This is a genomic window from Cellulophaga baltica 18, from assembly GCF_000468615.2.
GTDB lineage: Bacteria > Bacteroidota > Bacteroidia > Flavobacteriales > Flavobacteriaceae > Cellulophaga > Cellulophaga baltica.
In genome coordinates this window covers 634,386-749,728 of the sequence record NZ_CP009976.1, presented here as the reverse complement: position 1 = coordinate 749,728, position 115,343 = coordinate 634,386, and the positions used below count along the sequence as shown (strand labels likewise).

At 34.5% G+C, this 115,343-nt stretch carries 92 protein-coding genes (1 of these 92 only partly in view); 44 read left to right on the top strand and 48 right to left on the bottom strand.

What is annotated here, in order from left to right:
- Positions 1-121: 121 nt before the first annotated feature.
- Together ald and M666_RS03030 are read left to right on the top strand one after the other, a co-directional pair.
- Positions 122-1,213 carry an alanine dehydrogenase gene (ald, locus tag M666_RS03035; RefSeq protein WP_029445032.1) on the top strand — a complete coding sequence of 364 codons (1,092 nt, stop codon included), beginning with the start codon at positions 122-124 and terminating at the stop codon, positions 1,211-1,213.
- Between the two features lie 141 nt (positions 1,214-1,354).
- Positions 1,355-2,053: a zinc metallopeptidase gene (locus tag M666_RS03030; protein ID WP_029445031.1), complete on the top strand. Its 699-nt coding sequence runs from the start codon at positions 1,355-1,357 to the stop codon at positions 2,051-2,053.
- A gap of 40 nt (positions 2,054-2,093) precedes the next feature.
- Here the strand turns inward: M666_RS03030 and M666_RS03025 are convergent, their stop codons facing one another.
- The 3 genes from M666_RS03025 to M666_RS03015 are packed head-to-tail and all read right to left on the bottom strand — an operon-like array spanning position 2,094 to position 4,540.
- A complete protein-coding gene (locus M666_RS03025) occupies positions 2,094-2,618 on the bottom strand; it encodes a hypothetical protein (protein ID WP_151198020.1) in 525 nt (174 codons plus the stop codon).
- Between the two features lie 28 nt (positions 2,619-2,646).
- Positions 2,647-3,117: an Lrp/AsnC ligand binding domain-containing protein gene (locus tag M666_RS03020; RefSeq protein WP_025613849.1), complete on the bottom strand. Its 471-nt coding sequence runs from the start codon at positions 3,115-3,117 to the stop codon at positions 2,647-2,649.
- A 49-nt stretch (positions 3,118-3,166) separates the two neighbouring features.
- Positions 3,167-4,540 (bottom strand): saccharopine dehydrogenase family protein, encoded by a 1,374-nt coding sequence (locus tag M666_RS03015; protein WP_029445029.1) that lies wholly within the window; start codon positions 4,538-4,540, stop codon positions 3,167-3,169.
- A gap of 73 nt (positions 4,541-4,613) precedes the next feature.
- Between M666_RS03015 and M666_RS03010 the strand changes: the two genes are divergently transcribed.
- The gene (locus tag M666_RS03010; RefSeq protein WP_029445028.1) at positions 4,614-5,000 is read left to right on the top strand and encodes a DUF423 domain-containing protein; all 387 of its coding nucleotides are present in this window, start codon (positions 4,614-4,616) and stop codon (positions 4,998-5,000) included.
- 77 nt (positions 5,001-5,077) lie between these two features.
- Positions 5,078-6,685, top strand: a complete 1,608-nt coding sequence (pckA, locus tag M666_RS03005) for a phosphoenolpyruvate carboxykinase (ATP) (protein ID WP_029445027.1) — start codon at positions 5,078-5,080, stop codon at positions 6,683-6,685.
- Between the two features lie 66 nt (positions 6,686-6,751).
- Here the strand turns inward: pckA and M666_RS03000 are convergent, their stop codons facing one another.
- The 3 genes from M666_RS03000 to M666_RS02990 are packed head-to-tail and all read right to left on the bottom strand — an operon-like array spanning position 6,752 to position 9,831.
- On the bottom strand, positions 6,752-7,498 hold the full coding sequence (locus tag M666_RS03000) for a uroporphyrinogen-III synthase (RefSeq protein WP_024479106.1): 747 nt from the start codon (positions 7,496-7,498) through the stop codon (positions 6,752-6,754).
- A gap of 5 nt (positions 7,499-7,503) precedes the next feature.
- A complete protein-coding gene (locus tag M666_RS02995) occupies positions 7,504-8,163 on the bottom strand; it encodes a DUF4271 domain-containing protein (RefSeq protein ID WP_029445026.1) in 660 nt (219 codons plus the stop codon).
- On the bottom strand, positions 8,164-9,831 hold the full coding sequence (locus M666_RS02990) for an ArnT family glycosyltransferase (protein WP_029445025.1): 1,668 nt from the start codon (positions 9,829-9,831) through the stop codon (positions 8,164-8,166). It abuts the gene before it with no gap.
- Between the two features lie 157 nt (positions 9,832-9,988).
- Here M666_RS02990 and M666_RS02985 point away from each other — a divergent pair, with 157 nt between their 5' ends.
- From M666_RS02985 to M666_RS02975, 3 genes are read left to right on the top strand one after another with little or no spacing between them, the layout of a single operon-like run.
- Positions 9,989-10,723 (top strand): polyprenol monophosphomannose synthase, encoded by a 735-nt coding sequence (locus M666_RS02985; protein ID WP_025613843.1) that lies wholly within the window; start codon positions 9,989-9,991, stop codon positions 10,721-10,723.
- Positions 10,720-12,054: a dihydroorotase gene (locus M666_RS02980; RefSeq protein ID WP_029445024.1), complete on the top strand. Its 1,335-nt coding sequence runs from the start codon at positions 10,720-10,722 to the stop codon at positions 12,052-12,054. Before M666_RS02985 ends, M666_RS02980 begins: the two co-directional genes overlap by 4 nt.
- 3 nt (positions 12,055-12,057) lie before the next feature.
- Positions 12,058-12,492, top strand: coding sequence for a DUF4296 domain-containing protein (locus M666_RS02975; RefSeq protein WP_029445023.1), 435 nt, complete (start codon positions 12,058-12,060; stop codon positions 12,490-12,492).
- Here M666_RS02975 and M666_RS02970 read toward each other — a convergent pair.
- Positions 12,489-13,496 carry an SDR family oxidoreductase gene (locus M666_RS02970; protein ID WP_029445022.1) on the bottom strand — a complete coding sequence of 336 codons (1,008 nt, stop codon included), beginning with the start codon at positions 13,494-13,496 and terminating at the stop codon, positions 12,489-12,491. The genes M666_RS02975 and M666_RS02970 overlap by 4 nt on opposite strands.
- Before the next feature lie 101 nt (positions 13,497-13,597).
- Between M666_RS02970 and tyrS the strand changes: the two genes are divergently transcribed.
- Complete coding sequence (gene tyrS / locus M666_RS02965) at positions 13,598-14,893, top strand: tyrosine--tRNA ligase (RefSeq protein WP_024479099.1); 1,296 nt, start codon at positions 13,598-13,600, stop codon at positions 14,891-14,893.
- Positions 14,894-14,938: 45 nt separating this feature from the next.
- Complete coding sequence (locus tag M666_RS02960) at positions 14,939-15,334, top strand: hypothetical protein (protein ID WP_029445021.1); 396 nt, start codon at positions 14,939-14,941, stop codon at positions 15,332-15,334.
- Between the two features lie 2 nt (positions 15,335-15,336).
- Here M666_RS02960 and M666_RS02955 read toward each other — a convergent pair whose 3' ends face one another.
- From M666_RS02955 to M666_RS02935, 5 genes are all read right to left on the bottom strand, one after another.
- Positions 15,337-16,314: a LuxE/PaaK family acyltransferase gene (locus M666_RS02955; protein ID WP_029445020.1), complete on the bottom strand. Its 978-nt coding sequence runs from the start codon at positions 16,312-16,314 to the stop codon at positions 15,337-15,339.
- Between the two features lie 106 nt (positions 16,315-16,420).
- A complete protein-coding gene (locus M666_RS02950) occupies positions 16,421-16,741 on the bottom strand; it encodes a T9SS type A sorting domain-containing protein (RefSeq protein WP_024479095.1) in 321 nt (106 codons plus the stop codon).
- A 222-nt stretch (positions 16,742-16,963) separates the two neighbouring features.
- Positions 16,964-17,272, bottom strand: coding sequence for a T9SS type A sorting domain-containing protein (locus M666_RS02945; protein ID WP_024479094.1), 309 nt, complete (start codon positions 17,270-17,272; stop codon positions 16,964-16,966).
- Between the two features lie 213 nt (positions 17,273-17,485).
- Positions 17,486-18,682: a beta-helix domain-containing protein gene (locus M666_RS02940; protein WP_029445019.1), complete on the bottom strand. Its 1,197-nt coding sequence runs from the start codon at positions 18,680-18,682 to the stop codon at positions 17,486-17,488.
- A gap of 178 nt (positions 18,683-18,860) precedes the next feature.
- Positions 18,861-21,623: a TonB-dependent receptor gene (locus M666_RS02935; protein ID WP_029445018.1), complete on the bottom strand. Its 2,763-nt coding sequence runs from the start codon at positions 21,621-21,623 to the stop codon at positions 18,861-18,863.
- A gap of 267 nt (positions 21,624-21,890) precedes the next feature.
- On the opposite strand from M666_RS02935, the gene M666_RS02930 reads away from it, so the two are divergent.
- The 8 genes from M666_RS02930 (at position 21,891) to M666_RS02895 (ending at position 27,419) form a co-directional block, all read left to right on the top strand.
- Positions 21,891-22,577 (top strand): response regulator transcription factor, encoded by a 687-nt coding sequence (locus tag M666_RS02930; RefSeq protein WP_024479091.1) that lies wholly within the window; start codon positions 21,891-21,893, stop codon positions 22,575-22,577.
- Positions 22,577-23,644 (top strand): sensor histidine kinase, encoded by a 1,068-nt coding sequence (locus M666_RS02925; RefSeq protein ID WP_029445017.1) that lies wholly within the window; start codon positions 22,577-22,579, stop codon positions 23,642-23,644. The genes M666_RS02930 and M666_RS02925 overlap by 1 nt, the downstream gene beginning before the upstream one ends.
- A gap of 88 nt (positions 23,645-23,732) precedes the next feature.
- Entirely contained in the window at positions 23,733-24,404 is a 672-nt protein-coding gene (trmB, locus tag M666_RS02920) for a tRNA (guanosine(46)-N7)-methyltransferase TrmB (protein WP_024479089.1), read from the top strand.
- 3 nt (positions 24,405-24,407) lie between these two features.
- Positions 24,408-25,037, top strand: coding sequence for a LysE family transporter (locus M666_RS02915; RefSeq protein ID WP_025613833.1), 630 nt, complete (start codon positions 24,408-24,410; stop codon positions 25,035-25,037).
- Positions 25,038-25,039: 2 nt separating this feature from the next.
- Complete coding sequence (locus M666_RS02910; RefSeq protein WP_029445016.1) at positions 25,040-25,384, top strand: MGMT family protein; 345 nt, start codon at positions 25,040-25,042, stop codon at positions 25,382-25,384.
- 238 nt (positions 25,385-25,622) lie between these two features.
- Positions 25,623-26,771, top strand: a complete 1,149-nt coding sequence (locus M666_RS02905; RefSeq protein WP_024479086.1) for an Mrp/NBP35 family ATP-binding protein — start codon at positions 25,623-25,625, stop codon at positions 26,769-26,771.
- Positions 26,772-26,773: 2 nt separating this feature from the next.
- Entirely contained in the window at positions 26,774-27,013 is a 240-nt protein-coding gene (locus M666_RS02900; RefSeq protein WP_024479085.1) for a NifU family protein, read from the top strand.
- A 76-nt stretch (positions 27,014-27,089) separates the two neighbouring features.
- A complete protein-coding gene (locus M666_RS02895; RefSeq protein WP_024479084.1) occupies positions 27,090-27,419 on the top strand; it encodes a 2Fe-2S iron-sulfur cluster-binding protein in 330 nt (109 codons plus the stop codon).
- Between the two features lie 72 nt (positions 27,420-27,491).
- Here M666_RS02895 and M666_RS02890 read toward each other — a convergent pair whose 3' ends face one another.
- Positions 27,492-29,228, bottom strand: a complete 1,737-nt coding sequence (locus tag M666_RS02890; protein WP_029445015.1) for an ABC transporter ATP-binding protein — start codon at positions 29,226-29,228, stop codon at positions 27,492-27,494.
- A 153-nt stretch (positions 29,229-29,381) separates the two neighbouring features.
- Here M666_RS02890 and M666_RS02885 point away from each other — a divergent pair, with 153 nt between their 5' ends.
- Together M666_RS02885 and M666_RS02880 are read left to right on the top strand one after the other, a co-directional pair.
- On the top strand, positions 29,382-31,562 hold the full coding sequence (locus M666_RS02885; protein ID WP_029445014.1) for an acylase: 2,181 nt from the start codon (positions 29,382-29,384) through the stop codon (positions 31,560-31,562).
- Positions 31,563-31,919: 357 nt separating this feature from the next.
- Positions 31,920-32,699 (top strand): hypothetical protein, encoded by a 780-nt coding sequence (locus M666_RS02880; RefSeq protein WP_151198019.1) that lies wholly within the window; start codon positions 31,920-31,922, stop codon positions 32,697-32,699.
- 76 nt (positions 32,700-32,775) lie between these two features.
- Here M666_RS02880 and M666_RS02875 read toward each other — a convergent pair whose 3' ends face one another.
- The 4 genes from M666_RS02875 to M666_RS02860 form a co-directional block, all read right to left on the bottom strand.
- Positions 32,776-33,594 (bottom strand): hypothetical protein, encoded by an 819-nt coding sequence (locus tag M666_RS02875; protein WP_029445013.1) that lies wholly within the window; start codon positions 33,592-33,594, stop codon positions 32,776-32,778.
- A gap of 244 nt (positions 33,595-33,838) precedes the next feature.
- On the bottom strand, positions 33,839-34,489 hold the full coding sequence (locus tag M666_RS02870) for a carbohydrate-binding protein (protein WP_029445012.1): 651 nt from the start codon (positions 34,487-34,489) through the stop codon (positions 33,839-33,841).
- Positions 34,490-34,580: 91 nt separating this feature from the next.
- A complete protein-coding gene (locus M666_RS02865) occupies positions 34,581-35,234 on the bottom strand; it encodes an ATP-binding protein (protein WP_029445011.1) in 654 nt (217 codons plus the stop codon).
- A gap of 69 nt (positions 35,235-35,303) precedes the next feature.
- Positions 35,304-39,065 carry a ShlB/FhaC/HecB family hemolysin secretion/activation protein gene (locus M666_RS02860; protein WP_226989945.1) on the bottom strand — a complete coding sequence of 1,254 codons (3,762 nt, stop codon included), beginning with the start codon at positions 39,063-39,065 and terminating at the stop codon, positions 35,304-35,306.
- Positions 39,066-39,249: 184 nt separating this feature from the next.
- Between M666_RS02860 and M666_RS02855 the strand changes: the two genes are divergently transcribed.
- Positions 39,250-39,678, top strand: a complete 429-nt coding sequence (locus M666_RS02855) for a PepSY-like domain-containing protein (RefSeq protein ID WP_029445009.1) — start codon at positions 39,250-39,252, stop codon at positions 39,676-39,678.
- Between the two features lie 3 nt (positions 39,679-39,681).
- Here the strand turns inward: M666_RS02855 and M666_RS02850 are convergent, their stop codons facing one another.
- Complete coding sequence (locus M666_RS02850) at positions 39,682-40,575, bottom strand: metallophosphoesterase (protein WP_029445008.1); 894 nt, start codon at positions 40,573-40,575, stop codon at positions 39,682-39,684.
- A 113-nt stretch (positions 40,576-40,688) separates the two neighbouring features.
- Between M666_RS02850 and M666_RS02845 the strand changes: the two genes are divergently transcribed.
- On the top strand, positions 40,689-43,070 hold the full coding sequence (locus M666_RS02845; protein ID WP_029445007.1) for a cell surface protein: 2,382 nt from the start codon (positions 40,689-40,691) through the stop codon (positions 43,068-43,070).
- A 5-nt stretch (positions 43,071-43,075) separates the two neighbouring features.
- On the opposite strand, the gene M666_RS02840 is transcribed toward M666_RS02845, so the two are convergent.
- The 6 genes from M666_RS02840 to M666_RS02815 all read right to left on the bottom strand — a co-directional run bounded on the left by M666_RS02840 (position 43,076) and on the right by M666_RS02815 (position 49,448).
- Positions 43,076-43,459, bottom strand: a complete 384-nt coding sequence (locus tag M666_RS02840) for a hypothetical protein (RefSeq protein ID WP_148307481.1) — start codon at positions 43,457-43,459, stop codon at positions 43,076-43,078.
- A gap of 7 nt (positions 43,460-43,466) precedes the next feature.
- Entirely contained in the window at positions 43,467-43,886 is a 420-nt protein-coding gene (locus M666_RS02835) for a GreA/GreB family elongation factor (protein ID WP_025613820.1), read from the bottom strand.
- A gap of 32 nt (positions 43,887-43,918) precedes the next feature.
- Entirely contained in the window at positions 43,919-45,208 is a 1,290-nt protein-coding gene (locus M666_RS02830; RefSeq protein WP_029445006.1) for a Glu/Leu/Phe/Val family dehydrogenase, read from the bottom strand.
- Between the two features lie 515 nt (positions 45,209-45,723).
- Positions 45,724-47,043, bottom strand: coding sequence for a sigma-54-dependent transcriptional regulator (locus tag M666_RS02825; RefSeq protein WP_029445005.1), 1,320 nt, complete (start codon positions 47,041-47,043; stop codon positions 45,724-45,726).
- Positions 47,044-47,045: 2 nt separating this feature from the next.
- Entirely contained in the window at positions 47,046-48,134 is a 1,089-nt protein-coding gene (locus tag M666_RS02820; protein WP_029445004.1) for a sensor histidine kinase, read from the bottom strand.
- A 111-nt stretch (positions 48,135-48,245) separates the two neighbouring features.
- On the bottom strand, positions 48,246-49,448 hold the full coding sequence (locus tag M666_RS02815; protein ID WP_029445003.1) for a Pycsar system effector family protein: 1,203 nt from the start codon (positions 49,446-49,448) through the stop codon (positions 48,246-48,248).
- Between the two features lie 55 nt (positions 49,449-49,503).
- Here M666_RS02815 and M666_RS02810 point away from each other — a divergent pair, with 55 nt between their 5' ends.
- On the top strand, positions 49,504-53,217 hold the full coding sequence (locus M666_RS02810) for a metallophosphoesterase (RefSeq protein ID WP_029445002.1): 3,714 nt from the start codon (positions 49,504-49,506) through the stop codon (positions 53,215-53,217).
- A gap of 16 nt (positions 53,218-53,233) precedes the next feature.
- Here the strand turns inward: M666_RS02810 and M666_RS02805 are convergent, their stop codons facing one another.
- The gene (locus M666_RS02805; protein ID WP_029445001.1) at positions 53,234-54,085 is read right to left on the bottom strand and encodes a YjiK family protein; all 852 of its coding nucleotides are present in this window, start codon (positions 54,083-54,085) and stop codon (positions 53,234-53,236) included.
- 223 nt (positions 54,086-54,308) lie between these two features.
- Here M666_RS02805 and M666_RS02800 point away from each other — a divergent pair, with 223 nt between their 5' ends.
- The 5 genes from M666_RS02800 to M666_RS02780 all read left to right on the top strand — a co-directional run bounded on the left by M666_RS02800 (position 54,309) and on the right by M666_RS02780 (position 65,015).
- Positions 54,309-55,898, top strand: coding sequence for a solute:sodium symporter family transporter (locus M666_RS02800; RefSeq protein WP_024479062.1), 1,590 nt, complete (start codon positions 54,309-54,311; stop codon positions 55,896-55,898).
- Positions 55,899-56,167: 269 nt separating this feature from the next.
- The gene (locus tag M666_RS02795; RefSeq protein ID WP_029445000.1) at positions 56,168-59,527 is read left to right on the top strand and encodes a VCBS repeat-containing protein; all 3,360 of its coding nucleotides are present in this window, start codon (positions 56,168-56,170) and stop codon (positions 59,525-59,527) included.
- Positions 59,520-62,771: a VCBS repeat-containing protein gene (locus M666_RS02790; RefSeq protein WP_029444999.1), complete on the top strand. Its 3,252-nt coding sequence runs from the start codon at positions 59,520-59,522 to the stop codon at positions 62,769-62,771. Before M666_RS02795 ends, M666_RS02790 begins: the two co-directional genes overlap by 8 nt.
- Before the next feature lie 10 nt (positions 62,772-62,781).
- Positions 62,782-64,131: a vanadium-dependent haloperoxidase gene (locus M666_RS02785; RefSeq protein ID WP_029444998.1), complete on the top strand. Its 1,350-nt coding sequence runs from the start codon at positions 62,782-62,784 to the stop codon at positions 64,129-64,131.
- On the top strand, positions 64,128-65,015 hold the full coding sequence (locus M666_RS02780) for a GyrI-like domain-containing protein (RefSeq protein WP_029444997.1): 888 nt from the start codon (positions 64,128-64,130) through the stop codon (positions 65,013-65,015). Before M666_RS02785 ends, M666_RS02780 begins: the two co-directional genes overlap by 4 nt.
- 180 nt (positions 65,016-65,195) lie before the next feature.
- On the opposite strand, the gene M666_RS02775 is transcribed toward M666_RS02780, so the two are convergent.
- On the bottom strand, positions 65,196-66,785 hold the full coding sequence (locus M666_RS02775; RefSeq protein ID WP_029444996.1) for a RagB/SusD family nutrient uptake outer membrane protein: 1,590 nt from the start codon (positions 66,783-66,785) through the stop codon (positions 65,196-65,198).
- A 9-nt stretch (positions 66,786-66,794) separates the two neighbouring features.
- Positions 66,795-69,914 carry a SusC/RagA family TonB-linked outer membrane protein gene (locus M666_RS02770; RefSeq protein WP_029444995.1) on the bottom strand — a complete coding sequence of 1,040 codons (3,120 nt, stop codon included), beginning with the start codon at positions 69,912-69,914 and terminating at the stop codon, positions 66,795-66,797.
- A 347-nt stretch (positions 69,915-70,261) separates the two neighbouring features.
- On the opposite strand from M666_RS02770, the gene M666_RS02765 reads away from it, so the two are divergent.
- From M666_RS02765 to M666_RS02735, 7 genes are all read left to right on the top strand, one after another.
- The gene (locus M666_RS02765; protein WP_024479054.1) at positions 70,262-71,290 is read left to right on the top strand and encodes a LacI family DNA-binding transcriptional regulator; all 1,029 of its coding nucleotides are present in this window, start codon (positions 70,262-70,264) and stop codon (positions 71,288-71,290) included.
- Positions 71,291-71,309: 19 nt separating this feature from the next.
- Positions 71,310-71,972, top strand: a complete 663-nt coding sequence (gene pgmB, locus M666_RS02760; RefSeq protein WP_029444994.1) for a beta-phosphoglucomutase — start codon at positions 71,310-71,312, stop codon at positions 71,970-71,972.
- Positions 71,973-72,037: 65 nt separating this feature from the next.
- Positions 72,038-74,350, top strand: coding sequence for a maltose phosphorylase MdxK (locus M666_RS02755; protein ID WP_029444993.1), 2,313 nt, complete (start codon positions 72,038-72,040; stop codon positions 74,348-74,350).
- Between the two features lie 9 nt (positions 74,351-74,359).
- Positions 74,360-76,231, top strand: coding sequence for an alpha-amylase family glycosyl hydrolase (locus tag M666_RS02750; protein ID WP_029444992.1), 1,872 nt, complete (start codon positions 74,360-74,362; stop codon positions 76,229-76,231).
- Between the two features lie 5 nt (positions 76,232-76,236).
- Positions 76,237-76,980: a glycerophosphodiester phosphodiesterase gene (locus M666_RS02745; RefSeq protein ID WP_029444991.1), complete on the top strand. Its 744-nt coding sequence runs from the start codon at positions 76,237-76,239 to the stop codon at positions 76,978-76,980.
- Positions 76,981-76,983: 3 nt separating this feature from the next.
- Positions 76,984-78,279: a BaiN/RdsA family NAD(P)/FAD-dependent oxidoreductase gene (locus M666_RS02740; protein WP_029444990.1), complete on the top strand. Its 1,296-nt coding sequence runs from the start codon at positions 76,984-76,986 to the stop codon at positions 78,277-78,279.
- Positions 78,276-78,824 (top strand): DUF1697 domain-containing protein, encoded by a 549-nt coding sequence (locus M666_RS02735; RefSeq protein ID WP_025613802.1) that lies wholly within the window; start codon positions 78,276-78,278, stop codon positions 78,822-78,824. The genes M666_RS02740 and M666_RS02735 overlap by 4 nt, the downstream gene beginning before the upstream one ends.
- On the opposite strand, the gene M666_RS02730 is transcribed toward M666_RS02735, so the two are convergent.
- The gene (locus M666_RS02730; RefSeq protein WP_029444989.1) at positions 78,817-79,290 is read right to left on the bottom strand and encodes a TspO/MBR family protein; all 474 of its coding nucleotides are present in this window, start codon (positions 79,288-79,290) and stop codon (positions 78,817-78,819) included. The genes M666_RS02735 and M666_RS02730 overlap by 8 nt on opposite strands.
- Positions 79,291-79,389: 99 nt before the next feature.
- Here M666_RS02730 and M666_RS02725 point away from each other — a divergent pair, with 99 nt between their 5' ends.
- The 6 genes from M666_RS02725 to M666_RS02700 all read left to right on the top strand — a co-directional run bounded on the left by M666_RS02725 (position 79,390) and on the right by M666_RS02700 (position 84,795).
- Positions 79,390-80,484: a diphosphomevalonate decarboxylase gene (locus M666_RS02725; RefSeq protein WP_029444988.1), complete on the top strand. Its 1,095-nt coding sequence runs from the start codon at positions 79,390-79,392 to the stop codon at positions 80,482-80,484.
- Positions 80,485-80,617: 133 nt separating this feature from the next.
- A complete protein-coding gene (locus M666_RS02720; RefSeq protein WP_029444987.1) occupies positions 80,618-81,556 on the top strand; it encodes a mevalonate kinase family protein in 939 nt (312 codons plus the stop codon).
- Between the two features lie 11 nt (positions 81,557-81,567).
- Positions 81,568-82,473 carry a geranylgeranylglycerol-phosphate geranylgeranyltransferase gene (locus tag M666_RS02715; RefSeq protein WP_024479044.1) on the top strand — a complete coding sequence of 302 codons (906 nt, stop codon included), beginning with the start codon at positions 81,568-81,570 and terminating at the stop codon, positions 82,471-82,473.
- Positions 82,474-83,424, top strand: coding sequence for a carbon-nitrogen hydrolase family protein (locus M666_RS02710; RefSeq protein ID WP_029444986.1), 951 nt, complete (start codon positions 82,474-82,476; stop codon positions 83,422-83,424). It begins immediately after the preceding gene.
- Between the two features lie 99 nt (positions 83,425-83,523).
- Positions 83,524-84,366: a pseudouridine synthase gene (locus tag M666_RS02705; RefSeq protein ID WP_029444985.1), complete on the top strand. Its 843-nt coding sequence runs from the start codon at positions 83,524-83,526 to the stop codon at positions 84,364-84,366.
- 12 nt (positions 84,367-84,378) lie between these two features.
- Complete coding sequence (locus tag M666_RS02700) at positions 84,379-84,795, top strand: hypothetical protein (RefSeq protein WP_029444984.1); 417 nt, start codon at positions 84,379-84,381, stop codon at positions 84,793-84,795.
- A gap of 490 nt (positions 84,796-85,285) precedes the next feature.
- Here the strand turns inward: M666_RS02700 and M666_RS02695 are convergent, their stop codons facing one another.
- Together M666_RS02695 and M666_RS19880 are read right to left on the bottom strand one after the other, a co-directional pair.
- Complete coding sequence (locus M666_RS02695) at positions 85,286-86,218, bottom strand: PorP/SprF family type IX secretion system membrane protein (protein WP_029444983.1); 933 nt, start codon at positions 86,216-86,218, stop codon at positions 85,286-85,288.
- A gap of 4 nt (positions 86,219-86,222) precedes the next feature.
- A complete protein-coding gene (locus M666_RS19880) occupies positions 86,223-93,047 on the bottom strand; it encodes a BspA family leucine-rich repeat surface protein (RefSeq protein WP_029444982.1) in 6,825 nt (2,274 codons plus the stop codon).
- A 448-nt stretch (positions 93,048-93,495) separates the two neighbouring features.
- Between M666_RS19880 and M666_RS02675 the strand changes: the two genes are divergently transcribed.
- Positions 93,496-94,563, top strand: a complete 1,068-nt coding sequence (locus tag M666_RS02675) for an endonuclease/exonuclease/phosphatase family protein (RefSeq protein WP_029444981.1) — start codon at positions 93,496-93,498, stop codon at positions 94,561-94,563.
- A 76-nt stretch (positions 94,564-94,639) separates the two neighbouring features.
- Here M666_RS02675 and argH read toward each other — a convergent pair whose 3' ends face one another.
- The 18 genes from argH to M666_RS02585 all read right to left on the bottom strand — a co-directional run bounded on the left by argH (position 94,640) and on the right by M666_RS02585 (position 113,320).
- Positions 94,640-95,920, bottom strand: a complete 1,281-nt coding sequence (gene argH, locus M666_RS02670) for an argininosuccinate lyase (RefSeq protein ID WP_029444980.1) — start codon at positions 95,918-95,920, stop codon at positions 94,640-94,642.
- Positions 95,921-95,996: 76 nt separating this feature from the next.
- Complete coding sequence (locus M666_RS02665; protein ID WP_029444979.1) at positions 95,997-97,067, bottom strand: M20 family metallo-hydrolase; 1,071 nt, start codon at positions 97,065-97,067, stop codon at positions 95,997-95,999.
- 2 nt (positions 97,068-97,069) lie between these two features.
- Complete coding sequence (gene argB / locus M666_RS02660; RefSeq protein ID WP_029444978.1) at positions 97,070-97,894, bottom strand: acetylglutamate kinase; 825 nt, start codon at positions 97,892-97,894, stop codon at positions 97,070-97,072.
- A 40-nt stretch (positions 97,895-97,934) separates the two neighbouring features.
- Entirely contained in the window at positions 97,935-98,876 is a 942-nt protein-coding gene (locus M666_RS02655; RefSeq protein WP_024479035.1) for a Rossmann-fold NAD(P)-binding domain-containing protein, read from the bottom strand.
- Between the two features lie 29 nt (positions 98,877-98,905).
- Positions 98,906-99,667, bottom strand: a complete 762-nt coding sequence (proB, locus tag M666_RS02650) for a glutamate 5-kinase (protein WP_029444977.1) — start codon at positions 99,665-99,667, stop codon at positions 98,906-98,908.
- Between the two features lie 6 nt (positions 99,668-99,673).
- Positions 99,674-100,873, bottom strand: a complete 1,200-nt coding sequence (locus tag M666_RS02645) for a glutamate-5-semialdehyde dehydrogenase (RefSeq protein ID WP_024479033.1) — start codon at positions 100,871-100,873, stop codon at positions 99,674-99,676.
- On the bottom strand, positions 100,870-101,997 hold the full coding sequence (locus tag M666_RS02640; protein WP_029444976.1) for an aspartate aminotransferase family protein: 1,128 nt from the start codon (positions 101,995-101,997) through the stop codon (positions 100,870-100,872). Before M666_RS02640 ends, M666_RS02645 begins: the two co-directional genes overlap by 4 nt.
- Before the next feature lie 30 nt (positions 101,998-102,027).
- The gene (gene proC, locus M666_RS02635; RefSeq protein ID WP_024479031.1) at positions 102,028-102,828 is read right to left on the bottom strand and encodes a pyrroline-5-carboxylate reductase; all 801 of its coding nucleotides are present in this window, start codon (positions 102,826-102,828) and stop codon (positions 102,028-102,030) included.
- Between the two features lie 103 nt (positions 102,829-102,931).
- The gene (gene argC, locus M666_RS02630; RefSeq protein ID WP_029444975.1) at positions 102,932-103,906 is read right to left on the bottom strand and encodes an N-acetyl-gamma-glutamyl-phosphate reductase; all 975 of its coding nucleotides are present in this window, start codon (positions 103,904-103,906) and stop codon (positions 102,932-102,934) included.
- Positions 103,903-104,325 carry a hypothetical protein gene (locus M666_RS02625; protein WP_151198018.1) on the bottom strand — a complete coding sequence of 141 codons (423 nt, stop codon included), beginning with the start codon at positions 104,323-104,325 and terminating at the stop codon, positions 103,903-103,905. Before M666_RS02625 ends, argC begins: the two co-directional genes overlap by 4 nt.
- Positions 104,309-105,499, bottom strand: coding sequence for an argininosuccinate synthase (gene argG, locus M666_RS02620; protein WP_024479028.1), 1,191 nt, complete (start codon positions 105,497-105,499; stop codon positions 104,309-104,311). Before argG ends, M666_RS02625 begins: the two co-directional genes overlap by 17 nt.
- A 1-nt stretch (position 105,500) precedes the next feature.
- Positions 105,501-106,124, bottom strand: a complete 624-nt coding sequence (locus M666_RS02615) for a GNAT family N-acetyltransferase (protein ID WP_024479027.1) — start codon at positions 106,122-106,124, stop codon at positions 105,501-105,503.
- A 243-nt stretch (positions 106,125-106,367) separates the two neighbouring features.
- Positions 106,368-107,702 (bottom strand): MptA/MptB family glycosyltransferase, encoded by a 1,335-nt coding sequence (locus M666_RS02610; protein WP_039325047.1) that lies wholly within the window; start codon positions 107,700-107,702, stop codon positions 106,368-106,370.
- A 2-nt stretch (positions 107,703-107,704) separates the two neighbouring features.
- Entirely contained in the window at positions 107,705-109,189 is a 1,485-nt protein-coding gene (locus M666_RS02605; RefSeq protein ID WP_024479025.1) for a cellulose synthase family protein, read from the bottom strand.
- Between the two features lies 1 nt (position 109,190).
- Positions 109,191-109,880 carry a glycosyltransferase family 2 protein gene (locus tag M666_RS02600; RefSeq protein WP_024479024.1) on the bottom strand — a complete coding sequence of 230 codons (690 nt, stop codon included), beginning with the start codon at positions 109,878-109,880 and terminating at the stop codon, positions 109,191-109,193.
- Complete coding sequence (locus tag M666_RS02595; RefSeq protein WP_024479023.1) at positions 109,880-110,362, bottom strand: toxin-antitoxin system YwqK family antitoxin; 483 nt, start codon at positions 110,360-110,362, stop codon at positions 109,880-109,882. Before M666_RS02595 ends, M666_RS02600 begins: the two co-directional genes overlap by 1 nt.
- A gap of 6 nt (positions 110,363-110,368) precedes the next feature.
- Positions 110,369-111,949, bottom strand: coding sequence for a 4Fe-4S binding protein (locus M666_RS02590; RefSeq protein WP_029444972.1), 1,581 nt, complete (start codon positions 111,947-111,949; stop codon positions 110,369-110,371).
- A 24-nt stretch (positions 111,950-111,973) separates the two neighbouring features.
- The gene (locus M666_RS02585; RefSeq protein WP_029444971.1) at positions 111,974-113,320 is read right to left on the bottom strand and encodes an NAD(P)/FAD-dependent oxidoreductase; all 1,347 of its coding nucleotides are present in this window, start codon (positions 113,318-113,320) and stop codon (positions 111,974-111,976) included.
- A gap of 215 nt (positions 113,321-113,535) precedes the next feature.
- Between M666_RS02585 and M666_RS02580 the strand changes: the two genes are divergently transcribed.
- The 3 genes in view from M666_RS02580 to M666_RS02570 are tightly spaced (at most 45 nt apart) and all read left to right on the top strand, a layout consistent with a single transcriptional unit that may run on beyond the window.
- Positions 113,536-114,252 (top strand): DUF547 domain-containing protein, encoded by a 717-nt coding sequence (locus tag M666_RS02580; protein WP_029444970.1) that lies wholly within the window; start codon positions 113,536-113,538, stop codon positions 114,250-114,252.
- A gap of 39 nt (positions 114,253-114,291) precedes the next feature.
- Positions 114,292-115,161 (top strand): transporter family protein, encoded by an 870-nt coding sequence (locus tag M666_RS02575; protein ID WP_029444969.1) that lies wholly within the window; start codon positions 114,292-114,294, stop codon positions 115,159-115,161.
- Positions 115,162-115,206: 45 nt separating this feature from the next.
- Positions 115,207-115,343: the 5' end (the start) of a glycoside hydrolase family 113 gene (locus M666_RS02570; RefSeq protein ID WP_029444968.1), read on the top strand. It continues 868 nt past the right edge of the window; the window shows 137 of its 1,005 coding nt (coding positions 1-137); the start codon lies at positions 115,207-115,209; the stop codon falls past the right edge of the window.

The following is a 115,343-nucleotide window of genomic DNA, read 5'->3' as shown; positions in this document are numbered from 1 at the left end:
ATTTGCCTTTGTCTTTTTTAGTTTGTTTTTTTATAAATGTAATCTGCAGGAATCTGATAATCAAATTCATTTTTATGCAGATATTTTTCTTTTTAATCGAAAGTTCTAATAAATAAAGCAAATGAAAATAGGTATCCCTAAGGAAATTAAAAACAATGAGAGTCGTGTTGGTATGACTCCAGGTGGTGTTTTTGAATTAGTAAAAAACAACCATGAAGTATTTGTACAATCAACGGCAGGAGATAATAGTGGTTTCTTAGATGAAGCGTATGTTGAAGCGGGAGCTACAATTTTAGAAACTATTGAAGAGATTTATGCTATCGCAGAAATGATAGTAAAAGTTAAGGAGCCTATTGAACAAGAATATAGCCTTATTAAAAAAGGACAAATTGTTTTCACATATTTCCATTTTGCATCTAGCGAGCCTTTAACGAAGGCTATGTTAGAAAGTGGTGCTATTTGTATTGCTTATGAAACGGTAGAAGATAGAGATGGTGGTTTACCATTGTTAACGCCTATGTCTGAAGTGGCAGGTAGAATGTCTATTCAGCAAGGAGCAAAGTATTTAGAGAAACCAGTTAAAGGTCGTGGTCTTTTATTAGGTGGTGTACCGGGTGTACCTCCAGGAAAAGTTTTAATACTTGGTGCAGGTGTAGTAGGTATGCAAGCTGCTAAAATGGCATCTGGTTTAGGTGCTCAGGTAACTATATTAGATATAGACATGAAGCGCTTACGTTATGCTAATGATGTGTTGCCAGCAAACTGTACTACTTTATTTTCTAATGAATATAATATTAGAGAGCACGTGCAAACACATGATTTAATTATTGGTGGAGTTTTACTTAAAGGTAAAAAAGCACCAAACTTAATCACTAGAGACATGCTTAAAACCATGAAATCTGGTGCTGTTATTGTAGATGTTGCTGTAGATCAGGGTGGTTGTGTAGAGACTACAAAGCCAACAACACACCAAGATCCTATTTATATTATAGATGAAATTGTACACTACTCTGTAGCAAACATGCCAGGAGCTGTACCTTATACTTCTACTTTAGCACTTACTAACGTAACTACAAGTTATGCTATTAAGATTGCTAATATGGGTTGGAAAAAAGCATTGGCTTCTGATCCAGGATTACAAAAAGGTTTAAATATTTCTGAAGGAGAAGTAATCTATAAAGAAATTATTGAAGCATTTGATTGGGCATCATAAGTTCGTCTAGGTCAAAGCGATATAATTATAAATCCTGCCAAATTTTCCGCATTTATGTGTTGGAAAATTTTGGCGGGATTTTTGCTTTTATAGTATAAGGCAAAGAAACTTTGCTATATTTAAGTTTTAAAATAAAAAATTATGTACGGATATTATATATTAATTGGAGGAATAGCTTTAGTAAGCTGGTTGGTAAGTAGGAAGCTGAAAAGCAAGTTTGAGCAATACTCAAAAGTTCATTTACGAAATGGAATGAGCGGTGCAGAAATTGCAGAAAAAATGCTAGCGGATAATGGTATACGTGATGTAAAGGTTATCTCTACGCCAGGAATGCTTACGGATCATTATAATCCTGCTAACAAGACCGTAAATTTAAGTGAAGGTGTGTACAGTCAGCGTAACGCATCTGCAGCAGCAGTTGCAGCACACGAATGTGGACACGCCGTGCAACATGCACAAGCGTACCAGTGGTTGGGCTTAAGATCTAATTTAGTGCCTATAGTAAACGTTACCTCTAACTTTGCGATGTGGGTTGTTTTTGGAGGGCTCATGTTAGGTGCTGCTGCAGGATTTGGATTTGGATATTGGGTTGCAGTTGCAGGTTTGGTCATGATGAGTTTTGCTACCATATTTAGTTTGGTTACGTTGCCTGTAGAGTATGATGCTAGTAACCGTGCCCTAGCATGGTTAAAACATAAAAATATGTTAGCTCCAGATGAATATGCTGGCGCAGAAGACGCATTGAAATGGGCAGCTAGAACCTATTTGGTGGCAGCTATAGGCTCTATTGCAACATTGGCCTATTGGGCATTACAAGTTTTTGGCGGAAGAAGAGATTAATATTCCCGTGTAAAAAATATAAAAAAGAGGCTTCTTAGTACTAAGGAGCCTCTTTTGTTTTTAGTGCTTGTTCGTATGGGTATAGTCGTATATAATAAACGATACTTCTTAGAAGTTCTTCTTTATTATCTTCTATGATTTTTATCGTATAGTTATTTTTAGAAGGATTCGAAAATTCATATTCAATGCGACTCTCTGACTTAATTTCATCAAAATAGCTGCTAATTATAGTCGTTGCATTTGGGTTTACTACTTTTAGAATTCTGGATTTAAGGTCTTCATCAAAACTAATGGATAGTTGAGCTTGGCAATGGCAACTTCCGTTAGTTGTCTTTGGAAGCGTTTTTATACTATGTATGTTAGTTTTTGTATTAAATAACTCCCTTAGCAAATATTTAGGATGGTCTACATTGAACAGCTTAAAAAAAGCACTTTCTTTAGCATGAACAGCAGTGAGTTCTTTTCGTAAGCTTAAATTGGCCATTAAGCTATCACATTCTAATTCCTTTTTGCAGGAGGAACATAGTAGGAGTATAGAGAGTACAATAAAGAATCGTTTTTTCATTTTCAGGTTTAAGAAAATACAAGCTCTTTTATATGGTAATCTGACGTTCTATTTGCTGATCTAAAGAGATAAAGGTTTCAGTTCGTGATACGCCATCAATTTGTTGAATGTTGTTGTTTAAAACTTGCATTAAATGCTCGTTATCTCTGCACAATACTTTTATTAGGATAGACCAGTTTCCTGTGGTGTAATGACATTCTAGAATCTCAGGTATTTTTTCGAGCGCCTTTACGGCCACAGGGTTACTCATTGCTTTATCTAAATAGATGCCGACATAAGCCATCGTAGAAAACCCTAATACTTTAGGGTTGATTACAAATTTAGAACCTGCGATTAGCCCAGAGTTTTCTAACTTTCGAAGCCTTTGGTGAATAGCGGCACCAGAAATACCAATGTTTCTGGCAATTTCCAAAACAGGTTTGCGGGCATCAGACATTAAATAGCGTAATATTTTTTTGTCAATTCCGTCTATTTTTACATTTTCTTTAGCTGATTTCATCTGTTGCTCTTTCAATTTAATATGAAATATAGCAAATTAGTTTCAATTATTAACTAGCCACAGTATTTGGATTGTACCCTAGGTAGGTAACTTCTTCCTCGTTAAAAATAATTCCGTAAGCTTCTAGTTCTTTTAAAATAGGGGTATAAACCTCTTCATGTAAAGGAATTTGAATACCTGGTCTTGTAATTTTTTTGTTTAAAATAAGAAGGGTAGCAATAGCAACAGGCAAACCAACTGTTTTAGCCATAGCGGTATGGGTTCTGTTTTCTCCTATAACCACCATGCTAGCATCTATTTGCTTTTTAGCGCCATTTACTTCATAGCCAAATTTGTGATACATGACAATCATATCCTTGTCTTCATCGGCAAGCGTCCAGCTGTCTTCTAATATTTTCTGTAATATTTGAGCAGGGGTTGCATTTTCAAGCGCAATTTTTTTATCGCTGCTAAATAAATTAAGCTCTTGAAGTTTATCCCACATAATATCATCTTGATCTATTTTTAGATAGTACCTAAGTTTCAATTCAACAGAATCTGTAGGGGAGTAGGGTAAAAACAAATTGACAAATTCTCTATTGGTCATTCCTTCAGAGTTTTCAATAGTATAGCTATCATCTGTCATTCCTAATTGCACAAACATATTCCAGGCTTTAGAAAATCCTACGCGCCTCATAGTACCTCTATAAAGCGTTAAGATATCTGTAAGGCCATATGCTTCTCTATATTTTAAAGAATCTCTATTGGCATAGACTTCAAATTTGCCATAGCCTTTAATGTCTACGAATTCTGTTCTTCTAAATAGTTTGTGGTAAGGAATGTATTTATAGGTGCCCTCTTGTATGAATTGAGCGGTACCACCTTGACCGGCGACAACTACATTTCTAGGATTCCATGTAAATTTATAATTCCATAAGTTGTTATCACTTTCTGGAGCTACTAAACCTCCTGTGAAAGATTCAAACAATAACATTTTACCACCTTTCTTTTTAATTTGGTTGATAATCTGCATGGCACTCATGTGGTCAATACCTGGATCAAGGCCAACTTCATTCATAAAAACGAGCCCTTTTTCCTTAGCCTCTTTATCTAAGGTTTTAATTTCATCGCTTACATAAGAAGCAGTGACAAGGTGTTTGTTAAAGTGAATGCAATCTTTGGCTATATTAATGTGCATATGTGCAGGGAGCATAGACACTACTATGTCTACTTCTTGCACAGCTTTTTGGCGTTCAGGAGTATTAAAAATATCCAATTTTACGACATCAAAATTAGAGTGATTCTTGAACTTTGCTGGAATAGCCTCTGGATTTAGATCTGCTATGACAATCTGTAATTGTTCTTCAATTGCTTTTTCTAAAAAGTAATCTAATAGGTAGGATGTGGACTTGCCAGCACCAATAATTAGAATTTTTCGCAGCATAGTTTTGTATCTTTATAGTGACAATCAAAAAATCACTTTTGTTATATATGTAAAAATAACAATCATTTTAGTTATGAACAAAACAATTTTTAGTACAGGAATTTTATTTGGAGCCCTTGCAGTAATTCTGGGAGCTTTTGGCGCGCACGGATTAAAAGAGGTATTAAGCGAAGAGGCTTTAGCATCTTATACTACTGGGGTTACCTATCAAATGTATCATGCATTAGTGCTTTTAATTCTTTCAGGAGTTACCAAGATTCAAGAAAAAAATAAAAAACTTATTTATGGGGTATTTACGGCAGGTGTGTTGCTGTTTTCTTTTTCTATTTATTTGTTGGCAACAAACAGCTTAACTTCTTTCGATTTTAAGGCTATTGGATTCATTACACCGGTGGGTGGACTCCTATTAATTGCAGGTTGGATTTTACTCGGATTTCGTTATTATAAAGAAAAATATTAGATATTAACGAAAAAACTACCCTATGAATTATAATTTCAATAATTTTACCCCGTTAAAACTAATAAATCTTCTTTAATATGGATAAGATTGCGAAAACGATTTCGTTGATTAAGTATGGTATTACAAGTGAAAATGTGCATTATCAATTATCACCAGATGATTTGCATAAATTAACCCTAGAAAAAGGTATGGGTAAAGAGGCATCTTCTGGTGCTCTTGCGGTAAATACGGGTGAGTTTACTGGTAGGTCTCCAATGGATAGATTTATAGTAAAAGATGAGATTACAGATGAAAAAGTTTGGTGGGGGAATGTCAATATTCCATTTGAGCCTGCTGCTTTTGATGCTTTGTATGATAAAGTCATCAATTATTTAAATGAAAAAGAAATTTATGTACGTGACAGCTATGCGTGTGCAGATGAAGATTACAAATTAAATATTAGGGTTATTAATGAGTACCCTTGGTCTAACATGTTTGCTAGTAACATGTTTTTAAGACCTACAGAAAAAGAATTGGTGAATTTTGATCCAGAATGGACGGTGGTTAACGCTCCTGGTTTTATGGCAGATGCTGAGGTAGATGGTACGCGTCAACATAATTTTGCGATTTTAAATTTCACAAGAAAAATTGCCTTAATAGGTGGTACCGGGTATACCGGAGAAATTAAAAAAGGAATTTTTTCTGCTCTTAACTTTATCCTACCGGTGTATAAGAATACTTTGCCAATGCATTGCTCTTCAAATGTAGGTAAAGATGGTGATACGGCTATTTTCTTTGGCCTTTCGGGAACAGGAAAAACAACACTATCTGCAGATCCAAATAGAAAACTAATTGGAGATGATGAGCATGGTTGGACAAAAGAGAATACCATTTTTAATTTTGAAGGGGGTTGTTATGCAAAAGTGATCAACCTATCTGCAGAAAACGAGCCTGAAATTTTTGGAGCTATTAAAAAAGGGGCGCTACTTGAGAATGTAGTTATGAATTCTGAAGGTGTGGTAGATTTTGAGGATATCTCTATCACGCAAAATACAAGAGTAAGTTATCCTATTGATCATATTGAAAACATTCAAGTGCCTTCTATAGGGAAGAATCCTAAAAATATATTCTTTTTAACGGCAGATGCTTTTGGGGTGTTGCCTCCAATTTCTAAATTAACGCCTAGCCAAGCAGCGTACCATTTTATCTCAGGATATACAGCAAAAGTGGCAGGAACGGAAGCCGGAGTGGTAGAACCTACACCAAATTTCTCAGCCTGTTTTGGAGCGCCATTCATGCCTTTACATCCTACGGAGTATGCAGAAATGCTTAGTAAGAAGATGAAAGATGCCGGTGTTAATGTTTGGTTGGTAAATACGGGATGGACAGGTGGTCCTTACGGTATTGGTACCCGCATGAAGCTTAAATATACACGTGCCATGATAACGGCGGCGTTAAATGGTGACTTAGGATTGTATTCTTATGACAAGTACCATATTCATTCTGTATTTGGCGTTGCACAACCTAGAGAGTGTCCAGGGGTGCCTACAGAGGTGTTAAGTCCTAGAACAACCTGGGATGATGATCAGAAGTATTATACCACAGCATTTAAGTTGGCTAATGCTTTCCGTGAGAACTTTAAAAAGTTTGAATCTTATGCAAATGAAGAAATAAGACGTGGCGGACCGCAGCGTTACGGATTCTAAATATCAAATAAATAAAAAAGCCTCTGAAAAGAGGCTTTTTTTATGCTTGTAAATAAAAGTAAAGAATTACTTTTTATTTAAACTTGTAATGTATTTCTGCAATGCCATGGTCATAGAAGGCGTTTCAGGTGTTGGTGCTTTAATGTCTATTCTAAGACCAGCATCTGTTGCTGCATTTACGGTAGAATTCCCGAAAACAGCAATTCTAGTATCATTCTGTTCAAAATCTGGGAAATTCTTTAATAAAGACTCAATTCCAGAAGGACTAAAGAATACCAAGATATCATAATACACATCTTTTAAATCAGAAAGGTCACTAACTACCGTTTTGTAGAAAATACCTCTAGTCCAAGTTAAGCCTAAAGCATCCAATGTTTCAGGAACAATTGGTTTTAGAGAATCTGAAGAAGGTAGTAAGAATTTTTCGTCTTTATACTTTTTGAAAAGAGTAGAAAGATCTTGAAAATTCATTTTACCAACATAGATTTTACGCTTTCTGTAGACTACGTATTTTTGTAAGTAATAGGCAACAGCTTCTGACTGACAGAAATATTTCATAGAATCAGGCACTTTAAAACGCATTTCTTCTGCAATTCTAAAAAAGTGATCTACCGCATTTCTACTAGTTAAAATAATAGCAGTAAAATTGTTAAGATCAATTTTTTGTTGTCTTACAGTTTTAGCATCTACACCTTCAACATGTATAAAGGGTCTAAAATCTACCTTTACTTTTTCCTTGTCAATAAGTCGGGAATATGGAGAGTTTTCCATCTTCGGTTCTGGTTGCGATACCAAAATCGTTTTTACTTTCATAAGCATCAGTCTTTAAAGTAATCTCCTAAAAGCACTAAGGGTGCTATTTCGAGTGCGCAAAGGTACAAAATAAAATAGAAAAAATTATTGGTAATTAATTTTTGATGATTTCGTATGGCAGTAACCCATCCCAGAATATTTATTGCGGCAATTAATAGTGCGGTTATATAGATTACAATTTTTGAATCTTTTAAAATATATGCAAGAAGAATATTCGCCACAAACATGATTAAACTACTGTAGTTAAAGTAGGATATTTTTTTAAATAAAAATTCACTAATAGCTCCTTGCATGTTAAAAACAAAGGCGTTGCACAGGTGTAAGATCAATTTAGAGAAAAAGAAAGATATTAAAATTCCTAGGGCAATAATGTAAGTAAAAGGGGTATTTATATGGTGCGATAATTTAAAAATTGAATCTATAAAATATAGAAATAAAGTGAAATTTAAAAGCTGAAATATGGAGAGAAAAATAGTGAACCAATGCGATAATTTATCCTTCTTGTTGTATAAAAATATGTATTTATTGTTGAAAGGCAGGATGATAAAGTTCGTAAACCTACCGTAATAAATCTTTTTTGCTAAAACTAATGTCGTAATACTGCAACATAAAATCAGCGTAATCCAGTCAATATTTTCTATACTTCTTAGTAAGACTTCTTTCATTTAGTTTACTAATTTTATATTATCACCATTCATTCCTGGTTGAAGTCCGTTTTCGCTGATAGCAACTTTAAAATACCCCGGGTTTTCCATTTTAAAGGCAGGTAGGGTAAAGCTGTAATACAAAGTGTCTTTTGCTTTGAGTACCGTAAGGTTAGGATTTTTTGGAATTGGTGTAATTCCAATAATTTCTTCTGGGCGTTTATATTGGGTATGATAGACAACGCTATATTTCAGTTTGTTTATGGCAATGTCAAAATCATAGGGATTATAAATCTTAAGATCAATGGGACTATCATTTTTTAAAGATATCTCACTTTTATCAAGAATGGCACGCAATTTTCTAAAAGATTCAAAATTATCCATATAAACTCCAAATCCTTTCTTCTGTTTTGGTAAGTCAACAGCAATATCACCTTTACTTAAATATTGAGAAACGTATAGAACTCTTTTGTGTTGCACTTTTGATTCGGAATCATCAATAGAGTATTGGTTTCTACGATACATGACATTGTTAAGAGAGAACGAGGTGTTTCCTGAGTAGAACGCATACATAGGAGCGTTCCTGTAGGAATTTTCAAAAACTACTGGAGTATCACCAACGCGATCACTAATAGAAGCTGCCCATTCTTTATTGCCATGAGATTCATAGTGTAAAGGAGAAATTTCTTCGAAAACCAATATAAAGCGTACAAAAACAAGCAGTACAATATTTACCAATCCCATTCTGTAAATCCATTTCTTAGCATTTTCATTTTCTAACATATAGTTAAAAGCAATGATGGCTAGGGATATGGAAATCACAATGATCCATTGTGTTTGTATTCTACGATTAAAACTAGAAATAAAGAAAAAGAGGATGGTACCATAGGTTAGGAATAAAAGTGCTCTATTAAAAGCATCTGTTCTTTTAGTTTTCCATAAGGCTTTATATACCCAGAAAAAAGTGAAACCAAACAAGGCTAATAGGTTTAAGAAGAAACCAACCGTATAATCATTAAACTCATAAGCTCTATTAGGGCGCTCAAATAGGTGATACTTTATCGAGACAAAATTATTCTCATAAAGCCATAAAAAGTGAGGTAAATAACCTAGTAATGCAACAAATACCGCTAACCAGGCATATTTGTTTAAAACTAATTTAATATTAGAGAGTAGTATAAATATAATGACAAGAACAGCGTGGTACTTGCTATACATTAAAGCGCTCATCACCAGCCCTAGGATAATAGCCAGTACTACAGAAGGGGCGGTAATAAACTTTTTATAGACGTATAAAAAAACAGCAGTAAAAAATAAAAGAGGTGTATCTGGGAGCGTAAAAAAACCATACGCGTTTAAGAGTGTCATGGAAAATGTGAGCACAAAAAAGTGTAACACATAATCTTTCTTTTTAGGATTGTCTATTACGAGCCAAATAAAGATAAGAGTACCTATAGAGAGTAGGCAACTCATAAACCGAACTCCCAATTCGCCCTCAAAGAAAAAGCTACTTAGTTTCACTAAAAATGCGACCATTGGGGGGTGATCAAAATAACCCCAAGCCATATTTTGAGCATAGTGCCAATAATAGGCCTCGTCAAAGATTAAATCGGTAAAATAACTTTGTATTAGATTAATGACAAAAATAATCCCAAGAAGGTAAATAAATAATTTCGGCAGTTTCTGCATTTTTTAACAAGCTTATTTCGGCAAAATTACAAATTATAAGACATAGGCTTTTAATTAATTGTTTAAATGGACTTTTTTGACAAAAAAATCATAAATAATATGAGCACATTTCGTTACCACTATAAAAAAACTATTTTTGCAAGAATAGATTTATTTTATGATAGATAGGCTTGTTATTATTCCAACTTTTAATGAAATTGAAAACATAGAGGCTATTATTAAAGCTGTTTTTAATTTAAAGAAAGAGTTTCATGTGTTAATCGTGGATGATAACTCACCAGATGGAACGGCTGATAAAGTTAGAGAACTACAAAAAACGTTTCCTGAAAAATTATTTTTAGAAGTACGAAAAGAAAAAGCCGGTTTAGGTACGGCTTATATTCATGGCTTCAAATGGGCAATAGAAAGAAAATATGATTTCATTTTTGAAATGGATGCAGATTTTTCGCATACCCCATCAGATCTTATTCGCCTGCATCAGGCCTGTGTAGATGGGGCAGATTTAGCTATAGGGTCTAGATATATAAAAGGGGTCAATGTTGTGAATTGGCCTTTACACCGTGTCTTGTTGTCTTATGGAGCATCGTTTTATGTAAAAATTATTACGCGAATGATGGTTCATGATCCTACCGCAGGATTTATTTGTTACAAACGAAGAGTTTTAGAAACTATAGATTTGTCTGCAGTACATTTTGTGGGCTATGCGTTTCAAATTGAAATGAAATTTAGAGCGCATTTAAATAAGTTTAAAATAGTAGAAGTACCCATTGTCTTTACAGATCGTGTATTAGGGAAATCAAAAATGAATTCGTCTATTTTTCGAGAAGCTATTTTTGGAGTAGTTAAAATGAAATGGATGAGTTTTTTTAGAAAAAATAAATTTAAAGCATGAGCAAGTTTTTAATAAAGAATGCTACTATCGTCAATGAAAATAAACTGCAAGTAGCAGATGTTCTTATTCAAGACGATATTATTCAAAAAATAGATGCTACTATTTCTGACACTACAGCGACTGTTATCGATGCTTCGGGGAAGTATCTTTTACCTGGGGTAATTGATGATCAAGTGCATTTTAGAGAACCTGGGTTAACGCACAAGGGCAATATAGCTAGTGAGAGTAGGGCGGCAGTTACTGGCGGGATTACTACTTTTATGGAACAGCCTAATACAAACCCGCAAACCACGACCATAGAGAAATTGGAAGATAAGTTTGCTTTAGGAGCAGCAAGCGCTTATGCTAATTATTCTTTCTTATTTGGGGGGACTAATGACAATTTAGAAGAGCTTAAAAAGCTTGATAAAAATGCTTGTTCTGGCGTAAAACTATTCTTAGGATCTTCTACAGGAAATATGCTAGTAGATAATGAGGAGGTTATCGAAAAGATATTTAGAAATACCGAAATGGTGATTTCGGCTCACTGTGAAGATGAGACCACGATAAAAAATAATTTAGCCAAGTACAAGGAACAATACGGGGATGATATTCCAATGGAGTATCATTCAATTATACGTAGTGCAGAGGCTTGTTATTTATCTTCGTCAAAAGCCATTGCATTGGCGAAACAAACAGGTGCAAGGTTTCATGTGTTCCATTTGTCTACAGGAATAGAAACAGCTCTGTTCAGAAATGATATTCCTTTAAAAGACAAGAAAATTACGGCAGAGGTTTGTTTGCATCATTTATGGTTTTCGGAGGAAGATTATAAAACTAAAGGGTCTTTAATTAAATGGAATCCGGCAGTAAAAACTGCGGAAGATAGATCGCAATTATGGGATGCTTTTTTAGATGATAGAATTGATGTTTTAGCAACAGATCACGCACCACATACTTTAGAAGAAAAAGATAATGTATATACCAAGGCACCCTCTGGAGGGCCATTAGTGCAACATGCTTTGCCTGCTATGTTAGAGAAATACCATGAAGGTAAAATAAGTTTAGAAAAGATTGTGGAGAAGATGTGCCACAATCCTGCTATCTTATTTGAAATAGATAGGAGAGGGTATGTGCGTGAGGGGTATTATGCAGATTTAGTTTTGGTAGATTTAAATAATTCTTGGACCGTATCCAAAGAAAATATCGTGTACAAATGTGGTTGGTCTCCTTTTGAAGGAACTGCTTTTCAATCGAAAATATCACATACTTTTGTAAACGGACATCTGGCGTATGAAAACGGAGTTATTTCCGAGAAGCGAAATGCCAAACGCCTTACCTTCAATAGATAATTTATGTATAGAATCCTTTTTTTATGTGTTTTGGCTTTGATGGTTTCTTGTAAGGAGGAATTAATCAATCCGCCAGAAAATCTTATTGCGAAAGATAAGATGTCTGCAATTTTGTATGATTTAGCATTGGTCACGGCGGCAAAAAATACAAGTGTAGATGTGCTAAAAGAGAACAAAATAGAGGCAATGAAATACATTTATACTAAGCATGATATAGATAGTTTGCAATTTGTGCAGAGCGATGTGTATTATGCCTCTTATCCTGCGGTATATGGTGAAATCTATAAAAGTGTGGAAGACAAGTTAAAAGCGGATATAAAGGTAATAGATGATGCTAAAAAAGAGCAGCGAACCTTAGATAGTATTGAGCGTGTACGTAAGCCTAAAAAACTTGATAGTATAAAAGCGGGCAAACCTATTAAGCCAAAAGCGAATTAGGAAGTTTCTTTTTTAAATTGTTCTGTACAAAAATCTAATACCTTAGCTATAGGTTCAAAGGTATAGCTAAAAGCAGTTTTGATTTTTTGGTTGTCATATTGTTTTTGCTCTTGGAGTGATTTTGCACTGTTCTTGGTCAATTTTCGTTCTTTGTTAGAGAAGAAGCTTGCAAGCCAATCTAGTCGCCATAAAAGGCTTAAGTGCCATTTTTTTAATTCCTTATGGGGAGGTTTAACTCCTAGGCTATTGGAGATTTGGTGTAACACTTCCCGGTAGGTTTTATTTTCGGCTATGGCGATAAATCGTTCTTTGTGTAGTTCAGAATTCATACCTAATACTAATAACTTCACAACATCTATTACACTGATAAACCCTGTTCCGCTGGGAGGATAATAGGCATAATTTTTAGCAGCTGTTTGAAATACTGCGCCACTACCAGAATGCCAATAACCAGGGCCTAAAATAATTCCAGGATTTAATATAAGAGCAGTTAAGCCTTCTTGAGAGCCGCGCCAAACTTCCATTTCTGCATCATACTTGGTAAGAGCATAAACATTGGCGTCTTTGGCATTCCAATCAGATGATTCATTGGCAATATTAGAATTAATTTCTTGCCCAATGGTGGCAATAGAACTTACATAAACGAGTTTTTTAATATTACTAGCAATGCTTATGTTTACAATATTTGCTGTGCCTTCACAGTTGATTTTGTAGAGCCGATCATAATCTTTAGGGTCAAAAGAAATTAAAGCAGCACAATGGTATACATGTGTAACTGTATCAAAAGCTATTTCTAAGGCAGGCACATCATTAATATCCGCAAGTACCCATGCAATTTTTTGAAACTGTTCTTTAAAATTTTTAGTGTAGTAAGAGAATATCTTTTCTACCTGTTTTAAGTCGCTTCCTTCTCTATGGATGGCGCGTATACTCGCATTTGTTTTTGTTAATTCAAACAAAAGGTGTGACCCAACTAAACCTGTACCGCCTGTGACTAAAATCATGGTTTAAAAATACGGAATTGTAAGTTATTTATTCAAGTTTAAACACCGCTAAAACACTACATTCTTTTATATTTGCAGCTACATTAAAAAATAGTACACTAATGAAAACTAATTTTGTAGCAGAATTAAAATGGAGAGGCATGTTACATGATGCCATGCCAGGAACAGAAGAGCATTTAATGAATGAAATGCAATCGGCTTATGTTGGTATAGATCCTACAGCAGATTCGTTACATATAGGACATTTAGTGGGAGTAATGATGTTGCGCCATTTTCAATTAGCAGGCCATAAACCGTATGCGCTTATTGGTGGTGCTACGGGGATGATTGGAGATCCTTCGGGAAAATCTGCAGAACGTAACCTTTTAGATGAAAAAACCTTACGTCACAATCAAGATGCTTTGAAAGCACAGCTTTCTCGTTTTTTAGATTTTAGTAGCGATGCGGAGAATGCAGCTATTTTAGTCAATAATTACGATTGGATGAAAGATTTTTCATTCCTAGAATTTATCCGTGATGTGGGAAAACATATTACCGTAAATTATATGATGGCAAAAGATTCTGTTAAAAAACGTCTTTCTTCAGAAGCAAAAGAAGGAATGTCGTTTACAGAGTTTACCTACCAACTTGTTCAAGGGTATGACTTTTTACATCTTTTTAAAGAACACAATTGTACTTTGCAAATGGGAGGTAGTGACCAGTGGGGTAATATAACCACGGGAACAGAGCTTATAAGGCGTATTGGTGGCGGTAAAGGCTATGCGCTTACCTGTCCGTTAATTACAAAAGCAGATGGTACTAAGTTTGGAAAAACAGAAGGCGGTAATGTTTGGTTAGATGCTGAACGTACGTCACCTTACAAATTTTACCAATACTGGTTGAATACCTCTGATGAGGATGCTGAGAAATATATAAAAATATTCACCTTTATCGCTAAAGAGGAAATAGAAGCTTTGGTAGCGGAGCATAAAGAAGCACCACATTTACGTGTGCTTCAAAAACGTTTAGCAGATGAGATTACTGTGATGGTACACTCGCAAGAAGATCTTGATAACGCTGTGGAGGCAAGTGGAATTCTTTTTGGGAAATCTACAGCCGCAAGTTTAAAGAAATTAAATGAAAAAACATTCTTAGACATTTTTGAAGGCGTTCCTCAAGCAGAGGTAACTATGGCCGATGTTGAAGAAGGTTTAGATATGATTGGGGCTTTAGCGGCGAAGACTAACTTTTTAGGATCTAATGGGGAGGCGAGAAGAGAACTGAAGCAAAACTCTATCTCTGTAAATAAAGAAAAGGTCAAGGAAGATTACGTAATTACAAAAGAAGATTTAATCAATGATAAATTTGTTCTTTTGCAAAGAGGGAAGAAAAATTACTTCGTGATACTCGTGAAATAAAAACGCAACCCTTAAAGAGAATTCACATCTAAAATAAAAGATCTTATGAGAATAGTAACTTTTGTTTTAGGTGTGTTTTTATTTTGTACCGCTTGTACGGATAATGATGATGATTTTACGCAGGATGAAAGCTTGTCTGGAGAATGGGTATTAACAGACGTAAGTTGCTTTTGTGGCTTTCCTGAAGATGTAGATTTTAGCGTGCATACCTTAAATTTTTCAGAAGAGGATCATAGTGTTATAATAGAAAATGATGAGACTACTTATTATTTTCATATCGCAGGAACCTACAGCTATACAAATATAGAGGGTATTATAAGTTTACAGGATACGGATCAGGAGTATACGTACGTCGTCGAGGATGAAGTATTAACATTGACCTATATTGATGAACCTATGATAGCAGATGATGAGGTTACGTATAGGTATGCAAGGAAATAAGTTTATAACACTAATAAATTACAACCTCTAATATCTGAATGGTCAAAACGGCCTAATATCTCAAAGGTATTATTGTCATATTTTTTACCTAAATCTTGTGTTGCAATAAACGAACAAGAGTTTAAATTGGCTAAATCTATAACATTTACGCCACCGGTTTTTCCTGTACTTTGGTAGCTAAGTGCATCTTCCGGATCTCTTATGAGAACATCCATCCAAGCTGGGGCTTCAAAAATACCATCTCCTTTAGAATATGCCTGAGATAGTAGCTCTGTCATTCCGTATTCCGAATGAATTTTTTGCACGCCAAAGCCTTCTTTTAATGTTTCATGTAGTTCCTCTCTGATCATTTCTTTTCGGCGACCTTTCATACCGCCAGTTTCCATGATAATTACATTTTTAAGGTTGAGTTTGTACTTCTCAACGATATCTAAAAGAGCAAAAGAAACTCCAATTAAAAGTATTTTAGTGTTTGACTCATCTAATTCCCTAAGCTTTTGTACAAGGAGCTCAATAGTATCTAAATAAAAACCACTTTCGGGATGGTTACTTTTTTTAATTAAATCATCGGCCATATAGATTAATGACGAGCCTTGGCGCTCTAAGTAAGAAGGAAGTAGTGCTAAAATGCAATAGGTGTCTATAGCGCCATAAAAATGAGTAAAGGCCTTTAGGTAACTTTTTTCATACAGCGCAACATCTGTAACGTAATGCGTGCTTGTTAAGGTGCCTGTGGTGCCGCTGCTTGTAAAAAGTATTTCGGGTTTTTCAGTACTTGAAACCACTTTTTTCGATTTAAAAAATTCAATAGGTAAAAAAGGAATTTCTTGAACGCTAGTGATCTTTTCTGGTGTTTTTTTTAAATAGTCTGAAAACTCTTTGTAAACAAGGTTATGTCTGTATTGGTGGCGATAGACTTGTAAGGCTACAGCATCAAAATCTGCCTGTGATTGAATAGTAAAAATTGAAGAAACGTCCATAACCAAAATATACGAGTACAAAAGTAAACATACTCATTGGTCTATAAAACAAAAACTCTTTTTCAATACTAGAAAAAGAGTTTTTGATGGTATTGGTTGGTTTGGTTTATTTTACAACTAGCTTCCTAGATGACGTCTTGTTATTTTCTGTAACCTGAACAATGTATACGCCAGCGTCTAGTTTGGAAATGTTTAATTCTTTATAATGGCTATGTGCTTGTAATACAAGTTCGCCCAGTAAATCATATACCTGCACTGTCTTACTTAAATTTTCTTTTGTTGTAATATATACAACATCATTAAATGTAGGGTTAGGGTATAATTTAAATCCTGCAATCTCATTGTTGTTCGTGCTCTTTTTTATAGGCTCTTGTCCAGAAAGCGAGAACGTAAAAACCATAAGTAGGATTAGGTAAATTTTCGTCATGTGTGATTTGGTTGGGATAACTGATGTAAAAATAGGAAAAGAGTATAGGGAGCAATACTAAATGTTGTGAAACCCATATTATTGTAGGTAAACTGACTTTTTTAACCTTTAAAAGGCTTTGTTTATTGTAAATCAGGATTTTAAATAGAATAGTCGTGTAGGTTTTAGGACTGCGGTATGTAGGGTAATTATGTAGTTGTACTAATGTACGAAGTGTGGAGCTTACTTAACAATAAGTTTTCTCGTAACCATTTTATCTTTTTCGTAGACCCGTATTACGTAGATGCCAGCGTCAATATCCGAAAGATTTAACTCGGTACCAATAATAGTAGCTTCCATTACTTTATTCCCTAAGACGTCAAAAATTAAAACTTTTTTTGGAGCATTTAGAGCAGTATTGATGAAGATTTTTCCGCTAGTAACAGGGTTAGGATATAATTTAAAACCTTCAATATCTCCATTAGTAGGCGTGTCCTGGCTATAACCAAGAGATGCAATACAGAAAAGAATGATAAAGTAAAGTTTTTTCATATGTTACTAATAACAAATAGTATACCACGAAGATACTAAATTTAGTAGTACAGAAATGTAATGTTAAAATTAAAACAAAAATTTTCGATAAAAAGCATTAAATGCGTACTATTTATCTCTTGTAAGGTTATTTCATCGGATTTTGTAGAATATAAGATATAAAAAAGCCTCACGATGGTGAGGCTTTTAAATGTTGTATTTTGTTTGGTAGTATTATTTAGTAACTACGAATGATGGGCTAGCCCAATCAAAAGCGGTTAGATCAGCTCCAACACCTGCCTTAGCAGTTACTGTATTGTCAGCAGTTACTGTAATTCCGTCTTCTATAACTGTAATAGCGCCAGTAATGTCTCCGCCAATTTTGTCCTCTCCAACATTACCTTGTGCATATGCTTCCGTAATGGTAAGTGTACCATTACCATTATCATCAGCTGTATCGATTCTGTTTCCGAAAGATGCAGTCCCATAAGTAGCAAAAAGTAAATTGTTTATAGTAGCTACGGTTCCTCTTCTTATTTCAGCACCTGCTTTAAGAGCTACACCAGGGTTTAAGTTTAAGATAGTCACATTGTTTAATGTAGGCATAGAAATAGGAGCTGCTGTTGCATCATTCCCATTACTATCTCCTTCAATACCTCTTGGATCTTCTGAGGCAACATCAAAATCATCATTACGAACCCCAAAAGCGTTGTTGATTGTACCTGTATAACCTTCTGTCCAATCAAACATATCATCAGCAATATTAGAACAGAATACATTTGTTACATTAACAGTACCTCCAAAAAACTCAATACCATCATCATTACCGTTATTTACCACGATATTGTTTACAGTAGTTCCGCTACCAACACCAAAGAAAGAGATGCCATTAAATTCTGATTCTCCATTAATTTTTGCACCAGTATACTCTGCAATTACATAGCTTAATTCTCCAGAATTGTCATCATTGGTAGTGCCTCCGTAAAATAATCCTGCAACTTCAGACTGTACATCAGTCCCTTTATTTGAAGGTGCTTTTCCTGCTAAAACAATTCCACCCCAATCACCAGCTTTTGGAGAAGCGGCATCAGAAGTAAATGTAATAGGGTTTGTTGCGGTCCCTTGTGCCATAAGTTTAGCGCCTCTTTCCACAGCTAAAAACACGTCAGTTCTACCACTTTTTGCTTTAATAACGGTTCCAGGCTCTATAGTTAATGTAGCGCCTTCTTTTACAGTTAATGAACCTGTGATAGTGTATTCAATTGAAGCCAATAATTTACTATCTTCAGTTATGTCTCCAACTAGTTCACTACCTGTGATTTCTCCGTTACTTTCTTCAGGTCCTGTTATTTCTCTATTATCATCATCAGAGGAACAAGACATTACAGTTGCAGCACATGCAGCGAAAATTAAAGTTTTTAAAGTTTTCATTTTAGTTTTTGTTTACGTTTTTTGTTTCACACAAATTAAAGACAACATCTTAACTATAGGATTACCTAAATATTAGTATTGTGTTAAGTAATATTTTCCAATGTTAAGCTTATGTTTATTGCTATTTAAATACAAATAGGCATAAAAAAACCTCCTTGTTATAGGAGGTTTTTTTTTATTAGAAGTTTAACGATAATCCGGCAGATATACCAACGCCATTCTTGTAAGAATTCATTGTAATTTTTTCAGGAATATCTCTGTAGCGTTCAAAGCTAGGGTTTAAGATGTTTTTAGCATTTAATTTTAATCCAATAGTTTTATTAAACTTGTGGCTAAATACTAAATCTAGCATAGGAACTGCCTTTTCAATAATATTTTCTTGAAAGTTTGTACCTATACTATATACTTTGTCACTTTGATAGTTAAAAACTAGAGAAGCAATAGTTTCTTTTTCTTCAAAATCAAATTTATAAGAAACATCTGCATTTATGGTAAAAGGTGATGCACCTTCTAATTCAGAAGTACTACCAGTATAATTAAACGAAGTATTGTTCGTGTTGTATTCTAATTTAGTCTTCATAAAGGTAGCATTGGCGCCAACACTTATATTGTTTCTTTTGAAATCGTCAGATTCGCTATTAAAAAGATCTAATTTTGTTTCTACTTCTACTCCAAATACAGAAGCATCACCAGCGTTGTCAAAAGTAAAGTCTCTTTCTATGGAAGAGTTTCTTTCAAGTCTGTTAATTGAGTTTTGAATTAATTTTCCAAATACGCCAACAGCAAATAGTTCATTTGATTTAGGAAATATTTCAAATTTAACCTCTGCATTATAATTGTCTGATGGTAAAAGTCCAGGATTACCAGATTCTTGGTAATTGATACCTTCATAAGCAAAAGGAGCAATCTCTTTAAATTGAGGATAGGTATATGACAAACTACCAGAAGCTCTTAAGTTTATTTTTTCATTCAAAGCATACTTCAAATTCAAAGAAGGTAAAATATACTGCTTGTCTAAATCAATGCTGCTATTATTTGAAAAACCAGGAAAACTTATGTTCGTGTTCCAAGTTACATTCATTTTAATATCTTCCGCTCTAACACCTACGTTAGCTGTGAATTTGTCTGTTACATTATAAATAGCATCAATATAGGCTGCATGTACTTTTTTATCAGCATCATATAATTGTGGTAGGTACGTTTCTGCATCGTTATTATTTCTACCTCTAGAGGTTTCAATACCAAAAACACCATTGGAAAGGTTTTCTTGGTTAAAAGTATTGTCAAGATTATCAAGATCAACAAATGCAGTTCTTGGAGCAGCAAAGTTATGGTCAAAGTAGATGCCATCAAATTTTCGATCTGTAATTCTTCCGTTATATCCTAGAGTTACTTTTCCTTTATTTTCAAAACGCTCTCCTAAATATTTTACAGCATTTACGTTTGCAGAGTAATCATTTTCAAACAAATTTCCGTAGAAACGGCTATTATCTCTTACCGCATTTTGTGAAATTCTAGTGGTGTTATCATCATTATCTATAATGAAGGTGTTTTTTCTTCGGTCTGGTTCGTCGTTATATATAGAGCTGTACCCAAGAGATGCGTTAACGTCAATAGTTTCTCCAAACTTATGGTTAGATAAAAGTTGATTAACAAAAAGTCTATTTTGTACTTCAGTTTGTAATAGTAAGTTTACAAGTCTATTGTCATCTTCACCTCTACCTATATCTGTAGTTGTTCCCGTGAAATCTTCTATTTTTTGGTTGTTAGAATGAACAAATAAGTGATTAAAACTTAATTTGTGGTTGGCATTGATTTTATACACCAAATTTCCCATCAACATTTTAGAGGCATTGTAGTTGTATGTTTTAGTGTTGAATTGTGATCCGGTATTTCCAACATCAATGACGTTTTCTGAAACACCATCTTGAAAGCTGTACTTATTATCAAAAGATCCTACTAAGAAGAAACTGATAGTACTTTCGTCAGATACTTGAAATTTCTTTCCGTAATTTATTGATAATCCTAAATTTGGACTTGCCGTATTTGTTTCAGGAGTAAAACCGTTAGAAAAGCTATATACTGTTAAGTCTCTAACGTTATGTTTTGTGTCTGTGTTTACGCCTACCCAATTAGCGCCATCAATATTTTTGAAGTCTTTAAAGGTGGTTTGTGAATTATAGCCTGAAGAGATTCCTACTTTAAATAGGGAAGAAGTAGTCATTTCTCTACTTACAATATCAATATTAGCACCCGCTACATCAGAAGATAAGTTGGCGGAAAATGATTTAGAGATCCCTACGTTTTCAATAATATCAGTACCAAAAAGTGATAAATCTATGTTCTTGTCTCCTGGATCATTAGAAGGTAATGGCAGTCCGTTGAAAGTAGTGCTGTTATAACGATCACCTAAACCTCTAACGTAAATTTTACTAGAACCTTCTTTTTTATTTACGCCCGTTACTTTGGTGGTCGCATCTGCAGCATCAGAGACAGCTTTCTTAGCTAGTTCTTGTGCTCCAATAGCTGTTTTTATTTCTACAGCTCTTTTTTGATCTAATAATAAAGCTGCTTCAGAATCTTTTCTTGTAGTGGTAGTTACCACAACTTCGTCTAGAGACATTCCTTCACTAGCTGCCATCGGCACATTAATGGTTGTCACTTTTCCGGCCTCTATAGCTACGTTAGGAATTTCTATAGTTTCATATCCTAAATAACTAAACACAATACTATAGGTTCCAGGATCAACATTTGCTATTTCATACAAACCGTCAAAATCTGTAGTGGTACCTTTTGTTGTTCCTTTTATTAATACGTTGGCGAATGCCAGTGGTTCGTCGCTTGCTTCTTTGTCAATTACAGTACCCACGACACTTCCTTTGTCTTGAGCGTATGATAATGTAGATACTATTAAGAATAGCGATACTAATAAATACTTCATTTTATTTTTGTCTTTTTACGCGGCAAAGAACGCTCGGTAGGGTAAAAGTGATGTTACCTGTATGTTAAAGATTTATTTTTTAAGTGTTATCTTAATGTTACGATATTAAATCAATGTTAAGGGCTTTAGTCGTAATTGTATTATCTTTACTTTTGAGCGATTAACCAACTAAGAGACTTTAGTGGTAGAAGTTGCAAGTTATTGATATACAGTGATAAAAGTGTGATTTGTGCCGTGTAAAGTACCAGAATCTAATTCAAGTATCAAATGAAAAAAAAGGACATTAGAATATTATTGGTAGACGATGAGCCAGATATTCTTGAGATTTTAAGCTACAACCTAAGTGCAGAAGGCTACGATGTGTTTACTGCAAAAAACGGTGTGGAAGGAGTAGCTAAGGCAAAAAAGAAACAGCCACATTTGATTATATTAGATGTCATGATGCCAGAAATGGATGGTATTGAAGCTTGTGAAATCATAAGAAATACGCCAGGTTTAGAAGAAACCATTATTACCTTTTTAACGGCACGTAGTGAAGATTACTCGCAAGTAGCAGGTTTTGATGCTGGTGCAGATGATTATATTACCAAGCCTATAAAGCCAAAAGTCTTTGTGAGTAAAGTAAAGGCTTTATTAAGACGTTTAAAAGATGAAGAAGCTGCTGCAGAAGATATTGTAAAAGTAGGGAACATTGTCATAAACCGTGAAGAGTATAAGATTGTAAATGACGGTGAAGAACTAATTCTACCAAGAAAAGAGTTTGAGTTGTTATCATTACTAACATCTAAACCCAACAAAGTATTTAAAAGAGAGGTAATCTTAGATAAAGTGTGGGGTAATGAAGTTGTTGTAGGCGGTAGAACTATTGACGTACATATTAGAAAGCTTCGTGAAAAAATAGGAGATGATCATTTTAAAACAGTAAAAGGCGTAGGGTATAAGTTTGTGTTATAATGGCGATATCCTTTAAAAAATCATACAAATTTGCATTTCGTTCAGCAACCTATATTACCGTAGCGCTGACATTATTTTTGGGCAGTTTCTTATGGCTTAAGAATGAATTAGATTGGTTGCTTCTAATTGTGTTTGTGCTCATTACGTTTAACATTTGTTTTTTTGTAATTCAACTTCGGGTAGAAAAGTTTATCTATAAACGAATTAAAAGAATTTACGACGATGTATCGTTGTTAGAGTCTTCTAGTTTGGCTTCTAGAACGGTAACCACAGATATGGGTACCCTTACTTCTGAAATTGAAAAATTTGCAAAAGACAAGAAGATAGAAATAGATACACTTAAAATCAGGGAAGAATACCGTCGTGATTTTATAGGAAATGTTTCTCATGAATTAAAAACACCATTGTTTACGGTACAAGGCTATATTCTTACTTTATTAGATGGTGCTGCGGATGACAAAGCACTTCGAAAAAAATACCTGCAACGCGCAAGTAAAGGAGTAGACCGTTTAATTTACATTGTTAAAGATTTAGATTTAATTACTAAGTTAGAAGTAGGCGACCTTAATGTGGAGCTATGTGAGTTTAATATCGTAGAATTAATCCAAAATGTGTTTGACCTTTTAGAAATGAAAGCGGCTAAAAAGAATATTTCACTCACCTTTGATATGAAATATAAGACGCCTATTTTGGTGAATGCGGATAAAGAGAAAATTCAACAAGTAGTTACAAACCTACTAGTGAACTCTATTAAATATGGTCACGAAAATGGTACTACAGAAGTAAGTGTAGAGAATCTTATTAAAAATAAGGTGATTGTTAGGGTGACGGATAATGGAGAAGGAATTTCAAAACAGAATATACCAAGACTTTTTGAACGCTTTTATCGTGTTGATAAGAGTGGTAGTAGAGAAGAGGGCGGTTCTGGTTTAGGCTTGTCTATCGTGAAACATATTATAGAGGCGCATAATGAACGTATTTACGTAGAGAGCGTACTAGGTGTAGGGTCTGAATTCTCATTTACTCTAGAGAAAGTAGCTCCCAAAGAAGCAGCTGTAAAAGGCTAAAGATTCTTTTGTTTAGATATTCTCCACATTGCATCATTCTTAATGCTAAGATTTTAGTAGTTTTGCCGATTCAATTAATATTGCAAAAGTGGGGAGTAAAAACAAGTTAAGAAGGTTTAGAGAGAACGATACATTTGAAAATGTTCTTCAGCCTGATAGAGACGATGTTCAGAAGGGGTTGTGTGATTTAAAAGGAAAATGGAGTGCGTTTTTCAAGAATGATAATCCAATTGTTTTAGAGTTAGGTTGTGGTAAAGGTGAGTATACCATTGGTTTAGCAAAACAAAATAAAGATAAAAATTTTATAGGTGTTGATATTAAGGGAGCACGTTTTTGGCGTGGTGCTAAAACAGCAAAAGAAGAAGGCTTAGATAATGTAGCTTTCTTAAGAACCCAAATAGAGTTAATTGATTTACTTTTTGAAGAGAATGAAGTTTCTGAAATTTGGATTACATTCCCAGATCCGCAAATTAAATACAAGCGCACAAAACATAGACTTACCAATAAGCTGTTTTTAGATAAATACAATCATATTTTAAACAAAGATGGTGTTGTAAATTTGAAGACAGATAGCGAATTTATGCACGGCTATACCCTAGGGCTCTTACACGGTTTAGGCCTTGAAGTAATTTACGCCAATCATGATGTGTATAAGAATGAAGGAAGTCCTAAGGAAGTTTTAACCATACAAACCTTCTACGAAAATCAGTATCTTGAGAAAGGAAAACCTATTACTTTTACTCAATTTAAAGTCAATTAACCAATGACGCATTTGCTTATTTTATTTTTTGCGACCTTTTCGGCTGCCTTTATAGCTACCGTGCCACCTGGGTTGTTAAATATGAATGCGGCAAAAACAAGCGTTGAAAAAGGAAAATTAAACGGTATTATTTTTAGTCTTGGTGTTTCTACCATGATTATGATTCAGGCTTATATTGCCGTGCTTATTTCTAAGTATTTACACAATCATCCGGAGGTAGTTGCTGTTTTATTAAAAATAGCACTTGTCGTATTTGCTTTTTTATGTGTGTATTTCTTTATCTTAGGAAAGAGAAATAAACCCAAAAAGCAGAAAACTATTAATGTTAGTAAAAAGAATAGCTTTTTCAAAGGCGTTCTTCTTGCGGCCATAAACTTACTTACAATTCCGTATTACAGCGGACTTAATGCCATGTGGAAAGCCTCTGGGTGGATTAAGTTTGAGCTTACCGATATTGTGATATTTATATTGGCAGCGGGTACAGGAACCTTTGCTGTACTCTATTTCTATACCCTATATTTCTTTAAATTAGAAACAAAGAACAATACCTTTTCAAGAAACTCTAATTATATTTTAAGCGGTTTAATGGGGCTTTTGTTTATAATAACATTGTTTAGAATATTTAACCAATAAAAATGGAAGAAGAATCTAAAAATTTCTTTCACAAAGTACATCAAGTGGCTAAGTTAATACCTTATGGCCGTGTAACTTCCTATGGGGCTATTGCAAAATATTTAGGAGCAGCAAGAAGTGCAAGAATGGTAGGTTGGGCCATGAATGCGTCTCATAATTTAGAAGATGTTCCGGCGCACAGGGTGGTCAATAAACAAGGGTTATTAACTGGGAAACACCATTTTGATGGCACCAATCTCATGCAGCAACTTTTAGAGAGTGAAGGTGTTGAGGTGGTAGAAAATCAGATTCAGAATCTGGACACTCTTTTTTGGGACCCTTTTCTAGAGTTAGATACAGCGCTGTAATCGTGCGTTTCGAACATAACCAATAGGATCGCGTACCAAATAGAAGAATCTTATCTAACAATGTTATATTTCAATTTCTAGTTTTCTTAATATACTTTCTAAACCGTATCTTTGTAGGATAAATTTCAATTTGTTACATCGGAATTTAATAGTGTAATTATCGGACTCTTTTTTGAGTTTTTTTGAAATGAATTCATGAAAATTACGTCATACAATTAAACAGCAGTAAAACACTCAGATGAAATTAGAAAAAAAAGATGTTCTTAAAGCTTTAGAACAAATTACAGTACCAGGTGAAGGTAAAAACATGGTAGAAAGCGGTGCTGTAAAAAATATTCAGATTTTTGGTGATGAGGTTGAAGTAGATATTACTATTGCAAACCCAAGTCTTCAAGCAAGAAAGAAAACCGAAGTAGAGATTTTAAAAATCATCCATAAAGAGGTTTACGAAAAAGCAAAAATAAAGATTAATGTTAAAGTTGAAGCTCCTGCTGCTGCAGATAAGCCTAAGACTAACGAAATAAAAGGGAAGCCACTTCCTGGAATAAAAAATATTATTGCCGTAGCATCAGGTAAAGGTGGTGTAGGGAAATCTACCGTAACTGCAAATTTAGCAGTAACCTTAGCAAAGATGGGCTTTAAAGTAGGCTTATTGGATGCGGATATTTACGGGCCATCAATGCCTATTATGTTTGATGTTGCTATGGAGAAACCTTTGGCGGTAACCATAGAAGGAAAATCTAAAATGAAACCGGTAGAGAGTTACGGCGTTAAGCTTCTTTCTATTGGCTTTTTTACCCAACCTAACCAAGCGGTAATTTGGAGAGGGCCAATGGCTTCTAAGGCATTAAATCAAATGATTTTTGATGCACACTGGGGAGAAATAGATTTTATGTTGATAGATTTACCTCCAGGAACGGGAGATATTCATTTAAGTATCATGCAAGCCATGCCGGTAACCGGTGCCGTTGTAGTGAGTACTCCGCAAGAGGTAGCTTTAGCAGATGCTCGTAAAGGTGTAGCTATGTTTCAACAAGATTCTATTAACGTACCCGTATTAGGTATCGTTGAAAATATGGCGTATTTTACTCCAGAAGAGTTGCCAGATAATAAATATTACATCTTTGGAAAAGAAGGTGCTAAGCATTTATCTGAAGACTTAAAAGTGCCTTTCTTAGGAGAGATTCCTTTGGTGCAAAGTATTCGAGAAGCAGGAGATGTAGGTAGGCCAGCAGCAATGCAAGTAGATAGTCCTATAGCAAATGCTTTTGAAGAAATTACTAAAAACGTGGTACAAGAAGTGGTAAGTAGAAATGAAGAGTTACCACCTACAGAGGCAATTAAAATAACGACTATGGCGGGGTGCTCGCCAGTAAAAAAGAAATAATTATGACATCAGAAGAAGTAAAATTAAATGTAGAAAAAGCGCTAGAAGAAATTAGGCCTTTTTTACAAAGTGATGGAGGTGATATTTCATTAATTTCTATAGATAACGATACTTCTGTAAAAGTTAGATTAGAAGGTGCTTGTATTGGGTGCTCTGTAAATCAAATGACTTTAAAAAGTGGTGTTGAAATGACCATAAAAAAGTATGCTCCTCAAATTGAAGAGGTAATCAATGTTGCTTAATTAGTTTTATAAAAATATAAAGTACAATTCCCTTAGTCTTGAAAATTACTACGGGAATTTTTAATAGGATATAACCATGGCCGATATAAAAATAAAAATCACAGACCGAGAAGGAGTAACGCATGAGGTAGATGCGCCAACAGATATGAATATGAATGTTATGGAATTGGTTCGTGCATATGAATTAGCTCCAGAAGGTACTATTGGTGTGTGTGGTGGTATGGCAATGTGCGCTTCTTGTCAATGTTACGTTTTAAATGATGTAGCATTGCCTGAAAAGTCTGATGATGAGGATGCTATGTTAGCGGAAGCATTTTATGTAAAAGATAACAGCCGTTTAGGATGTCAAATACACCTTTCTGAAGATTTAGAAGGGCTAGAATTAGAATTGGCTCCTGAGAGTTAATCACTAACAAAAAATTTTTAAAAGGCTAGTTTATGATGATCTTATCGTTTTAAACTAGCCTTTTTTATGCCCTTATATCCTAGCTTGGTAGGTAAATAAATTGTAGTAACGCCCTTCTTTAGCAATTAAGTCATCATGCGTCCCTTGCTCGGCAATTCGGCCATTTTCAATGACTAATATTTGATTTGCTTTTCGGATGGTACTTAACCTGTGGGCAATCACAAAAGTGGTTCTTCCTTCGGTCAAACTAGCCAAGCTTTTTTGAATTAAAGCCTCACTTTCTGTATCTAGATTAGAAGTAGCTTCATCTAAAATTAAAATTTTAGGATTAGCTAAAACAGCTCTTGCAATGGCGATTCTTTGGCGCTGACCCCCAGATAATTTTACACCACGTTCGCCTATTAAGGTGTCTAATCCTTTTTCGAATCGCTCTGTGAATTCATTTACATAGGCAGCTTCAACAGCAGCTTGCAATTCTTCCTCAGAAGCATTTGGTCTAGGGAATAAGATATTCTCACGAATGGTGCCTTCAAACAAGAATTCGTCTTGTAAAACAACACCAAGATTCTGTCGGTAGCTATTTAAATTTACTTTAGAAACATCATGGCCATCAATGGTAATTTTACCTGATGCCGGATTTAGAAAGGTAGCAGCTAAGCCTGCAATCGTAGATTTTCCAGAGCCAGAACTACCCACTAAGGCAACAACATTTCCAGACTTGACTTCAAAATTTATATTATGCAATACATCTTTGTCTTCTTCATAAGCAAAAGATACATCATCAAATATAATATCTCCGTCTATATTTTCTAAAACGATAGTTCTATTCTCTTCATCAGATTCTGGTGTCATATTCATTAACTCTTCCGTACGGTCTAGCCCAGCTAAAGCTTCGGTTAGTTGACTCCCAACATTACTCATCTGTACAATCGGAGCTACCATCAATCCTAATAAAAAAGTAAAAGTTAAAAATTCACCAATGGTGAGTTGGTCCATCATAATTTTATAGCCACCAATACCCATAATTCCAGTAGTGGCAATACCTAATAAGAAGGTGCTGGAACTAGTCATGAATGCGGTAGCTGTTAAACTCTTTTTTACATTTTGAAATAATTTATCTACCCCTTCTTCAAAAACCTTGCTCTCTTGTTCTTCAGCATTGAACCCTTTAATGACGCGTACACCGCCTAAGGTTTCTGTTAATCTGCCTTTTACTTCGGCATTGATCTTTCCTCTATTTCTAAATATAGGTCTGATCACTTTAAAAGCTTTTAAGGCTATTATTGCAAATATGGCTAAGGGTACTAATGTAAATAAGGTCATGGAAACACTAGTTTTTAACAATAAAATTAATGCAACTATAGCGGTTATAGATCCGCCTACCAATTGTACTAAACCTGTGCCTATTAGATTTCGTACCCCCTCAACATCAGACATAATTCTAGAAACTAATGCACCAGATTTTGCATTATCAAAAAAGCGAATGGGTAAGGAAAGCACCTTTTTTTGTACTTGAGCTCTTAATTCTGAGATTAAATATTGCGCTTGTACACTTAATATTTTTGTTAATAGAAAAGAAGTTATGGCTTGTACTAGTATAGCTAGCGCTACAACGCCAACTAATATTTTTAATAGGTGAATATCCTTATTAGGAATAATATCATCCATTAAATACTTAAGAGACATAGGGGCAACAAAACTTGCAGCTTTGCTAATTACAATTAATAAAAGTCCTATAAATACAAGATTTCTTCTAGGCCAAATAATTGTTTTGAATGCGGTAAGAATGCTAACTTTTTTTTCTGCCATGCTTGAGAATTATGATAAATAAATGAAATGCAAAGTTACTTTAAATTGATTGGAAATAGGCTTAGAAGAAGCTGCTAGGTTTTTTTTAGTTGAAAATTAGTATTTAACCACCAAGACCTTTATTTTCATTTCATCAACCTTAAACCTTTTCCAATGAAAAATTGTCTTTTGCTAATTTTTGTAATGACTTTGCTAAGTTGTTCTTCCGAATCAAAAAATAATGCTGTAGCAGATCAATATAAAAACTATGTTACCCATGTAGAAATTATTAGAGATGATTTTGGAGTGCCTCATATTTATGGGAAAACGGATGCCGATGCGGTATTCGGACTTTTGTACGCACAATGTGAAGATGATTTTAATAGGGTGGAACAAAATTATATCTGGGCCACAGGTAGGTTGGCAGAAGTAGAAGGAGAAGATGCTTTGTATAGTGATTTGCGGGCTAAACTATTCATGACAGAGGACGAGGCGAAAGCAAATTATGAGAATAGCCCAGAATGGTTAAAGAAATTATGTGATGCATTTGCTGATGGTATTAATTATTATTTAGAAACACACCCAGAAGTGAAGCCAAAATTGCTTACCCATTTTGAACCTTGGATGCCAATGTATTTTAGTGAAGGCTCTATTGGTGGCGATATTGAACGGATATCTAGTAGTAAGATAAAGGCTTTTTATGAAAGCGGAATGGAATTACCAAAACTTAAACAACTAGAACTAAAAAAGGTTGAAGAAATGGCAGAACCACAAGGCTCTAACGGAATCGCCATTTCAGGTAAACTAACCCAATCAGGAAATCCGTTGTTGTTAATCAACCCACATACCTCATTTTTCTTTAGAGGCGAAGTGCATGTGGTAAGTGAAGAAGGCTTAAATGCCTATGGAGCGGTAACTTGGGGTCAGTTTTTTGTGTATCAAGGCTTTAACGAAAAAACTGGATGGATGCATACTTCCACGTATACTGATGTGATGGATGAGTTTAAAGAAACTATTCTGGAGGTTGACGATCAATTGGTGTATCAATACGGTGAAGAATTACGACCAGTAACGGTTGGAGAAGTCATTCTCAAATATAAAGTAGGAGATAGTATTAAAGAAAAGAACGTGTCAACCTATAGAACACACCACGGGCCAATTACGCATATGGTAGATGGCCAGTGGACGGCTTCTGCAATGATGTGGGAACCTGTAAAGGCTTTAGAACAATCTTATATCCGTACAAAACAGACGGGTTATAAAGGGTTTAGAGAAATGATGGATATAAGAACCAACTCCTCTAATAATACCGTCTATGCAGATGCGGAAGGGAATATTGCGTATTTCCACGGTAATTTTGTCCCGAAGCGCGATACCATTTATGATTATACGCAACCTGTTGATGGGAGTAACCCTAAAACAGATTGGCAAGGTTTGCATACTGTTGATGAAAATATTCTGATTTTAAATCCTGAGAACGGATGGTTTCAGAATTGTAATTCCACTCCTTTTACAGCAGCCTTAGAATTTAGCCCTAAAAAGGAAGAGTATCCAAAATATATGTCTAGAGATCAAGAGAATTTCAGAGGGGTTCATGCCATTAATTTATTGACTGATAGAAGTGGGTATACCATAGATAGTTTAATACAATTAGCACACGATCCCTATTTACCAGCGTTTGAAAAATTAATTTCAGGCTTGATAGAGGCATATGATAAGGCAGATAAAACCAAAGAATTAGGAGCTCCAATAGAAGTACTTAGATCTTGGAATTTAAAAACGGCTAAAGAATCTGTAGCCATGACTTTAGCACATTATTATGGCACTATGTATGGCAAAATAGCAATAGCACCCAAGGGTTTTAGTGATATGGAGCGCTTAAATTATTTTGGTACAGATACACCATTTGAAGAGCGATTAAGGGTTTTCAAAGCAGTACTAGAAAAATTAGAGGAAGATTTTGGCACCTGGAATATGCCTTGGGGAGAAGTAAACAGGTATCAACGCTTAAACGGAGATATTCGTCAGGCTTTTAACGATAGTTTGCCAAGTATTCCTATAGGGTTTGCTTCGGGTAGGTGGGGCGCATTGGCAGCATATGGAGTAAGTTATACCAATGATACTAAAAAAATCTACGGGACTAGAGGCAATAGTTTTGTGGCTGTTGTAGAGTTTGGAGATAAAGTAAAAGCAAAAAGTATGTTGGCAGGTGGTCAAAGCGGAGATCCAAAATCGCCGCATTTTGATGATCAAATAGCACGCTATGCTGCCATGCAATTTAAAGACGTCGCTTTTTATAAAGATGATGTGTTGAAAAGAGCAAAGGAGACCTATAAGCCGGGAGAGCGAAAGTAGCGGTGCTATACAAAGCAGAGAAAGTGTAATGTGCCAGTAGGGGAAGAAGAAAAGTCAAACGATATAGGAACATTAGTTTTGGTTGCTTGTATGGTAAATGGTTTTGTAATATAGGATGAATTTGGAACCATAGATAACATTTAATCCGTATCTGCGAAAAATATAGTACTCTCAATGATCTTCTATTATATAAATAAAACAACACTAGGATATCTAGTAGGTCGTGGTGCTTTTTTTAGCCTTAGCTCTTTATGGATTGAGAAGTTTGTTCTTGAAATTTTAAAAACAGTAGTAGTAAGTAAATATATGTATTGCCTGTAATAGTTGGTGTTCATCGAAAATAAATACTAAATAAGTTTGGTTTACGTTCGCTTAAGAGCAACCAACCAACAAGCTTTTAGTATGATTGTATTCGGACATAATAATTTTAAAATAAAAAGTTTTTCACCAAGAGAACTAGGTATTCCAGAAAACCCAGGAGATCAAAAAATTACCTTAGAAGTACGTCAGCGTTATTTTCATTTATTTTGGATTCCGTTTTTTCCTATAGGTAAAGCCTATGTTGTTAGAAAAGAAGGTGATAGTAATATGTACGAAATGCCGCTTGAATTGCAGCATGTACTATCACAAAGAGATGATATAAAAACGCCTTGGTATTCATTTGCTCTTATCTTTTTGGCGCTATTTATTGGAGTGTCATTTTTCGGAAATGAAAAGATGAAAGATATCAAATGGGAAAATAGGTTCTATGTAGAACAGGCCAATCAGAAAATGCGCGTTAAATACCCAACGACTGGAGATTATTACAAATTTAAAGCCTTTGAATGCTCAGACACCAATAGCCGTCCGGCAGAAATCATAGTGAAAGTTATAGCTTATGATGAGGATAGCATTGAGTTCTCAAGTGCGTATATGAATATTTTAGATAGTAATCAATATTCCTATTCAATTCAATCGGAAATAAATAAAAATCTTGATTACCGCTATAATTCTTTTGAACTGAAGAAAGAAGACATTATGAATTCATTTCATAAAGAATACCGTGATTATGGTGATGATGTCGTTTTAAAAGATATGAATTGGTGCTATGTATTTAAAGGAATGGATAGAGAAAAACTTGATGTAGCGCAGAATTAAAATTTCAGGTATTTACTGGATAATAAAAAAGGACTAAATCTTATAAGATTTAGTCCTTTTTTTATGACTGTATTTTTTAATAATTGAGAACCTTGAAGTGTTTTTTGCATGCCGCTATTATAGCCTTTTTAATGTTGGTTCTGTAATCTTCATTAATTTTCTGAGATGGACTTTCATTCATGAAACCACCTTCGCGGTATTTAATTTGATCGCTGTTTGTTGCGGTAACATCAAACTTTAAAATAGGGTAATTCTTTTCAATGTCTATGGCAGTAATGGATGCAAAAAATAATCCAGAAGAGAAATTATCAGAATCATCTAATTTTGGATCCATGACACTATACCCTTCTATTACAAAGGCCAGGCTAATGTTTTTAAATTGCTCTAGTTCTTCTTCATTTAAGCTGGTACAGGTTATATCTAATGGGGTGTTGGTGCAAGAATATAAATCATCTAAGACGTCATTGATGTTTTGCTTTGCAAATTCATTATTCTCTTTAGCAATGAAAGCTGCAGATTTAGAAGGTTCGGTGCTTTTTTGCTTTGCTTTAAATTCAAAACTAGAATAGTTTACGCTTTTGCTTTTATCGGTGACAATATAGTTTGGAAAATTTATAAAATTAATTGCAGAACTTCTGTAAAAAAGGGTAGAATCAGTAGAGGCTTCTTTAAACGTATTCGTAGAATCTGCTAATTTATGAAGGCTGTTTATTTTGGAGATAATAGCAGCGCTATTTTCCTTGAAATACAAACCTTTGCTCTTGGAAAGTGTTTCTTTTTTTTCTTCGTATTCTTTTTGTGCCGTTAAATATTTCTTTTCATCCACTTCTGGATTTTTATCGACACAAGAAAATAATAAACTACTTAACAATAGGGAGGCAAATAGACTCTTCATTTGGCGGTTTTTATTGGTGGTTATAAAAGAAACGGCTCAAACTAGATATTATTTCAGAGGTAAAAGGCTATTGTAGCTTTTTTTTAGGGAATTATTTGATGTTTAATTGGGGTGATACCTAAGAATCTACACCTTCATAACAAATGAATTTATTTCAAGGTAAAGTGCTTATGAAAAGTAAAAAAGAAAGTATTGTTGGAGTTTGTAGCGATAGTGCTTTTTAAAGGGGATAATTATTATAGTATTATTCCTTGGTAACAATGAAAGTAGCAACGCTGCCTGCCGATAAATTCCATTGGTTGGCATAGAGTAATTTACCCTCATCATCGTATACATTAATTTGTGCTGTATTTGGGCTCGATGAACCTTCGTTTAACGCTTTAAATTCTATACGATTGAATCCTTGTTTAAGATCTACATTAACTCCTTTGAAAGCTCCCGTTAGAAATAATTTTGGATCAACAACTTCCCCGTTTACAGAGATACTTACTAAATCGCCATCTACATATTCATGATCACGACAAACAATACCTATAAATTTTCCATTGTTTTTGATATCCCCCAAATACATATTAGGAAAATGTTTACCCTGACTTTGACCAGAGTTTTCTCCAAATTTCGGATTTAATTTTAAATCCTTACCCGCCTGTACCAAATCTTTAGTTGGAAGCATGGAAATTTTTGGCTCTAAAGAATCCTTAGTATTGGAGTCTTCTTGCTTTCCTAATAGGTCTGGCATGTTCAGAGACAAGTTTGTTTTTTGCTCCGGAATCAATTTTAAATCAGTAGGGTTTTTACTTTCAATTTTTATAGGCTGTGCCTTGATAACTCCTTCTTGGGAGAACCCTGCTTGAAAAAGTAAACTACAACATGCAAAAAAGAATAACCGCTTCATAAATTAAAAATAGATGTTAGCTAATAGTAAATTTAGCAAATACCCTGCCAATGAATTTAAAATTGATGTTAAATTAGACCATCGGTACCTCTTAGTTCTCTTCTAACTCCGTAATTTTCTTTTCGTAAAGCTTTTTACTTTCTACAACAGCAACATTTAGTTCTTGCATAATACCATCTACACGTCCTTCGATACTTTTCATTTGGTCATTAATATTATCAAAAGAATTTAATGCAGCGGCTACTTCTAATGCTTTAACTACTTCAACAGCATCTCCGTGCAATAAGCGCAATTTCTCGATAGCTTTAGAAGTATTCGCAAGTGTACCGTTGTATTTTGTTCTAGCCCTATTGATAGCTTTTAATAAAGTTTTCTTGCTAGTTTCATCACTTAAACTATTGGTTTGAGTATCCATAGCGGTGAAAAGATTAGATGCTTTGGTTTTCAAATCTTCGTATTCTTTATTCAATTTCTCTACACGCTTGTTTACTTTTTCCCAATCCCCGTATACTTTGGCAAATTCTTTATCTTCATTTTTAGTGTCTTCTAAGGCGCTCTTTAAAGCGTTGAGAGATTCTAATCCAGAATTGACAATCTTATTTGCATTTTCTTTCTTGTTTTCAAAAGAGGATACCTGCGATTTGAATTTTTCTTTCAATCGTATTAAATCTTCCGGACTTTTATCTTTCCAACATGAGGTTAATGAGAAACAGATAACGATAAGGGTAAGGGATTTTTTGAACATGGTTATGTTTTTAAATAGACTGCTAAATTAGTCAAAATCAGCGCCTATTTAAAACTTAAATGCATTTGCCTAAAAATCAAAGCCAAATTTAAACTGAACCATGTTGCCCTCAACAGAATTAAAATAGCCCACATTTATAGTTAAAAAATTATAAGCACTTGCCCATACGCCTAAACCTTGTGAGGTATGCCAAACGTTAGAACTTTCATTGCTATTCCAAACTCTACCGTAATCAAAACCACCATATGCACCAAGATTTATAGGAGCAACCGCCGTCATATACTTTTTAATTCTAACTCTTAAATCTGTTGTTTCGTAGAAGTAAGTTTTACCAGTGAAACGTTCGTCTCTAAATCCTCTAAGTCCATTATTACCGCCTATGCTTGGCATGTTATAGAAAAAGTAGGTATCTCCGAAAGTTGTATTTACTTCTGCTTTTGTGTTGAACACTAAATCACCAGAGGAGATAAGTTTATGAGAAATACCAGCTTTAAATTTTAAGTATCCAAATTGATTATCATTTATTTGCAAGTTAGCTTTATACCCGGCATTTAGTCCAAACATAATAGATCTTGTAGGGAAATCTTTGGCATCATCATTATCATAATAAGCTTCTGTTTCTAGTCCTAAATATCTTTGGTTATCAAATAATTCTGGCGTAAAATTATTGGAATTAAAGAAGCGGTTGTTTTGCTCAATGACTTCAAAAGATTCATAAACACCTTTAATCTTTAACGTGTGATATGCGATACCGGCATCAATTCTTGTTTTTTCAATTCTGGCTCTGTTAAAATCTTTACCTAAATCATCATCTAAATTCGTAGTTTCATTTCCTACCCCAAAAAAGTTATTTGAAAACCGATCTGTGGAATGGTAGGCACTAATTTCTAGATTCCACTTAGGAAATATATTAGCAAATACGCCATAATAGCCTAATTCTATTGCTTTAAAACCAAAATAATAATTAGCAACAACCGTATGTTTCTGTCTAAAATCACCACGATTAAAGCCCTTGTTGGTATATACGTTTGTAGCACCTAGATAAAGTCCGTCATCTGTTCTAAATCCCAAATTAGGAACAAGCATATTGGTGTTTTCTTCAAAATAGCGCCAATGGTACATATTCGTATCATAAATACGCGTCATTTGTTTCTTAGGGTTCTCACCTTCAAAAATGCTAGTTTCATGTTTCCAATCATAGACTTTTAAATGCTTTTTATTTTTAATTTTAAAGGTGTCATCTCCATAGCCTCCTATAAATCTTATAAAAATAGATTTGTTGTCCTCTCCGGTAACTTCAAAAACATCATCATCGCCCAGGCCATATATCCAGAGCTCTTTGGTGTCTTTTTTGTTAAACGTTCGCTCAAATATTACAGGATTTTCTTCATCAGAAAGTATTCTTTTAATAACAACCTTTGTTTCGCCGTTTGGCAACCTTGTAATTTCAAATTTATCATCTTTTTCAGTACCGTGTAAGGAAACCATTTTGTCTAAATACTTACTATAAGCTTTAGCATCTTGCTTTAGGGTCATTAGGCGCAATTTTAGGTTGTCTCTAATTTCTGTAGCTGTAGAATCTTTAACTTCTTCCGGTAATTTGTTAAATGCTGCATCAATCTTAGACGCTGTTAAGTTGTCTTGAATAAATTGGGCTTCTTCTTCCCATATCTTAGCGTCATATTTAGTTAATATGGCTCTATCTAGACTGTTTCCATTGTTGTTTAACCATTTTACATCTTGAATGTCAGCATCATAAGATTGCCACATACGGCTCTGTGGAGCAAAAAGTTTTACGACCTTCAAAGCTTTGCCGTCAAATTTAGGAAATGCATTATCTCTATCTCTAGGAACGGGTTGAAACTCTTTGTTTCCATCGGTAGTTTCGTATTCTACCCATCTCCATTGGTCTTGGTGGCGGTCCCAATCGCCAATCAGCATATCAAAAATACGAGCTCTTATATAGGATTTTTGATCTACCGTATAGGATTCATCCTCTTTAATTTTTTCAAGCATATCTGTCGTACTCTCAAAATCTTTTATCGCTCCAGATTCATCAATTTCTCTTCGGTAGCCCTTATAATTCAATTGTTCGTCAGAAGGTCTTTCTTCTATAAAGTAAAGTTCATCTCCAAACTCATTATTTAAATCTCCTAAAGTTTCTTGTTTCGGAATGTAAAACAATTCAGGACTTGAGTGGTTTACTGCAATAGCTTTTGCTAGAGGGTTAATCACTAATTGCATGTAGGGATGAGCCGTGGTAAAGAAATCTGAAATAGTTTCTTCGGTCAAGGTATTTTTGTAATCATCTTCATTAAACGCAACACCTTTGATTTTAAATTTTAAATATTTTAAGGCATTTTTACGTAAGGAACGCATATTATATTCTTTGCCATTACTATCGGCAAGCCTTAAAGAGAATGATTGATGTCCGCCACCCTCTTTAAGTACTTTTAATCCGCCGTAAAGGGTATCTAGACGTGCAATTTTTGCGGTAACTGGCGTGGTAAAATAAGAACGATACCGTTGTCCCCATAAGAAAGTATAAAACGCTGTTTTATCATCGGCGTCCGGATTTTCTAGAATAGTAGTTTTTATAGTCTTTGCATTGTCTTCATGAAAGGCTAAGGAAATAGTATCCTTTTGTATTTTAGGTAATAGTGCCACATTTTTTTCTTCGTCATCTTCAGTGATGAACGTAACATCAGACGAGCCATCATCATAGTATACAAGTTTGGCAAATCCTCTTTTACCATATGTAAATTTACCCTCAAAATCTAAAGTGCCTCCAATAGAGCTTAAATTATCTTCACCGCGTTTTGTAGCAGATTTTTGACTCAATGATCCGCTAATTATTTGATGAATTCCACCTCCTGTTAGGTATTGTAGACTCTCTTCATGGCCAGAAACAACAGTTATTCTATCCGATGCTTTAGCTAATGAGCTAACCAGTATCCTTAAAAACTCATAAGGTCTTGAATTTAAACGATCTGATGAAAAAGCACCCAAATCTAAGACCGTATTTACTACGGTACCCACGATAGGAGCGGGAGTCATATGAGATTTAAACGATTTTTTACCCGCAAACTCCCCATTGCTAAAAATAGGCTGATGCATGGCAATCACAATATTTTTACCTTGTCCATCATTAATATAACCCTCTAATTCTTCTGCAAAACGCATACGCGTATTGATATCCGTACATTTTTTATTTATATTTTCTAATCTAGACCAATTACCTGTAAACCATTTAGAGTCGATTAAAATTAAATCTAAATCATCGTTAATAACTACTTGCTCAATAGGGCAAGCATTTTTAGGAAAGAATTTTAAAGCATCAGAATCTATCGCATCTAAGTATTTTTCAACCTTTTCAACATCGCGTGTGTTGTAGCTTTTCCATTCATTAACACCAGGTATAAAAATGGTTTTGCCTTTAAAATTTTCGGTTAATGCAATTTGTTCTTCTACCAATTTTTGATCGGTATTCCAATTGTTTTTAGTGGATGATATGTTATCGCCGGTAAAAAGAAGGGTGGTGTTTTCATCAGCAGTACTCAATTGCTTTTTTAATAATGAAGCGGCAGCTCTGTTTTCAGTAATGGCGTAGTCTCCATAACCTCCTGCAAGATAAAAGGTGTGTACTGGTTTTTTGTGGGTGGTGACAGGAACTTTATTATCAGTGCTTTCTTGCATTTTAAAGGTTGCACAACCATTTAAAAGCACTATAAAGATTATAAAAACCACTAATTGAGATGGATTTTGATAATAGGGGGTGCTTTTTTTATTTGATACTGGCATAACTTGGCTGTTGGTTTTCTTTAATGACATGTATTTTTATTAGAACAAAATTTAAATTGGCTAAGTCATTTTATGTGTTCTTAGGGCGAAGATATAGGACAGTTAGGTATTTTTTTTGCTTACCGTGCTTTTGAGCTAGTAATCGTTTTTTTTACGTTAACTTTTCAGGAAGCTAATGGGTTTCTTCGCAACTTAGAATTTAAAAAAGAAAGCCATGAGAAGCTGTTTGTTATTTCTGACTTTATTTATTTCGGTAACGTATATGAGTTGTCAATATGAGGATGATGCTGTGCCGAAAACGGTAAAAGAAAATTTTAAGGCAAAATATCCAAAAGAGAATGATCCTGATTGGGTAACCGATAAAAATGATAATTTTGAGGCTAGTTTTAAGAAGGAGGGTGTTCATTATAGAGCGGACTTTAGCCCCAATGGAGATTGGATAGAAACCGAGAACAATATAGACAAGAAAGACTTACCAAAGGTTATTCAGGATATCATAGATACAAAATACGGTGCCTATAAGATTGTAGAGATAGAGGAGGTAACTCACCATCAAAAAGGATTCTTTTATGATGTTGAAATAACTAAAGATGGTGAGAAACAAGATGTAGAGTTTCTAATAAATGGTACAATTATTAATTAGACTTTAGTTTTTATAAGCACTTAATTTCTGAGGGCCTTCGAGCAAAACACGCACAACTCTTAAGGTGCCATCTTCGGTCGTGGAGATATGCCATTTTATTAAGGAAATACTTCCGTTTTCAATTTCTAAACCTGTTATGCTACGGGGATGAACACAACTTCCATCATTAAAAAAGGGAATGTCTTTTGGTTCCGGAAAGCGTGGTCTATGTGTATGTCCTACTACAGTAATAAGTAGCTTGTTTTTTACAATCCAACGTTTAATTCGACGTTCAATTTTAATTAATTCCGTATAATTTTTTGCGGGACTGGTGGGGTCTGCAATACCCCAAACTTGTAAAGGTTTCCAAAGTACACGCACCAGAAATCTTCCACAACGCCAAAAGGTGTAGTTCCACCAATCTGCTTGATGACCATGCGTTAAAAATACCTCCTGATTGGTTGTTTTGTGTTTTAAAACAATAGCTTCATTGTAACTAATATCTTGAAAAAGTTCTTTTTCACAGCCTTCAATAGGTTCAAAATAACTATGTAAATTTTGCTTTACATAGGCATCATTCTTATACACCATATCATGATTACCCCATATCATATGCAATCTGCCTCGAATATGAAATTCTCGAAGTAATTTAAACACATTCTTATGGGCGTTAAAGATTGATTCAAATTTTGAATTTTCCCATAATTCATCTCCATCCCCTAATTCAAAATACTCAAATCCTTCCTTAAAATAGTATTGTAGTGCATGGAAATAAATGTTTCTATTATTGGCGAAATCATCAGCAAAACTATTGTCTCCGCGATGACAATCACTAAATAATATAAATTTTGAATCATCATCGAAAGGCACCGTTTTGGCATTTTTATACGCTCGTGAAAGTCTGGTACTTGAAGACATAATAGTGTGTTTATATAAAGTTCTAAAAAACTAAGGTATCTAAACAAATCTAAATACTAAAGTTGTGGATTTTCTTTTGTAATTTTACAGGCTCGATAACGACCAATGAAGATATGATAGATAAGTTGCAATCACCACTTAGTCAGATGATTAGTTTTAATAAGATATTAGAACAATATGACCTTATGGCTAAAAGTGACGATAGTTATCTAGCTAATAAAGCTAATTATATATTAGCGGCTCAAGCACCCTATCCCGAGCTTCGGGACGGTTTTACCGATGTTACTTTACTACAAAAGCATAAAGACGTTATAAAAATTATTCTTCAAGACACTTTTTCAGAGGTGCTTACCAGCAATGAAATCAAGGCGGCATCATTGCCTTTTGATAATATTGTGTTCAATTCATCTGAACGATTTAAGCAAATTCTTGAAGATGCTGGTGGAAAAGAATTTTTACCACACATGCGCGATTTACCGGAGCACCATTTATATGTGTTAACGTGCACGGTAATATTAAGCACGTATTATGGGCAAACCATAGATTTTAAAAGACCTTTTTTCTACGATATTCCAGATAAAAATGGGGTCATGCGTCATTATCGCATTTTGTATAATGCCGATTTTATGGAAATTCTTCCGACGGAGTTATCAAAAGAATTAACCAGTGAAGATATTGATGAGCTTTTAGAGAATTTTGATAATCTTGCTTTATGGCAAGAAAAGATTCCGCCACAAAGCTTTATCGGTAAAGGTTTTGTGATTTCTTCTATGTTTGATGTAACTAATGAGCATGCCATCTCTGAAATAAAATCTAGCTTAATTGCTAATGATAAGAGAGGTAGTGAGAGCTTCATGTTTAATTTGCAAGAGACATTTAAGTCTTTCTTTAGTATTTCTGATATACGTGCTGGTTTTGTTACCTATAATCCGAAGAAAGATCAATTTGAAAAAGTATTTGGAGTAGGAATGGAGAGCTTTATACTTCAAGAGAAAGAAGTAGAGCCTTGCACAGAAGCGCTATGCCAATCTTCTTATAATAAGCTTTTAAATGAAAACGGGTATTTCACAATTTCAGATGTAGATAAATATTTTGATATTTCTGGGGGAATAATGCCTTACAAGAGTTTAAAAGAACAAGGTATTAAGAGTGTAATTTTTGCACCGATTGCCTCAAAAGGAAACTTATTGGGGGTATTAGAATTGGTTTCTACACAGCGAAACGGGCTTAATAGTGTAAATGCTAATAAGCTAGAAGATATTATGCCTTTTATTGTAACGGGTGTTTTGCGTTCTATGTCTGAAGAAGAAAATAGGATAGATGCTATCATACAAAATGAATGTACTTCCGTACACTCTTCTGTCTATTGGAAATTTAAAGAAGAAGCTAAACGTTTTATTACCGACGGTTTAGAAGGTAGACAGCCTTCTTTTAAAGAAATTGTTTTTAAAGATGTTTACCCATTATATGGTCAAATAGATATTAAAGATTCTTCACTAGCAAGAAATACGGCTATTCAACGGGATATTATGATACAGCTATCAGATATCAATAAAGTATTAAATGCTGCTTGGCAAAGAAATAAACTGCCTGTTTATGAGGAGTTAATGTTTAGAATTGACAACTACATAGATGAGGTTAAAGAAGTACTAAATACAAATATTGAGCAGGCCGTTTTTAATTTTGTTCAGAACGAAATTGCACCAGTTTTTGAGCATTTGAAAAATAAAGATTCTGAATTACTCCAAATGATCACTTCGTACGAAGCAAGCATAGACATGGGGACAAAATCATATTATGATCACCGTAGGAACTATGATGAAAGTGTTATGATGATCAATAAAAAACTATCTTCTGTTATTGATAAAAAGCAGAAAGATGCTCAGGCTATGTTTCCGCATTATTTTGAGCGCTACAAGACTGACGGTGTAGAGCACAATATGTATATAGGTGCTTCTATTGTAGATGACCAAAAATTTGATTCACTTTACTTAAGTAACTTAAGATTGTGGCAATTGCAGGTTATGTGCGAAATGGAAAATAAGCACTATAATTTAAAGCCAGAACTTTCTGTGCCCTTAGATGTAGCATCATTAATGTTAGTTTATAATACGTCTTTGGCTATTCGTTTTAGAATGGATGAAAAACGTTTTGATGTGGATGGTACCTATAATGCCCGATACGAAATTATTAAAAAGCGTATTGATAAATCCTATATAAAAGGAACAACGAAGCGGATAACAGAACCGGGTAAAATGGTTATTGTTTATGCTCAGAAAAGTGATGAGCTAGAATACTTACGTTATATAAAATTCTTAAAATCTAAAGGCTATTTTAGTGGTAAATTAGAAATTGTAGAATTAGAAGGATTGCAAGGTGTGGCAGGCTTAAAGGCTATACGCGCAGATATCATGTATTCTGTAAAAGATGGTGTAGATGCACATCAAGATAAGATGTACACCTACGAAGATCTTATAGATGAGCTCAAAATATAAGCAGCTTAGGTAACTTTAAATTTGAGTAGACTATCATATATTTTAGTTTTTAAAGCATAACATAATTTCATGTGCTCTAAATATGATACTCTATTTTTTTCATGATTATTCAAATAATACGCATCGCACTGCATGTTATCACATTCTTTCATTTTAGACATATTGCTTTCACAGCGATACAAAATGCCTAATTTTAGAGTGTTTCCTCTTTTTAAAGTTTGAATCAATTGATTAATAGTGTTGTCCTTGAGTATTTTATGTTCAATCTCTGTAAAATACTCTAATTCAGTATTGATAAACTCTAGCTGTTCTATCCAGTTTTCAATCTCTGCCTTATCTTTTTTTAAGAAAATTAAATGGTCTGACTCTGTAGGGTTAAATGTCCTCATTATTTTTTTATAATAAAACATTAATATCAATTTGACTATTTTTCTGCTCTACCCTAGATACTGTTAATTGTTGTTCGCCAGTAGGAAATTCCCATAGAATGGTATCACCCTCTGCGTAACCAATGACAGCGGCTCCCATAGGGGTAAGAATAGAAACCTTATTGTTTTTTAGGTCGCTATCTTTTGGGGTAACCAATTGAAATTCTTTTGTCCAACCATTATTTGCTGTAATAGTTACCACAGAATTAAAGCGAATAACGTCTACCGGCATCTCTTCATGGTCACAAATCTTAGCAAAACTTAATTCTTCTGATAGTTTTTTGATTGATTTTTTAAACGTAATATCTCTATGGTAACCAGATAAGTGCAAGAACCGTTTTAGCATCACGTATTCTTTCTTTTCAATTGTTATAGTTCCGTATTTCATCTCAATGCATTTAAATTGTAAGTACCGTGCTATTAAGGGAAAATTCCTCGTTGCACGTACGCAAGTTCTAATCGTTCAATGGCAATTATGAAAGCTGCAGTTCTCATATCAACATCTTTCTTTCTTGATGTTTCGATCACCTTTCTAAACGATTCTTCAAGCTTTTTTTCTAGTTTTTCAAGAACTTCATTTAGTTGCCATATTTCTCCATTTCTATTCTGCAACCATTCAAAATAGCTACAAATTACCCCGCCAGAATTACACAAAATATCAGGAATAATATCAGTACCCTTTTTTAATAATATTTTTTCAGCGTTTACATCGGTAGGCCCATTGGCACCTTCCGCTATTAAATATGCTTTGATAAGTGGTGCGTTTTCTTCTGTAATTTGATTGCCTAACGCTGCAGGAATACAGATGTCACAATCAATACTAAAGAAATCTTTGCTAGCTATGGGTGTTGTATTTGTAAATCCAAGAATGCTGCCGTTGTTTGCTTTCGTATAGTCAAAAAGTTGCTCTACGGCTATTCCGTTTTCATTACTAATACACCCGAACTGGTCTTGAACAGCGACTAATTTAGCACCTTCTTTTTCAAGAAAATGGGCGGTCCAGTATCCTACATTTCCAAAACCTTGAACAATAAATCGTTTGTCTTTTAATGTTATTTTTTTATCTAACGCCCAAAATTTTATGTTCAAAAATACCCCGTACCCTGTGGCGCGATCTCTTCCTTCAGAACCACCGGCACCTAACGGTTTGCCGGTTACCACGTGCATATTTTTTGAGCGTTCTGCAGGTGCCTTTGTAGACATATAAGTGTCAAGAATCCAAGCCATGGTTTGAGGGTTGGTATTTACATCTGGAGCAGGAATGTCTAATTCAGGTCCTATATTGTCTCCTAATGCATATGTAAACCGTCTTGTAATACGCTCCAATTCTGAGGAAGAGTACTTAGATGGGTCTAATTGAATGCCTCCTTTAGCACCACCATAAGGTAGGCCTGCTAACGATGTTTTCCAGGTCATCCACATAGCAAGGGCTCTCGCAGCATCAATATCTACCGTAGGATGATATCGTAAACCACCTTTATATGGGCCTAGTGCATTATTATGCTGCACGCGATATCCTGTGAAAACTTCTACTTCGCCGTTATCCATTTTTACAGGAAAATGTACCACTAATTCATTATTGGTAATTTCTAGTATTTTTCTAATGTTAGAGTTTAAATCTATAATATCAGCGGCATTATTAAATTGTCGCATTACATTATCTAGCATGCCTTGCTTTGTAGCTTTTACAACTTTTTCTTTTGCAATCATTGTTTCTTTTTTAGACTAATACCTGGGTGTTTGAATACGCATAGTTAGGTATTCATTAAAATTTAAACGTTCCGTAAAATGTTCATACTCGCCGCAAGAACTAATGTGTTCTTGATTAGAAGTAAGTACACAATATTTTTGATGTGTACAGGTAGAACAGATGCTATTGCTATATTTTTTCATAAGCGATCACTAATTATAAGTTTTAATAATCTACCTGACTTTCACTAAACCGAAGCCTAGTATCCGAAAGCCAAGTAGATATCATCAATCAACCACGATTATGATGGTGGTTTCAAACAAAAATTTGAAACCTGAAATTCATAGTCTTACTGTTAGCAACATTTTCAAATATGAATACTATAGCAGTAGGCAAGTTGCGTGCCATTGAATGTTTGATATAGCGAAGTAATTGGCATTGATTTGATAATCAATACCTTATTTGTATTTTTAAAGAAACCCCTAATACTGTTATTGAGGAAAAAATACCCATTTGGGTATATTAGTATCAGTCCTTATTTTATTTTTTCACGAAGTGTTTTGCGATCTATTTGAAGAATTTCTGCCGCTTTTGTCTTATTGTTATTTGTAGAAAGGAGTACCTTTTTTATGTATTCCTTTTCTATTTCTGCAAGAGGTTTAAGAGTGCTTTTAGGGAATTTTATTTTAAATTTTAAATTTTCAGGAAGGTTTTCAACATCAATAATACCATCGCTCATAATTACAGCATTTTGGATAACATTCTCAAGTTCTCTGATGTTTCCTGGCCATGAGTATCGTTCAAGAATAGTGAGTGCTTCTTGTGATATATTTAAAATCCTGTCTTTATATTCAATACCATATTTTCGAATAAACTTATCCGTAAGTAATCTAATATCATCTTTTCGGTCTCGGAGTGGCGGTACTATAATTTGCACAACCGTAAGGCGGTAATACAGATCTTCTCGGAATAATTTCTGTGCAATCATTGCTTGTAAATTTTCGTTCGTTGCGGCAATAATTCTAACATCAATTTTTTCTACTTTTTGAGCACCTACTTTTGTAATTTCTTTTTCTTGTAGTGCTCTCAAGAGTTTCGCTTGCACGGCTAGAGAAGCATTTCCTATTTCATCTAAAAATAAAGTACCATTATTTGCGGCTTGAAAAAATCCGTTTCTATTTTCATTGGCGCCAGTAAATGCTCCTTTAGTATAACCAAAGAGCTCCGCTTCTAATAAGTTTTCTGGTATTGCAGCACAATTTACGGCAATGAAAGGTTCTCTAGCGAATTTCCCTGAATAGTGAATAGCTCTAGATACTAGTTCTTTTCCTGTACCGCTTTCACCTTGAACCAATACCGTGGCTTTATTATCTTTAACTCGGTTAATTGTATTTGTAATTTTTTTGAACGCGGGAGAGTTACCAATCATGTCAGAATTTAGATTTTCTACACTTCTGATGTTCCTCAAAGGAGGTTTAACGGTTTTGTTTTCGATACTTTTTTTTACAGCGAGTTTTAGTTCTTCTTTGGTAAAAGGTTTGGTCAGGTAATCTGTAGCTCCAGATTTAATAACATTCAATGCGCCATCGACAGAAGGGTACCCAGTAATTACCAATTTTGGAATTTTCGGATAATGTTCAGATGCATATTTAATAAGTTCTAAACCATCTACTTCTGGCATTTGAATATCCGTTATTAGTAAATCTATTGCTGTATCTTTTAATATATATAATGCTTGCTTTACAGAGACCGCTTTATAAATATGGTAGTCGAGCAATTGTAAATGGCGTTGTAATAATTCAAGGATATTGATGTCGTCATCAACTATTAAAATATTTTCTTTAAGTAATTCCATGCCTATAATTTTGGAAAATTAACAACAAAAGTGGCGCCTTTTGGCTTGTTTTGAGAATAGGTAATTTGGCCCTTGTGGCTTTTAACGATTCCGTGTACTACGCTCAAACCTAATCCAGAACCTTCTCCAACGGGTTTAGTGGTAAAGAATGGTTGAAATATTTTTTCTTCGTTGACTTTAGATATTCCAGGACCTTCATCAGAAATACTAATTCTTACCTCATGAGCAAGTTCTTTAACTTTAATGGTGATGGTAGTGTTAGGAGGGGAAAAATAAATGGCATTCATGATTAAATTGAATAGTACTTGCGTTAATTGAATGCTATCTGCCTTCAATTGAATATTTTCTTTATTAAACGAAAGAGCATAGTTAACTTTACTTTTTTTAAACGTGAGATCTAGCAGGTTTAAAACATCTGAGATTATTGGATTAACAGTGAGTTCACCCATTTGTTGCGGCATTTCGCAAGTAAAAAACATTAATTTTTTTACTACTTCTCTTGAGAATATAGCGCTATCTACAATTTTATCTAAATCTCGAATTGCATTTTCATCCGTAAGGTTATTTCTTAAAAGTTCTGCAAAACCTAAAATATTAGCCAGTGGCGTGTTTAACTCATGTGCTATTCCAGCGGTTATTTCGCCTAGTATATTGAGTCTGTCAGAACGTTCAACTTGTCTTTTGATGGCAATTTCATTTTCTCGTATTTGTTTTTTTTCTAGAAGATTGCCTATAGCTAAGCTTACATTATTTAGTAAAGTAAGTTCCTCTTTTAAAAAGTCTTCCGATGTAAAATTGGTGGCAGGGTATCCTACGGTTATATGCCCATCAATTTTATTAAATACCTTTATAGAAGATTTCAAGGATACTAGTTCTGGTATTATTGATGCAGACGTTACATGGTACTGGTCACAGGACAATGATACATAAGCATCCTCATCATAACGCATTGCTTTTTTTAAGCAATCAACAATGGCTTCTAATGAAGTTTCTAATTGGTTATAGTCACAATTAACTATTATAGAAGTTACCTCATAGAGACAAGTAAGTTCCTTTATGCGTTCTTTAAGTTTTTCACCTGTGGTTGCCATTGAAAATTTTATTTAATTCAACTAAAAACAGCACAGAATTATCTTAATGGAAGATAGTCTGCAAATTAAAATGGTGGTTGATAGGGAAAGGTTTTTTTAGATAGAAAGCTACTAGGTAGGCAATTCTATAATTCGTTCAGGACCGTAGAATTTAAGAGCTACGAAAAAAGCAATTACAGAGAGCACCATACCAATCATAAAAATGGTATAAGTCCAACGTAAAAGCTTGTATTTTTTGTCTAGAACTAAGCCTAAGAAATATAAATCTTTAGTTAATGAGGAGTATACATATTCTTGGTCCTTGATCAATTCCTGAATAGCCCACTCATAATCTTCTAATTTCATTTTATGGAAATTTCCAAAAAATAAAAGGTTTACCTTTTTATTTTCTACATCCTCTTTATTAAACTCTCCGCTGGTAACATTGGGGCGGGTAGCTAAAACAGACATAATCATAGATGTAACACTGAAAATAACAAATATAGCAGCGGGTATCACTAAATAATCATTGCTTGGGTTGTCTAGTTTTGGAATCAAATTTGCTAAAATTAAAGAGATAATAATAGCATTTACCGATAGTAAAATGTTTGCTTTCGTATCCGCAATATCACTCAGTTTTAAGTGGTTGCGCATAGTTACTCTGAACATGGTTTGAATACCACGTTCTGGACTTTTATTTTTTAAGCTAACCTTAAGCTTCTCTTTTTTAACAAGCTTATTGTTTTTTTTCTTTTTCTTTAATAAGCCTTGAAGGTTTTCGTCCTTAATTGGTTGCCAATTTTCTTTGGCATATGTAGTGTAATAGTGGTGTTGGGTTCTAAATAATTCAATATTCTTATCGCGCCATTCCTTGCGTGTAAAAGAGGCTATTTCTAGAAGTGTAAGCTCTTCTCTAAGAAGTTCAGAAGTCTCCAGATAGCTATGCTGTCCAAAATGAGAGCAATCTGCGTCTTTTATTATTTCTTCACAAAGATTTTTTGGGCTATGCCCCATTTTTGTAGCTAAAATCAAACCACATACAGTATGTACTAAATTGGCATCGCAGTTTAAACCTTCTAAGAAAGTTTTAGCAAGTTTAGCTCCGTGCTCTTCATGGTCTGAAGAACTTACCGTATATCCAATGTCATGAAGCCATGCAGCAATAGTGATTGCGTTACTTTCTTCGTCCTTTAGGTTATAGAAGTTTAGTAATTCTTTAGTACTTTTAACGACTCTTTGAGTGTGTCTAAGATTATGATATAAAAATTTACTATCTAATTTTTTAGTTAGTAAATCCGTAGCATACTCTTCGGTTTTGGATAATATGTCGTTCATATGAATCATGATTAAAAGTCCAAATTACAAATTTTATAACTCTTTACTTGCTGCTATGCGTAAACATTTTACTCTTATCGTAATTCTTTTGTTTTTTTCAGGATGTGCTACTTACCATGCTAAGTATAAAAATATTGAAGATCGTCAAGATACACCAACAGCTAAAGAGGTATCTCATACCTTTTATTTGATTGGAGATGCAGGTTTGTCACCTTTAGGAGGAATGAATCCTGCGTTAAAGGCATTTAAAGAGCGATTGAATGTAGCTGATAAAAACAGTACGGCTATTTTTCTAGGTGATAATATTTATCCTGCAGGTTTGCCAGATCCTGTAGATTCTACTCTGGCATACCGAACAGCCGCAAGCCACTTAAATGCTCAAATAGCAACGTTAGCTAATTTTAAAGGAAATAAGTTTTTTATTCCAGGGAACCATGATTGGTATACCGAAGGATTAGTAGGGTTAAAGAGAGAACAAGAATATATTCAAGAGAAATTAAATAGCGATGATGTTTTTTTTCCAGAAAATGGATGTCCTATAGAAACTATAGAAATTAATGAGGATGTAGTGGTCGTGGTGATCGATACAGAATGGTATCTTACCAATTGGGATAAACGCCCAGATATTAATGATAAATGTGATATTAAGAGTAGAGATAAATTTTTGTTAGAAGTAGAAGATGTAATCAAAGACAATCGGGAGCGTACTACCATAATTGCGATGCATCATCCTATGTTTACTTATGGTTCTCATGGTGGTCAAACTACGTTAAGGCAACAATTGTATCCCTCCAATAAAAATGTTCCTTTACCTATACTTGGTTCTGTGGCTAACGTCCTTAGAAAAACAGCGGGACCATCTATTGAGGATAATAACAATAAGATGTACCGAGAGCTGCGTGATAGAATTACCACATTAGCCCAGTTTTCTGATAAAGTAATTTTTGCCTCTGGTCATGAACATACTTTGCAATATATCGTTGAAAAAAATACTCCACAGATTGTAAGCGGCTCGGGATCAAAGAAGGGACATACAAAATTGCTAAATGGTAGCGAGTTTTCAACTGGGCAAATGGGCTATGCTATCCTCGACGTTTATAAAGATGGTTCCTCTAAGGTACGTTTCTATGGCTTGAATGATGATTTATCTGAAGATTTTCTTTTTGGGACGGAAGTATTAAAAAAAGATAGGTTTTTAGCTGATACGGTATACAGTGAAAACTTTCCCGCTACCGTAACCTCTTCTATTTATACTGCGGAAGAAGTAGATAAATCTAAATTTCATGAGAAAATTTGGGGAACAAAATATCGAAAGTATTATGGAACCAAGATAACGGCTCCTACTGTAAGGTTAGATACTTTGTTTGGGGGCCTTGTGCCAGTAAAAAAAGGAGGCGGTCATCAATCTAAATCCTTGAGGTTAAGAGATGAAAGTGGTAAAGAATATGTTATGCGCGCTATTCGTAAAAGTGCAGAACTCTACCTTCAGTCTATGGCATTTCAGGATCAGTACGTCGTAGATGATTTAAGAGACACCTATACAGAGAAATTGCTGGAAGACTTTTATACGGGAGCGCATCCTTTTGCTCCTTTTGCAGTGGCAACGTTGTCTGATGCTGTAGATTTGTACCATACCAATCCTGTTCTCTATTATGTACCCAAGCAAACAGCCTTAAAAGAGTATAATGATACCTTCGGTGATGAGCTTTATATGATTGAAGAGCATGCTGGTGATGGTCATGGAGATTTAAAGAGTTTTGGGTATAGTGATGAATTGAAAAGTACCGATTCTATGCTCGAGGATTTACGTGACGATGAAAAATATAGCGTAGATACTAAACTTTATATTAGAGCGCGTTTATTTGATATGGCCATTGGCGATTGGGATAGGCACACAGATCAATGGCGTTGGGCAGAATTTAAAGATAAAGACACCAAAAAAGTAGTCTACAAGCCGGTGCCAAGAGATCGGGACCAAGTATTCTCACAAATGGGAGATGGGTTATTAATGAATGTTGCGACTAGAATTATCCCCGGATTGCGTTTAATGGAAGGTTTTAATGATGAAATTAGAAGTGTGAGAGGATTTAATTCCTCGCCTAAAACCTATGTGTTAGATATGGCTTTATTGCCAGAAACTACAGAAAGTGAATGGATAGAACAAGCGAATTATCTGAAAGCAAATATTACCCCAGCCATTATAGATGAAGCCTTATTAGCTTTCCCAGAAGAGGTGAGAGATGAGAAAGTAGCAGAAATAAAACATACCTTATTGGCACGTTTGGCAGGGATAACAGAAACTGCAGAAACCTACTTTTCTATCTTGAATAAATTTGCGGTAGTTACCGGTACTGATAAAGATGACTGGTTTGAGATTAACAGAATTAATGAAAATGAAACTGAAATTAAAGCGTACAGAAATATAGGCGATAAAAAGAAAAAACTGTTTTTCGAAAAAATATTTAATAAAAAAACAACTAAAGAAATTTGGGTATATGGCTTGGATGATGATGATTTGTTTGAGGTGAAAGGAGTTAAAAACAACGCTATTAAAGTACGATTAATAGGAGGGCAGAATAATGACATTTATGATATAGAGACTTCTAGAAATATCAGTATTTACGATTATAAAAGTAAAAAGAATACGTTTAAAAAAATAAAGGGTACAAAAGTAAAGTTGATGGATGATTATACCGTGAACACGTATCAACCATTAAAAATAAGAAATAGCACAAACCAAATTATACCTACTATTGGTTTTAACCCAGATGATGGTGTCAAAATTGGTTTTCAAAATACGTATACTTATAATGGGTTTAGGCAAAATCCGTTTACAGAAAAGCATGATATTATGGCATCGTATTATTTTGCTACCAGTGGTTATGATGTTGCTTATAAAGGAGAATTTGCGCATATTTTTGAAAATTGGAATTTAGAAATTGCTGCGCGATTTACCAGCCCTAATTTTGCGATCAATTTTTTTGGTTTCGGGAATGATACAGAAAATTTCGATGATGATTTTGATCTAGACTATAATAGAGTACGTATTGAAACCATAAAGTTTGCACCTTCATTGGTGTGGAGAGGAAGATTAGGAGCAAAGTTCAAAGCCGGACTTATGATAGAATCTATAGAAGTAGAAGAAACAGCTGATAGATTTGTGAATGAATTTTACCAAGAAAATGGGGAAGAGACCACAAATCGTTTTATTGGTAGCGAAGCGGAGTATACCTATGAAAATAAGGATAACCAAGCTTTTCCAACCTTAGGAATGGCTACGGCGCTAAAAGCTGGTTATAAGACCGATTTAAATGATACGGATAATGGATTTGCTTACCTTATTCCTAGCCTGTCCTTTGATTATAAGTTAATACCTAGCGGAAGACTTGTTCTTGCTACAAAATGGAAAGGACATTTTATTGTAGGAAACGATTTTGAATTTTACCAAGGGGCAAGTATAGGGGGGGTAGATGGACTTAGAGGGTTTAGAAATCAACGATTTACAGGAAAATCTTCTTACTATCAAAATACAGACCTTCGTTTTAGCTTAAAGAAAATGAGAACTAGTATTTTACCCACCGCAATGGGACTCTTTGCAGGGTTTGATTATGGTAAGGTATGGATGCCTACTGTAGATTCTAATACGTGGCATACCTCTTATGGAGGTGGTTTTTTCTTGAATGCCGCAGACCTGCTATCTATTAACTTAGCTGTTTTTAATAGCAAAGACGGACCAAGGTTTAGTTTTGGTCTAGGCTTTGGATTCTAGGTACCGTAACCTTTTTTTATTTCAAGGAATAGGAATATAGATTTTGACCCGTTTTAGCGCGCTCTTCATCAGAGATTAAAAGGGTGTTGTCATCTTTAAAACAAACAGATTCTATTTGTGTAGTGGCTCCTAAATCTATAGTTTTTAACGTGCCATTGATAAAATCATCGCCTTTAAAATCAGAATAAATCCATAAAAAACCATATCCTAATATCACTAATTTTTTCCCATCAGGAGAAATTGTAGCTGAGGTAACTTGGCAAACTCGAGCAGTTTCACAAGGAGTAAATTCGCCGACTAACTCTGCAGCGTATTTTCCTGGAGTATCTGGAATTTTATAAATAAAAGTTTTTCCAGTAAATGGGCGTGATCTATTCTTTGTGATGATATAAAGTGCATTGTTAAAATGAAACAAGGCTTCGGCATCATAAATTAAATGATCTTTTTTAGGAGGAAACTCTTTTTGATCTGGATAATAAAATTCAATTTTTTGAGCGTCTATCTTATCACCAGGTTCTATCTCAGGATTTGGGACTTTATAGACTACTAGATCCTTTCGCTCATTTGTATTATTTCCAATATCTGCAATATAAAGATTCCCTTTCTTGTCTTGAGTAAGGTCTTCCCAATCTTGATTTCCACCATTTTTTACTTGAAGCTCTTTTAGAATCTTTCCATTAAAATCTATTTGATACAAGATATCATCATTTCCGTGGTCTTCTACAAACCAAGCTTTCTCATTTCCATAATAAGCAATTCCCGAATTTTCTTTTACGGCTTTAGGAAGTTTGGTCACAAAGGTTAACTGTCCATAGTTAGAACAACCCGTTAAAAATATGGCAATAGATACAAACGATAAAAGTTTCATTTTTTATGATTTAAAAAATTATTCCATTAGATTTTACAAAGCAACGAAATAGCTTTTTTAAAATGGTGAAATTCCTGTTAAATTGAATTTTTGATTAAAGAAAACGTTGTAGTTGTATGAATATCATAATTGATTCTACTATACCAATAATTATAGGCGTGTAAATTAAATTATGTGTAATTATTCTAATATATTTATAAATTATAATCAAACTAAATAAAAAATGTTAGGAATTATTTCATTTGTAGGGTTTACGGCACTTGTGGCTATTATATCTTACTTTGCTACGCGGAAGACAGATGAATCTTCATCTGATGGTTATTTTTTGGGAGGAAGGAGTTTAACGGCAGGAGTAATTGCAGGTTCTTTATTACTAACTAATTTATCTACAGAACAGATTGTAGGTTTAAATGGTAGTGCTTATAAAGATGGATTGTCAGTTATGGCTTGGGAAACTTTAGCTGCTATAGCCATTGTGGTAACCGCAATCTTTTTGTTACCTAGATATTTAAAAGGCGGGATAACTACTGTGCCACAATTTTTGGCAGACCGTTTTGATACCACTACTAAAACGATAACTTCGGGTTTATTTTTAACGGGATATGTGGTCGTGTTACTACCAGTAATACTTTATTCTGGCTCTGTAGCTATTAGTGGAATGTTTGATATTCCTACGCTTTTAGGTGTTTCTGATAAAACAGCCCTTGTACTGTGTATTTGGGGAATAGGGATTATTGGATCAATATATGCAGTCTTTGGAGGGTTAAAAGCAGTTGTGGTGTCCGACTCTATAAATGCTGTTGGTTTATTGATAGGGGGTATGTTAATCCCTATTTTTGGATTAATGGCTATAGGTGATGGTAGTGTCTTAAATGGTTTAGATGTGTTGATGACAGCCAACCCTGAACGTTTTGATTCTACTGGAAATCCTGGACAAGAAGTGCCTTTCGCAACCATATTTACAGGTATGATGTTGGTGCAGTTGTTCTATTGGGGAACCAATCAACAAATTATACAACGTGCATTAGGAGCTAAAAATTTGGCTGAAGGTCAGAAAGGATTATTATTGGCTTCATTTTTAAAAATATTAGGTCCTTTAATATTGGTATTACCGGGTATGATTGCCTATCATTATTTTGAAGGCGGTTTAGCATCTAGTGATATGGCGTATCCAGAACTTGTACGTGCCGTATTACCAAAACCACTTGTAGGTTTCTTTGCCGCAGTGCTCTTTGGGGCTATTTTGAGCTCATTTAATAGTGTGTTAAATAGTTCCGTAACTCTTTTTGGGATTGATATTTACAAGCAACACATTAATCCAGAGGCCCCTGAGAAATTGGTGGTTAAGTATGGTAAAATATTTGGGATTTGTTTGGCACTAGCAGCAATGTTTATAGCTCCATTAATTGCAAATGCAAGTAGTTTATTTTATTATTTACAAGAGATAAATGGAATCTATAGTATTCCGATTTTTTCAATAATTATCGTGGGGTATTTGACCAAAAATGTACCTGCAATTGCAGCTAAAATTGGTATTATTTCAGGATCCGTTTTATACATCATTAGTCAGTTTATATTAAAACCATATGTGTTTGGTGCAGATGATTACCCACATTTCTTGCATGTAAATGCTATCTTGTTTGTGTTAAATGTACTTATTATGCTTGCTATTGGTAAGCTATATCCTAGAAAAGAGCCATTTGTATTAGAATATACCAATCAGGTTTCTATTACACCATATAAATATGTAAATCAAGTAGGATTGGCAATATGTGTTATTGTAATTGCTATTTATGTCTACTTTGCGAAGTAGTACACGCACAAGGCTTTAAAAGCATTTTTGGAATATATTTTATTTTTCAATACCTTCTTTTCTTCATGTTAAGAAGGTATTGAAGTAATTAGGACTTAGTAGAAATAACAACCTGTTAATTAATTGAAATACTTTCCCACGTCTATAATTTTAGTTTGTTATATTGCATAACGTGTTAATTAAACACTTCGAATTCAATTAGTTGTTTTTTATCAATCTATTAAAAAATAGCCTTTCAGTTAAATTAAGATTTTGAACCGTATACCCTTATGAAATTTAAAAAATTAAGAAGTGCACTATTTCTTCTCAGTAGTTTTGCTTTTTTAACTTCTTGCATCCAAAAGGAAAAAGAGGAGCTAAAGGATGTTAAGGACTTAGATACATTGTTTACAATGTTAACTCCTAATGAAACAGGAATAGATTTTATCAATAAAGTAGAAAATCAAAAAAATTTCAACATATTTAAATACCGTAATTTTTACAATGGCGGTGGCGTTGCAATCGGTGATATAAATAATGACGGACTTCCAGATATTTACTTAACTGCGAATATGGAGAAAAATAAACTTTATATTAATAAAGGAGATTTTGAGTTTGAGGATGTTTCAGAATCAGCAGGGGTAGAAGGAAATAAACCTTGGTCTACAGGCGTCGTAATGGCTGATATAAATAACGATGGTCTATTAGATATTTATGTGAGTAATGCGGGCAACATGGAAGGGAATAACCATGACAATGATCTTTATATTAATAATGGTGATTTAACATTCACAGAACAAGCATCCAATTATAATTTAGCTAAAACGGGATTTTCAACTCATGCATCTTTTTTTGATTACGATAAAGATGGGGATTTAGATGCTTACATTTTAAATAATAGCAATATACCAGTAAGTAGTTTAGGCTATGCAGAGCAAAGAGATGTAAGAGCACAAAATTGGGATGGTGTACCTGATATCTTTAGAGGTGTGGGGGATATGCTATTGAGAAATGACGGTGGTAAATTTGTTGATGTTAGTGAGGAAGCTGGTATTTATGGAAGTTTAATTGGTTTTGGTCTGGGAGTTATGGTAAGTGATGTTAATAATGACCTATATCCGGATATATACGTTTCGAATGATTTTTACGAAAGAGACTACTTATACATTAACAATCAAGATGGCACTTTTACAGAAGATATTAAGAGCTGGACTTCCCACCTATGTCTATCAGCTATGGGTGTTGATATGGCTGATATAAATAACGATGGCTTGAACGACATTTTTATTACTGACATGCTCCCAGAAGGAGATGAGCGAGTAAAATCAGTAATGGAGTTTGAAGGATATAATATATTTAAATTGAAACAAAGTAAGGATTTTTATCAACAATATATCCAAAATACGTTACAACTAAACAATGGAAATGGTTCATTTTCCGAGGTAGCATTTCATAGTGGAGTAGCTAAAACAGACTGGAGTTGGGCAGGGCTTTTATTTGATATGGATAATGACGGTTTAAGAGACATCTATATTACCAATGGTGTAAATCATGATTTAACGGACTTGGATTTTGTTGATTTTTTGGCAAATGAGATTATTCAAAAAATGGCATTAACAGGTAAGAAAGAATCTATTGATTCTATAATAAGTAAGATGCCAATAAAGCCACAAAGTAATTATGCTTATAAAAATAATGGTGATATAACCTTCAAAAACGCATCAAAAGATTGGGGATTAGAAATTCCAAGTCTTTCCAATGGAGCTGCATACGGAGATCTAGATAATGATGGAGATTTAGATCTTGTTGTAAATAATGTAAACATGCAAGCATTTATTTATAAAAATAAATCTAATGAACTTGCCGATAATAATTACATCAGAATTCAGCTTATAGGGGCAGATAAAAATAAATTTGCTATTGGCGCTCGTGTTAAATTGTTTTATAAAGGAAATATAATTTTACAAGATGAAATGCCTTCAAGAGGTTTTCAATCTTCTATGGATTATACAATGGCGATTGGCTTGGGAGCGACTAAAGTTATAGATTCATTAGAAATACTTTGGCCAGATGATAAAATTGAGAAGCTTACGAACATAGCATCAAATCAAACTATAACGCTGAGTCATGCAGATGCATTAGAAACTTATAAAATTCCAGAGAAGAAATCAAAAAGCACACTACTGCAGGAGTTGAGTGAAAAGAAATTAATTGCTCACAAAGAAAATAATTATCAAGATTTCGATAATGAAGGGCTTATATCTAAAATGTTATCGCAGGAAGGTCCTGCACTGGCGGTGGCTGATGTTAATGGGGACGGCAATGAAGATATATTTGTTGGGGGAGCAAAAGGCGCTCCTGCCATTTTGTACTTTCATTTGGGGGACGGAGAATTAATAAAATCTAGTCAGAATGATATTGAAGCAGATTTTAGGTTAGAAGATACCGCTGCTGCATTCTTTGATGTTGATAATGATGGAGATGTAGATTTGATGGTAGGTAATGGGGGTAATCAAGTTTCTGAAGAGAACTCATATAAACCTCGAGTATATTTAAATAATGGTAAGGGAGAATTCACCAAATCCATTGAAAATATTCCTTCAAGCTTTAAGAATATTTCTGTTATAGCACCTTATGATTTTGATAATGATGGTGATGTGGATGTTTTTGTAGGATCAAGAAGTGTTGTTGGGGTATATGGAGTTAGCCCTAATCACCTGTTCTTGGAAAATACAGGAAAAGGAAAGTTTGTAAACTCTACAGAGAAATTGGCATACGACCTCAAGAATTCGGGAATGATTACAGATGCTATTTGGGTAGATATAGATGGGGACTTAAAGAAAGATTTAGTTACAGTCTCAGAATGGGGGACACCAAATATTTATAAGAATTCAGGAAGACGATTATCAAAACTTGCATCAAATTTAGATAATCTTAAGGGGTGGTGGGGCACGGTTGCTTCTGCAGATTTAGACAATGATGGAGATTTAGATCTTATTTTAGGAAATCAAGGCAGCAACGTTCCTTATAAGGCATCAGGACTAGCACCGATGAAACTTTGGATTAATGATTTTGATAATAATGGGAGTATAGAACAAATTATGTCTCAAAGCTTTAATGGAAAAGATTATCCACTTCATCAGAAAAGAGAATTAACGGCGCAAATCGTATCTTTAAAAAAGCAAAATTTAAAAGCATCTGATTATGCCAAAAGAACAATTGAAGAAATTTTCCCTAAAGATGTATTTGACAATACTATTGTGAAAACAGCAAATACAATGGAATCGTTGATTGCTGTAAATGAAGGAGGAGGTGAATTTACAATCAAAGTTTTACCTAGCAGAGTTCAATTATCATGCATTTGCGGAATTAGTTGTATTGATGTAAATAATGATGGCAATCTTGATCTTGTTATGGGAGGTAATAATTTTGAATTTAAACCTCAGTATTCTAGATTAGATGCTAGTTATGGTAATGTATTGCTAGGAGATGGTAAACTCAATTTTTCTTGGCAAGACTATGAAACTTCTGGTTTCTTCATAAAAGATGAGATTAAGCATTTGCAAAAATTTAAAAGTAGCGCAGGTAAATACTATTTAATAGCGGCTATAAATAATAATAAACCCAAGATTTATAAATTAAATGAATAATTATCTTGTACTATTAATTTGTTTTTTTTTTCTAATCAGTTGTGGTCGTGAAGGTAGCGAATTATTTGAAAATCCTACAGCTGAGGAAACTGGTGTTTTATTTGAAAATATACTTGAAGAAAAGAATGATCAAAATATTTTAGACTATTTATATTTCTACAATGGAGGCGGAGTTGCTGTTGGGGATATTAATAATGATGGGTTACCGGATATATTTTTCTCAGGAAATCAAGTTAAGAATCAACTTTACTTGAATAAGGGAGATCTGAAATTTGAAAATATTACAGATCAAGCAGGAGTTTCTGGAAATAGTACTTGGAATACTGGGGCAGTTATGGGAGACGTAAATGGAGATGGTCTACTCGATATTTATGTGTGTGCTGTAGTAGGGATAAATGGTTTCAATGGTCATAATGAGTTGTATATAAATAATGGAGATGAAACATTTACAGAGCGCGCAGCAAAATATGGATTGGATTATGACTCCTATAGTTCTACTGCGGCTTTTCTTGATTATGATCTAGACGGAGATTTGGATGTGTACTTATTAAACCACGCTATTCATACGCAAGAATCATATGGGAAAGCAAATTTAAGAAATAAGAGAAATTATCAAACCGGAGATAAATTACTTAGAAATGATAATGGTAAATTTATAGATGTAAGTGAAGAGGCTGGTATTTTTGGTGGTCCTAATGGCTACGGTCTTGGGATTTCTATAGCAGATTTCAATCAAGATGGGTATCCTGACATTTATATAGGTAATGACTTTCATGAAGATGATTACTATTATTTGAATAACGGTAATGGCACATTTAGTGAAAGTTTAAAAAAGTATTTCGGACATACCTCTAGGTTTTCTATGGGTAATGATGTTTCAGATATTAACCATGACGGTTGGCCAGATTTAATCTCTTTGGATATGCTTCCCGAAGATGAAAAAGTTTTAAAATCATCATTAGGAGATGATAATATTCAATCTCAAAATCTCCGTATTGAGCATTTAGGGTACCATTATCAATTTACTCGCAATATGCTTCAAGTAAATCAAAAAAATGGAGTGTTTGTAGAAACAGCATTAATGAATGGTGTCGCTGCAACAGACTGGAGCTGGAGTGCTCTTTTTGCAGATTACGATCAAGATGGTGAACAGGACCTGTTTATTTCAAATGGGATACCTAAGAGACCAAATGATTTAGATTATATAAATTTTGTTTCTGATGAGCAGATCAGAAAAAAAATTAGTGATACAAAGCTAGTAGATCAGCAAGCACTTGATATGATGCCTTCAGGGGCCGTTCATAATTATATTTTTAAAGGCTCTAAAGAGAATGATTTTATTGATAAATCTGGAAAATGGATAGTGAATGATACCTTAAAGTCAGGTGCCTCTGCTTTTGGAGATTTTGACAATGATGGTGATTTAGATATTGTTACAAATAATATTAATGATAGGGCAATGTTATACATCAATAAAACGAATGATAACGCCAGCTATCTTAAAATAAAATTCCAATACGAATCTAAGAATCGTTTTGGTATAGGAACCAAAGTTTTTGTCTATACTAAAGGCAATTTACAATATAAAGAATTGTATACTGTAAGAGGTTTTCAAGCATCTTCAGAGCCAATCATACACTTTGGATTCGGTAATAGTAAGGTGGTAGATTCAATTAAAATTGTATGGCCAAATAGAACTCATCAGGTATTAAAAAATATAGCAACGAACCAAACTTTGCTTATTAAGCCAGAAAATAACATACCTTTTGACTATAAAACTCTTCAACCTAAAGCAGAAAAAATATTTAAACTAACCCAAAACAATCTTGGAATAGACTTTACTCATATAGAAGATAATTATATTGATTTTAACAGGCAAAAATTAATTCCATATCAGATTTCTGACCGTGGTCCTGCAGTTGCGTTAGGAGATCTAAATAAGGATGGAAAGGAAGATATTTTATTCGGCGGATCAAAATATTTTCCTCCTAAATTTTATATTCAAAATGATAGTAGCTATACAGAAATAAAATTACCTTCTTTAGCTAAAGATTCTATAAAAGAAGACATTGCCGCGGTTATTGCAGATTTTAATAATGATGGTCAGAACGATGTTGTTGTTGGTTCAGGAGGGGCTGATTTTTATAATCAAATGAAACCATTACTAGATAGTTATTATATCAAATTTGACACATTTTTTAAGCCAATACCTTTTCCAGAATATTTTGAAAACGCCTCAGTCATACGAGAAAATGATTTTGATAACGATGGAGACATTGACCTTTTTGTAGGCAATAATGCAACTTCTAATGATTTTGGAAAGATTCCTCCATCTTATCTCTTAGAAAATGAGGACGGTATTTTTAAAATTGTTCAAGATGATACATTTAATGATGTTGGAATGGTAACCGATGCAATTTGGGAAGATTTTGACAATGATGGTGTAAAAGATCTTATAGTCGTAGGTGAATGGATGTCTCCAAAATTTTTTAAAAATTTTAATGGTATGTTTAAGCAAGATAAGATTGCTGTAGAAAATTTGATAGGATTGTGGCAGTGTATTATTCCTTTTGATATAGATCAAGACGGAGATACAGATTACCTTTTAGGTAATTGGGGTACTAATACCAAATTCACAGCATCAAATGAATTTCCATTAAGGATGTATTATTCTGATTTTGACACTAATGGGAGTACGGAAACAATTATAGCGGTTGAAAAGAGAGGAAAATACTATCCTATTGATGATTTATCACAACTTTCTGGACAAATGGTTTCGTTGCGAAAGGAATTCACGGATTATAATTCATTTGCAGGTAAAACAATTGAAGAAATTATTGATGTGAAAACTTTAAATAAGGCAAAATTGTTTGAATTAAACGAATTACGCTCAGGTTACTTAAAAAATAATGAAGGTTCCTATGAGTTTGTTTCATTCCCCAAAACCTTACAGGTTGCTCCATTGAAGTCTTTCTTACGTTTTGATTTTGATAGCGATGGAAAAGATGATGTATTGGTAGGAGGTAATTATTTTGGAGTAAAACCATTTCATGGAAGATTCGATTCATTTTCTGGAGCTTTAATAAAAAATGAAGATACTATTTTGTTGGGTGATGTTTTGGGACTTCAGTTTGCTTTAAAATCTGTAAGACATTTAAATATTATAAAATTAAAGAGTAAAGTTTATCTATTGGTTACAATGAATAACGATAAGGCACAAGTTTACGAACTGGCTAAGAAATAAAGAGTCTATTATGAAAGCAAAATTTATAAGTATTTTATTAGTTGCGGTTGTTTTAACTTCTTGCGCAAAGGAAGAAATGATTGTAGTTAGTCCAAATGAATTGCATGAATCGGTTGATAAAGTTACTGAAATTATGATTCATGATATTTTTTCACCTCCAGTGGCAAGTAGGATATTTGCTTACCCTAATATTGCTGCCTATGAAATTATTGCACTAAATAATGAGAAATATAATTCATTATCTGGCGAAATAAATGAGTTGAAAGAAATTCCTAAACCGGAAAATGGAACTACTATTAATTATCAAATGGCTGCTCTTATAGCTCACATCGATCTAAGTAGAAGACTTGTGTTTTCCGAGGACAAAATAATTAGTTTTAGGGACAGCCTTTATATGAATTGGGAAGATAAGAACAAAGCTTTGTTTACGAGTTCTAAGAATTATGGACTATTAGTTGCTGACCATATAGCAGCGTGGATGGATAGCGATAATTACAAGCAAACGAGAACGATGCCTAAATTCACTGTGGATACTGACGATGCTACTCGTTGGCAGCCTACTCCTCCAGCCTATATGGACGGTATTGAGCCTCATTGGAGTAAAATTAGAGCTTTTACTCTTGTTAGACCGGACCAATTTAAACCTGTTCCTCCTCCTGCTTTTTCTTTAGACGAAAATTCTATTTTTTATAAGGAGGTCAAAGAAGTGTATGACATTTCTTTAGATATGGTAAAAAAAGGAGATGCCTCAGATGAAGTTCAAATCGCTCAATTTTGGGATTGTAATCCGTATGTTTCGGTTACCAAAGGGCATTTAATGTTTGCAACAAAAAAAATAACGCCTGGTGCACATTGGATAGGTATTACTAAAATTGCAGCAAGAAAGATGAGTTATGATTTTGATGATACCGTTTATGCTTATACCAAAACTTCAGTAGCAATTGCAGATGCCTTTATTAGTTGTTGGGATGAAAAATATAGAAGTAACCTTATTCGCCCAGAAACAGTTATTAATCAATATATAGATGAGAACTGGAAGCCTGTACTTCAAACACCGCCTTTTCCAGAATATACTAGTGGTCATTCTGTGGTTTCTGGGGCAGCGTCAACAGTTCTAACAGATATTTTTGGGGATAATTTCTCTTTTGATGATGATACGGAGACTACGTATGGATTGCCAATAAGAACATTCTCATCTTTTAATAGTGCCGCAGACGAGGCTGCAATTAGTAGAATGTATGGTGGTATTCACTACCGAGCGGCAGTTGAAGTAGGTGTAAAACAGGGAAGAGATCTCGGAGCTTTTGTAGTATCTAAATTAAAAATGAAGAATTCAGTAGATTCTAAACCATTAAAATGAAAAAATTTTTATTTATCCTTTTAGTAGTTGGCTTGTGTTCTTTCTGTTGGTATTTATTTTTGAAACCTTATGATTATTTAGCTAGCTTTAAAGTGAAAACTTATCCAGGAGTAGTCAATCAATCAATTAAAAAGTGGTCTAGTGCTATTGGTAATTCAAAAATTCTAGAAAGTAAGGATGTCAATAGTATTATTCAAGAAATAGAAATTAAAAGTATCCGTTATAGATATGATTGGGACATTCAACCTATAACAGATTCTACATCTTCTGTAAAAGTATATGTTACCGACCTTAATAATAGTATTGAAAATAGATTACAAATCTTATTTTCAGATTCGCTTTTCGAAGATGAAGTTAGAAATAGGCTTTTACATTTTAATGATAATTTAAAAGATCATTTAGCTAATTTTAAAGTGGTAGTTATAGGTCAGGAAAAATTGGAATCTAGTTATGTAGTTTATTTACCTGTAAAAACAACACAATTAAAAAAAGCGAAAGGGATGATGGGAGTTTATCCTTATTTAGATAATTTAATGGCTAGTAGTGGTATTAAGAGTAATGGTTTCCCTTTTATAGAAGTCACCTATTGGAATCAAACAAATGATAGTATCCATTATAATTTCTGTTATCCCATCATAAAAAATGAAAACCTTCCAATTAATAAAGATGTGAAGTATAAGAAATTTGAAGGAGGGAATGTTATTAAGGCTAGTTACAACGGAAATTACATTACTTCTGATAGGGCATGGTATAAACTTCTGGACTACGCAGCTAAAGAGCATATTGAAGTTGTTAGTAAACCTGTTGAGATATTTTATAGTAACCCTAATTTTGGTGGGGAAGCGTTGGAGTGGAAAGCGGAAGTTTTTCTGCCCTTAAGGTAATGGTCAATTAGTTTTATTATACTTTATACGAATGCCTGAGTGGCAAAGATAATTTTCCATAAGTTTTATCTAATTTGTTATTCGAAATTTGTTGATTACAGTTAGTAAATAAAAAGCCTCTGATTTGATAATTTCAAATCAGAGGCTTTAGGTATATAATTAGTATACTTGATAAGTTACTTAATATCCAGGGTTCTGTACTAGGTTAGGATTAGAAAGTAATGCGGTTTGCGGTATAGGGTATAAATTCACATTAGGATCTCCAGAAACTTCTTTTAGTTGCCATGGAGCTGTAAATTTATCAAATCTAACTAGATCATTTCTTCTCCAATATTCAATATATAATTCACGTCCTCTTTCTGCAAGAATATCATCCATGGATACAGAGGCCAATACCGAAGTATTTGCTCTATTTGTTCTCAATTCATTCACTAAGGTCGTAGCATCTCCGCCCATTCTCATCATAGCTTCTGCTTTCATTAAATGTGCATCAGCATATCTGAATAAGATTTGATGACGTCTAAATGAATTAACAAGAGGTGATTTTTCATCTTCAGTATCAGTAGGATCGTAAGGATGGTATTTGATTAAACGCATACCTTCTACCTCTGTATTACCTACTAATGCAGGTATCTCTTTTGTAAAACTTAAAGGCTGGCCTTGTCTATTTTTTAGGGCTGTGCCATCTTCATTATATTGTTGTCCAATAAGGAAACCATATCCAATACCTAAGTTCTGGCTATTGGCTGTTGTTGCATCTGGTACAAACCCTCTGCGCTCTTCTTGGTTATCCCCAACATAATTCGAGTTTTCAGCACCTTCAAAAGAATCATAAAATTCTGAAAGAGTTGAAAATCCATTCCATCCACCTCCATCATTATCAGGAGAATTTTGGTTGTAATGCAGAGTGTTCCAAATTCTAGGCGCTACTTCACTACTTAAGTGTAAAATAGTTTCAGTATCATCTGATGGTTCAAATATTTGGAAATAACCGTTTTGATCAATACTAAAACCACTAGCTGCTATGGCATCAACATTATCTATAACTTTTTGCATCGTTGCATTATCTGCTGTTCCAGTACCATCATAGATGAACGAATTCAAGTATAATTTTGCTAAAAGAAAGTTTGCTGTTGCTTTTGTAGCTTTGCCTGTATTTGCAGTTCCAGTACTTCCTTCTGGTAAGTCAGCTAAAGCTTCTATTAAATCTGTTTCAATAAAGTTATATGCTTCTAGACGTGTTAACACCTTAGGGTTTACATCTGGGCCTTCTGTCACCTCTCTAAAAGGTACAACGCCAAACAAATCCATTACAAAAAACATATTAAATGCTCTAAGAAATTTCGCTTCTGCAACGACTTGTGTACTAGGATCACTTTCTAATATTTCGGTTGCCCTAAAAATACTTTGATTCAAATTGTTCCATGCATTTCTTATGAATAAGTGATCTGCTCTCCAAGTATGTGTGTGCATTTGTCTCCAAACACCATTATCACCCCAATCGGTACCCCTTGTAGGAATTAAAAGTTCATCAGAAGCTACTTCTGACATGGCATACATGGTTTCTTGACTTTGAAAATCTCCTCCTACCTTATTGTATAAATCACTAAGAGATGATGACGGGTCTGACAAGGGGGTAAATTCACTAGAGCCGCTATCTGCGGTAATGATTGAATCAGTTTCCTCGATTTCTAAGTCCGTACATGATAAAAACGTGGCTACTACTAAAGATGATAGTAGAAAACCTTTCAATATTATTTTAGTTTTCATATTTTTTTTTTAAAAGGTTACGTTAAAGCCAAATGTATAAGTTCTTGGCCTTGGAAATGATGTGTAATCTATTCCAGCTATTGGAAGGCCATTCAAAAGATCTCCACCACCTGGTATTACACTAACTTCAGGATCTAAGCCAGAATAGCCGGTGATCACAAATAAATTTTGTCCAGTAAGACTTAGACGCATTGATTTGAAAAAGCCATCAGTAAGAGGAACATTATAGCCGATTGATGCGGTTTGCAATCTTACAAAATCACCTTTCTCTAAAAAACGATCAGATACTGAAGCTTCTGCAAAACGGCCTTCAATACCAGCTAAATTAGCTACATCTTGTGTTACATTGTTGCCACTACCTATAGCACCTCCTGTGAAAAATGCATTGGCTGTATTATTGTATATGTAATTTCCGAATTGGCCATTAAAATATAAAGACGCTGACCAATTTTTGTAATTAGCACTCGTAGAAAGTCCTCCTGTAAAATCAGGTAAAGCACTTTTGTCTACGAACTGTTGATTATCTATGCCTCCTTCAAATATAGGGTTGCCATTGCCGTCAAAACCTTCAAATTTTCTTAAATAGAATGAGTATAAAGGCTGACCGCTTTCAAGACGTTGAGCAAATGCGTTACTCAATCCCGCTCCGCGAATTGTTCCAGCTGTAATAGCTCCTTCAAAGTCTTGTATTTCATTATTGTTATATGCAATGTTGAAACCTACATTCCAGTTAAAATTGTCTCCCTGTAAAAGATCATAATTAATTGAAAATTCAGCTCCTTGGTTTAGTACTACAGCATCTAAGTTTTGAAAGAAAAAAGGCTGTGGAGAGGGTTGTGCAGATTCTACACTTAATAATAAATCTCTAGTTTCCTTTCTGTAAATATCAAAACTACCTGTAAATCTATCATCTGAAAAACCAAAATCTATACCTGCATTGTATTGTGTTGTTTCTTCCCACTTTAAATCTGGGTTAGCAAAATCAACTGTATTAACTCCAGGAACGTTAATTGCACCTCCATCGGCAACTGACCCACCGGAATAACGCTCTCTCCTGATAAATCTACCATACCCTAATCCATCTTGATTACCTGTGATACCGTAACTTAATCTAAGCTTTAAAGTGGAAACAGATTCTCCTATAAAATCTTCTTCGTTAATTTTCCATGCAAAGGCAGCAGAAGGGAAGATTCCATATTGATTATTTGAGCCAAAACGAGAAGAACCATCGGCTCTTACTGTCGCGGTAAATAAATATTTATTAGATAAGCTATAGTTAATTCTCCCAAAGAATGATTGGATTTCATCTGTATTGTCAAATGTATCTGCAAATACCGCCCTAACTGGTAGTCCTTCAACATCACCTAAATAGTCCGTTGAAATTGTTGGTAGAAGTCTATTTACAAACAAGCCATTAGGGTTGTTTGATACATCAAAAGAATAACCATATTGCTGGTATGCTCCAGAAACTAAGGATTCTAAGGTGCTTGCTGAGCTTGATAAATCTTTAGCCATTTGATTTAAATCTGTTGTATTATAACCCCAGCCTTCTACATTTCTACCTCTAGAATTAAAATCTTGATAAGAAAAACCTCCTAGAATATCCAAATTAGAATTCTCAAATTCCTTCTTGTAATTCAACGTGAATTCAAAAAGACGGTTTTCATTAGTTAAATCATTTAAGCCTCCTCGTCCGTTTCCACCAGCGCCTCTTCCTACGTTTAGGGATTGAGAACTTAAAGAAGCTTCTTTTGTTGATTCTGATTTATCGTAACCAAAAGTTACTTTAGCATTTAAGTCATCAGTAACTGCATAATCTGCAGACAAATTAGCTAAGAAACGATTTGTGTCAGTTAAGCTTTGCCAGCTGTTTAATAAATTAATTGGATTGATACGATCTCCTGGGTTGAAAGTTGGGTCAGATGGCCACGTTGGATTAGCGGAATATGCTGCTCCTAATAAATCTCCGGTTGATCCAGCACTACCACTAAGTGGAGGAGCTTCGTCGTTTACTTTTGAAAGAGTACCTTGAAGGTCAACTTTTAATTTATCATCAAAAAAACGTTGAGATACATTGATTCTTGCGGTAGCTCTCTCTTGAGATGATTTTTCAATTATACCAAATTGTTTACCGTAATTTAGAGTAGCTCTAACATTTCCAGAACCATAATTTCTAGAATATGCAAAATTATTATTAGTCGAAGATGAGTTTCTGGTAACAAAAGATTGCCAATCTGTATCATTACCTAAATCAGTCGCCGTTCCTCCAAAAGCATCTACTGCATTTAAAAATTGGCTCCTATTAAGTAGATCATATTCATTTGCAGGAGAGGAGAAACTTACATCTGATGAAAATTCAAAAACTCCTTTTTTGCTGCCAGATTTTCCGCTTTTAGTTGTAATTATTACTACTCCGTTTGCACCTCTAGATCCGTAAATTGCGGTTGCAGAAGCATCTTTTAGAATACTCATGCTTTCAATATCAGAAGGATTTAAAAAGCTTAATGGATTTTTAGCAGCACTGGTACCAATACCTACGTTTGCTCCTTCTGCTGAAGAATCACCAGAAGGTAATGGAACACCGTCAACAACAAATAATGGGTTGTTGTTGGAACGTACGGAAGAAGTACCACGTATTCTAATGGCTACTCCAGCTCCTGGCTCTCCACTTCCTTGTGAAATTTGAACACCCGCTGTCTTTCCTTGAATTAATTGTTCTGGGGATGAAATTACCCCTCCGTTAAAATCTTCTGATTTTACGGCTGTTACTGATCCTGTAGCATCTTTTACAGTTGTACTACCGTACCCTACAATTACAACTTCATCCAATGCTTCTGCATCTTCAGTAAGTGTAATGTTTATAGTTGATTTCCCATTTACAGCAATCTCTGTTGTCTTAAACCCTATATAGCTAAACACTAAAGTGGCGTCAGAGGCTACATTGCTTAATGAGAAATTTCCGTCAAAATCGGTTTGAGTACCGTTGGTCGTACCTTTTACTAGAACACTCGCTCCAGGTAAAGGCCCGCTAGCATCAGAAACAGTTCCTGATACCTCCTGTGCTTGTATCATGCCAAAACATAAAAATGCCCCAGCAATAAGCAAGCTTTTAAATAGCTTAATCTTCATAGATAATTAATTTAAGTTGAGTTAATTTAAATTCAAAAGTTAAAAATATGCAAAATACTTGTTAAAGTTATTGAGTGTCATCATTATAAGTTTACGAAAACGGTTTCGTGTTGATAACTTTACTTAATTGCAATAATTTTAAATAAAACACCTCTAGATTGGATATTTCTTAAAATTTCCTGATTATTGTGCGAATTTCAAAATTTAAAACAAAGATACACATTTATTTTTTTCTTAAATTTTGTGAGATAAAGAGGGCAATTGTTAAAAAACTAATATTTGCTATGGGGTGCGAATTTATATGTTAATTTAACCTATTAATTGAATTAACTACTCAAAAATCAAACATGTTAAAGCGAAAAATAACACTAAAACACATTGCTAGAGAATTGGAAGTTTCGATTTCTACAGTTTCTAAAGCACTTAAAAATAGTGAAGAAATTAGCAGGGATACTAAGGAGAAAATTCAGGCCTTCGCGAAACTTTACAACTACAAACCAAATAATATTGCTATTAGTTTAAAGAATAAAAGCACTAAAAATATCGCCGTAATTATACCAGATATTGTTCATCATTTTTTTACTACTGTTTTTCATGGAATAGAAAAGATTGCTAATGAGAAAGGATATAATGTAATTCTGTGTGTATCTGATGAATCTTTTGATAAAGAAGTGATAAACATGGAAATTCTTGCCAATGGAAGTGTGGATGGTTTTATCATGTCTTTATCTTCTGAAACTCAGCTTAAGAATGATTATAACCATTTAAAGGAGCTTACGGAACAGGGAATTCCTTTGGTTTTATTTGATCGGGTTACGGATCAAGTAGCTTGTGATAAGGTCTTAATCAATGATAAAGATGGTGCGTATAGGTCTGTTAAGAAGTTAATTGAAAATGGTAAAAAGAGAATAGCATTAGTCGCTACAGAAGATTATTTGAGTGTGAGTAAAGAAAGGGCTGATGGTTACTTTCAGGCACTAAAGGAGTTTGATATAGCCGTGGAAGATAATTTAATACTAAAACTACCTTCTATGAGTAGTGTTGAGGGAGATGCTATGGAGTTATTTTTAAAAAATGAAAAGGTAGATGCTGTGTTGTGTGTAAATGAAATTTATGCGATTCACGGAATGCGAATTGCTCAAAAGCTTGGATTTAAAATTCCGCAGGATATAGAATTTATTGGATTTACAGATGGTATTTTGTCTAAATTCTCAAATCCTACATTGACGGCAGTAGCACAACATGGAGAGAAAATGGGAGAAATTTCGGCAGAAATGTTGATAGAGAAGATAGAAAGTGAAAATGATGTTGAAACTTATCGTACAGAAATTTTAGAGCCAACAATTATAGAACGAGAATCAACGCTTAATGTTTAAAAATTAGAGAATATTTATAATGGATAACAATAGTACAGGTTTCATATTTGATTTAGATGGTGTCATTGTTGATACGGCAAAATATCATTATTTGGCTTGGAGGAAACTGGCCAATGAATTAGGTTTTGAATTTACTTATGAGCAAAATGAACTATTTAAAGGAGTCAGTAGAAAAAGATGTTTAGAAATTTTATTAAACATTGGCGGTGTTACAGCTACGCAGCAACAATTTGATACGTGGATGGTGGAGAAAAATATAGACTACTTGGCGTATATAGAGAATATGGATGCTTCAGAAATATTACCTGATGTTCCTAAAGTATTGGAGTATTTAAAACAAAAAAAGATTCCTATTGCTTTGGGGTCTGCGAGTAAAAACGCACAACCAATTTTAGAAAAAGTAAATTTATTGCCTTATTTCGATACTATTGTAGATGGTAATAATGTTACAAAGGCTAAGCCAGATCCGGAAGTTTTTTTGATTGCTGCAGATCAATTAGGGGTCAAGCCAAACAACTGTATTGTTTTTGAAGATGCCGTAGCGGGAATAGAGGCAGCTAATGCTGCAGGAATGATAAGTATTGGTATCGGTAATGCCGAAATATTAAATCAGGCAAAATATAATTTTAATGATTTTACAGAAATAGAGTTATCATTTTTAGACACACTTATTTCTCAATAGTACTAATTAGGGTCTTGGCGTAATTACATTATTTTCCAAGAAGTCAACATATTTAATTTAAAAGAATGAATCAAGATTATATAAAGCCAAATGATTGGTCAATTATAGAAGAAGGTTTTGATAAAGAACGTGTAAAATCTTCAGAAAGTTTATTTAGCATAGGAAACGGTGCCATGGGGCAACGTGCTAATTTTGAAGAAAAATATACGGGTCATACCTTTCAAGGAAGCTATATAGCAGGTGTTTATTATCCAGATAAAACACGTGTAGGCTGGTGGAAAAATGGGTATCCAGAATATTTTGCGAAAGTATTAAATGCGCCAAATTGGATTGGCATTGATGTTCTCGTAAACGGAGTGTCTCTAGATTTAAATACTTGTAAATCTGTTGCTGGCTACAAGAGAGAGCTTAATATGAAAGAGGGTTGGTATCAACGCTCTTTTAAGGCAACATTGCCCAATGATATAGTGGTTAAGGTTAAAGCAACTCGCTTTTTAAGTTTAGATATCAATGAAATAGGAGCTATTCAGTATGAACTCACTTCAGTTGGGTCAGATGCGGAGATTATTTTTGAACCTTATTTAGATAGTGGTATCACCAATGAAGATAGTAATTGGGATGATAAGTTTTGGAATACTACGGCTATTTCTTCAGAAATGAATCAGGCTTTTATTGAGGCACATACCATGAAAACTAATTTTGCGACCTGCACATTTATGCAGTCTCAATTGCTGTATAAGGGTGAGGTTGGTGTTCAAAAACCTGCAGAGACAAGAACAGAATTTTTAATAAAACATTCTTATTCTCAAAAAGTAAAAAATGGAGAAACCGTAACGCTTCAAAAATTTGGAGGGTATACTGTAGATCAAAATCATAAAGCATCAGCCTTAGTTGCAGCAGCAAAAACTGCTTTGAAAAAAGCATCAAGCTTAGGCTTCGATTCGCTTTTAGAAAAACAAAAATTAGCATGGGCTAAGATTTGGGAAATGAGTGATATTACTATTGCAGGTGATGTAAAAGCACAACAAGGCATTAGATTCAATATTTTTCAATTGAATCAAACATATTTAGGAACAGATTCTCGTTTAAATATTGGTCCAAAAGGATTTACAGGAGAGAAGTATGGAGGAAGCACCTATTGGGATACAGAAGCGTATTGTATTCCGTTTTACATGGCTACTAAGGAACAAAAGGTTGCGCGTAATCTTTTAGAATACCGATACAATCATTTAGAAAAAGCAATTGAAAATGCACAGAAGTTAGGTTTTTCTAATGGTGCAGCATTATATCCTATGGTAACCATGAATGGCGAAGAGTGTCATAACGAATGGGAAATTACTTTTGAGGAAATTCATAGAAATGGGGCCATAGCTTTTGCTATATATAATTACTACCGTTATACTGGAGATTATACATATATACCAGAAATGGGGCTAGAGGTCCTTATCGGAATTGCGCGTTTCTGGCACCAGAGGGCAACTTTTTCTACCCAAAAAGAAAGTTATGTAATCTTAGGAGTTACTGGTCCTAATGAGTATGAGAACAATGTTAATAATAACTGGTATACAAACTATTTAGCAAAATGGTGTATCAGCTACGCTTTAGAGCAACTTGAAAAGGTTAAAGATGGGTATTCAGAAGATTATCACAGGATTATAGGGATCACTAAACTTTCTGAAAATGAGACAGAAAAATGGGGAGAAGTAGCTAATAATATGTACTTTCCTTTTTCAAAAGAGCATGATATATTTCTACAACAAGACGGGTTCTTAGATAAGGAATTAATAACGGTAGCTAATTTACCAAAATCTCAACGCCCTATAAATCAGAAATGGAGTTGGGATCGCATTTTGCGTTCTCCCTATATAAAACAAGCAGATACCTTGCAAGGATTTTATCTTTTTGAAGATCAATTTTCACTGGAGTCATTAGAGAAGCATTTTGATTTTTATGAGCCATTTACGGTACATGAATCATCTTTGTCTCCTTGTGTACATAGTATTCAAGCCGCTAAATTAAATAGAATGGAACAAGCGTATACGTTTTATTTGCGCACTTCTAGATTAGATTTAGATGATTATAATAAGGAGGTTGAAGAAGGATTGCATATTACCTCAATGGCAGGTACTTGGATGAGTATTGTAGAAGGTTTCGGAGGTATGCGTGTCGTTGAAGATAAATTATCTTTTATTCCTCGAATTCCAGAGCAGTGGGAGACTTATTCCTTTAAAATTAATTTTAGAAAGCGCATCTTAAAAGTAACTGTTTCGCAAAAAGAAACGAAGTTTCAGCTAGAAGGTACAGAAGAGACCTCTATACGGGTACATGGAAAGCGTGTGGTGATTACTCCTAATAAAGAAACGGTAGTTTCTAATTAAAGTGTATCGATGAGAAAATGGTATGCTTTACTTGTTTTAATCATAATTTTTGCCTGTAAGAATGATAAAAAAGAAGAAAAAATCATGAAACCTACAAGTTCAATTAAAAAGAAGGAAGTGGTGTACCAAGTGTTTACACGTCTTTTTGGAAATACAAATACGACCAATAAACCTTGGGGGACTATTGAAGAAAACGGAGTGGGAAAATTTTCTGATTTCACAGAAAAAGCGTTGACCGAAATTAAAGATTTAGGTGTAACACATATTTGGTATACCGGTATTCCCCATCATGATGTTATTAGAGATTATACGTCAATTGGCATTTCTAATGATGATCCGGATATTGTAAAAGGTAGAGCTGGTTCTCCATATGCGGTAAAAGATTATTACAATGTAAATCCAGATTTAGCAGATGATCCTAAAAATAGATTAAAAGAGTTTCAAGCATTAATTAAGCGTACGCACAAAGTAGGTTTAAAACTTATTATTGATATTGTTCCTAATCATGTGGCGCGCAATTATGAAGGTAAAACCACCCCTAAAGGTCAAGAGCCATTTGGAGCTTCTGATGATACCTCAGTAGAATACCATCGGGATAATAATTTTTATTACATCCCAAATGCGGAGTTTAAAGTTCCGCAATGGCAAGATGGATATCAGCCTCTAGGAGGAGAAAAGATTAGTTTGGCAGATGGAAAATATACTGAGATTCCTGCGAGATGGACGGGTAATGGTTCTAGATTAGCACAACCAGATAGGAATGATTGGTATGAAACTGTAAAAGTTAATTATGGAGTACGGCCAGATGGTTCTTATGATTTTGAGGTGCTTCCTGATAATTTTGATACCAAAGATTATAAAAGCCATTTTGAGTTTTGGGAAGGTAAAAATGTACCAGATTCATGGATAAAATTTAAAGACATCGCATTGTATTGGTTGGCAATGGGAGTAGATGGTTTTCGGTTTGATATGGCAGAAATGGTGCCAGTGGAGTTTTGGAGCTATATGAACTCAAACATCAAAATGCAAAATTCAACCGCTTTTCTATTGGCGGAAGTATATAATCCTGATTTGTATCGGACTTATATTCATAAAGGGAAAATGGATTATCTGTATGATAAGGTAGAACTCTATGATAGTCTTAAACATATCATGGCTGGTCATGGGTGGACAGATCATATAGAAACGGTAGAACGTGGTATGAAAGATATCGAGCACCATATGCTTCGCTTTTTAGAAAATCATGATGAGCAGCGTATCGCGAGTCCTGACTTTGCAGGAGATCCTAAAATTGCAAAACCTGCTATGGTGGTATCTGCTACTTTGAGTACGGCGCCTACCATGATTTACTTTGGACAAGAAGTAGGAGAGCCGGGAGCAGAGAACGCAGGTTTTGGGAGCCCAAGCAGAACATCAATATTTGATTATATTGGAGTGACAACATTTCAACGTTGGGTGAATAATAAAAAATTTGACGGAGGACAGTCTACTGAAGACGAGAAAAATTTACGAGATTTTTATAAACGTCTTTTAAATTTCACCATTGGGAGTAGTGCTTTGATGGGGCAATATCAAGAAATTCATTATTATAATAAGGACCACACAGAGGGTTATGATCATCGTGTATTTACATTTTGTAGATGGTCTGATGATGAAAAATTAATTATAGTTACAAATTTTGATAAAGAAAAGACGTACGATCTTACATTAAAAGTCCCGGAGTTTATGATTGAAAAATGGAAGCTGTCATCAGGAATATTTCCAATGGAAGATCAATTATACCATGTTTCAAATCCAGAATTAAAAGTGATGGATACTAAAATAGGTGAGTTCTCCTTGCAAATAAAGCCTTTAGAATCATTTATCTTTAAATTAAAATAATAGAAATGAAAAGCATAACAATGCTTCTTTTTCTGCTTGTCGCCTGTTCGTGTATGAAAAATAAATCGCTATTAGTTATTGGACATCGTGGGGCAATGGGTCACGAGACCGAAAATACAATTCCTTCTATAAAAAAAGCTTTAGAATTAGACGTGGATATGATAGAGATTGACGTCTTCAAAATTGCAAGTGGAGAAATAGTTGTTTTTCATGATGATACTATTGACCGGTTAACAGATGGGATAGGGAACATAGAAGAATATACATGGAGCCAATTGCAAAAAGTTACTGTAAAGGGAAATCATAAAATACCTTTACTAACGGAAGTGATAAATGTAATTGATAGAAAGGTTCCTTTAAATATAGAATTAAAAGGCGCAGGAACTGCTAAGGATGTTAATGGCATTATATCAGCATACCTCAAAGAGGGATGGAGGTTAGATGATTTTTTAATTTCAAGCTTTAATTGGGAGGAACTTAAGGTGATGCGTATGGAAAATGCGGGGATTAAAATTGCTGTATTGATAGAAAATGATGATCCGCGAGAAGCCTTACCTTTGGCAAAAGAATTAAAGGCAGTGGCTATTAATCCAGATTTTGAAAAACTTACTTTGGCAATAGCAGATGAAATAAAAGCAGCAGGCTTTAAAATTTATCCATGGACCGTCAATGAGCCGGTTGCCATTGATGAAATGATACAAATTGGTGTAGATGGTGTATTTACCAACTTTCCAGAAAGAATAAAATAAATAATGTTTGATGTTATAATAGTAGGTGGCGGAGCAGCTGGTTTTTATGCTGCAATCCATATCGCAGAAGCAAATCCTGCTTTTAAAATAGCTATACTAGAACGTGGTAAAGAAGTACTAACAAAAGTTAAAGTTTCTGGTGGTGGGCGCTGCAATGTAACACATGCAGAATTTGATCCTAATGAATTGGTTAAAAATTACCCAAGAGGAGAAAAAGAATTACGCGGACCTTTTCATACTTATTGCAGTGGAGATACTATTGCTTTTTTCGATAAAAGAGGAATTACACTTAAGATAGAAGAAGATGGAAGAATGTTTCCGGAAAGTAATACCTCGCAAACTATAGTAGATTGTTTTACCAGTGAAGCAGAGCGCTTGGGTATAAAATTACTTAGAAATAGTTCTGTAGTAGCTATTGAGACTGTTCAGAAATCAGAGGAATCTCCTCTGGATGGTTGGATGATAGCATCTATTCAGAAAAAATATTACGCTAAAAAATTACTAGTTACTACAGGGAGTAATCCTAAAATATGGAAGCTTTTAGAGAAATTAGGGCATACGATAGTACCACCAGTTCCATCATTATTTACCTTCAATATTAAAGATGATCGTATAGATGGTATTCCTGGAGTGAGTGCGTATGCTTCGGTAGAAGTGTTGGAAAAAACCTTGCCAAGTAAAGTAACTATCAATTTAAAAAGTAAAGTAGCCTCTAGGGCACTATTGGTATCAGAGGGGCCTTTGTTAATTACACATTGGGGTATGAGCGGACCAGCGATTTTAAAGCTTTCTGCTTGGGGTGCTAGAATGTTGAATGATTGGAATTACCGTTTTAAAATTAAGGTAAATTGGCTTCCTGAGTATGAAGAGGAAGGAATGTTGCAATTACTACTACAAATAAAAGGTGTAGAAGCAAAAAAAACGGTGTTGCGTACAAATGCAGTAGCTATTCCTAAAAGGCTCTGGGTTCATCTAGTAAAGGCTTCAGATATTTCAGAAGAAGTGAAGTGGGCAGATGTTACTAAGATTCAATTACAGCAATTAGCAAAAGAATTAACCGCAGGAGAATATCAAGTAGATGGTAAAAGTACGTTCAAAGAAGAATTTGTTACCGCCGGCGGGGTAGATTTAAAAGAAATAAATTTTAAAACCTATGAAAGCAAAATAGTAACCAATTTGTTTTTTGCAGGAGAGGTTATTAATGTGGATGCCATAACAGGTGGTTTTAATTTTCAAAATGCCTGGACTAGTGGATATATCTCTGCTCAGGCAATTGCCGCTAAAAAAATAAGTTCATGACAACCTATATTCTACTTTTGCGAGGCATAAATGTTTCTGGTCAGAAAAAGATTAAGATGGTAGATTTAAAGCGCACTCTTGAAAAGTTAGGTTTAAAAAATGTGCAAACTTATATACAAAGTGGTAATGTAGTTTTTCAATCAGATGAATTATCAAAGCCTATTTTGATAGCTTCTATTGAAAGCCTGATTCTAAAAACAGTTGAATTTGAAGTTCCTGTAATGCTTTTCGAAGCAAAAGAATTTAAATTAATTTTAGAAAATTCGCCATACTTAGCGGCTGAAACTGTAGCAGCAAACCATTCTTACTTTGTACTTTTTAAAACACCAGCAGAAGATTCTTTAAAACAAAAACTGCAATCAGAGACATTTTTAAATGAAGAATTTAGCATTGCATCAGCATGCATTTATTTAAAATGTAATGTAGGTTATGGTAAAGCAAAGTGCAACAATAATTTTTTTGAGCGAAAACTAAAAATCCAAGCAACCACGAGAAATTATAAGACGATGTCTAAATTAGTGGCGCTTTCAGAGGTTCTTAATTAAGCTCCCAGATTTTATAGTTTAGTGCAGTGGCGAAGCAAACCCAAAGGAAGTAAGGAATAAGAAGGTACGCGGCCGTAGTATGTACCACCTTAAACCAACGGATAGTTAGTATAATAAGGATTAATAGTGTCAAAATCACCACCAATGCCCAGAAGGGTTGCTTTAATCCAAAGAAGACAATACTCCACAAAGCATTAAAAAGCAGCTGAAATATAAAATGGTACAAAGCGGTTTTTACCCATATATGATGAAATCCTTTTGCCCAAACCAATCCGGCTGAAATACCCATCATCACATACAATACACTCCAAACTGGAGCAAAAACAGCGTTAGGTGGGTTAAAACTAGGTTTGTTAAGTGCAGGATACCAGTCTAAAATAGAGGCCTTTGTGGCAAAGCTAGATAAAAATCCTATAACCAAGCAAATGGCAACAGCGATACTAATATAATATATTTGTTTTTTCAAAATACATGTGGGTGTCTCGCATCTAAAATAGTGATTTAATTTTATTGTTAATAATGGAATTGCACTTAAAAACTATCTTTGTAACAAAATTGAAACTTCATGATTGAAAAAGACTTTATCCCTTCGGCTTATAACCAAACAATTACAGAAGGTAAAGTAAGCTATAAATCACCTAGTAATATTGCTTTGGTTAAGTACTGGGGAAAGAAAGAAAATCAATTACCACAGAATCCGTCTATTAGTTTTACGCTAGATGCTTGTGCTACCACGACTACAGTTTCTTTCAAAAAACTGGATAAATTATCAGATAATTATTCATTTGATTTATGGTTTGAAGGGAAGGTAAAGGAAGATTTTAAGCCAAAGATAGAGACTTTCTTTTCTAGGGTAGCGGTGTACTTACCATTTTTAAAAGCGTATCATTTTACGATAGAAACGTCAAATTCTTTTCCGCATAGTAGTGGTATCGCTTCTTCTGCAAGCGGAATGTCTGCTTTAGCTTTATGTTTGGTGGCTTTAGAAAGACAACTTAATCCAGAAATGAACGACGATTATTTTGTTCAGAAAGCATCTTTTTTAGCCAGATTAGGGTCGGGGAGTGCATGTAGAAGTATTGAGGGTGATATTGTGCAATGGGGTAAGCATGAAAAAACAAAAGGGAGTTCAGATTTGTTCGGAATAAAATATCCTTATGACGTACACGATAATTTTAAACGATTTCATGATACTATCTTACTCGTAGATAAAGGTCAAAAGCAAGTAAGTAGTACGGTAGGGCATAATTTAATGCATAATCATCCCTATGCAACACAGCGTTTTAAGCAAGCGCATGACAATTTAGATAAATTGATTGCTGTTTTTAAAAGCGGTGATTTAAAAGAATTTATAGCTATTGTAGAAAGTGAGGCCTTAACCTTACATGCTATGATGATGACAAGTATGCCTTATTTTATTTTAATGAAACCCAATACTTTGGAAATCATCAATAAAATATGGGAGTTTAGAGAAAAATCTGGTTCTAATGTTTGCTTTACTTTAGATGCGGGAGCCAATGTTCATGTACTCTATCCTGAAAATGAAAAAGATATTGTTTTTCAATTTATTAAAGAAGAGTTAATTGCATATTGTGAAAACCAGCAGTATATTTGTGATCGAATTGGATTTGGTGCTAAACAATTAAAAATGAATGCCTAACGACTATAATTAAAGCTAATTGTTTGCGTTATTGAGGAAGGTATAAAGTGATTGTTACACTTATAAATGGGTTGAAGCTCATTTAAAGTGTAATAATTTGTTAATTTAGTGCTAAGTTAAAACAATCAAAAAGGTGAAGGGACCATTATTTTATTCAAAAATTTTACTTTTCGGAGAATATGGAATTATAAAAGATTCTAAAGGATTGTCCATACCTTATAATTTTTTTAAAGGAGCTTTAAAATCGGATGATAATTTATCTGATGAAGCAAAAAAATCTAACGAAAGTTTGGAGCGTTTTGCTGCATATCTTGAAGAATTAGCAGTAGAAAACCCAGAACTAGTAGCTTTCGATATAGCCTTATTGAAAAAGGATGTGGCTCAAGGAATGTATTTTGATAGTTCAATACCACAAGGATATGGTGTAGGGAGTAGCGGTGCTTTAGTTGCTGCTATATATGATAAATACGCCTTTGATAAAATAACAGTTTTAGAGAATCTTACTAGAGAAAAATTACTGACCTTAAAAACTATATTTGGGAAAATGGAATCATTTTTTCATGGGAAGTCTTCAGGACTAGATCCTTTAAATAGTTACTTAAGCTTACCTATTTTAATTAATTCTAAAGACAATATTGAATCTACTAGCATTCCTTCTCAAAATGCAGAAGGTAAAGGTGCTGTGTTTTTATTAGATAGTGGTATTGTTGGAGAAACGGCGCCAATGGTGCAAATTTTTATGGAGCAAATGAAAGAAAAAGGCTTCCGTAAAATGTTAAAAGAACAATTTATTAAACACACAGATGCTTGTGTAGAAGATTTTGTTAGCGGTAACGTAAGTTCTCTTTTTGGAAATTTAAAGCAACTTTCTCATGTAGTTTTAGATAACTTTAAACCAATGATTCCAGTGGAGTTTCATAAACTTTGGAAACACGGGATTGATACGAACGAATACTACTTGAAACTTTGTGGTTCTGGTGGTGGTGGTTATATCCTAGGATTTACCGAAGATTTTGAGAAAGCTAAAAAATCCTTGAATGGTCATAAATTAGAAGTAGTCTATAACTTCTAAAAACAATCCGCATGCTTAATAGAAAAAACAAGCTCCTGCTTTTAAAGTTATTGAGTCTGTTTTCTGTTGTTAGGGGGTACAATATTTTAATTATTGTAATCGCTCAATATTTAGCATCCATTTATATCTTATCACCTAATTTACCACTTCGCAAGGTGGTTTTTGATTTTAACCTTTTCCTTATTGTTTTATCTTCTGCCATGGTTATTGCAGCGGGTTACATCATAAATAATTTTTACGATGCGGAAAAAGATCTGATAAATAAGCCGCGCAAAACAATGCTAGATAGGTTGGTGAGTCAGCGTTTTAAACTAAGCACTTATTTTGTCCTAAATTTTTTAGCAGCCTTGGTCGCAAGCTATGTTTCTTTCAAAGCTGTTTTGTTTTTCTCTTCGTATATTTTCGGAATTTGGATTTATTCACACAAGCTGAAAAGAATCCCATTTGTTGGAAATTTTATTTCGGCCACACTTGCCGTAGCACCCTTTTTTGTGGTTTTTGTATATTATAAAAACTTTGAATCGGTCATATTTGTGCATGCACTATTTTTATTTTTAGTGATTTTAGCACGAGAACTCATCAAAGATTTAGAGAATATGGCAGGAGATTTGGCTCAGAATTATAAAACGATCCCTATTCTCTATGGGGAAAATACCTCAAAAACTATTATTGGTATGTTGTTTCTTCTCACTTTAATTCCTTCCATGCTATTAATCTTTAAATTTGATGTAGGATACATGTACGGCTATTTCATAGCTTGTGTTGTTTTGCTGTTGCTATGCCTAGTTTTGTTGTTGCGTTCAGATTCTAAAAAACACTACATCTTATTACATAATATTCTAAAGCTTATCATTATCGCAGGGGTTTTTAGTATCTTGTTGATTAATGTAGATCTGGTATTAAATAGAATTTTATAGATGAATAATTTACTTAAAGTAGCCTTAGCACAAATTTCTCCTGTGTGGCTAGATAAAGAAGCAACCCTAAAGAAAATAGAATCTTCCATTGCAGAAGCGGCAGCTCAAAAAACAGAATTAATAGTTTTTGGTGAGGCGTTATTACCAGGATATCCATTTTGGTTGGCACTAACAGAAGGTGCTTCTTGGGATTTAAAAGTAAATAAAGAAATTCACGCACACTATGTTCGTAATGCGATACAGGTTGAAGCAGGAGAACTAGACGCTGTTTGTAATTTAGCAAAGGAGTATTCTATAGCCATTTATTTAGGTATTATGGAACGTGCAAAAAATAGAGGAGGCCATAGTATTTACTGTTCACTTGTCTATATTAATGAACAAGGAGAGATAAAATCGGTACACCGAAAATTGCAGCCTACCTATGATGAGCGATTAACTTGGGCTCCAGGAGACGGTAATGGTTTGCAAGTTCATTCTTTAAAAGAATTTACGGTTGGCGGGTTAAACTGTTGGGAAAATTGGATGCCGTTACCTCGCACAGCGCTTTACGGTTTAGGAGAAAATTTACATATTGCTGTGTGGCCAGGTAGTGACCATAACACCAAAGATATTACTCGTTTTATTGCAAGGGAATCTCGTAGTTATGTAATATCTGTATCTTCTCTAATGAAGAGAACAGATTTCCCTAAAGCTACTCCGCATATAGAAGCAATTTTAGAAAAATCTCCCGAAGTTTTAGCGAATGGAGGATCATGTATTGCTGGCCCAGATGGGGAATGGCTTGTGGAACCTGTTTTGGATACTGAAGGGCTTATCTATCATACCTTAGATTTTAATCGGGTATATGAAGAGCGTCAGAATTTTGATGTGGTAGGGCATTACTCTAGGCCGGATGTTACCAAGTTAACGGTAAATAGAGAGCGACAATCTACTGTAGCCTACACCGATTAAGAACTAATTTTAACTTTATCTAACCTAGACAGTTAAATCAAAGGCTAGTTTGCTTATACATCCGATTTCCTTTATTACCTTTGCGGAAATATTTTAGTTATGAGTAGGTCAGATTCCAACAATGATAATAAGTCATCAGGAAGAGAAGGGGGAACATTTAGAAAGAAAAGTTATGCGAGAGGTAACGCTCCCATTAAGAAGAAGATAGAAACGAGAAAGCCTTCTAACCCAAATGTTCTACGACTAAATAGGTATGTAGCAAATTCAGGTGTTTGTTCTCGTAGAGAAGCAGATATCTATATTGCTGCAGGTAGTGTAACCGTTAATGGCAAGCCTATCATTGAAATGGGATATAAAGTTCAGCTAACAGACGAAGTTCGTTTTGATGGTAGACTTTTAAATCCAATCAAAAAAGAATATATCGTATTAAACAAGCCTAAAGATTTTGCTACATCTACTAGAGATGGTTCAGGTAATCGTACTGCAATGGGCTTAGTTTCTAATGCATCAAAAGCAAAATTACTTCCTGTAGGTAAAATGGATAAGGCTTCAACAGGCTTATTGTTATTTACCAATGATGGTGATTTAACGGCTCGTTTAAATTCGCCTAAAAATGGGTTGCGTAAAATTTTTCACGTAGAATTAACCAAGCCTTTGAAAAGTACAGACCTTAAACGGATAAAGGAAGGTATTGAGATAGAAGAGAGTATTGTAAGAATACAAGATATTAGTTATATCGAGAATGCTCCGAAAACACAAGTTGGTATAGAAATATTTAGTACTAGAAACAATATTGTCCGTAGACTTTTTGAAAAATTAGACTATGATGTCGTTAAGCTAGACCTTGTGGTTTACGCCGGACTTACTAAAAAAGATTTACCACGAGGACATTGGAGACCTCTGACTGAGCAAGAAATTATCAATTTAGGAATGATAAAATAATAGGAGCTCAACATGTTAAAGAACAAGCCGCATTTAGTTTTATGGTTTATAGGGGCCTTGCTAGCAATAGGGTGCTGCATTTCGTATTTCTTTAAGATTGATACTAATTTTCTATTGACTTTAGGGGAAACGTATTTAGTAGTAGCGCATTCACATATTTTTCTATTAGGATCTCTTTGGTTTTTGCTATGTGGATTCGGGTATTTTATTTTACAAAAATATGAGATAACACCAATCTATTCCCTGACTAAAATTCATTTGATTGCCACGTTATTAAGTTTGCTAGGTATCGTTGTTGATCAATTTACCAACAACGATGGTGTCGAATCTGTAATTGCTTGGACATCAATCTTACTATTTTTTGTAGCGCAAACAATTTACTTTATAAATATTACTACAGCAACGGTATTAAAAGTAAGGGTGAAGTAGATTAGCTATATGTTGAATATTAAAAATATATGCTCACTCAAAGAAAAACCGCATATTATTCTTTGGTTTTTTACTGCGCTATGTTTTGTTATTTATTTGTTGAACTATTTTTTTAACGATGATTCAACGATTGATATAAGCTATTATGATACGTATTATGTACTCTCTAAAAGTTCACTACTGCAGGTTTTGGGGTACTGGTTTTTTGTCTGTGGTATGGGTTACTTTCTCTTGAATTTTTATAACAAAAGAATCTTTTCTTGGTTAAGTAGGATTCATGTGTGGATGAGCTTATTAGCCATCACATTGATACTATTAGAATACAGTAATGTGAATTTTTTAAGTTCTACAAAACGATTTTATGAGATTACAGTATATTCTGAAACTTTAAATTATCTGGGAATACTACTTTTTATAATAGCTCAAATTATTTATTGTTTTCACATGCTTCTAAGCATTTTTAAGAAGCAACAACCTTAATTAGAAGAACTTAATCAATAGCATACCCTTCACCAAATTGATAACTAAGTACAAACCCATGTGTATTTCCTAACGGAGATTTGTTGGTACTTAGGTTGTAATTATATATAAACCGGACGCTATCAAAAAGATATACTCCGGCCAATAGGTTAAGAGAAGAGCTTGTTCTGTAACCTCCTCCTATTTCAAACTTATTTTTAAAACTAACCGCTACGTTTAAATCTGCTTGTAGTGGAGCGCCATTTTCATATTTTAAAAGCACATTTGGTTTAATCATCATATCCTTAAATATGTTGTTGAAAAAACGGTACCCAAAATACCCGTATATAGGATTAGTAAGGTTTAAGCTATCGTCCGATGCTAAGGCATCTCCCAATACATTAGGGGCAGAGGCACCAACATAAAAGGAAGCATGGTTAAACAAGAAGCCTAGGCCAATAGTAGGAATTGTTGCCGTAATGTTTTCAGAAAAATTTGGATCGTCCATGATTCCTAATTCTAATAAATTATCTTGATATTGTTGTACACCTGCGGTTATCCCGAATGAAAGAACGCCAGGAGAGTAGTGTTGCCAATAAGGTCTATTGTTTTCAAAATCGAAAAATATTTTATAAGAGTACGCTCCAAAAAAGCTAGTGGAGGTCGTAACGCCAATTTGGTCACGTATAATACCAGCTCCTAAGCCTACTTTTCCTCTATTTATTTGCCCTTGTCCACTGAGTGAAAAACTTTTGGGGCTACCTTCAAACTCGTTAAAATACCCAGAATTACTAACGGCAATTTCAGTATTTGGTGTGAGCCCTGCGTACGCACTATTTATAATAAACGGATTGTAGTTATACTCAGAAAATGTTGGCGTTTGCTGGCTAAAGGCAGTATTAGTGGTTACTACTAGTAAACATACGATAGCTACTAAAGCTGAAATTTTATTTTTGTATATCATGCTATTATCGCTTTAGGACTACGAATCCTTTTAATTTTTTTAAGTTATGTGTCCCTGTAATTTGTATATCAAAGAAATACGTTCCATTAGGTAATGTGCCTGCACCAGATTTTAGAAGTTTATTTGCTTCACCTCTAAATACGTTACTTTGATTATCATAATTGGCTATAGTAAATACTAAATCTCCCCAGCGGTTATAAATATTGACAATGTTGTCTGGACTGTTTTCAATACCTTTTATTTCCCAAAACTCATTGATACCATCGCCGTTGGGTGAGAATCCATATTCTGATGCTATTAAAGGTTCTATTTCTGTTGTAAAAGATTCCTCAGAGCAACCAACAGCATCACCAAATGAGTTGTAAGCTGTTATGGTAACATAAATAGTAGATTCAAAAGGAAGATCGTCCATTAGTTCGTAAGAGGTTAATAAGCCAACATCATCATTGTTTAAAATATCTGTTCCGCCAGATGTTGTTCCCATAGAAATGCGGTAACCATCTGCATTTGTAATTGCTTCCCAACTAACGGATACATCTGTAGCTACATTTATGGCTTCATTTGTAGGGGCTGTTAAGGATGTACAATTCGGAATTCTAATGATGGTTTCCGTGGTAAATGATTCTTCGGTGCAACCTGTAGCATCTCCTGCTGCGTTGTAAGGTGTTATGGAAGCATAGATCGTAGTTGCCTCCTCAAAGTCTGTACTAAATACATAGGTGTTTATATTTCCTACATCTTCATTGTCCAAAATGTCTGTTCCGCCAGAAGTTGTTCCTACCGTTAATTTATAGCCGTCTGCATTTGCTATTGTGTTCCAAGTTAAGTCAGAATCTATGGCTACATCTGTTTCGCCATTTAAGGGAGCAATTAGAGAGGTGCAATTTGGTATCATTGTTAGAATTTCAGTCGTGAAAAATTCTTCTGTACATCCCATAGCATCACCTATAGTGTTGTAAGGTGTAATAGTCACATATATAGTTGTTGCTTCATTGAAGTCTGCAGTAAAGTCATAGCTGTTTGTATTCCCTACATTTTCATCGTTTAAAATATCTGTCCCTCCAGAAGTTGTTCCTACACTTACTTTATATCCGTCTGCATTTGGTACAGCATTCCAAGTCAAATCGGTTGTAATAGCCACATCAATTGCGCCAGATAATGGAGCAGCTAGTGTAGTGCAATTAGGAATGGTGGGTGTCGTTAAGGTCGTGAACGATTCTTCTGCACAACCTGTAGCATTACCTACGGTATTATAGGGTGTTATGGTCACATAGATAGTTGTTGCTTCATCGAAGTCTGCAGTGAAGTTGTATGTGTTTGTATTTTCCACATCTTCATTGTTTAAAATATCGGTACCGCCAGAGGTGGTTCCAACCGTTAGGATATAACCTGTGGCATCACTAACTATATTCCAGGTAAGTTCAGTATCTAAGGCGATATTGTTTGCGGTATTTGTTGGCGTAGAAAGCATGGTACAATTGGGAACTGTAGGTAGGGTTTCTGTAGTGAATGATTGTTCTGCGCAACCTGTGGCATCACCTACAGCATTATACGGGGTAATTGAAACATATATAGTAGTTGCTTCATCAAAATCAGCGGTAAAATCATACGTATTTGTATTTCCTACATCCTCATTGTTTAAAATGTCTGTACCACCGGGGGTAGTGCCTACTGTTAATTTATATCCAGTGGCATCACTCACTAAATTCCAATTAAGGTCACTATCAATAGCCACATCGGTAGCACTATTTAAGGGAGTAGTTAAAGTAGTACAGCCAGGTACGGTTGGACTACCATCACCAGTGGTAAAAGTTTCTTCACTACAGCCTAAAGCATCACCTACTGCATTATAAGGGGTGATCGTAACATAATGCATTCTGTTAGCGCGTAAATCATCTGTAAAACTATAGGTGGTCATATTCCCTACGTTTATATTATTGACCACTTCAATTCCTCCTGTGGTAGTTCCTACACTAACTAGATATCCTGTGGCGTTTGGAACTAAATTCCAAGATAAATCGGCAGTGATAGCCACGTTTGTAGCTCCGTTAAATGGACTTGCCAAACTTGTACAAGCCGGTGCTACAGGAATAAATTCTGTTGTAAAACTTTCTGCAGAACAGCCAAGAGGCTCCCCTTCTTCATTATAGGGCGTAATTGTTACGTAATATGTAGTGTCTTCTTCTAAGTCACTTGTAAAATCATATGTAATACTATTACCAACATCTTCATTGTCTAAAATATCTGAGCCACCAACAGTCGTTCCCACTGTTATTTTATAGCCATCGGCATTGCTAATAGCAGTCCAGTTAAGGTCTGTATCTATTGCAATATTCGTATCGCCATCAACAGGTAGTGTAAGTGTTGTACAATTTGGAATAGTTGCAGAAGTATTAGAGATGGTGAAACTTTCTTCTAAACATGGCCCTACGGCATCACCTTCATCATTAAAAGGAATTAAGGTTACATATACCGTATCTCCTGTATTAAAATCGGAGGTAAACTCATAAAATGTTTCATTAGTAATTGTTTCATTATCCAAAATATCAATGCCACCGGTAGTAGTACCTACGGTTAAATGATATCCTTGTGCATAAAGCGCATGCTCCCAAGTAATATTTGTATTTACGGGAACGTCAATAGCGCCATTTAAAGGAGATAGTAGTTGTGTACATGAAGGAATAGGGCAGTCGCGCACATCAAGACTAAAGGTCCATCCATAGATGTCAATCATAGATTGTCTTTCTTCTTGAGCATCGCAATAAGGTAAAGTTGCTGCACCTAAAGTAATTCCTGGTGTTAAGGTTTGTTCTGACCATGCAATTAATGTATTGTCATAATTTTCTCGAGACAATGCAGTGTCATCTAACATGTTTAACATATTGGTTACCCCGCTAATGTCCCAATCACCGAAATATTGATTCAGTGCTGTGGCATCATGAAACATGGCTCTCATAGAAACGTCTCCTATTAACCACTGGTCAAAAGATTGATCTAGTGCAGTAGCATTTTGAAACATTCTATCCATAGAGGTTACATTATTGGTTCGCCAACTATTTAAAGATTGATTAAAGCTTGTAGCACCACTAAACATATCAGCCATAGTGGTTACAGCTCTTACATTCCAACCATCTATATTTTCGTTAAAAGCTATGGCATTTTCAAACATACTTTCCATAGTCCTCACAGAAGCAACGTTCCAAGAATTTAAAGATTGGTTAAAAGCGCTAGCAGCTCTAAACATATCTTCCATTGTAGTTACAAAAGTGGTATTCCAGCTATCTAAATCTTGGTCAAAAAGTGTTGCACCATAAAACATTGCTTCCATAGTTAATGCTTCGCCAGTTTTCCACATATTCAAGGGTTTATTAAATGCTGCAGCATTTTTGAACATTGCTTCAAAATTGGTCACTACGGCAACATCCCAATCATACATTTCTTGATCATAGACTGTAGCTCCTTCAAACATAGAAGGCATCAAAGTAACAGAACTTACATCCCATGTGTTTAAGGGTTGATTGAATGCTATGGCATCTTCAAACATGTTACTCATATTGGCAACGGCACTAACTTCCCATTGCTCTAAAGGCTGATTGAAAACAGAAGCCCCTTCAAACATGCTAGACATATTTACAACCGAGTTGACGTCCCAACTATTTAAGGGCATATTAAAACTTACGGCATTACTAAACATGAAAGACATATCGGTAACATTGGTGACACCCCAACTGTCTATATCTTGATTAAAACTATCCGCACTATAGAACATGCTAGCCATATTTAAAACACTAGTGACATCCCACTGATCAATCGGTTGATCAAAAGCATCGGCGCCATAAAACATCTCTCTAGTGGTTTGTAATGATAAGGGGTTCCAATTGTTTAAAGCTTGATTAAAAACTGAGGCGGATCGAAACATGCGATACATAGTGGTTACGGAAGAAACATCCCAAGCATCAATGCTAGCATTGAAAACAGAGGCGTCATAAAACATGCTCTGCATAGTTTCAACCTTAGAAACATCCCATGAGTCTAGTGGTTGATTAAAAGAATCGGCATTGCTAAACATATAAGACATATCTGTCACATTGCTTACATTCCAGAGATCAATGGCTTGGTTAAAATCTTCTGTTCCTGCAAACATGTTTGACATGGTGGTTACACTACTTGTAGTCCAACCTGTTATATCTTGATTAAATTCATCGGAATAAGCAAACATGCTATCCATGCTAGTTACATTACTCACGTCCCAAGTATCTAAGGGTTGATTAAATATGGATGCCGATGAAAACATAGAAGTCATATCTGTAACATTACTCACATTCCAATTGTTTATATTTCCATTAAATACATTACAGTCATAAAACATTTCAGACATGCTAGTAACATTGGTAAGAGTAGGAACGTCTGTTGCATTATATTCCATATTTTCACAGTCATAAAATGCCCGTTGCATTGATTGCCAAACTTGTGATCCCCATTGGTCTATGGAAAGTAGTTTATAAGCATCTCCAGTAGTATATCTATTGTATGGGGCAGGATATTCACCTATTATAGATACCGTATAAATACCAGGTGTTAAATAGGTATGTGTAATGGAGCCGGTTACGTTGTTGTCATATTGACCATCTCCCCAATCTATGGAGTAATCATAACTCAATCCCGAATTAGTTCCAATTCTTAATTGATTACTATCGGAGGTGTATGAATTATCTAAGTTGGTATCATAGGTAAGCTTAAATGCGTCTGGACTGTTTACCCAACTTTCAACAACCGTAAAGCTTATTTCGGAGCAACCTGTTGCGGGTCCTTCTGCGTTATACGGAACTACAGTGACATAAACAGTATCTCCAACAGTAAATTCATTCGTAAAATCTAAGCCTACCACATTACCAACATCATAATTATTGGCGGGGGTGCCGCTAATATTTACGTAACTTCGTGTGCCTCCACGTTCTACTTCTAAGGTAATTCTGTACCCAGTAGCATTTGGTGCTGGATCCCAACGAATATCACTATTTGCTGGTGTGAACGTGTCGCCAGAATGTGGCATCGTAATTTGAGTGCACAAAACATAGGAACAGTTTACATCATCTCCAGTAATCGTCCAACCATGAGTATCAATTAAACTTTGTCTTTGTGTCAAAGCATCACAATATTGTAAAGTTGTGGCCCCTAATGTAAGACCTGGTTTCACTGTTTGACCAGACCATGCAATTAAAATATTGTCATAATTTTCTTGAGAAATTCCACTTTCAGAAAGCATTCCTGACAAGTTGGATACAGCAGAGATATTGAAACTACCAATATTTTGATTGAAAGAAAAGGCTCTATAAAACATATTAGCCATATTTGTCACGGAACTTGTATCCCAGCCACTTATATCTTGATTGAACACTGCAGCGTTACTAAACATGGCGTACATGTTAGAAACATTGCTAACATCCCAGCCGCTAATATCTTGGTCAAATGCTTCGGTATAGGAAAACATACCGTACATAGTTGTACCAGTATTTATTACCCAATTATCTAAAGGTTGATTGAAAATTTTGGCTCTGTAAAACATTTCTCTAAAACTTATAACATTACTTACATCCCAAGTGTTTAAAGGTTGATCAAAGGCGGCTGCATCATAGAACATTTTTTCCATGTTAGTAACAGAACTTACAATCCAAGCACTTATGTTTTGATTAAAAGCATCTGTATCTTCAAACATACCACTCATGTTCTCAACATTACTTACATCCCAGCCGGTAATATCTTGATTAAAGTTTGAGTTATCTCTAAACATATTACTCATGTTAGTTACATTAGTTACATTCCAACTGTCTAAAGGATAATTGTATGCTTGACCCCAATAGTAACCATCAAACATACTAGACATATTTGTAGCGTTATCTACAATCCATGAATTTAATGGCTGGTTAAAATTCCTGTTTCTTTGAAACATACTTGAAAAATTTGTAACCTGAGAAACATCCCAATTACCTATAGATTGATTAAAAATAGAGCTATTGAACATGGAGGACATATCCGTAACATTGCTAACAATCCAATTGTTTAATGGGCTATTGAAATTTCCTGTACTGTAAAATGTCCCAGACATATTGGTAACATTAGATACAATCCAATTATTAATATCTTGATTAAAACTACTTGCATTGTAAAACATGCGATACATGGTAGTTACTGATGCTGTATTCCAATTATCTAAAGGTTCATTAAAACTATTGGCGCTATAAAATGTTTCAGACATATCTGTAACGCTGCTTGTATCCCATAAATCTAATGGCCTGTTAAATGTGCTACAGCCTTTAAAAAGTCCAGATAAGTTGGTTATTGTACTTACATCCCAATTGTTTACAATACCATTAAAAGAAGTACACCCATAAAACATATTTTGTAATGTGGTTACTTGTGATAAATCTGGAGCGTCAATTAAGTCAAAATTTAAGTTTGTACAGCCATAAAATGCATTTTCCATGCTGAGCCATTCAATAGTACCCCAAGTTAAAATTTCAATTATTTTATCTGTATCTCCTTCGTCATTAAAATAAATGGCGGGGAAAGTGCCGCTAATACTTATGGTATATATTCCAGGAGAGGTATAAGTATGTATGATGTTTGCAGTAACATTAGAGTCAGAACTACCATCTCCCCAATCTACCATATAGTTATAGGTAAATGCGGGGTTAGTGGGGATCTCTATTTGATCCGCTGCAGAAGAGCCCGTACTCGTCTGTTGTGTGTCCCAAAGTGCCGTAAAATTTTGTCCGAAGAGATTAAAACTTAAAAAAACGAGAATTATCGTGAGTAAATGTTTAATCATAATAGTGAGATGTAAAAGAAATTGTGGTTGATTTTTTCAAAGATTACAAGGGAGCTTCAATTGTAGAAGTATTTGTTGTAAACAAGCAGTTAATAGCGGTGAACGAGGCAAAATTAGTAGAAAGGGTTTTGCCTATTCCCCCTGTAAACAGTGAAAATCAGTGTACCTAATGGAACACGTTGTTACGTTAAGATTTAATTGATTTGAACTAAAAACTTTTTGTAATCAAAAGTACCTTGCCTTTAAAACAAAAATTATGAAGATTACTCCACTAATAGGAATGGCAAAATTGTTTGTCAAAAGCAAAAAAATAAAACTGGTACTTATAGGTGCTCAATTTGGATATATGGGCTATAAATATTTAAAAAGTAGAAAGCGAAAAAGAAATAATCTAAAAACTTTAAAATCGTAGAAGGTATTAAGTCAATAATTTTTTTAAATATGTTCCATGAAAATCAAGGTGTTTCTTAGGGTTTTTGGGGTTATTTCAATCCTCTTGACATTATTTCCGTATATCTCGGCAAACCAATGGTACATTCGCATTTTTGATTTTCCACACCTTCAGCTTACGTTGCTAACGTTGTTAGCACTACTGGTCTATTTTCTTAAGTTTAATTTTGGAAATTTTATAGATTACCTCTTCGTGCTTGTTTTAGGACTATGCTTTGTATTTCAGAGTTTGAAAATATATCCGTACACAGCATTTGCTCATTATGAGGTTCAGAATTCCAACCCTTCTGCATCTAATGAGCTTAGTATTTACACGGCAAATGTGCTACAAGAGAATAAAAAAATAAAAGAGCTATTATCTGATATTAAAAGTAATGATGCAGATCTTATGGTTTTTACAGAAACGAACACTCGATGGATAAATATATTAAAAAAAGAGTTAGCAGAAACTTATAGGTATACCGTTGAGGTGCCTTTGGAGAATACTTATGGAATGGTATTTTTCTCTAAATTGGAATCACACAACGCTGCTGTGCATTATATGGTTGAAGATTCGATTCCTTCAATTCACACGCAAATAATATTAGAAACTAAAGACACCATACAACTCTACGCAATTCACCCAGCCCCGCCAGCCCCACAGCACAGTCCTTCTTCAGTAGACCGGGATGCAGAGATGATGAAAGTTACACGATTAGCTAGAGAATCTAAATTTCCTGTCGTTGTATTGGGTGATTTTAATGATGTTGCCTGGTCTGAGACTACTACCTTGTTTCAAAAGGTAAGCGGACTTTTAGATTTGCGAAAAGGGCGAGGTTTTTACAGTACCTATAATGCTAAAAGTTGGTTTATGCGTTGGCCTTTAGACCATGTATTCGCATCGGCTCATTTTAGAATTAAAGAGGTGCATAGGGGATCAAAAATTGGTTCTGATCATTTTCCATTTTACGCTAAGTTTACTTTTGAACCTGCGCTAGCAGCTATGCAAAAGCTACCAGAACCAACCGCCGAAGATCTGAAAATTGCATTTGACCAAATAATAGAAGAAGAAAAAGAAAACGAATAATGGGTGATTGTTGTAAAAAATCACCCATTATAAGGAGTTATTATAAAACGATGTATTTGGTTGTTCCGTTGAAATGTTAGCTTATGTCGTTCATTTTTTTACGAATTTCATTTAAACATAAATTGCCTAAACTGCCTTCATGAGTATGTTTTATATCACGTTTAGGCGTAAACCTACCTTCGTGAATTTCAGTCCCCATTTGTTTGTACGCATCGCGAAAAGGAATGCCACTTAAGACCAATTCATTTAAAGTGTCTACGCTAAATAGATAATCATATTTAGGGTCTTCCAAAATGTTTTCATTTACTCTAACTTCTTTTAAGCTGAACGTTAAGATTTCTATACAAGCCCTTAAATCTTGAATAGCAGGTACAATCACTTCTTTTACCAATTGTAAATCTCGGTGATATCCACTAGGTAGATTGGTTAAGATTAGAGCTAATTGATTAGGAACTCCCTGAAGTCTGTTGCATTTACCTCTCACCAATTCAAAAACATCAGGATTCTTCTTATGCGGCATAATACTAGAACCTGTAGTAAGCTCATCTGGGAAAGAAATAAAATTAAAGTTCTGACTCATATAAAGGCAAATATCCATTCCCATTTTAGAAAGGGTAGCGGCAACACTACTAATTCCAAAGGCAGTAGCTTTTTCTACTTTACCACGTCCCATTTGTGCGGCAACAACATTATATTTTAAATTAGCGAAACCCATTTCTTGTGTTGTAAAAGTTCTGTCAACAGGAAAAGAACTACCGTATCCGGCAGCACTACCTAAAGGGTTTTGGTCTGCTATTTTATATGCAGCATCAATAAAATATAAATCATCGATTAAACTTTCGGCATAGGCAGAAAACCATAGGCCAAAAGAAGAGGGCATTGCAATTTGTAAATGGGTATACCCAGGAATTAAAACCGACTTATATTTATCAGCTAGATTTAATAATAAGTCAAAGAGAATTTTTGTTTCAGATTTTATTTCCGCTAATTCATTCTTCAAATACAAATGCATCGCTACTAAAACCTGATCATTTCTTGAACGCGCTGTATGTATTTTTTTGCCAGTATCACCTAACTTTTCAGTAAGCATATACTCTATTTTAGAGTGCATATCTTCAAAAGAGTCATCAATAACAAATTCTCCTTTTTCAATACTCTCACCAATAGTAGCGAGCTCTTTTACAAGACTCTCTGTTTCTTCTTTTGTTAGTAAGCCAATTTTGCCTAACATTTTGGCATGAGCTGTAGATGCTATTACATCATATTTAGCCAATAATAAATCTAATTCACGATCATTACCCACGGTAAAATGATCAATTTTCTTATCGGTGCTAAATCCTTTATCCCAAAGTTTCATAATCTTAAGTATTAAGTAGTTAGTATTAAGTACAAAGGTGAATATCAAGCGAAACTTAATAATTTGTACTTAGTACTCAATTCTGTTCAATAAATCCTTCTAAAATTTTAATATACAAATCTATACCTTCTTCTATTTCATTCACATAAATAAATTCATCTGCCGAATGGGAGCGGGTGCTATCACCTGGACCTAATTTTAAAGATTGGCAGGTGAGAGCTGCTTGGTCAGAAAGGGTAGGAGACCCATAGGTTTCTCTTCCTAATGCAATTCCTGATTGTACCAAAGCATGATTTTTATCAATTTTAGACGAGTTTAATTTTAAACCACGTTCTTGTAAGGTGCACGGAGCTTCTTTTTTAAGTAAGTTAGCTACTTCTAGATTGGTATAACAATCATTTACACGAACATCTACTACTAAATCTACTTGTGAGGGTACTACATTATGTTGACTCCCAGCTTTGATTTGGGTGACCGTCATTTTCACTTCTCCTAATGCCTCTGATGTTTTTTCAAAGCTATAGTTTTTAAACCATTCTAGAACTTCAATCGTATTGTAAATAGCATTATCGGTATTAGGATGTGCCGCATGAGAAGGCGTTCCTTTAACTACCGCATCAAAAACCACTAATCCTTTTTCTGCAATAGCTAAATTCATTAATGTTGGCTCACCTACAATAGCAACATCTATAGGAGGTAGTGAAGGTAAAAGGCCTCTTAAGCTATTTATTCCCGCACTTTCTTCTTCTGCAGACGCGACCATTAATATATTATGATTTAAATTTTCAGAAGCGTAAAAATGTGAAAAGGTAGCTAATAAAGAAACCAAGCAACCTCCAGCATCATTACTGCCTAAACCATACAATTTACCATCTTCAATATGTGGGTAAAAAGGATCTCTGGTATACGCCTGATTTGGCTTTACAGTATCATGGTGCGAGTTTAAAAGCAATGTTGGTTTTGTGTCGTCCCAATGTTTATTTTTCGCATAGACATTATTGTTATCTCTTGTAAATGAAATGTCAAAGGATGTAAACCAATCTTGAATAGCATCGGCCGTTTTATCTTCTTCACTTGAGAAAGATTGAATGCTGATTAACTGTTTTAGTAAAGCTATTGCTTTTTCTGTTAGTTGCTTTTGATTCATGATTATAAGGTTATTGTGGTAAACAATTGTGCATCTTCTTGTATCATTTCTATATCACCCAAACATACTTTGTGTACGTTATGGTGTAAAGCATGATAGCAATTTTCTAGCTTTGGAAGCATACCGTCTGCAATAATTTCTTGCGCTAGTAGTTCTTTATATTTTTCACTGTTGATATGTGTTACAACAGAATTTTCATCTTTAATATCTAAAAGGACTCCCTTTTTTTCGAAGCAATAATACAGTGTGGTCTCAAAGGTATCTCCCATGCCTATCGCAATTTCAGAAGCTATCGTATCTGCATTGGTATTTAAAATTTGGCCTTGACCATCGTGAGATAATGCACAAAATACAGGTGTTAAGCCAATTTGTAATAAGGAGGCAACGAACGCTGTATTTACGCCGTCTATATCACCTGCAAAACCATAATCTATCTCGTTAACGGGGCGTTTGTGCGCCTGTATAGCATTCCCGTCTGCACCGCTAAGTCCTATGGCATTACAGTTATTTGCTTGTAATTTGGCAACGATAGTTTTGTTGGTTAAACCGCCATATACCATGGTAATTATATCAATACTTTTGCCATCGGTAATACGCCTACCGTTAACTAATTGTGATTCAACCCCTAGTTTACTCGCTAATTGTGTGGCTAATTTACCGCCACCATGAACCAAAATTTTAGGACCTTCTATTTTAGAAAAATGGACTAAGAACTTATCAAGTTCACTGGTGTTTTCAATTACATTCCCGCCTATTTTTACAATTGATAAGCTCCTCTTTTTCTCATCAAGGGGAAGATTTTTATTTTCGGGTGAATTTGACTTCATTTTTCCGCTTTAAGTTTGTTATTCCTCTTACTTGCCAGTATTAGTTGAGGTTTTCTAGAATTTTTTTCAGTACAATTTGAGCAGAATAGGTTCTATTATTAGCCTGCTCTATGACAATACTTTGGTCAGAATCTAAAACAGCATCTTCTACGACGACATTTCTACGTACAGGTAAGCAATGCATGAATTTAGCATTTCCTAGTTTTGCTTTGGTCATCATCCAATTTTTATCTTGATTAATTACGTTACCGTAGTCCTTGTAGCTGCTCCAATTTTTTACATAAACAAAATCTGCATTTTCTAATGCTTTTTCTTGATTGTATTCTATAGTAGCGTCTTTTGTAATTTCAGGATTTAACTCATAACCTTCTGGATGTGTAATTACAAAATCGGCCTCTTGTTTTAGCATCATTTCCGTGAAAGAATTTGCTACGGCATGTGGTAAAGCTTTAGGGTGTGGCGCCCATGAAAGCACAACTTTTGGTCTTGCTTTAGTATTTTGCTCACTGATTGTGATTGCATCTGCCAAAGCTTGTAATGGGTGGCCAACAGAGCTCTCCATATTTACAACAGGGATACTCGTATATTTTTTGAAACCATTAAGGACTAACTCTGCTTCGTCTTTTTCTTTATCGGTTAAAGAGGCAAATGCACGGATAGCAACAATATCACAAAATTGTGATACTACCTGCGCAGCTTCTTTAATATGTTCCGATGTACCTTGATCCATAACAGTACCATCACCATATTCTAAAGCCCAGCCTTCACTTCCAAAATTCATGACCATGACTTCTAAACCTAAATTAGAAGCTGCTTTTTGAGTGCTCAAGCGCGTTCTAAGGCTATTATTAAAAAACAATAGGCAAATGGTTTTATCTGCGCCTAAATTTTTAAATGCTTTAGGGGTTGCCTTTAATGCTCTTGCTTCTTGTACCCAATTTGGGAGTGAATCTATGTCTTGAATGCTAGTGTAATGCTTCATGATACTGTACTTTTTATAGCCTTAAGGCTTTACTTAATTTTTGTAAAATTACTTTTGCCATTCATGGCATCCGTGATAAAATTATCTTTTAGTCCGTTGATGATCCATGTTTCAATGTTAGCAGCTTTTGCAATAGTTGCTGCTTCTATTTTAGATTGCATACCACCAGTGCCGTGTGTAGATTTATGATCGCCTACTTCATTGATTAATTCATTTAAATGAATGACCTCTTTAATTGTTTCTGGCATAGTTTCCGTTAATGATTTTTTGGTGTAAACACCATCAGTATTGGTGGCTATGATCAATAAATCTACTTGCAATAAAGAAGCGGTTAGCGCTGCTAGTTTATCGTTATCTCCAAATTGAATTTCATCGGTAGCTACGGTATCATTTTCATTAATAATGGGGATAAAATTATTCGCTACTAAAACATCTATGGTGTTTTTAATATTCAATTTAGATTTAGGATGTTCAAAGTCTGCATACGATAAGAGACACTGCGAAGTAAACAGTCCTAATTCCCGAAAGTTCTCCTGAAAAATACGCATGAGATGCGGTTGCCCAATAGAAGCTAGTGCTTGTTTTACATTAATATCCTCGCCATTATGTTCGAGCTTTACAAACTGACGTGCAGCAGCAATAGCTCCAGAGCTAACGATAATAAATTCATGCGAATCTTTTAGACGTTCTATTTGACGCCCAATATCTTCTATTTTACCCCGAGAAATATGATTGGTTTCTTTGGTTAAAGTATTAGAGCCTATTTTTAATAATACGCGAATCTTTTTCATTTGCTGTTAACTTCTAACTTGTCCGTTGCCCAAAACATACCATTTATTGGTTACCAAATGCTGTAAGCCAATAGGCCCTCTTTGGTGTAATTTATCTGTACTAATGGCTAGTTCTCCTCCTAAACCAAATTGAAAACCATCTGTAAACCGTGTGGAGGCATTATGATATACCGCAGCTGAATCTACAGACTCCATAAATAATTGCGCCTTTTCTTCGTTTGAGGTGATAATTACAGCAGAATGGCCGCCACCATAAGTGTTAATTTTGTGAATGGCATCCGTTACGTCTGCAACCTGCCCAATAACAATTTTGTAATCTAGAAATTCTTCATACCAAATTGCTTCAGTATCAAAAGTGGTAGAACCTTCTAAATCAGTAAGCGTTTGATCGGTTAATATCTCTACATCACGTTTCTTTAATTCTTGAATAAGATGTTGTAGAAATTCAAATTTCCGAGGCATATCTGCAGCAATTAATACTTTATCTAAAGCATTACAGGCTGATATTTTTGTTGTTTTTGCATTGATAATGATATCAACAGCCATCTCTAAATCGGCATCTGTAGCCACGTAAGCAAAGTTATTTCCTCTACCACTAATGATAACAGGGCAGGTGGCGTGTTTTTTTACAAAAGCGATGAGCTTTTCACCTCCACGCGGTACAATAAGATCAATCTTCTGTGTCGGGTGCTGTAAAAAAGCTTGGGTTTCTTCTCGGTTAAATTGTAAATAAGTAACCCAGTCTGTTGCGCATTCATTTTGTTCTAAAGCCTTGTGCCAAAGCGCCACTAAGGCCAAATTGCTTTGTAAAGATTCTTTTCCGCCTTTCAATAAGATCTTATTTCCAGATTTAAAAGCAATACCAGCAGCTTCAATGGTAACATCAGGTCTGGATTCGTAAATAATACAAATAGTACCAAATGGAGCCGTTTTATTACTTACTTTAATTCCGTTTTCATGGGTAAAACCAAAACGTTCTACACCTAAGGGGTCTTCTTGGTCTGCTAACTGTTGTAAGGATAAGATCATCCCTTCAATTTTAGCATCATCAACTTTTAGGCGGTCTCCCATAGCAAGATCATCACCAGTATAGGCCTCTAAATCTTTTTTATTAGCGTCTAAAATAGCTTCCTTTTCTAGCGCTATAAATTCCGCCATGGTTTTCAAAACCTTATTCCGTTGTTCTATACTTAATAGTAAACTCACTTTAGTTCCTTTTTTAAAGCATCAAAGAAGATATCTATCTCTTTTTCTGAAATGTTAAGCGCAGGTAAAATACGCAGCAGTTTTTTATTACTTGCTCCACCGGTAAAAATATGCTGATCATAAATAAGTTTTTTGCGTAATTCTGATACTTCAAAATCGAATTCCAAACCAAGCATTAATCCACGGCCTTTAATTTTTTTAACTTGAGGGATTTCTGCAGCACGCTCTTTAAAATAGACTCCAATTTTTGCAGCATTGGCAATCAAGTCTTCTTTTTCAATAACTTCTAAAACAGCGAGAGATGCCGCACATGCCAAATGGTTGCCACCAAATGTAGTACCTAACATTCCGTATTTAGCCTCAATACTTTCGTGAATTAGAACACCGCCCACAGGGAAACCATTTCCCATACCTTTTGCAATGCTAATAATATCTGGTTGAATGTCGTGATGTTGAAATCCAAAGAATTTCCCACTTCTACCAAATCCTGATTGTACTTCATCAGCAATTAGGATGACATGATGTTTCTTGCAACTTTCAGCAATCTTCTGGTAAAATTCGGTTGATGGCTCATCTAAGCCACCCACGCCTTGTATTGCTTCTAGAATTACAGCACAAACATCTCCTTTTTCAATTTCGCTTTCAAAGGCATCAAAAGCATTGAATGGTAAGAAAGTTACTTTTTGTTGTTTGTTGATGGGGGCATTTATATTCTGATTATCTGTAGCGGCTACTGCAGCCGAAGTTCTACCGTGAAAACCGTTATTAAATGCAATAACTCTGGATTTTCCAGTAATAAATGACGCCATTTTTAAGGCGTTTTCATTGGCTTCCGCCCCAGAGCTACATAGAAATAAGTTATAATCTTCACAATCAGAAAGCGCTCCTAATTTAGTAGCCAATTCTGTTTGTAATGGGTTTTGGATTGCATTGCTGTAAAATCCAATTTTATGTAATTGATCTTCTAATCTTTTAATATAATGTGGGTGTCCATGTCCGATAGATATTACAGCATGACCTCCGTAAAAATCCCAGTAATCTTGTCCGTTTATATCAGTAACGATACTCCCTTTAGCACTAACAGGTGTAACATTATATAAAGGGTAAACATCAAATAGTTTCATTTTTTACGTTTTATTTTTACACGAATTAGGCTATTTGTTTTCTTCTTTAATACGACTAATTTTATCGTATGAAGCTACAATTCCTTGTATTAAAGAAGAGCTTAATCCTTGATGTTCCATTTCGTTTAATCCTTGAATCGTACAACCTTGAGGGGTTGTGACTCTATCTATTTCTGCCTCTGGATGGCTTCCTGATTCAATTAACAGGCCTGCCGCACCATTACAGGTATGCATGGCTAGCTCTTGAGCTTCTTTAGCGTCAAAACCTAATTGTATAGCTCCTTGAGTAGTAGCACGTATCATACGCATCCAAAAGGCAATTCCGCTAGCGCAAATTACAGTTGCCGCCTGCATTTGAGTTTCTGGAATTTCTAGCGAATGGCCCATTCTATTAAAAATAGCTAGAGCCAATTCAATCCTTTTTTGTCCTTTTTCATTAGAGCAAATACAAGTCATAGATTTTCCTACTGAAATGGCGGTATTGGGCATGCTTCTAATGATGTTTTGGTCATCTCCAACTACCGCTTCTATTTGAGCAATACTAAATCCGGTAATCGTAGAAATAAGCACATGCTTTTCGGTTAATAGATCTTTTATTTCGCCTAGGATTTTTACAAACTGATTGGGTTGAACAGCAAAAATTAAAATATCAGAATTTAATACAGCTTCCCTATTGTCTGAGGTTACCGTAACATTGCCGTACTTCTCAAATTTTTCAATGCTACCTGTTTTTCTTTTGGTAAGGTACATGGTGGTTGCCCCATTGCTACTTAAAATTCCTTTGGCAATGGCTAGACCTAAATTTCCTGCTCCTATAATTGCTATTTTCATTTGTAAAAAATTTTATTTTCATTGCCGCTAAGGCGGAAATTTATTTTGATGACTTCTAAAATGACCATCTTCTTTTTCGGTGTACGCTTACCGCCGATGGGTACTAGAATGCTGCCGCTTTTAAATTTAGCCCGCTATTTTCTGCTAGGCCAAACATTAGATTCATATTTTGTACTGCTTGCCCAGATGCCCCTTTTAATAAGTTATCTATTGCAGAAGTAATTAATAATCTATTGTTGTGTTTGTGTAAATGAATATGACACTGATTGGTGTTTACCACTTGCTTTAAGTGGATCTCTTGATCTGAGATTTGTGTAAACAGGGCTTCTTTATAAAAATCTTTATACAAGGTAATTGCCTCCTCCAAGGTACCGTCAAACTTGGTATATGCCGTAGCGAGTATGCCTCTAGGAAAGTTTCCTCTGGTGGGTAAAAATAATAACTCTCCCACGGGGGTTTCAAAAGAAGCTAAACTTTCGCCTATTTCTCCCAAATGTTGGTGTGTAAATGGCTTGTACCAAGACACATTATTATTTCTCCAGCTAAAATGTGTAGTTCCAGAAGGGCTAACACCAGCGCCAGTACTTCCAGTAACGGCATTGATATGGACTTCATCTCCTAATAGATTTGCTTTGGCCAATGGTAATAATGCTAATTGAATGGCTGTGGCAAAACATCCCGGATTTGCAATGTAGTTAGCTGTTTTTATTTTTTCTCTATTGGTCTCAGGCAAACCATAAATAAATTCCTTACCGTCTAATACAGCATCTGCATGTAAGCGGAAATCATTACTTAAATCAATAATTTTAGTATCTGAAGAAAAACTATGTTCTTTTAAGAAGCTTGTAGAATTCCCATGACCTAAGCACAAGAAAACAACAGCTACATTTAGATTTACAGTATCAGTAAATGCTAGGTCTGTAAGTCCTAATAAATCAGGATGTGCCGTGGTAATTTCTTTGCCTGCTCTTGTAGTGCTGTATACAAAATCTATTTCTGCTTCAGGATGGTTTAAAAGTATACGAATAAGTTCTCCACCCGTATATCCAGAACCACCGATTATGCCTGCTTTGATCATATTTTATTACTTAATTCAACTAATTTTGTAACCAATGTAGCCACTTTACTTACCTTGTCGGTTAATTCAAAAAATTTTGAAACCTTTGGAGATAAACTTTCGTTTAAATTTTCTTGATCCTCTTTGCTAAGATTTTCAAATTCTTTAATCCAATTTTCAAAATATGTTCTACCTCCAATTGTTAAACCCATCTGTATGTCCTCGACTAAATTTTCTGATATTAAATATTCAACCGCAGTTAGGTAGTCTTGATGGCTATAATCATCACCAAATATTTCCTTAATTTCATTTTTTAAATCACTTGTGTTTATTGGATTTTTTGTTCTTCCATTTGATTGAAGATAAATTTTAAATAACATCAAATGGATATAAAGATTCCTTGTTTCAAGTAATTTCAAGATACTATTCATCTCTGCCATTTACATGATTATATATTCTACCAGGATTTGAAAGAATTTTTATAAAACCTTTCGCATCGGTGGCAGACCATCCTTTGTTTTCTTCACCGTAACTTCCAAAAGCATCCGTCATTAAATCATGCTGAGATGAAATTCCGTTTAATCTAAATTGGAACGGATATAAGCTTAGGAAAACATCACCAGAAACATTTTTTTGAGTATCTGTCAAGAAAGCTTCAATATTTCGCATTACTTCATCCAAATAATTACCTTCATGTAACAACATGCCATAGAAATTACCTTGTTGTTCTTTTTGGTATTGTTGCCATTTTGTAAGCGTATGTTTCTCTAATAAATGATGCGCTTTGATGATGATTAAAGCAGCAGCAGCTTCAAAACCTACTCTACCTTTCGTCCCAATGATGGTATCACCAACGTGGATATCTCTACCAATGGCGTACTTAGAGGCCATAGCTTCTAGTTTTTCTATATTCGCCACAGGAATATCTTTAATCCCGTTTACAGCTACTAATTCTCCTTTTTCAAAAGTAAGTGTAACATCTGCAGGCTCTTTTTCTTGAAGTTGACTAGGGTATGCGCTGTCCGGTAATGCTTTATTAGAACTTAGTGTTTCTTCTCCACCCACAGATGTTCCCCAAAGTCCTCTATTGATAGAGTATTTAGCCTTTTCCCAAGGATAATCAATTCCGTTTTCTTTCAGGTAAGCAATTTCAGTTTCTCTAGATAATTTATTATCTCTAATAGGGGTGATGATTTCTATTTCTGGAGCGATAATCTGAAAGATCATATCAAAACGTACTTGATCATTTCCTGCGCCAGTACTACCGTGAGCAATATAATTGGCTCCTACCTTTTTGGCGTAGTTAACTATTTCAATAGCTTGTACAATACGCTCTGCACTAACAGAAAGTGGGTAGGTGTTATTTTTTAAGACATTCCCAAAAATTAAATACTTTACTACTTTATCATAAAACGTCTGTACGGCATCAATAGATTTGTATGAAGTAGCCCCTAATTCTAAAGATTTTTTTTCAATCTGACTTATTTCTTCTTTTGAAAAACCACCGGTATTTACACTCACGGCATGAACTTCAAATCCTTTGTCTTTTGATAAATGTTTCGCACAGTATGATGTGTCTAATCCGCCACTATAGGCTAAAACTAATTTTTTCATTTTATTTCTTTTTTAGGAAAAGGGATTCTTTTATACTTTTTAATCGCTTAAAAGCTTTTGTGTTTAATTTTTCTTTCTCTTCTTCAGCTTTCTTTTTTGATATTGCTTTAGGGTCATAAAGCATGGCAGTACATAGACACATTTTACGTTCTGTACGTGTAAGAATATCAAAATTTTTACAGGTTTGGCATCCTTTCCAAAACTCCGGATCATCAGTAAGCTCCGAGAATGTAGTTGGTTTATATCCTAACTCGTAATTAATTTTCATTACAGCCAATCCGGTAGTAATACCAAAAATTTTAGCATCAGGAAATTTTTCTCCCGAGAGTTCAAAGATTCGTTGCTTTATTTGCTTCGCTAAACCTCTATCTCTATAGTCTGGATGGACGATAAGACCAGAATTAGCGACATATTTTTCATGTCCCCAAATTTCAATATAGCAGAAGCCAGCAAATGTGGTTCCGTCTAATGCTATAACAGCGTTACCGTTTTCAAGTTTTTTACGAATATATTCTGGAGTGCGTTTTGCAATACCAGTACCACGAGTTTTTGCAGATTCTGCAATCGTATCACAGATAATTTCTGCATACTTAAAATGTGATTCGTTAGCAATTAGTAATTCCATTGCCAATTAGGATTTAAGAGTAAAAATATTAATGAAATGTTGTTTTGAGACTTAGCGGAAATGGACTCACCTATTTCCATAATTATAGTGCACCCTTACGGGCGGCGACGTGTAGGCGTAAATGAACGGGCAGATGCGAATGATCTGTCTGTAGTGAATATGTAATTGTTTTTGTTCATTATGAGTCAAAAGTACAAATAAAATCGACTTATCAACAGTAGTGTTTAAATTTTTACAAAAACTTTACAATTTGTTACGTTGTTTACTTAATTCGTAAATCATAAAAGAAAATACTAGCAGATATTCAATAGTAAGAATTCCTAAATGCTCCACATAATTAGGATCAGAATAGGCCCAATAACTAAGAATTACAGTGGCAGACCATACTAAAGCGTATCTATAGTTGGTGAAACAAGTAAGTACTACTAAAAAGATAATGTACCAAGGGTGTACTGTTGGTGATATGAAGTAATATATCGTAAGTATCCAAAGCATACTGCTTATTAAAGTACTCAGGTTGTCATTTTTTCTAAAAAAGGTAAAGGCTAATACCGTTAAGATAGTAATAATAGGCGTTAGCTTTCCGTAAGTTTTGATCAATTCCCAAGGTTTTGCATCAAAATAATTTACGCCTATTGTTTTAACAACATTATAAATGCTTGAATTAAACTCAAAATTAGAAAACCATAAGCCTACTGTCTTAGAATAATTAGCAATGAATTCTGAGGCGTAAAAGGGGAGGAGTAACGTTAGGATACTTAGTCCTACGATACTGTAAAAAGCAACACTTTTTTTAAACTTAAAATGAGTTAAAAAAAGAGGTAAAAATAAAAGCGGAACTAATTTGATACTTATAGAGCAAGCGTAAACTACAGCGGCAAGCTTCCAATTGTTCATTGATAATAAGTATAGAGACCACACAAAGAAAAATAGCATAACCCCTTCAAAATGGAGATTTCCTGTAAGCTCCATGATTACAAGCGGATTTAAGAAATACCAGAAGATTAAATGTGGTGATTTGTTCAGCTTGCGCAATAGTTTTCTCCCGAAATAAACAATTCCTATATCTGCAAGGATTATAGAGATACGCATAACTATTACAGCGCCTAAAATACTTTTACCACCGAGTAGTGCTGCAACTGCGAATATAAGCTGATTTAGGGGTGGGTAATTACTGTGAAACTTAGGACTTAACTCTCCCATCCCCGTAAGGAGTTCCTTGGCGTTGTCTATTACTAGATTGGGATCTAGAATAAGATCATTAGGAATGTTTAGATAGGGGTTAATAAGGTTACTCACCAATTCACCATCCCATATAAATCGATAAAAGTCTTGTGATAAGTTGGGAATTGTTACTAAGAATATAATTCTAAAAATTATTCCTGTAACGAGAATAAATTTTAGGTTTAGTTTTTCAAACTGTACTATTTTAAAACACAAAACTAGTAGCCCTATAAAAAGGACTACTAGTTTTGTAAATTCGGTTCTTTCAAAATGAAATGCGAATATGTAATATAAGATGCAACTTAAAAGCATCATTACCATTGGAACTTTATGAAGCTTCCAATATGATTTCATTCTTATGCTCTTGCCGTAAGTGATTTAAAGAATACGAATCCGAATCCTAAAAATAACATAAAGTGAAAAGGGAACAATCCAAAATCATTCAATGGAATAGCACTATACATTCCAAATAGGAAGTAGACCATTAATGCTGCTTCTATAATCATGTTTGGAGATAGTTTGGTAGCTAAATATTTATTTCCCTTCCAACTGTTCTTAATATTGTCTAAGTTAAACTTAGGCGTTCTAACAAATTCACTTCTTTTACCCATATGGCCTTCTAATACAGCAATAGAATTGTGTAAAGAGAAACCTAATGCTATAGAGAAGAAGGTGAAAAATAATTTTATATAGTCAATGAAATTATCAAAACTACTGCCTTGTATACTTTTGTAGGTAAACCAATAACAGACAAATAAGATAATAGTACTTACGATAAAGAAACTTGTAACTTCAAAAATCCAACCTAAATGGCCATAGCTGTTTTTGATATAAAGCATGGGAATACTTAATAGGGCTACTATGAATACGCATAGGAACATAGAACTATTAAGTAAATGCATTACCCCGTGAAATTTAGTTTTAAAAGGGATGTTTTTAGAAGAAACGACACTCGTAACTGTCTTTCTGAAATTCTCTGCACCACCCTTGTTCCATCTAAATTGTTGCGAACGTGCGGCGCTAATAACAACAGGTAATTCTGCAGGAGTTTCAACATCTTCAAGATATTTAAACTTCCAGTTCTTTAATTGAGCTCTGTAGCTTAGATCTAAATCTTCAGTTAAGGTATCGCCTTCCCAGTTACCAGCATCAAGAATACATTCTTTACGCCATATACCAGCAGTACCATTAAAATTGATAAAGTGTCCTTTTGCATTTCTCCCTACTTGTTCTAATGTAAAGTGAGCATCCAATGCAAAAGCTTGTATTCTAGTTAAGGTAGAATAGTCTCTGTTAATGTGGCCCCAACGGGTTTGCACTACCCCTATTTCTTGATCCTTAAAATAGATGATAGTCTTTTTTAGCCAATCTGCTGATGGCAAGAAATCTGCATCAAAAATTGCAATAAATTCACCTTTTGCAATTGTTAATCCTTCTTTAAGAGCACCTGCTTTAAAACCACTTCTATTCTCACGTCTTATGTGTTGAATGTCTAAGCCAGTCTCTTGTAATTTTTTAATATGTTCAGCAGTCTTTTCTACAGACTCATCTGTAGAATCATCAAGAACTTGAATCTCTAATTTACTTGATGGGTACTCTAATTTTGCAATATTTTCTAATAAACGATCCATTACATACTCCTCATTATAAACAGGAAGCTGAATGGTTACAAACGGAATTTCTTTGGGGTCTAATAGGTTGTACTTGGGGGCTGTTTCATTTTTTTTCTTATAACTTAAGTAGTTGAACAACAGGTTCAATTGCGCCAAACTATAAAAGAAAATTAAAACAAGAGCAATACTATAGATTGCGATGATAATGTAGGAAATTGTTAATGCCATCTTATTTTATACTGTATTTAAAAATCCAACTTAGGATTTTTATGCCTGCAAATATACTACCTTTTACGGTACCTGACACTTTTGATATGCCAATTCTTTTTTTATAACGTACTGGTACTTCGGTATATGTAAATTTCTTCTTTAAAACCTTCAATTGCATCTCTACAGTCCAGCCATAAGTTTCATCCTCCATGTTCAAGGCCAGTAATTTATCATATTTGATAGCTCTAAACGGGCCTAAGTCTGTAAATCTTGCATTGAAAAATAGTTTCATTAGAAAGGTTGCTAACCAATTTCCAAATATTTGCTGGGGTGTCATAGAACCATCTTCTCGTAACGCCTCATCCCTAGCTCCAATGACCATATCAATATCATCATGGAGTATAGGGGCAACTATTTTAGTGAGTTCTTCCGGGTAATCAGAATAGTCACCATCAACAAATACGATGATATATGGGTTTTTAGATGTTTTGGCGATATAATCCAGTCCTGCTAGGCAAGCATAACCATATCCTTTTCTGGTTTCTGTAAGTACTGTAGCGCCAGCGGCTTCAGCATTTTCAGCTGTGCTATCCGTAGAATTATTATTGACCACAATAATTTCAGAGACATTTCCGGGAATTTCTTTTATAACGTGGGCAATGGAATCTGCCTCATTATATGCGGGAATAATTACTATAATTTCTTTCATTATCTTAAGTCAGAAAGTTTATTCTCGCTTCTAAAACTAGAAAAGCTAAACCACTCTTTAATTTTTTCTCCATTTCTATACTTTTCTGCCGAAGTTAATTTCTGGTTGGTGTATTTTAAACAATACCCATCTTTGACTCCTTCACTAAGTTGGCATTTATGATTAATATGTCCGTTGCTATCATAAAACAACCACCACTTATATTTTTGACCGTATCTGTAGTTTCCTTCTTGTTTTAATTGTCCATTTTTAGTGAAATAAACCCAGTAATCTGTTTTGCTATTTTCTTTATAATGTCCTTGTTCAGAGAGACGACCATTTTCATAATAAAATTTCCAATAGCCGTTTTTCTTTCCGTTTTCTACCCAACCTTCAGATTTTAATATTCCGTTTTTGTAATAATTTTTAGAATATGTTTTCGCAAAAGCATTGGTATTTAGCAAAACAAAGGCGCAAACATAGAAAAAAGCTTTTAAATACATGATTGATTATTTTTTGTTCACTAACTCCATTAAATCAACATCATTTCCTAAAAGTACTTCTGTAGAATTAATTCTTCCTTCTTCCGGTCCGTTTTCTAATTTTAGAACTCCTCTAGGGCATACAGCAGAACATACGCCACAACCAACACAACTAGACCGTACAATGTTTTCTCCTTTTTGAGCATACGCTCTAACATCAATACCTTGCTCGCAATACGTAGAACAGTTACCACAAGAAATACACTGTCCGCCATTTGTAGTAATTCTAAAGCGTGATTTGAAACGTTGAACAAAGCCTAGGTAAGCAGCTAATGGACAACCGAATCTACACCAAACTCTATTTCCGAAAATCGGATAAAATCCTGTTCCAATAACTCCAGCGAAAATAGAACCAATTAATAAGCTATATAAATTTTGAATGCTAGAGGTTTTAATTCCTAATACGGTTCCTGTTTCTGCAAAAAAGCTATATAAGGTTAAGGCTGTCATGACTAATGCAAATAATAATACCCCATGAATTAACCAACGTTCTACTTTCCATGAGAATAAAGATTTGCTAGAGTGTTGTCTGTAAGGGTCTCCTAAGGTCTCTGCAAGACCACCGCAACCACATACCCAAGAGCAATACCATCTTTTGCCAAAGAAATAAACCATGACAGGAACAAAAACCAAGGTTAATACAATACCCCAAACTAAAATAAAAAGACCAATACCACCACTGTTTAAGAGTGATTTTAAATTCCATTGAAAAAAGAAATCATAATCTAAAGGGAAAGCATTTTTAAAATCATAGTACGGCATTTGTAAACGCACCATTATTTCAGGGATAAGAAATGCAAATACAATTTGAAAGAATAATACCGATGTAGTACGTACCATTTGATACACATTATGGCGGTATTTAATATACATTCTTGCAGCCATTACCGTCATTACAACACAATACATAAACCCGTAAACAAACCAGTGTCCGGCAGGATTACCGCTTAAACTTTCACTTATAGGATCTACTATGAAGGTCCAGTTTACAGCGTATTCTGATGCAAAATAGAGGACAAGGTAAAAAGAAACTAAGAAAATAAAGACCATCCATGCTATCCACCCCTTATTGGTGGCACTTTCATGGTAAACTCCATCATTTTTAATACCTTTTTTACCTAATAAAATAGCATTAGGTAATATGTACATTAACGCTCCAATAATGGCTAAGCCAAAAGTTAAGAACCACATGATACCTTTATTGTTAGCAATAAAACCAGTTCCTGACTTTTTACCAATAAGGGTAGCCATTTCACTGGAGCTGGTGTATATTTTTTTATCGTATTCTTTATTTTTTACGTGGGTTTCATTAGCGTTGTCTAAAGCATTTGCTACAAGAGGTGATAATCCTTGCATTCCAGAAAACTCCTTGCCTACAACGTTTTGATTTATATCCGCTATGAATACTTCGCTTTTTATATTTTTTTCAGCAACAATGCTATCAAATGAATTCTGATCTAATTTAAAGGTTCCTAATAATGGAACAGCGGTGAAGACAGCTAAGCCCGTCAAAAAGATAATAAGGCCAATTTTTTGTATTATTTTCATGTTATATTTTTTACCTTATTAAGATTAAGCTTTACTAAAAATTCTTTTCCAACTCTTTTTCTTGACACTGATGTTGGTGTTGTAAGTGTTATTAAATTGGCTTACAATTTCTTGCTCGTAAGCCTTGAAGAATTCTGGATCAAAATTGGCATCTTTTAAATGCTCAATGACAAATTCTATATTTTTATTTTCTGTGAGCCAGCGGTCAAAAATTTCGTGCCTCATTCTTATACCAAAAGTGTTTATTCCTAAGAATTGTCTAGTATCTTTATGTATGGCAATCGTTAGGCAGATATTTTCTTTTGCATGGCGCCAATGAAAATGTTCTTCATGGTCTTGTTTGCTTCGTTCGCTAAATACCCAACCATATGTTTGGTATTCAATATCTAAAAATTTAGCAGAATTAAACCAGTGTCCAGGTTTGTATTCCGTAGGGTTGCCACATAATGTTTGGGCAAGGGTTTCTCCCATCATTCTTCCTGTATACCAAACAGCTTCAATAGGTCTTCTGTTGCCAATACCTTCATGCTGTTCCGCACAATCTCCAATAGCGTAGATATCTTTGATATTGGTTTCTAAAAGTCTATTTACTTTTACTCCCCTTCCTAGTTCAATACCAGAGTCTTTAAGGAAATCAATATTAGGGGAAACTCCTGCTGTTAGTCCAACAACAGAACATTCTATAATATCTCCTTTATCTGTTCTAATTGCTCTTGCATGACCGTTTTCATCAGAAATAATTTCTTCTAAATTAGTCTCCAAGCGTAAATCTATATGGTGATCTAAAATATGCTCATTAATTAGTTGTGATTCTCCTTTAGGCAAAACGCCATTCCAAAAACTATTTTCTCGCACTAAAAAAGTGACAGGAATTTTTCTGCTGCGAAGCATTTCTGCCATCTCTATACCTATAAGTCCGCCACCAACAATTACGGCTCTCTTGCACACTTCTTTGTTTGGAGCATTTTTTTCAAGCTGTTCTAAATCTTGTTTAGAGTATAACCCTTGGACGCCTTTTAGGTCTTGACCTGGCCAACCAAATTTATTAGGTTTAGACCCTGTAGCTATAATTAACTTATCATAAGAAACAGATGTTCCGCCTTTTAATTTCAGGCTTTTATTTTCGTGATCTACTCTTTCTACAAAAGCATTTAATAACTCAATTCTATTCTTTTTCCAAAACCAATTCTCATACGGCTGTGTATGTTCAAACTTCATGTGCCCCATGTACACATACATTAAGGCCGTTCTAGAGAAGAAATATTCACTTTCTGCAGAGATGATTGTAATTTTTTTATCAGATAATTTTCGAATGTGTCTAGCGGCTGTAACACCTGCTATTCCATTTCCAATAATGACAATGTTTTCCATATGCTTTGATTGGTTGTTGGGTTTGAGTCGTAACTAGTTATGAGAACTTAACAAATTCTGAATATTTTATTTAAGTTTTTAAATAAAATATTTCTGTTATAGAATTGTGATATTCTTTGATTCTCTTTGAACCATCGAAACCAAGAAGCATTGTTATTGTTAGCATTTGAAAAGCTTCTCGACTTAGATGTAGATACTAATAAAAAGTTTAAGATATGAAAAAGAGTGTAGGTATAGTATTTTTTTTAATAGGAATTAACTTTAGTTTCGCACAGTCAACTACAGATTTTATTTACAAAGCAGATGCTTTTTTTAAAACGTATGTGACTGATGGTAGCGTTAATTATAAAGCAGTAAAGAAGAATAAAACCGATTTATTAGATTTAAAAACAATGCTGGCAACGCAAACTGTTGCTAAGGAAAACACGAAAGAGTATCAAGCTTTTTGGATCAATGCGTATAATATATCTGTAATTGACGGTGTAGTTGCTAATTACCCTATAAAATCTCCTTTAGATGTAGCAGGCTTTTTTGATAAAATCACCTATAAAATAGGAGGAACAAACATCACCCTTAATGATATAGAAAATAAGAAATTAAGAGCAGAGTTTCCTAAAGAAGCACGCTTTCATTTTGTGTTAGTCTGTGCAGGTTTAGGTTGTCCTCCGATAATAAATACAGCTTATAAAGCAGCTACATTAGACCATCAACTTACACAACAAACAAAGAAAGCAATCAACAACCCAAGCTTTATTGTGGTAGAAAAGAATAAAGTAAAAATCTCTCAATTATTTGAGTGGTATAAAAAAGATTTTTTACAAAAAGATGCATCTGTAACAGATTTCATCAATAGATATAAAACAGAAAAACTTCCGGAAGGTGCAAAAGTGGGCTATTACAGCTATGATTGGCGTCTAAACGAAACTAAATAACTAACTAAAGGAAATTAAGATAATCAAAGAATAAAAATTATGAAAAACAAAAATTACATAGCATTGGCAGTATTGGTCTTAGCAACCTCATTTGGGTTTGCACAAGATGAAGAAGAGAAAAGTAATATTCAACAATATACCCCCTCAAAATTAATAGGGAAAGGACAGTATGATGTAAAATGGTTTAACAACTTATATACGCAAACAGAGAGTACTTTTTCTGAAGGCAAAGAACCGAGACAAACATTTTTCACCTCTAGTTTAGAAGCGTATACGGGTGTTGGTGAAAATAAAAGATGGAATGTTGGTGCTATTCTAGAATTTAGATCAAACGTTATAAATGATAGAAGTGCTTTAGATGTTTTTAAATTTGATGGAGAAGAGTCTTCGGCCCGTTCAGGACTTACCTCTATTGCGCCTTCTGTAAAATTTGTGCCTTTTACAGCGGTGAGTAATTTCAGTATTCAGAGTTCATTTTTTATTCCTTTAGTCGATAATGAAACAGAGAATGGTGTGTTCTTAGATCAAAAAGGGTATACTTGGCAAAATAGATTTTTCTATGATTATACCTTTCCAGGAGATAAATGGCAATTATTCTCTGAGCTAAATTCAGAACTTCATTTTGGTGATAAAGAAGAAAGTTTTGCGAATAACAGCTTAAGCTTAACTCCTGGGTTATTTTTAAGTTACTTTCCAAGCAGCAAATTTACAGTGCTAGCACTAGCGCAACACTCTCAAAGATTAGATTTAGGAAATGATTTTTCTCAAGATTTTACAGCCGTAGGTGGAGGAGCAAAATACCAATTAACCAAAGCACTAAATCTAGAACTGCTGTATACAAATTTTGTTAGAGGTTCTAATACTGGACTAGGAGAAACCTTTAACTTAGGATTACGAGGTATTTTTTAAAGCCTGTTTAATAAAAGCCTATTTTTGAATTATAAATCAAGTATAATGAATAAAATAGGCGTTTTGCTTCTTTTTTGTATCCAAATTTCATGTTCTAGCCAGGAAAAGAATAAAATTAACGGAGTGAGTTTTGTATCCTCTAGAATAGAAGTAGCACAAGAACATATTCAAGAGGTGGTAGA

What these genes read in the sequence shown, in the direction of transcription:
- M666_RS02600 (WP_024479024.1), bottom strand. Translation starts at nt 109,880, where the DNA reads ATGAAAGAAATTATAGTAATTATTCCCGCATATAATGAGGCAGATTCC.
- M666_RS02990 (WP_029445025.1), bottom strand. Translation starts at nt 9,831, where the DNA reads ATGCAGAAACTGCCGAAATTATTTATTTACCTTCTTGGGATTATTTTT.
- M666_RS02575 (WP_029444969.1), top strand. Translation starts at nt 114,292, where the DNA reads ATGAAAAACAAAAATTACATAGCATTGGCAGTATTGGTCTTAGCAACC.
- M666_RS02675 (WP_029444981.1), top strand. Translation starts at nt 93,496, where the DNA reads ATGAAAATCAAGGTGTTTCTTAGGGTTTTTGGGGTTATTTCAATCCTC.
- M666_RS02590 (WP_029444972.1), bottom strand. Translation starts at nt 111,949, where the DNA reads ATGAAAATAATACAAAAAATTGGCCTTATTATCTTTTTGACGGGCTTA.
- M666_RS02895 (WP_024479084.1), top strand. Translation starts at nt 27,090, where the DNA reads ATGGCCGATATAAAAATAAAAATCACAGACCGAGAAGGAGTAACGCAT.
- M666_RS02835 (WP_025613820.1), bottom strand. Translation starts at nt 43,886, where the DNA reads ATGAAATACGGAACTATAACAATTGAAAAGAAAGAATACGTGATGCTA.
- M666_RS02830 (WP_029445006.1), bottom strand. Translation starts at nt 45,208, where the DNA reads ATGATTGCAAAAGAAAAAGTTGTAAAAGCTACAAAGCAAGGCATGCTA.
- M666_RS02870 (WP_029445012.1), bottom strand. Translation starts at nt 34,489, where the DNA reads ATGAAGCGGTTATTCTTTTTTGCATGTTGTAGTTTACTTTTTCAAGCA.
- M666_RS19880 (WP_029444982.1), bottom strand. Translation starts at nt 93,047, where the DNA reads ATGATTAAACATTTACTCACGATAATTCTCGTTTTTTTAAGTTTTAAT.
- M666_RS02795 (WP_029445000.1), top strand. Translation starts at nt 56,168, where the DNA reads ATGAAATTTAAAAAATTAAGAAGTGCACTATTTCTTCTCAGTAGTTTT.
- M666_RS02765 (WP_024479054.1), top strand. Translation starts at nt 70,262, where the DNA reads ATGTTAAAGCGAAAAATAACACTAAAACACATTGCTAGAGAATTGGAA.
- M666_RS02610 (WP_039325047.1), bottom strand. Translation starts at nt 107,702, where the DNA reads ATGAAATCATATTGGAAGCTTCATAAAGTTCCAATGGTAATGATGCTT.
- M666_RS02865 (WP_029445011.1), bottom strand. Translation starts at nt 35,234, where the DNA reads ATGTTCAAAAAATCCCTTACCCTTATCGTTATCTGTTTCTCATTAACC.
- M666_RS02840 (WP_148307481.1), bottom strand. Translation starts at nt 43,459, where the DNA reads ATGAGGACATTTAACCCTACAGAGTCAGACCATTTAATTTTCTTAAAA.
- M666_RS02850 (WP_029445008.1), bottom strand. Translation starts at nt 40,575, where the DNA reads ATGTCTTCAAGTACCAGACTTTCACGAGCGTATAAAAATGCCAAAACG.
- M666_RS02995 (WP_029445026.1), bottom strand. Translation starts at nt 8,163, where the DNA reads ATGAAAGAAGTCTTACTAAGAAGTATAGAAAATATTGACTGGATTACG.
- M666_RS02940 (WP_029445019.1), bottom strand. Translation starts at nt 18,682, where the DNA reads ATGAAAACTTTAAAAACTTTAATTTTCGCTGCATGTGCTGCAACTGTA.
- M666_RS02915 (WP_025613833.1), top strand. Translation starts at nt 24,408, where the DNA reads ATGACGCATTTGCTTATTTTATTTTTTGCGACCTTTTCGGCTGCCTTT.
- M666_RS02780 (WP_029444997.1), top strand. Translation starts at nt 64,128, where the DNA reads ATGAAAAAATTTTTATTTATCCTTTTAGTAGTTGGCTTGTGTTCTTTC.
- M666_RS02890 (WP_029445015.1), bottom strand. Translation starts at nt 29,228, where the DNA reads ATGGCAGAAAAAAAAGTTAGCATTCTTACCGCATTCAAAACAATTATT.
- M666_RS02740 (WP_029444990.1), top strand. Translation starts at nt 76,984, where the DNA reads ATGTTTGATGTTATAATAGTAGGTGGCGGAGCAGCTGGTTTTTATGCT.
- M666_RS02855 (WP_029445009.1), top strand. Translation starts at nt 39,250, where the DNA reads ATGAGAAGCTGTTTGTTATTTCTGACTTTATTTATTTCGGTAACGTAT.
- M666_RS02950 (WP_024479095.1), bottom strand. Translation starts at nt 16,741, where the DNA reads ATGACGAAAATTTACCTAATCCTACTTATGGTTTTTACGTTCTCGCTT.
- argH (WP_029444980.1), bottom strand. Translation starts at nt 95,920, where the DNA reads ATGAAACTTTGGGATAAAGGATTTAGCACCGATAAGAAAATTGATCAT.
- M666_RS02980 (WP_029445024.1), top strand. Translation starts at nt 10,720, where the DNA reads ATGAGCAAGTTTTTAATAAAGAATGCTACTATCGTCAATGAAAATAAA.
- M666_RS02580 (WP_029444970.1), top strand. Translation starts at nt 113,536, where the DNA reads ATGAAAAAGAGTGTAGGTATAGTATTTTTTTTAATAGGAATTAACTTT.
- pgmB (WP_029444994.1), top strand. Translation starts at nt 71,310, where the DNA reads ATGGATAACAATAGTACAGGTTTCATATTTGATTTAGATGGTGTCATT.
- argC (WP_029444975.1), bottom strand. Translation starts at nt 103,906, where the DNA reads ATGATCAAAGCAGGCATAATCGGTGGTTCTGGATATACGGGTGGAGAA.
- M666_RS03000 (WP_024479106.1), bottom strand. Translation starts at nt 7,498, where the DNA reads ATGAAAGTAAAAACGATTTTGGTATCGCAACCAGAACCGAAGATGGAA.
- M666_RS02985 (WP_025613843.1), top strand. Translation starts at nt 9,989, where the DNA reads ATGATAGATAGGCTTGTTATTATTCCAACTTTTAATGAAATTGAAAAC.
- M666_RS02725 (WP_029444988.1), top strand. Translation starts at nt 79,390, where the DNA reads ATGATTGAAAAAGACTTTATCCCTTCGGCTTATAACCAAACAATTACA.
- M666_RS02665 (WP_029444979.1), bottom strand. Translation starts at nt 97,067, where the DNA reads ATGAATCAAAAGCAACTAACAGAAAAAGCAATAGCTTTACTAAAACAG.
- M666_RS02800 (WP_024479062.1), top strand. Translation starts at nt 54,309, where the DNA reads ATGTTAGGAATTATTTCATTTGTAGGGTTTACGGCACTTGTGGCTATT.
- M666_RS02975 (WP_029445023.1), top strand. Translation starts at nt 12,058, where the DNA reads ATGTATAGAATCCTTTTTTTATGTGTTTTGGCTTTGATGGTTTCTTGT.
- M666_RS03030 (WP_029445031.1), top strand. Translation starts at nt 1,355, where the DNA reads ATGTACGGATATTATATATTAATTGGAGGAATAGCTTTAGTAAGCTGG.
- M666_RS02775 (WP_029444996.1), bottom strand. Translation starts at nt 66,785, where the DNA reads ATGAAAACTAAAATAATATTGAAAGGTTTTCTACTATCATCTTTAGTA.
- M666_RS02925 (WP_029445017.1), top strand. Translation starts at nt 22,577, where the DNA reads ATGGCGATATCCTTTAAAAAATCATACAAATTTGCATTTCGTTCAGCA.
- M666_RS02930 (WP_024479091.1), top strand. Translation starts at nt 21,891, where the DNA reads ATGAAAAAAAAGGACATTAGAATATTATTGGTAGACGATGAGCCAGAT.
- M666_RS02705 (WP_029444985.1), top strand. Translation starts at nt 83,524, where the DNA reads ATGAGTAGGTCAGATTCCAACAATGATAATAAGTCATCAGGAAGAGAA.
- M666_RS02655 (WP_024479035.1), bottom strand. Translation starts at nt 98,876, where the DNA reads ATGAAGCATTACACTAGCATTCAAGACATAGATTCACTCCCAAATTGG.
- M666_RS02745 (WP_029444991.1), top strand. Translation starts at nt 76,237, where the DNA reads ATGAAAAGCATAACAATGCTTCTTTTTCTGCTTGTCGCCTGTTCGTGT.
- M666_RS02810 (WP_029445002.1), top strand. Translation starts at nt 49,504, where the DNA reads ATGCGTAAACATTTTACTCTTATCGTAATTCTTTTGTTTTTTTCAGGA.
- M666_RS02885 (WP_029445014.1), top strand. Translation starts at nt 29,382, where the DNA reads ATGAAAAATTGTCTTTTGCTAATTTTTGTAATGACTTTGCTAAGTTGT.
- M666_RS02905 (WP_024479086.1), top strand. Translation starts at nt 25,623, where the DNA reads ATGAAATTAGAAAAAAAAGATGTTCTTAAAGCTTTAGAACAAATTACA.
- M666_RS02935 (WP_029445018.1), bottom strand. Translation starts at nt 21,623, where the DNA reads ATGAAGTATTTATTAGTATCGCTATTCTTAATAGTATCTACATTATCA.
- M666_RS02790 (WP_029444999.1), top strand. Translation starts at nt 59,520, where the DNA reads ATGAATAATTATCTTGTACTATTAATTTGTTTTTTTTTTCTAATCAGT.
- M666_RS02860 (WP_226989945.1), bottom strand. Translation starts at nt 39,065, where the DNA reads ATGTCATTAAAGAAAACCAACAGCCAAGTTATGCCAGTATCAAATAAA.
- pckA (WP_029445027.1), top strand. Translation starts at nt 5,078, where the DNA reads ATGGATAAGATTGCGAAAACGATTTCGTTGATTAAGTATGGTATTACA.
- M666_RS02900 (WP_024479085.1), top strand. Translation starts at nt 26,774, where the DNA reads ATGACATCAGAAGAAGTAAAATTAAATGTAGAAAAAGCGCTAGAAGAA.
- M666_RS03015 (WP_029445029.1), bottom strand. Translation starts at nt 4,540, where the DNA reads ATGCTGCGAAAAATTCTAATTATTGGTGCTGGCAAGTCCACATCCTAC.
- M666_RS02945 (WP_024479094.1), bottom strand. Translation starts at nt 17,272, where the DNA reads ATGAAAAAACTTTACTTTATCATTCTTTTCTGTATTGCATCTCTTGGT.
- M666_RS02625 (WP_151198018.1), bottom strand. Translation starts at nt 104,325, where the DNA reads ATGGCAGAGATGAATAGTATCTTGAAATTACTTGAAACAAGGAATCTT.
- M666_RS02820 (WP_029445004.1), bottom strand. Translation starts at nt 48,134, where the DNA reads ATGGCAACCACAGGTGAAAAACTTAAAGAACGCATAAAGGAACTTACT.
- M666_RS02715 (WP_024479044.1), top strand. Translation starts at nt 81,568, where the DNA reads ATGCTTAATAGAAAAAACAAGCTCCTGCTTTTAAAGTTATTGAGTCTG.
- M666_RS02960 (WP_029445021.1), top strand. Translation starts at nt 14,939, where the DNA reads ATGAGAATAGTAACTTTTGTTTTAGGTGTGTTTTTATTTTGTACCGCT.
- M666_RS02955 (WP_029445020.1), bottom strand. Translation starts at nt 16,314, where the DNA reads ATGGACGTTTCTTCAATTTTTACTATTCAATCACAGGCAGATTTTGAT.
- M666_RS02710 (WP_029444986.1), top strand. Translation starts at nt 82,474, where the DNA reads ATGAATAATTTACTTAAAGTAGCCTTAGCACAAATTTCTCCTGTGTGG.
- M666_RS02970 (WP_029445022.1), bottom strand. Translation starts at nt 13,496, where the DNA reads ATGATTTTAGTCACAGGCGGTACAGGTTTAGTTGGGTCACACCTTTTG.
- M666_RS02750 (WP_029444992.1), top strand. Translation starts at nt 74,360, where the DNA reads ATGAGAAAATGGTATGCTTTACTTGTTTTAATCATAATTTTTGCCTGT.
- M666_RS02875 (WP_029445013.1), bottom strand. Translation starts at nt 33,594, where the DNA reads ATGAAGAGTCTATTTGCCTCCCTATTGTTAAGTAGTTTATTATTTTCT.
- M666_RS03025 (WP_151198020.1), bottom strand. Translation starts at nt 2,618, where the DNA reads ATGAAAAAACGATTCTTTATTGTACTCTCTATACTCCTACTATGTTCC.
- M666_RS02695 (WP_029444983.1), bottom strand. Translation starts at nt 86,218, where the DNA reads ATGATATACAAAAATAAAATTTCAGCTTTAGTAGCTATCGTATGTTTA.
- proC (WP_024479031.1), bottom strand. Translation starts at nt 102,828, where the DNA reads ATGAAAATAGCAATTATAGGAGCAGGAAATTTAGGTCTAGCCATTGCC.
- M666_RS02595 (WP_024479023.1), bottom strand. Translation starts at nt 110,362, where the DNA reads ATGTATTTAAAAGCTTTTTTCTATGTTTGCGCCTTTGTTTTGCTAAAT.
- M666_RS03010 (WP_029445028.1), top strand. Translation starts at nt 4,614, where the DNA reads ATGAACAAAACAATTTTTAGTACAGGAATTTTATTTGGAGCCCTTGCA.
- M666_RS02605 (WP_024479025.1), bottom strand. Translation starts at nt 109,189, where the DNA reads ATGGCATTAACAATTTCCTACATTATCATCGCAATCTATAGTATTGCT.
- M666_RS02805 (WP_029445001.1), bottom strand. Translation starts at nt 54,085, where the DNA reads ATGAAACTTTTATCGTTTGTATCTATTGCCATATTTTTAACGGGTTGT.
- M666_RS02910 (WP_029445016.1), top strand. Translation starts at nt 25,040, where the DNA reads ATGGAAGAAGAATCTAAAAATTTCTTTCACAAAGTACATCAAGTGGCT.
- M666_RS02785 (WP_029444998.1), top strand. Translation starts at nt 62,782, where the DNA reads ATGAAAGCAAAATTTATAAGTATTTTATTAGTTGCGGTTGTTTTAACT.
- M666_RS02585 (WP_029444971.1), bottom strand. Translation starts at nt 113,320, where the DNA reads ATGGAAAACATTGTCATTATTGGAAATGGAATAGCAGGTGTTACAGCC.
- proB (WP_029444977.1), bottom strand. Translation starts at nt 99,667, where the DNA reads ATGAAAAAGATTCGCGTATTATTAAAAATAGGCTCTAATACTTTAACC.
- M666_RS02735 (WP_025613802.1), top strand. Translation starts at nt 78,276, where the DNA reads ATGACAACCTATATTCTACTTTTGCGAGGCATAAATGTTTCTGGTCAG.
- M666_RS02845 (WP_029445007.1), top strand. Translation starts at nt 40,689, where the DNA reads ATGATAGATAAGTTGCAATCACCACTTAGTCAGATGATTAGTTTTAAT.
- M666_RS02825 (WP_029445005.1), bottom strand. Translation starts at nt 47,043, where the DNA reads ATGGAATTACTTAAAGAAAATATTTTAATAGTTGATGACGACATCAAT.
- M666_RS02815 (WP_029445003.1), bottom strand. Translation starts at nt 49,448, where the DNA reads ATGAACGACATATTATCCAAAACCGAAGAGTATGCTACGGATTTACTA.
- argG (WP_024479028.1), bottom strand. Translation starts at nt 105,499, where the DNA reads ATGAAAAAATTAGTTTTAGCCTATAGTGGCGGATTAGACACATCATAC.
- M666_RS02615 (WP_024479027.1), bottom strand. Translation starts at nt 106,124, where the DNA reads ATGGAATTACTAATTGCTAACGAATCACATTTTAAGTATGCAGAAATT.
- M666_RS03020 (WP_025613849.1), bottom strand. Translation starts at nt 3,117, where the DNA reads ATGAAATCAGCTAAAGAAAATGTAAAAATAGACGGAATTGACAAAAAA.
- M666_RS02755 (WP_029444993.1), top strand. Translation starts at nt 72,038, where the DNA reads ATGAATCAAGATTATATAAAGCCAAATGATTGGTCAATTATAGAAGAA.
- argB (WP_029444978.1), bottom strand. Translation starts at nt 97,894, where the DNA reads ATGAAGTCAAATTCACCCGAAAATAAAAATCTTCCCCTTGATGAGAAA.
- ald (WP_029445032.1), top strand. Translation starts at nt 122, where the DNA reads ATGAAAATAGGTATCCCTAAGGAAATTAAAAACAATGAGAGTCGTGTT.
- M666_RS02640 (WP_029444976.1), bottom strand. Translation starts at nt 101,997, where the DNA reads ATGAAACTATTTGATGTTTACCCTTTATATAATGTTACACCTGTTAGT.
- tyrS (WP_024479099.1), top strand. Translation starts at nt 13,598, where the DNA reads ATGAAAACTAATTTTGTAGCAGAATTAAAATGGAGAGGCATGTTACAT.
- M666_RS02770 (WP_029444995.1), bottom strand. Translation starts at nt 69,914, where the DNA reads ATGAAGATTAAGCTATTTAAAAGCTTGCTTATTGCTGGGGCATTTTTA.
- M666_RS02700 (WP_029444984.1), top strand. Translation starts at nt 84,379, where the DNA reads ATGTTAAAGAACAAGCCGCATTTAGTTTTATGGTTTATAGGGGCCTTG.